Raw genomic sequence first — 112,739 nt, forward strand, 5'->3', positions numbered from 1 at the left:
CGCGTGCCCGGCGCGCTGGCCGCCGTCCGTGACGCGGCCGGTCGCACCCGTACCTACACCGCGGGGGCCGGGGACCGGGTCACCGGCGCGAAGGTACCCCGGGACGGCCAGGTGCGGATCGGCAGCGTCACCAAGACGTTCACCGCGGTGGTCGTGCTGCAACTGGTCGGCGAGGGCAGGATCGCCCTCGACAACCCGGTCGAGAACTACCTGCCGGCCTCGTCCGCGGGAAGGGCATCGACGGGAACGGGCGTCCACGGACGGGTGGCGAGCCATGCCGGACGAAACCGGTGCTCCGCTCCCGGGATTCCTGCCGGACCGGTTCCGGCAGGCCGCGATGCCGGATTGGGATGACGTCGAGTCGTCTTTCGGTGAGGCGGATCGGGGTCGCGCCCGGAAGGGTCACAGGGGTTCTTTGAGAAGGATCACCCATATCTTCGTCAACGTCCTCGAGTCCGGCCGTAGTCAAGTGGACACCGGAACATGATCACCAACTATCCTACTGCATAGGGCAGTTACCGCGCCCTTGAGCCTTCTCCGGACATAGCCGGAGCTCGTTCAACCAGGTGCTGGTGGGCCGCCGGGGGGCGGCGTACGGTCGGTCGTTATGAGCATCGATCAGGCGCACGTGAACCAGATCTTCTTCCCCGAGACGTATGCCGACGGTGTGCCGTACGACCTGTTCCGTGAGCTGCGGGCCGAGGCACCGGTCTGCTGGGTGGAGGAGCCGGCGGTGCGGGAGTGGCCGGCCGGGCCTGGGTACTGGGCGGTGCTGCGACACACCGACGTGAAGCACGTGCTGCGCAGCCCGGAGGACTTCTCCTCGAACCTCGGTGCGACCCAGATCCGCGACCCCGACTCGGCGGCTGACCTCGACTTCGCCCGCACCATGATGCTCAACCAGGACCCGCCGGACCACTCCCGGCTGCGCCGTGCCGTCGCCGCCGCCTTCACCCCGCGTGCGCTGCACGACCTGACCACCGACATCGAGCGTCGCGCAGCAGAACTCATCGCCGCGATCCACCCCTTGGGTGAGGTGGACTTCGTGCCCATCGTCGCCGATCTGCCCGTGTGGACGCTCGCACGCATCCTGGGCGTACCGGAGCAGGACCGGCAACTGCTGGTCGACTGGTCGAACCGCGTGATCGGCTACCAGGACCCCGATTACGCCCAGTCCAGTACCGCCGATCCGTCCCGGCTCACCGACGCGGGACGCGCCGCGCTCGCTCACCGCCCCGTCGTCGGCACCGCGCCGGACGGACGGCTGGTTAACCCGCGCTCGCGGGCGGCTCTCACCGACATGTTCGCGTATGCCCACGCGCTCGCCGAACAGCCGTCGCCGGGCACCATGGTCGCCCGCATGCGGGAGGCAGGACTGAGTGTTGCCGAGTTCGAGACAATGTTCTTTCTATTCGGAGTCGCTGGCAACGAGACGCTCCGCAACGGCCTGCCCGGCGGGCTGTACACGCTGCTCGGCCACCCCGACCAGTACCGCGAGCTGTGCCGGCGGCCCGAACTGACGGCTTCGGCCGTGGAGGAACTGCTGCGGTTCTGGCCGCCGGTCCTGGAGTTCCGGCGCACCGCCACCCGGGACGTGGTTTTGGCCGGGCAGGCGATCCGGCGCGGGGACAAGGTGGTGGTCTACCACGCCTCCGCCAACCGCGACGAGACCGTCTTCCCCGAACCGGACCGCTTCGACATCGCCCGCACCCCGAACGACCACGTGAGCTTCGGCTACGGCCCGCACTTCTGCGTCGGTGCCCAGCTCGCCCGGATCCAGCTGTCGGTGATGCTCCGCCGGATCACCGCCGAGCTGCCCGGCCTGGAGCTCGCCCCGGGCCCGCCGCCGAGGCGGCTGGTCTCCAACTTCCAGAACGGGTTGAAGGAGCTGCGGATCCGCTGGCGATAGCGCCGGGCCCTCGTCCTCGCGCGGCGGGGGCGTGGAGCGCCTCGATGAGCGCTTCGACACGGGCGTTGACGTGGGCGGTCGCGGGTGGATCGGCGGGTGGGGGAGAGCGTGGGGGCGGAATGGTCCAGGCCAAGCGTCGTTCATAGGATGGCAAGTCAGTAGTTATTTGTCGGAGTCACGATCTTCGGGGGCGCCACGGAGCCGGGCACGCCCGTGGAGCCGGGCGGTCCCCGGATCCGCTCCGGTCATCGGGCTCGATTCGAGGAGAACCATGCGTGACACCGTCCTCGCCGACCGCTACCGGTTGGTCGACTGGTTGGGCGGCGGCTCGATGGGCGACGTGTGGCTCGCCGAGGACGAGGTCCTGGGCCGCCGGGTGGCGGTCAAGCTGGTGAAGGCGGCCCTGCTGGAGGAGCCGGGCTTCGCCGAGCGCTTCCACGCCGAGGCCCGCGTCATGGCGCAGCTGCGGCACCCGGGCATCGTCGGGGTGTACGACTACGGGCACGACACCATCGACGGGCAGCGCTCGGTCGGGTACCTGGTCATGGAGCTGATCGACGGTGAGCCGCTGAGCGCCGTGCTGGAGCGCCGCGGTGCGCTGCCGGTCGCGGAGGCGCTCCAGCTGGCGCTCCAGGTGCTGGAGGCCCTGGAGGTCGCGCACGAGTCCGGGGTGGTCCACCGGGACATCAAGCCGGCCAACCTGATGGTCCGTGGCGACCGGACGGTGATCGCCGACTTCGGCATCGCCCGGCCGGGCTGCGACGCCCGGCTGACGGTCCCCGGGGTGGTGCTCGGCACCGCCGCGTACCAGGCGCCGGAGCAGGCGTCCACCGGGACGGTCACCGCCTCCGCCGACCTCTACGCGCTCGGCGTCGTCCTCCACGAGTGCCTGGCCGGGCAGCTTCCCTTCGACGGGGAGACCGCCCTGGAGGTGATCCTCAAGCACCTGACGGAGCCCGTGCCGCCGCTGCCCGAGGAGGTGCCCGCGCCGGTGCGGGCGCTGGTCGGGCGGGCGATGGCGAAGGAGTCCGGCGAACGCTGGTCCGACGCGGCGGCCATGGCCACGGCGGTGCGGGAGGCCCTCGCGGCGGTCGGGGAGGAGGTGCCGGCGGCCCCGGAGCGGCCCCGGTCGAGACCGGTCGCCGCCGCTCGTACGGCGCGGACCCGGCCCGGCCCGCGCGCGCTGGTCGGGGTGACGGCGCTGGTGCTGCTCTGCATGGGCGGGGCCGCCGGGGCGACGGTGATCCGGCCCGACCGGGAGGCCGCTCCGGCCGGAGCCTCGGCCGCCGGGGTCGCCGACCCGGGCGTGCCGGGCGTGCCGGGCATGCCGATCTCGGCGCTGACGGAGGAGCGTCCGCTCGCCGCGCCGCAGACCGGTGCCGCGACGGCTCCGGCGCCGTCCGACGGCCCGTCGGCGGGTGCCGGGAGCCCCGCTCCGGACGCCGGACCCGGGCCGGTCACCGGGCCGACCCCGGCCGTTCCCGGTCCGTCGCCAGCGGTGCCCGCCGCCGGCCCGAACCCCGCCCCGCCCGCGCCGGTCCCCACCGCCCCGGCCCCGCCCGCCGTCCGCGACCCGGCCACCCAGCCCCCGCCCGCCACCCGGGAACCCACCCCGCCCAACCCGCCCGCCACCTCCGAACCGGCCACACCCAGCACGACGCCGCAGCCCACCCAGTCGCCCCGGCCCACCCAGCCGCCGGCGCCGCAACTGCCCACCACGGCCACGCAGATCACCGCCAACGGCGCCGCGCTGGACAACTACCAGTCCAAGAACGAGGACGGCAACGGGATCAACACCTACTACGCCAACGGCACGCTGGCCCAGACCTGGCGGCTGGAGAAGATCGCCGGCGGGAAGTACTACCTGCGCAACGGCGCCAGCGGCTACACCAAGGTGCTGGACCTGGACAAGGGCACCCGGAAGGTGCAGATCTGGACGAATCCACCGGCCGCCGAGAACCAGATCTGGGACCTGGTGCCGGTCGAGGGCGGGTACCTGATCGTCAACGACTGGAGCAAGGAGTGCCTGACGTCCTACGGCGTCGGCTACTGGGCCGGGGTGTCGGCGTGCTCGAACGCCAAGGGCCAGGTGTGGGCGATCTCCTGAGCCGCCCCGGTGGCTGAGGCCACCTGGCGGCCGCGGTGGCCGGGGCTACCCGGCAGCCTCGGCCGGGGCTACCCCGGCAGCCAGGACGGCCACTGCCGCCGGGGCCGGTCGGCGGGGCGGCCGAGGCCGATCAGGGCGGACAGCCGGTCGGCCTCGGGGGAGGCGATGGCGGACAGGATGTCGTACGCCTCCGACCGGCACGCCCGGGCCGCGCCCTCGTCGTCGTCGGCGGCGCGGTCGGCGAGCGCGTCGCCGAGCGCCGCCAGGGCCAGGCCGCGGCCCCGGCGGTCGCCGTCGAGGGTCAGCACCTCGACCGCCCGGTCGGCGGTCTCCACCGCCTCGGCGCCGCGTCCGAGGGCGCGCAGCGACTCGGTGAGGCGCAGCAGGGTGCGGCCCGTCCGGCGCAGGTCGTCGGGTCGCAGCAGGTCGAGGGCGCCGCGGTGGTGGCGCAGGGCCTGCTCGAACTCGCCGCGGTCGTGGGCGATGGTGCCCAGCGATTCGAGGGCGAGCGACTGGAGCTCGCGGTCGGCGAGCTGGTGGCAGATCAGTAGGGACTGGTCGACCACCCGGACCGCCGCTTCGAACCGGCCGAGCTCGGTGAACGCGCCCGCCAGGTTGAGCAGTTCGCCCGCCACCGCTCGCCGGTCGCCGAGCCGCTCCCGGACCGAGATCGCCGCCGTGAAGCCGTCGACCGCGTCGGCCGGTCGGCCGACCTGGACGAACAGGGCGGCGAGGGAGGCGTGGGCCAGGGCGAGCAGTGGGCCCGGCAGGTCGTGGGCGGTGCACAGGTCGCGGGAGCGGAGCAGCTCGCCGAGGGCGGCGGGTTCGGAGCCGACCTCGGTCAGCAGGCGTCCCAGGACGAGCCGTGCGCTGACCTCGGCGCCCCGGTCGCCCTGCCGCAGGGCGGCCTGGAGCAGCACCTTGGCCGAGTGTCCGAGCGGCCGGGTGGCCTGCCCGGTGTCGCACAACAGACTGCAGTCGAGCAGGAGTTCGGCCGCCAGGTCGAGCCGGGCCGGGTCCGGGAGGCCCGCGTACTGGCCGACCAGGGCGCCGATGCCCTGGTACTCGCGGCGGGCGCGGACCACCGCGCGGGCGTCGGGGGCGGCCGGTGCACCGGCGCCGGGCAGGGCGGCGCGGGCGGCGGACGGGCCGAGGGCCGCGACGGTCTCGGCGTGGTGGTGGACCATCAGTCGGGTGAGGACGGCGGCGGGGTGGTCCGCCGCCGGGCTCGGGCCGGTGAGCCGCTGGGCGAAGGCGCGCAGCAGGTCGTGGTACCGGTAGCGGTCCGGCGGCGCGGTCTCCAACATCGAGCAGTCGACCAGCGACTCGGCCAGCTCCTCGGCCTCGTCCTCGGGCAGGCCGAGCACCGCCGCGACCGCGCCCGGCGACAGGTCGGGCACCTCCGGCACGGCCAACAGGCGGAAGGCGCGGGCCTGTTCGGGATCCAGCTGGTCGTACCCGAAGCGGAACGCCGACTCGACGGCGAGGTCCCCGGTGCGCAGCACGTCCAGCCGGCGGCGGTTCTCGGAGAGCTTGTCGAGCAGCCGCGCCATGGTCCAGCCCGGCCGGCAGGCGAGGCGGGCGGCGAGGATGCGCACGGCCAGCGGGAGGTGGCCGCAGAGCCGGACCAACTCCAGGGCGGTGTCGGCCTCGGCCCGCAGCCGTTGCTCGCCGATCACCCGGCCGAGCAGGTCGAGGGCCTCCTGCGGGTCGAAGGCCGGCAGCTCGACGACGTGCGCGTTGGGCAGCGCACCGAGCCTGACCCGGCCGGTGACGAGCACCGCGCAGCCGGGTCGGCCGGGCAGCAGCGGCCTGATCTGCTCGGCGTCCCGGGCGTTGTCGAGGACCACCAGCACGCGCCGGCCGGAGAGCAGTGAGCGGAACTGGGCGGAGCGTTCGGCGAGCCCGGTGGGCAGCGCGTCGGCGGGCATCCCGAGCGAGCGGAGGACGGCGCCGAGGGCCTCCTCGGCCGGGGTCGGGCGGCCGTCCGCGCCGTGCAGGTCGACGTAGAGCTGGCCGTCCGGGAAGTCGTCGGCCAGGCCGTGCGCGACGTGCACGGCCAGGGCCGTCTTGCCGACGCCGCCCAGGCCGGACACCGTCGCCACGGGCATGGCGTCCGGGGCGAGCAGGGCGGTCCGCAGCGCCGCCGTCTGCGCCTCGCGGCCGGTGAAGTCGGAGAGGTCGGCCGGCACCTGGGTGGGCCGTACCGGGGCCGGGTGCGACGGGCGGGCCGGGGCGGTGCCGGTCCGGGACGGCGCGGGCGTTATCAGGGCGGCGTCGGCCGCCAGGATCCGGCGCTGAACCTCGCGCAGGCCGGGCCCGGCGGCGACGCCGAGCTGCGCCCGCAGCCGCCGGTCGGTGGCGCGGTACACGCTCAGCGAATCGGCCTGCCGGCCGGTCCGGTAGAGGGCGAGCATCAGCAGCTCGGCGAAGCGCTCCCGGAGCGGGTGCTCGGCCACGGCGGCGGTGAGTTCGGCGACGGTCCGGCCCGACGGGCCGAGCTCGACCTCGGCCTCCAGACAGGACTCCAGGACGGCCACCCGGCGTTCGGCCCACTCGGCGCGCTGCCGCTCGACGTACGGCCCGGGGAGTCCGGACATCGGCTCGCCCCGCCACAGGTCCAGGGCGGAGCGGAGCGTGGTGGCGGCGACGGCGTGCTCCCCGGCGAGCCGCAGTTCCCTCGCCTCGCCGATCAGCTCCTCGCAGCGGTGGGTGTCCAGTCCGCCGGCGTCCAGGGTGAGCAGGTAGCCCCCGCCGAGCGAGGTCAGCGGGGCGGGCCCGAGGACGCGGCGCAGCCGGTGGACGTACGTCCGGATCACGGCCGAGGCCCTTGCGGGCGGCTCCTCGCCCCACAGGTCGTCGATCAGCTGGCCGACCGGTACGGGGTGGTTGGCCCGCAGTAGCAGCGACATCAGCAGGCTCCGCTGCTGCGGCGCCCCGAGCGTCAGCTCGCCGCCGTCGCGCCACCCGTGCACCGGCCCCAGCACCGCGAACCGCAAACCAGCCACCGGCCGTCTCCCCCCTCTGCCCGCCGCAATGAACCCCCGGCGCATCTTACCGACCGCATCGCCGCTGGTCAGAGCCTCCTTCGTCGGGAGCCGAGGGCGGAGTCACGGCCTGCCACGGCCTGCCACGGCCTGCCACGGCCTGGCGCGAACGCGCGAACGCGCGAACGCGCGAACGCGCGGGGGCACGGGCGCACGGGCCACGGGCAGTGGAGGGGAGCGGGCAGCGGCGGAGCGGGGGGCGCCGTCAGCCCGCGCAGGTGGGGCAGAGCCCCCGGTAGGTGATCTCGGCGCCGGAGACGGTGAAGCCGAAGCGCTGGTCGGTCGGGAGGTCGGCGAGCGGGCTGCCGACCGGGTGGACGTCGCGGATGGCACCGCAGCCGGTGCAGACCAGGTGCTGGTGGGGGTGGTGGGCGTTGGGGTCGTAGCGCTTGGCCCGCCCGTCGGTGGACACCTCGATGACCTCGCCGAGGGTGACCAGCTCACCGAGGGTGTTGTAGACCGTCGCGCGGGAGATCTCCGGGAGGCGTTCGGCGGCCCGGGCGTGCACCTCGTCGGCGGTCAGGTGCACGTGCTCGCCGTCCAGGACCTCGGCCACGACACGCCGCTGGGAGGTGAGTCGCCAGCCGCGCTCGCGCAGCCGCTCCAGCAGGTCACTCATAACGGTTCACCTATTCAGGTCACGGGGAAGACCGGAGTTTACCAACGCGGATCCCGGGGATTCCGGCTCCCGACCGGATATGGGTTTGGTGTCTTTCTTGACGTGGATCACGTCCATCGTAGGATCGGCTCCGGCGCTAGCCTGGGTATCGGCAGTATCCGGATAGCAGCACTAGGTGCCGTAGGTAGCAGATAGACACCGTGATCCGCCTTTCTAGGGAAGGATTCCCATGTCTGAGAACCACGATGCAACCGTTGTAGAGGCGGGCGCGGGCGTCTGCCCGGTCAACCACGGGCGCGCGCTCCACCCCACCCAGGGCGGCGGGAACCGCCAGTGGTGGCCGGAGCGGTTGAACCTCAAGATCCTCGCCAAGAACCCCGCCGTCGCCAACCCGCTCGGCGCGGACTTCGACTACGCCGCGGCGTTCGCCGCCCTCGACCTCCCGGCCGTCAAGCGGGACATCCAGGAGGTGCTCACCACCTCGCAGGACTGGTGGCCGGCCGACTTCGGCTACTACGGCCCCTTCATGATCCGGATGGCCTGGCACAGCGCCGGCACCTACCGGATCAGCGACGGCCGCGGCGGCGCCGGCGGCGGGCAGCAGCGCTTCGCCCCGCTGAACAGCTGGCCCGACAACGCCAGCCTGGACAAGGCCCGCCGCCTGCTCTGGCCGGTGAAGAAGAAGTACGGGCGCAGCCTGTCCTGGGCCGACCTGATCGTCCTGACCGGCAACGTCGCCCTGGAGGGCATGGGCTTCGAGACCTTCGGCTTCGGCGGTGGCCGGGTCGACGAGTGGGAGCCCGACGAGGACGTCTACTGGGGCCCGGAGACCACCTGGCTGGGCGACGAGCGCTACACCGGCGACCGCGAGCTGGAGAGCCCGCTGGCCGCCGTGCAGATGGGCCTGATCTACGTCAACCCCGAGGGCCCCAACGGCAATCCGGACCCGGTCGCCGCCGCCCGCGACATCCGCGAGACCTTCTACCGGATGGCGATGAACGACGAGGAGACCGTCGCGCTGATCGCCGGCGGCCACACCTTCGGCAAGACCCACGGCGCCGGCCCGGCGGACAACGTCGGTCCGGACCCGGAGGACGCGCCGATGGAGCAGCAGGGACTCGGCTGGAAGAGCCGCTACGGCACCGGCGTCGGCGGCGACGCCATCACCAGCGGCCTCGAGGGCATCTGGACGGCCACCCCGATCACCTGGGACAACAGCTTCTTCGAGACGCTGTTCGGCTACGAGTGGGAGCTCACCAAGAGCCCGGCCGGCGCCCACCAGTGGAAGCCCAAGGACGGCGCCGGCGAGGGCACCGTGCCGGACGCCCACGACCCGGCCAAGCGGCACGCCCCGATCATGCTCACCACCGACCTCTCGCTGCGCTTCGACCCGGTGTACGGGCCGATCTCCCGGCGCTTCCTGGAGAACCCGGCGGAGTTCGCCGACGCCTTCGCCCGCGCCTGGTACAAGCTCACCCACCGCGACATGGGCCCGGTGGTGCGCTACCTCGGTCCGGAGGTCCCGAGCGAGCAGCTGCTCTGGCAGGACCCGCTGCCGGCCGTCTCCTACCAGCAGGTCGGCGCCGCGGACGTGGCGGACCTCAAGCGGCGGATCGCGGCCACCGGGCTGTCGGTCTCCGAACTGGTCTCCACCGCCTGGGCGGCGGCCTCCTCCTTCCGCAACAGCGACAAGCGCGGCGGTGCCAACGGCGGCCGGATCCGGCTGCAGCCGCAGGCCGGCTGGGAGGTCAACGAGCCGGACCAGCTGGCCGCCGTGCTGCGGGCGCTGGAGGGCGTGCAGCGCGACTTCAACGCGCAGGCCGGCGACACGCAGGTCTCGATGGCCGACCTGGTGGTGCTGGCCGGCGGCGTCGGTGTCGAGCAGGCGGCCAAGGCGGCCGGGCTGGCCGTCGAGGTGCCGTTCGCGGCGGGCCGGGTGGACGCCCCGCAGGAGCTGACCGACACCGAGTCCTTCGCCGCGATGGAGCCCAAGGCGGACGGCTTCCGCAACTGGGTCGGCAAGGGCAACCGGCTGCCGGCCGAGTTCCTGCTGCTGGACAAGGCGAACCTGCTGGGCCTCAGCGCGCCCGAACTGACCGTTCTGGTCGGCGGGTTGCGCGTGCTGGGGGCCAACCACCAGCAGTCCGCGCACGGTGTGCTGACCGAGACCCCGGGCGTGCTGACGAACGACTTCTTCGTCAACCTGCTGGACCTGGGCATCAGTTGGTCGTCCACCTCGGAGGACTCCCACACCTTCGAGGCCCGGGACGCCTCCGGCGCGGTCAAGTGGACCGGCACCCGCGCAGACCTGGTCTTCGGCTCGAACTCCGAGCTGCGGGCCGTCGCGGAGGTGTACGCGAGCGACGACGCCAAGGAGAAGTTCGTGGAGGACTTCGTCGCGGCCTGGGTCAAGGTCATGAACGCGGACCGCTTCGACCTGGTGTGACACCGCTGAGGTAGTCGGGAGCCCCGGGGGTGCGAACCCCCGGGGCTCCCGTACGTCGTCACGGTGCCGCGCGCGTCGTCACGGTGCGCCGGCGCGTGTCGTCACGGTGCCCCGCGCGTGTCGTCACGGCGTTCCGGGCGTTCCCACGCTGACCAGCCCGGTCTCGTACGCCGCGACCACCACCTGAGCGCGGTCCCGCAGGCCCAACTTGCCCAGGATCCGGGCCACATGGGTCTTCACCGTCGCCTCGGAGAGCTGCAGCCGGGCGGCGAGTTCGGCGTTGCTGAGGCCGCGGGCGAGCAGCCCCATCACCTCCAACTCGCGCGGGGTGAGGGTGGCCAGTTCGCGGTGCGGGGCGGCCGCGTCCGGGGCGGCCGGGCGGGCGAAGCGCTCCACCAGGCGGCGGGTGATCGCGGGAGCGAGCAGCGCGTCGCCGGTGCGGACCAGCCGGACGGCGGCGGCCAGGTGTTCCGGGGTGACGTCCTTGAGCAGGAACCCGCTGGCCCCGGCGGCCATCGCGGCGTACACGTAGTGGTCCAGGTCGAAGGTGGTCAGCATGATGATCCGGGGCGCGTCGGCGCTGCGTTCGGCGAGGATCCGCCGGGTGGCCTCCAGGCCGTCCAGTCCGGGCATCCGGATGTCCATCAGCACCACGTCCGGTCTGCTCCGGCGGACGGCGGCGACGGCCTGCTCGCCGTCCTCGGCCTCGGCGACCACCTCGATCCCCTCGGACTCCAGGATCAGCCGGAAGCCGATCCGGACCAGCGCCTGGTCGTCGGCGACCACCACGCGCAGCGGCCGCTCCTTCTCTCCGGTGGCCATCAACTCTCCAGGGGTATCGAGGCCGTGACGCGGTAGCCACCGCGCGGCCGGGGGCCGGTGTGCAGGGTGCCGCCGTAGACGGCGAGGCGTTCGCGCAGTCCGAGCAGGCCGCGGCCGTTGCCGGTGGCGGCGGCGCCGGTGGGGCGGCCGCCGGTGTCGGTGACCTCCACCCGCAGGTGGTCGGCGGCGTAGTCGACGGTCACCGCGGCGTCGGCGCCGCCCGCGTGCTTGACGGTGTTGGTGAGCGCCTCCTGGACGACCCGGTAGGCGGCGAGTTCGACCCCGGGCGGGACGGTCCGCCGCTGCCCGGACACGGTCAACTCCACCGGCAGTCCGGCCCGGCGGACGCCCTCGACCAGGGCGTCCAGCCGGCCCAGGCCGGGCTGCGGGCTGAGGTCGGCATCGGCTGCCGGATCCTCCCCGGCGCCCGAGTCGATGGTCAACAGGCCCATCACGTGCCGCAGTTCGGTCATCGCCGCGCGCCCGCCGGACTCCACCGCGGCCATCGCCTCGCGGGCCTTGTCCGGGGCGGTGTCGAGGATCTTGCGGGCGGCCCCGGCCTGGATCGTCATCATGCTCACGTTGTGGGTCACCACGTCGTGCAGCTCCCGTGCGATGCGCGCCCGTTCGAGCTCCACCGCGCGGTCCAGCGCGGTCAGCTGCTCGCGCTCCAGGGCGGACAGCCGCTCCCGTCCCTGCTCCACCCGGCGGCGCCACATCCGCAGTTCGTAGGCGACCGCGAACACCGGTACCAGGACGAGCACGGCCACCACCGAGTTCGGGAAGTGCGGCAGCTTGGCGGAGTCGAACAGCACCACGAGCGCGGCCGTGGCGGCCGCCAGGCTCACCGGCAGTGCGGCGGTGCGGCGCCCGTACCCGGCCGCGCTGTAGGCGGCGACGATCACCGCCACGCCCGCCGAGTACGCGATGTCCTCGGACTGCCCCCGCACCAGCAGCGCGGCCGGCAGCACCGTCCACAGCACCGCCAGCGGGTGGCGCCGGCGCAGCACCAGCGGCAGCGGGAGGAGCGGCACCAGCAGTAACAGCCCGGTCCACGCGGGGTCGTTCGGGCCGCCGGCGATGGCGGCGTAGCGGCCGGAGGTGAACGAGAGGAACAGGGCCAGGGCCAGGTCGAAGGCCTGGCCGCGCCGGGTCGGCCGGGGTGGGGGAGGTGCGCCGCCCGCGCCGCCGCCCGGGCGGGCGCCGGCGAGCAGCCGTTGTACCGCGGGGTGGTTGATCACCGGGACATTGTGGCGGTCGGCCGTCGCCCGGGACAGCCCCGCGAGCGGCGGCGGCCGGTACACCGGTCGACTACCTCGCAAGGATGACGCCGGCGGCCGTACGCCCGACGCGGTACGGAACCTGCGGCCGGCGGCGGACGCGGTGCGGTGCCGTCCGTCCGTACCTTCGTCCTCGTCACCAGGCAGGACAGCACGAGGAGCGGGGACATGAACAACGATCCGGTGATCGAACTGAGCGGTGTGAGCCGCCGCTACGAGGGCGCGCGGGCGGCGCTCGACGGGGTGACGCTGAGCGTCCGGGCGGGGGAGTCGGTGGCGCTGCTCGGCCCGTCCGGCAGCGGGAAGTCCACCCTGCTGAACCTGGTCGCCGGGCTGGACCGGCCGAGCGCCGGGACGGTCACCGTGGCCGGGGTCCGGGTGGACCGGCTGAACGAGAAGGGCTCGGCCAAGTACCGGCGCGGCACGATCGGCATGGTGTTCCAGTTCTTCAACCTGCTGGACGACCTGACGGTGGCCGACAACGTGGTGCTGGCCGGCGAACTGGCCGGAGTCCCCCGGGCCGGGGCCCGGCGGCGGGCCGCCGAGTTGCTGGAGTCGCTCGGCATCGACCGGCACGCCCGCGCCCACCCCGGCCGGCTCTCCGGCGGCGAACGCCAACGGGTGGCGGTGGCAAGGGCGTTGATGAACAATCCGCCCCTGCTGCTGGCCGACGAGCCGACCGGCGCACTGGACTCGGCCTCCGGCGAGGACGTCAAGGAGCTGTTCCGGGAGCTGCACCAGGACGGCCAGACCATCCTGATCGTCACCCACGACCTGACCCTCGCCGAGGACTGCGCCACCCGGACCGTCCGGATGCGGGACGGCCGGGTTGAGTCGGACACCGCGGCGGTGGCGGCATGAGTGAGCGAAGCATGGGGGTCCCCCCGGCCGAAGGCTGGGGGAGAATCATCAAGGGGTGCGTGTTGCGCGAAGCGCCTGCCGAGCGTGGCGAGGTGGGCGCATGAGTGAGCGAAGCGAGCGAATCATCAAGGGGTGCGTGTTGCGCGAAGCGCCTGCCGAGCGTAGCGAGGTGGGCGCATGAGTGCGCTGAGCCGGGTCGTTCGCGCCGGAGTACGGCGCCGCCGGACCCAGTCGATCGCCATCGGGCTGTCCGCCCTGGTGGCCACCACCTGCTCCGTCCTCGGCGGCTCGCTGCTGGTCGCCTCCGAGGCCCCCTTCGACCAGGCCTTCGACGGCCAGCACGGCGCCCACCTCACCGCGCGCTTCGACGGCACCCGGGTGACCGCCGGCCAACTCGCCGCCACCGCGCACGCCGCCGGGGTGACGGAGACGGCCGGCCCCTTCCGGACCGTCACCGTCGACCCCGAGCCGGGCCCCGGCTCCAGCGTCCCGGTCGGGGCGACGATGGACCCGATGACCGTCGCTGGCCGCGCCCCGGCCGCCGAGGGCATCGACAAGGTCCAGCTGACGGAGGGGAGTTGGCCGACCAAGCCGGGCGAGGTGACGATCGGCGACTCGTACCTGAACCAGAACGTGCCGCTCGGCGGCACCCTGCGCCTGCCCGGCCTGCCGGGCGCCCCCACCCTGAAGGTGGTCGGCTTCGCCCGCTCGGTCAGCCGCACCGCCGACGCCTGGGTGACGCCCGAGGCGATCCCCGCCCTCACCGCCCCCGGCAGCACCCCCGGCTACGAACTGCTCTACCGCTTCGCCGACGCGGCCACCACCGGTGCGATGGACGCCGACCGGACCGCCGTCGCCGCCGCCGCACCTGCCGGGGCACTGACCGGTGCCCAGTCCTGGCTCGCCGCCAAGCAGGGATCGGACCGCAACACCGCGCTGGTCCTGCCGTTCATGGTCGCCTTCGGCCTGCTCGGCATGGCGATGTCGGTGCTGGTCGCGGGCAATGTGGTGGCCGGCGCCGTCGGCACCGCCACCCGGCGGATCGGCGTGCTCAAGGCGATCGGCTGCACCCCGGCCCAGGTGGTGCGCGCCTACGTCGCCCAGGCGCTGGTCCCGGCCACCGTCGGCGTCCTGCTCGGGGTGGTGGCGGGCAACCTGCTGGCCGTGCCGGTGCTCGCCACCGCCGGAAACCTCTACGGCACCAAGGCCTCCGGCATCGCCCCCTGGGTGGACGTCGCGGTGGCCGGCGGCACCCTCGCCGCCGTCGCCCTGGTCGCCTGGGCGGGCGCCGCCCGGGCCGGTCGGCTGCGCACCGTTGACGCGCTGGCCGTCGGCCGTACGGCGGGCGGTACCAGGCGGGACGCCCTGGCCCGGCGGGTCGCCGCGCTGGCCGCCCGGCTGCCGCTGCCCCGGCCGGTCAGCCTCGGCCTCGCCCAGCCCTTCGCCCGCCCGGCCAGGGCCGCCGGGATGCTCGCCGCCGTGCTGTTCGGGACGGCCTCGGCAACCTTCGCGGTCGGCATGGGCGGCACGATGAGCTGGGTGCAGGAGGCCAAGAACCACGCGAGCGCGGACGTCCTGGTGACGCCCGTCCGACCGGCCGTCCAACCCGGGGCCGCCCCGGTGAAGCCGGCCCCGGCCGATCCGGCCGCCGTCACCGCCGCGCTCACCGCCCAGCCGGGCACCGCCGCCTACTACGGCGTCGGCGTCGAGGACGTCACCGTCCCCGGTGTGGCCGGGAGCACCGCGCTGACCACCTTCCGGGGCGACTCCTCCTGGGCGGGGTACCGGATGGTCGCCGGCCGCTGGTACCAGGGGCCCGGCGAGGCCGTCGCCCCGAACACCTTCCTCGCCGCGGCCTCGATCGGGCTCGGCGACCGGGTGACCTTCACCGACCACGGCCGGCCGGTCACCGTCCGGATCGTCGGCGAGGTCTTCGACCCGCACGTGCAGACCAACGAGCTGTTCACCGACGCCGGAGGCCTCCCGAGCGGCACCGCGCCCGTCCCCGACCAGTGGTTCGTCAAGCTCCGCCCCGGCACCGACCGCACCGCCTACGCCACCGCCCTCGGCGGCGCGCTCGCCCCGCTCGGCCAGACCGCCGAGGACGGCGTCCCGCAGCACTCCGCCGACTCGATCCTCGCCCTCGACTCGCTCACCGCCACCCTGACCGTGCTGCTGGTCGTGGTCGCCGGGCTCGGCGTCCTCAACACCGTCGTACTGGAGATCCGCGAGCGCAGCCGCGACACCGGCGTCGCCAAGGCGCTCGGCATGACGCCGGCCCAGACCGTCGGCGTGGTGCTCGCCTCGGTGCTCCTGGTCGGGCTGGTCGGCGGCGCGATCGGCCTGCCGGTCGGCCTGCTGCTGCACGGCCTCACCGTGCCCGCCATGGGCCACAGCGCCGGACTGGACATCCCGGCGACGGCGCTGGACGTCTTCGGCACCCCGATCCTGGCCCTGCTCGGCCTCGGCGGTGTGCTGCTCGCCCTGCTCGGCGCCCTGCTCCCGGCCGTCCGGTCGGCCCGGGCCCGGACGGTGGACGCCCTGCGCGCGGAGTGACACGTGTGCCGGCCGCCTCGCGCAGGACCGGACGGACGGGCTCGATGCCGGTGCCGTACCGGATGGCCTGAGCGGCTCAGGACTCCCCGGCCTTCCGCTCCCCGGCCCTGGCCCGGCTGTCCCGCTGCTCCTCGTCCCGCTGCTCGTCGGCCTTCCGCTCCGCCTCGCGGACCTGCTCGGTGAAGGTGTGCTCGTCGATCCGCTCGACCGACGCCCCGTACTCGGCGGCCAGTTCGTCGGCCGGTCCGGGCGAGGACTCCCGCACCTCCAGGGCGACCATCGCCCCGCCGTCCGGCACTCGCGGCGACAGCACGATCAGCGCCGCGCCGGCCTCCGTCGCGATGTGCTCCTCCGCCGCGTTGCCCAGCGCCGCACCCGCCGCGAAGCCCAGCAGCACCCCGATCGGCCCGCCGAGCAGCCCCACCAGGCCGCCCACCACCCCCGAGCCGACGGTCGCCACCCCCGCGCCCCGGGTGAAGGTGTCCCGGATCTCCAGCACCCCGTCCGCACTCCGCTCCAGCGCCGCCGCCATCCGCAGCCCCGGCAGGTGCTGGGCACCGTCGAAGGCGAGCCGCCACGAGGTGGTGTCCGGAAAGGTCAGCAGAACCAGGTTGTGCTGCTCGCTCATCGCACTCCGATCGGGGTGGGGTCGCTCGGGTCTCCATCGTGGCCCTCGGCGCGGGGCGCTGCCACAGGAGCCGGGGGTTCAAACCAGGGCCCCGGTTCACCTGGGCGCAACCGGCCGTTTTTCGGCCACCTGCGGGGCCGTGGCGGGCCGCCCGGGGCCGTACCGGGCCGCCCGAACGACCGGACGGCGGAGCCGGGCCCGGCCCGGCCTGGTGGAACGGGGGCGCGGCGGCCGCCGGGGCGTTGGTTCGATCCTGACCGAAACACGTACCGCCGGGACGCGTGCCCCTGGTGTGACGGGTGGGGCGCTGTCAGGATCCCGGACCGGCACACCCGTGCCAGACCCGAACGCTTGCAGGAGGCATCATGCAGCCCACAGCTGAGCAGGTTCGCGCACTGAAGGACGAGGACTTCCGGCTCACCCTCGGTCAGGGCGGGTCGGTCCACCCGGCCGGCGAGCCGGCCGACGAGCTCTACGTGACCGCCGCGGTGCTGAACAGCACCTGCGACGGCTGGTCCAGCTGCGGGCGCGTCTGCAGCTTCTGAGACCGGGGTCCGGCGCCGACCCCGGCCACGGTCGTACGGCCGGCCGGGTCCGCGCCGGACCTGCCCCGGGCGTCAGTGCAGACGAGTACCAGAAGACGAGTGCCAGCAGACGAGTACCAGCGAACGAGTACCAGTAGAGAGGCAGCACCACCCCGTGGTCGACGCGTCCGAACTCCTGCGGGCGGCTGCCCGAGCCGTTCCGCTGAACGCCCGCGGCCGGGCGCCGGAAGGGTTCGACCCGTCGCAGGCCGGCGGCGCCGAGCAATCCGACCGTGCCGGGCAATCCGACCGTGCCGGGCATACCGAGCGCGCCGCCCGCGCCGCCCGGAAGCTGGAGCGCTGGCAGGCCCAGGCGCCGTTCGACCGGGCCGGCTGGTTCGCGCACCGCCTCGCCGCCGACGGCCTCGACCCCGAAGCCCTGCGTGCCCTGCTCGCCGAGCCCCCCGAGGCGCTCGCCGCCCGACTCGGGACGCCCCCGTGGGCCGAGCGGCTGGCCGCCGCCTTCGACCGGGCGGCCACCCTGGACGTCCCCGCGGAACACGAGTTCGCCGGGCTGGTCGCCCCGCTGCTCGCCGACGCCCGTGACCGCCTGTGCGCCGGCCTCGCCGCCCTGGACGCCCCCGCCCTCGGCACCCCCGAGGAACTGGCCGCGCTCGCCCTCCCCGCGCTCACCGCCACCGCCCACGGGATGGCGACCAGGACCGTCATCACCGAACTCCATGTCGCCCGCCTCACCGGCGAATCGTCCGGCGACACCCCCGAGCAGCGCTACCGGGACTTCCTCGGCCGGCTCACCCGGCCCGAGCGGGCGCTGCGACTCCTCGCCGAGTACCCGGTCCTGGCATTCCGCCTCGCCACCGCCGCCGAGCAGTGGACGGGCACCACCCTCACCCTGTTCCGCCGCCTCGCCGCCGACCTCCCCGCCCTCGCCCGCACCTTCGCGGACGGCCGCCCGCTCGGCCGGCTCACCGAACTCGCCACCGGCCTCGGCGACCCGCACCGCGGCGGCGCCACGGTCAGCTCCCTGCGCTTCGAGCAGGGCGTCCGGATCGTCTACAAGCCGCGGCCGCTGGGCGCCGAGACCCACTTCCAGCAGCTCCTCCACTGGCTCAACCCGCAACTGCGGCTGCCGCTGCGCGACCTGACCCACCTGGCCGCCGACGGCTACGGCTGGGTCGCCCACCTCACCGCCGAACCGGCCAGGGACGACGCCGAGTTGCGCGACTTCTACCACCGCGCCGGCGCCCTCGCCGCGCTGATGTACGTGCTCGACGCGGTCGACTGCCACGCCCAGAACCTGCTCGCCGTCCGGGACCAGCCGGTGCTCATCGACCTGGAGGCGATCCTCCACCCCGACCTGCGCGAGCCCGCCAAGGACCTCTCCGAGTCCGAGCGGCTCGCCCGCCACCAGGCCCGGCACTCGGTACTGCGCTCGGGCCTGCTCCCCGAGCGGATGTGGGACGAGGGCAACGGCGGTGCCGACATCTCCGCCCTCGGCTGGGACCCGGGCAGCCTCCCGCCCCGTCCGCTGCCCGTCCTGGTCGGCCAGGGCACGGACGAACTCCGGCTGGAGTACCGGCGGTTGCCCGTCGAAGCCCCCGGCAGCCGGCCCGTACCGGCCGACCAGCCGCTGCGACTTGCCGACCACCTGGCGGAGTTGACGGCCGGCTTCACCGAGGCCTACCGACTGCTCGCCGCCGACAAGCCGCAACTCCGTGCGCTGATCGGCGCGTTCGCGGCCGACGAGACCCGCCTGCTGCGCCGCGACACCTTCGAGTACCGAAGTCTGCTCAACACCGCCTGCCACCCCGACGCCCTGCGCGACGCCCTCGACCAGGACCGCCACCTCGACCGGCTCTGGGCACTCGTCGGCTGGGAGGAGCAGGCCCTCGACTTCGTCGAGCACGAGCGCGCCGACCTGTGGCGCGGCGACGTACCCGTCTTCACCATCCGCCCGGACGGCGTCGACGCCCGCTCGGCCACCGGCGCGCTCGTCCCCGGCGTCACCGAGCAGCCGGCCCTCGACCTGGCGCTCGCCAAGGCGGACGGCCTCGGTGAGGAGGACCTCGCCCGCCAACTCCAGTTGCTCAGGCTCTCGGTGACCACGGCCGACGGGGTGCGCGAGCCCGGCCGGGCCGTCGCCACCGCCCGACCCCAGGCGCCTGCCGTGCGGGCCGGGAGCCTGGCCGCCCGCGCTCTCGCCCAGGCCGTGGACGCCGGTGAACAACTGCTCCGCGAGGCCTACCGGGGCGCCGCCGACCTCGCCTGGGCCGGCCCCAACTGGGCCCCGCCCGGCCGCTGGGCCCCCGCCGAACTCGGCCCGGACCTGTACAGCGGCACCGCGGGCATCGTCCTCTTCCTCCATCAGCTCGCCCGGGTCACCGGCGACCGCTCGCACCAAGAGGCCGCCCGAGCCGCCGAATTGACGCTACGTCAGCAGATCCGCCGCCGGGCCGACCGGCTCGGCGGCGGCCTGGCCGGCGCCGGCGGGGTGCTGTACGCGCTCGCCCACCTCGCCGCCGACCATCCGGACCCGGAACTCGACGCGCTCGGCGGCCTGGTCCTCGACCGCATCGCCGCCACCGCCGCCGAGGACACCCAGTACGACGTCCTCGCCGGGAACGCCGGCACCATCGGCGGCCTGCTCGCCTGGGAGGCCGTCCGTCCGGGGCCCGCCGTCACCGACACGCTGGCGGTCTGCGTCGAACGCCTCGTCGGGGCCGCCGACCCGCACCCCGAGGGCGGCACCGGCTGGCTCCCCGCCGCCCTGGCGGAGACCGTCAGCCGCCCCCTCGCGGGCTTCGCCCACGGCGGCTCCGGCATCGCCTGGGCCCTGGCCCGCGCCGGGCACCGCCTGGGCGACCCGCGGCTGCCCCGTCTCGCCCTCGCCGCCGTGGAGTACGAGCGCACCCTGTTCGACCCCACCGCCGCCAACTGGCGTGACGTCCGCGAGGACGACGGCCCCGACGGCCCGAGCCACCCCGCCCTCTGGTGCCACGGCGCCGCGGGCATCGCCCTGGCCCGCACCGCGCTCGCCCCGCTGCTGCCCGAACGGCGCGACGCACTCCTGGCCGAACGCGACACCGCGCTCGACACCGTCCTCCGGGACGGCTTCGGCCACAACTCCTCGCTCTGCCACGGCGATCTCGGCAACCTGGAGGCCCTCCACCAGGCCGGCGACCGCTGGCGGGCGACCGCCGAGCGGCAGGCCCACGCCACCCTGGACGCCCTGGAGACCCAGGGCCGGCGCTGCGGACTGCCGAACGGGCTCCACAGCCCCTCCCTGATGGTCGGCCTCGCCGGCATCGGCCACGGCCTGCTCCGCCTCGCCGCCCCCGACACCACCCCCGCCGTCCTCACCCTCGAAGCCCCGACCACCTGACCCCGGCGCCCTCGGCCCTCCCTGCCCCTCCCTGCCCCTCCCTGCCCCGGCGGGCCCGGGCGGGCCCGTGCGGAACACCGCGTCCCTGGCCCCGGCGGTCCGCTCCTCCGATCGTCGGATCGCCTGCCGGGCAGCCGTCCGCAGGCCTGCCCGAATCGAACATCGCGGACCGATCCGGTGATCGACATCCACCAACTCGCCGTCGCCGACACAGAATCGCCCGGATCGGGTGAGACCGGCCGGGACACGCCGGGCGGCCCCGCCGACCGCTGCCAGGATCGGGGTCCGCACCGGCAGCCCGCCCCTCGCAGAGTGCCCACCGGCACCGCTGCCGACCCACCACGCCCACCCGGCGATGAGGGCTGCCCGCGTGCGGACCCACCCGTGGCCGCAGGCCGCCGTACCAGGGAGGAACCCGGTGTCGGAGCAGCTCGTGAAGTCCGAGAAACCCCAACCCGACCAGCCGCACGACCAGCCGCACGGCCAGCAACCCGAGGAGCACGACGAGGAACTGCGCCTGCGGTTCCCCGGCGACCGCCGCGCCGAGGCCGGCACCTCGATGGCGGCGGGCGCGATGCTGCGCCGCCTGCCGCACCTGGTGCGCCGGGCACTGGCGCTGGCCTGGGCGGCGGACCGCGCGTCGACCGTGCTGCTGCTGGTCTGCCAGGCGCTGGCCGGGGTGTTCGGCGCGCTGGCGCTGTACGCCACCACCGGCACCCTGGACGCCCTGCTGGTCGTCGGCCCGGTGAGCGAGCACCTGCGCACCGCCGCGCCGTCGCTGCTCCTGCTGACCGCCTCGGCCGGGCTGCGCGCCGTCCTGGGCATCGTGGTGGTGGCCCTGTCCGGCCGGGTGTCGCCGCGGATCACCAGGGAAGCGGAGCTGGCGCTGATCGCCGCCGGGTGCGCCGCCGAGCTGAAGGCGTACGACGAACCCGCGTACAACGAGCAGTGGGAGGCCGCCGACCGGGGCGCCTCGACCACGCCCGACCTGCTCTCCAACGCCCAGGACGTGATCGCCTCCACCGTCTCGCTGGCCGCCGCCGCGGGCGTGCTGGCGACGCTCCACCCCTGGCTGGTGCCGCTACTGCTGCTCGGCTCGGTGCCGACCGCCGTCGGCGCCGTCCGCACCGCCCGGATCCACTACCTGGCCGCGGTGAGCACCAACGAGGACCGCGGCGCACTGCGCGTCTACCGGTGGTTCCTGATCGACAAGACCCGTGCCGACCAGGTCCGTTCGGACCAGGTCACACCCTTCCTGATGGCCAAGTACCGCCGCGCCGAGGCCAAGATCGTCGCCGCCACCGACCGGGCCACCCGGGAGGCCGCCAAGGTGTCGCTGCTGGCCGCGTTCGGCACCGGCGCCGGCACCGCGCTGATCTGGGGCACCCTGCTGTTCCTGGTCGGCAGCGGCCGGATCGACCTCGCCGCCGCCGGCACCGCCACCTTCGCGCTGCGCACCGCCGCCTCCGGGCTGCACGGCCTGGTCGGCAACGGTGCCCGGCTGTACCGGATGGGCCTCTACCTGGACGACTACTTCACCTTCCTGGACGAGGCCGGCGGCCACCGCATCGCCCGCGGCCGGCTCGTCCCGGAGGCGCCGCGGTCGGTCGAGGTGACCGAGCTGAGCCACGCCTATCCGGGCGAGCAGCAGGAGCCCGCGCTGCGTGGCGTCAGCCTGACTCTGCGGGCGGGTGAGGTGGTGGCTGTGATCGGGCAGAACGGCAGCGGGAAGTCCACCCTGCTGAAGCTGCTGTCCGGCCTGTACCTGCCGCAGTCCGGCCGGATCACCTGGGACGGCGTGCCGGTCGAGGAACTGGACGCGGACGGCATGTGGGCCCGGGTCGCCCGGGTGCCGCAGGAGTTCGCCCGCTGGCCGCTCGGCGCCGCCGAGAACGTCCACCTGGGCCACCTCACCGACCGGCTGATGGCGGACGTGGAGCAGGCCGCGGCCCGGACCGGCTTCGACGAGACCGTGGCCCGGCTGCGCTCGGGCTGGCGCACCCTGCTCGCCCAGGGCTGGTGGGGCGGCGCCGAGCTGTCCGGCGGCGGCTGGCAGCGCGCGGCCGTCGCCCGGGCGCTCTACCGCACCGTGCGCAGCCCCGGGTTGCTGATCCTGGACGAGCCCACCTCGGACCTCGACCCGCGCGCCGAGCACCGCATCCTGCACGCCCTGCGCGGCCTCGCGCCGGGCCGGATCACCCTGCTGGTGACCCACAACATCGCCAACGCGGCGGTCGCGGACCGGGTGATCGTGATGGACCGGGGCAGCATCGTGCAGACCGGCACCTGGGCCGAACTCGCCGCCCGCCCCGACGGGTTGTTCCGCGAACTGCTCGACCTCCAGCGCGACCGCACCGTCCCGGCCCAGCGGCCGGCCGGGGACTGACCGGGTGATCCCGCCGGGCGGACGGCGGGCGCCGTCCGCCCGGCCGGGCTCAGGAAACCGGGTGAGACTCCGGCCCGGATGGACGACCATGGCCGGGTGGGTATCGACGGGGGGCCCGATGAGGGCGGGGACGCGGACGACCGGCTGCTGCGCGGCCTGGTCGGCGAGGTGTGGGTCGACGTCTACCGGTTCGGGGACACGGGGGTGGTCGACTTCGGCGGGACGGTCTCCTGGCCGCTGGGCGACTCCGGGGAGGTGTCGACGGGCAGCCGGTTCGCGGTGCACGCCCAGTGCCCGTTCCGGATCGTCCAGTGCGGGGAGGTCTACCTCGGCTCCGGGGACCTGGTGCCGGCCGGACAGGACCCGGTGCCGGCCGGGAGCGGCGACCGCCTCGCGTACGACATCGGCGCCGACGCACTGCGGGAGTTCCTGGCGCGGGAGTCGCCCCGGGTGCTGGCGGTCGAGCGGGCGCCGGAGGGCGACCTGCGGATCACCCTGGAGCACGAGCTGAGGATCGACGTGCTGCCGACGAGTTCGAAGGTCGAGGAGTCCTGGCGGTGCTTCGAACGGCTCGGCGAGCAGGTGGTCTTCCCGTCAGCCGACTGACCGGTTCCGGCCGACGGCCCGCAGCCGCCGCCAGGTGCGGCCGACGCTCCCCCGGGCGGGGGCGTCCGCCTCCCAGTTCCGGGCCGTCCCGGCGAAGGTCTCCGGGCGCGCCGCCACGGCGGGCTCCGCCTGGCCGGCCCGGGCGGCGCGCAGCAGGTCCGCGGGGGTGACGGCGGCGAGCCGGGCCCGGGCGTGGTCGAGCAGGGCGGCGCAGGCGTCGGCGATCGCATCCTCGCCGAGCGGGCGGGTCGGTGCTTCCAGCCCTTCGGCGAGCAGCCGCTCCAGGGCGGTGCGCAGCTCCGGCAGCGAGAGGTCGCGGACGGTCAGTGAGAGGTGGCCGGAGAGTCCGCCGGCGCCGACCGCGCGGTGGGCGAAGGCGCGGGGGACGTAGAGCACGTCGCCGGGTTCGAGGACGGTGTGCAGGCGCTGCGCCGAGTGTTCGTGGTCGGGGAGTTCGCCGAGCGACCACTCCGCCGCGGCGGGCGCGTCGTGGACGTACCAGGTCTTGCGCCCGGTGACCTGGAGGACGAACACGTCGGCGTCGTCGCGGTGCACGGCGAGGCCCTGGGCGCCGGCCGGGGTGAGGAAGAAGAAGGCCTCCACCCGGCGGTCGAGTTCCTCGGACAGCCGGGCCACCAGCTCGCCGGTGGGGCCGTGCCACTGGTCGACGCGGCGCAGCAGCAGGGTGGCGCCGGTGCGCAGCAGGGCGAGCACCTTGGCGCGGTCGGCGTAGCCGTGGTGGGTGGTGCCGTTGATCGTCCGGGGGGTGGTGAAGGCCTCGGGCGGGATGACCACCTTGTCGGAGCGCACCAGCTCCAGGTAGGGGGTGCGCAGCAGTCCGCCGTCGAAGGCGGCGTCCAGCGCGTCGAGGTCGAACGGCGAGACGGGCCGCCCCGGGGTGTAGACGGCGGGCTCGCGCTGCCACCGCCGGTCGGCGAAGCCGTCGAGGTCGCCGACCCAGCCGGCGAGGGTGGGGGATTCCATGGGGCGTCCAGGGATTGTCGGGAGGGCGGGGCCGGTCAGCGGCCGACGGTGGCCTCGAACCGCACCGAGAGCAGGGAGCGTAGCGGCACGGGCGCGTCCTGCCGGGGGGTGCGGATGGTGAGCCCGTGGTCGAGGGCGACGGTCAGCAGGCGTTCGGCCAGCGGCACGACCAGGTGTTTGGCCCAGCAGCGGGCACCGTCGAAGCCGAACGGCATGAACCCGGGGGTCTTCTCCGGGTCGGCGACCGACGTCCACCGCTGGGGCCGGAAGTCCAGTGGGTCCGTCCAGTAGTCCGGGTGGCGGTGCATCAGCAGCGGGAGCAGGGCGATGTTGTCCTCGGGCCGGATCTCCGGGTGCAGTCCGGTGTACGCCGGCCCGCCGTTGCGGTAGAGCATCCAGGCGGGCGGGAGCAGCCGGAGGGTCTCCCAGAGGGTGGCGGTGAGGTCGGTCCGGGGTGTGCCGGTCGCCCGCATGAGCCACAGGGCGTTGCCGGCCAGGGCGGCCACGCCGTCGCACAGGGTGGCGGAGGCCCGCCGGTACATGGCGACGGCCTGCTTGCGGTCCAGCGGGTCGGCGGCCCCGCGGATCAGCCCGGCCATCGCCGTGGTGGGCCGGCCGTCCGGGCTCCCGGTGCCCGGCCGGGCGGTGACGGCGTGGTCGACCAGGCGGGAGAGCGTGTCGGAGCGGGTGATGCCGCGCTTCGCCAGCAGGGAGATGGGCAGCGGGTCGGAGCCGAAGAGCCACCGGCGCAGGTACGAGGTGGGCGCGTAGGGCCAGGCGCCGGTGAGGGCGTGCGCCGGGGGCGGCGGTGTCCTGATGCCCGCCATGACGTCCTGGCCGAGTGCGCGGATGGTGCGGGTCGCGCTGTCGTGGGGGATGTCGGCGCCGGCGGCGGGCTTGTAGACCGAGCGCTCCGTCTGGAGCACCGGGCGGGCCGCGACGATTTCCGCCATCAGGGCGGCGTCCGAAACGCCGACCGTGGCGGCTTCGGCGCGGAACACCTTGGTGTCCCGGGCCAGCAGGTCCTGAATTCGCGGGGCGAAGACGACGGAATGTCCGCGGACGGTGTCCGGTGCCATTTCTTGCACGAGAATCACGTCTCCGTGGGAATAGCGATGAAATGCGGCGCCGGTGGGGCGGTGGCCAGGCCCCCGCCCCACCGGGCGTGGTGCGTCAGATGCGGTGCATCAGATGACGTGCAGGACCCACGCGTTGTTGGCGAGGTCCTCGTTGCGCTGGAACTTCTTCACGATCGCCTTGATCATCTTCATGGCTATCCCCTTTCCGGGATTCCAGGCGCGGCGAATGGGTGTCGGCCGCACCGTCGGTGGGGTCCGGCTTTCCGGTCTGGAGGGCCGAACGCTTCAACTGACTCAGGACCTTAACCGAAAGAAGGCGCTCCTGATACCCCTTCGATCACTGGAGTTCGATTTCCATGCCCGGTTGACCGCCAATTCGAATGGCGAATCGTTATAACCTTTTCCGGTGGGGGTATTTCCACCCCCCTTTACCAGCGCATTTTTCGAGGTCTTTACCGGAGCCCTCGGGGTGCCCGGCTGGGCGCCGGACCGGCCGACCGGTGGGGGACGATGGCGGGCATGGAGCTGAGGATCGAGGCCACCGCCCTGCCCGGCCGCGCGTGCGGGGTCGCGCCGGGCTTCCCGGGGTACCGGGACATCCACGTCGCCGTCCAGCGCCGGGGCCGCCCGGCCGAGCTGCTGGATCCGCAGCCCGGGGACGCGCCCCGGGCGCGGTGGTCGCTGGAGTGCGCGGCGAAGCCGCTGCCGGACGGCGGGGCGGACGTCACCGGGCGCTACGTCCAGGGCGGCCCGGGCGGGCGGTTCGTCTACCTGAACTGGGTGACGCCGGAAGGCGACGCCTGGTCGCTGTTCCGCCGGGCGAAGCTGCTGCTGGCCGCGGTGGACGACGAGGTCCTGGAGCGGGCGGTCGCCACCGGCCTGCTGGTCGCGCGCCTCGGCCTCACCGACGCCAAGGGCCACCCGCTGTGCGCCGCCGTCCGCCCGCCCCGGGTCACGTGGTCGGCGACGGCCTGACCCCACGGGGGTCCGACTCCACGGGGGCCTGAACGGACGGGGACGGCCGGAACGCACGGCGGAGGGCCGGAACGCACGGCGGAGGGCCCCGCGCGGACGCGGGACCCTCCGGTGGCTGCGGGAGCGGTCAGTTGTACGTGGTGGTGACGGTCACGCCGGCGAAGCCCTGCTGGGCGTGGAGGCTGAAGTAGACCCAGCCGGACGGCGGGTTGCCGATGGTCAGGGTCTCGCCGTTGCCGGGGTTGGCGGACTTCGCCTGGTAGGACGAAGTGGTGGCCCAGGACGGCCCGTTGAAGTAGAGGTCGGCGTTGCCGGTGCCGCCGCTGGTGGTGATGGTCAGCTGCTTCACCCCGGCCGGCAGGTAGAGGAAGCTGTAGCCGTAGTCGCCGGTGGTGGCGGCGACGCCGTCGCGGCGGCAGTCCTTGTCGTACTGCCGGGTGTCGGCGGCGGCGCACAGCGGGGCCTGGCCGGTGGGCAGGGTGCCGCAGGCGTCGGCGGCGCAGGCCTTGAGCCAGCCGGCGAAGTCGGCGTCGTAGCGGGTGCCGATGGTGGTCTTGAGCAGGGTGCGGGCGCCGTTCCAGTCGCCGGCGCGGTACTCGGCGAGCAGCGCGTCGACGTCCTGGGGGTGCGACTGGAGCATGTAACGCACCGCCAGGTAGCCCCAGTTGTAGACCCGGGTGGAGTCGGCGTTGTCGTAGGTGGAGTCGAACAGGGTGCTCAGCGGGTACGTGCCCTTGCCCGCCTGGGTGACGGCGTCGTCGTAGTGGACGCCCCGGTAGCCGTAGGAGACGTACTCGGCCAGGCCCTCGACCCACCAGACGGTCGGGGTGGTCATGCCGGCCTCGAAGTCGCCGTACATGTCGTAGCGGCCGTCGAGGTAGTGGGTGTACTCGTGGTTGAGGTTCCAGATCTGGAAGTCGGGGCGCAGCCAGTCGGCCTGGTGGGCGATGAAGCGGGCCTGGTTGCCGGGCGTGGCCGGGTTGCCCTCCTCGTACATGCCGCCGTTGTCGACGGCGATGCCGTACATCTCCCAGGCGTAGAGGCTGTAGTTGTAGTAGTCGTCGAAGACGACGACCTCCAGGCCGGTGTTGCGGTCGTCCGCGACCGGGCCGGTGTCCTTGACCACGCGGTGGAAGTACGCGTCCTGGTTGACCAGGCTGGTGCAGGTGTCGGCGTTCTGCTGGGCGGTCATGCTCTGCGAGCGGATGCGCAGGTTCGGGCTGCAGGTGTGGTCGCTCTTGAGCACCAGCGGGACGAGCTTGGCGGGTACGTCGCAGGTGCCGTAGTAGGAGCAGTTGCCGGCGTCCTTCTTCTCCGCGAACCAGAGCAGGTTCATGGTGAGCGGACCGGTGGTGCCGACCAGCGGGTAGCGGTTGACCAGGTCCTTGACGATCGGCCGGCCCTGCGCCCGGAGCCCGTCGGCGGTGAGCAGGTTGCCGATCTGGATGCCGATGGTGGTGACCGGGTCGGAGCCGGTGAGCTGGGCGCTGTTGCGGGTGACGAAGGAGGCCATGGTGGTGGCGAAGGACGGGTCGGCCTGGAGGGCCGCGGTGAACTCGGGGAGCTCGAAGCCGCGTTCGATGACGGTCGCGGTGTTGGCGACGGCGGCGGCCATCGATCCGGTCCACCCGCCGGTGTAGTCGTTCAGCAGGCGCTTGACCACGCCGGTGTAGCGGGCGTTCTCCCGGGCGCTGTCGATCAGCGTGACGGCCTCGGCCAGGGTGGCGCCGTTGGCCTCGGTGACGTCCTTGCTGTGCGGGGTGGCGAAGAAGGCGTCCAGCGCGCCGCGGATCGCGCTGCGCAGGTCGGCGCCGTACGGGCCGACGGCGTCGGGGTGGTACCACTGCACGTAGTAGCCGGCCCGCAGGAACAGCACCAACTGCCCGGCGGAGGTGGAGTCGTCGCCGGGATAGCCGGTGGCGGTGTCGCGCAGGGCGTTGGCGACGGTCACCATCTGGGCCTCGTTGAAGGCGCCCTTGGCGCTGTCGCCGGTGAGCGTGAAGAGCGTGTTGACGCAGTCCAGGCCGGCCGACTTGACCTGTTTGACCAGCGCCGCACCGGACGTGCTCGTGAACGCCGAGGCGTCGCAGGCGGACAGCTGCCGCGCGGTCCGGGCGGTGCCCGCGCTGCCGCCGGAGGTCGGGGCGGTGGGCTTGCCCTGGCTCTCGGAGGCGAGCGGGCGGGGGTCCTGCGGGGTGTCGGGTGACTTCGGCACCGGGATCGCGTGCGGGGCAACCGTCCTGTCCGGACGGGGAGTCGGCGTCGAAGGGCGGTCGGCCGCGTGCGCCTGCGGGGAGAACAGTCCGAGCGCGAGGAAGAAGGCGGCGCCGAGCGCGGGGAGTCTGCGCGCGGTCGCCTTCGCTATGCGGAAGGGACGCATGGGGTGGGGGCCTCCGGGACCGTGAGGGGGGCCGTGCGGTGGGGGCGCACGGACGGAACCTGATGTGTGACATGTAAAATGGCACACTCATTCAGGTAAAGGGAAGACCTCGGAACCGGACTTCCGGCCGACGAGACCGAACCGTGCCCCTCCCGCCGTCCGTGCCCCTCCCGCTGCCCGCGCGCTTTCGCCGTCCGCGCCCCTCCCGCCGTCCGTGGTGGTCCGTCAGGCTGCGGACCGCGCCCGGGGCGTGAGCGCCGCGAACTCCAGCGGCGCCGAAGGGTCCACCGAGACGTCAGTCGGAGCCGGTTCGGCCCCCGAGCGGAGCAGCAGGTCACCGATTGCCGCGACCATCGCGCCGTTGTCCGTGCACAGCCGCAGCGGCGGCACCCGCAGGGTGATGCCCGCCGCGGCGCAGCGCTGCTCGGCGAGCGCCCTGACCCGGGAGTTGGCGGCGACCCCGCCGACCACCACCAGGGTGTCGATGCCGTGGTCGCTGCAGGCCCGCACCGCTTTGCGGGTGAGCACGTCCGCGATCGCCTCCTGGAGTGCGGCGGCCGCGTCCGGGACGTTCGGCTCGGCGCCCGCCGCGCGCTGCGCCTCGACCCAGCGGGCGGCGGCGGTCTTGAGGCCGGAGAAGGAGAAGGCGTACGGGTCGTCCCGCGGCCCGGTCAGCGGGCGCGGCAGCCGGACGGCCGTCGGGTCGCCGTCGCGGGCCGCGCGGTCGACGGCCGGCCCGCCGGGGTAGGGCAGTCCGAGGATCCGGGCGGCCTTGTCGAAGCACTCGCCGGCCGCGTCGTCCAGGGTGTCGCCGAGGTGGGCGATCGGGTCCCGGGCGAGGTCGCGGACCAGCAGCAGCGAGGTGTGCCCGCCGGAGACGATCAGTACGACGCAGGGGTTCGGCAGCGGCCCGCCGTCGAGGGCCGCGGCGGCGACGTGCCCGGCCAGGTGGTGCACCCCGTACAGCGGGACGCCGAGCGAGAAGGAGTACGCCTTGGCGGCGGCCACCCCGACCTGGAGGGCGCCGGCCAGCCCGGGGCCGGTGGTGACGGCGACCGCGCCGATGTCGCCGAGGGTCAGTCCGGCCCGGTCCAGGGCCTCCCGTACCACCGGGGCCAGCGCGTGGACGTGCGCCCGGGCGGCGATCTCCGGCACCACTCCGCCGTAGCGGGCGTGCTCGTCCATCGAGGAGGCCACCGCCTGTCCGAGCAGCACGCCGTCCCGGACCAGGCCCGCGCCGGTCTCGTCGCAGGAGGACTCGATGCCCAGCACCACCCGAGGCGCCCATGTCATGGTCACTCACCCTCATCAGTCATTACATGTTCGGGTGCCCATTGTGCCCGACGAGATGTGAGGAATAAGCAGGAGCCCATGCTGTGCTCCTGCAAGTCATACGCAATAGTGTTGTCCCGGCACGATCGTCATCGCTCAACCCGCCGAAAGGGGCCGTGTCCTGATGGGCACCTACAACCTTCCCGACCTGCCGTACGACTACTCCGCGCTCGAGCGGGCCATGTCCGCCGAGATCCTGGAGCTGCACCACTCCAAGCACCACGCCGCGTACGTCAAGGGCGCGAACGACACCCTGGAGCAGCTCGCCGAGGCGCGCGACAAGGAGCAGTTCGGCGGCCTGGTCGGCCTGCAGAAGACCTTCGCCTTCCACCTCTCCGGCCACGTGCTGCACTCGCTCTTCTGGCAGAACCTCTCCCCGGAGGGCGGCGACCGCCCCGAGGGTGAGCTGGCCGACGCCATCACCGAGCACTTCGGCAGCTTCGAGGCCTTCAAGAAGCAGCTCACCAGCGCCACCACCGGCGTCCAGGGCTCCGGTTGGGGCATCCTCTCCTGGGAGCCGCTCGGGCAGCGCCTGATCGTCGAGCAGGTCTACGACCACCACGGCAACGTCGGCCAGAACACCACCCCGCTGCTGGCCTTCGACGCCTGGGAGCACGCGTACTACCTGCAGTACCGCAACGTCCGCCCGGACTACGTCACCCGTCTGTGGGATGTCGTCAACTGGCAGGACGTCTCCTCCCGCTTCGCCGCCGTCAAGGGCGTCTGAGCGCGGACCGAGCAGGAGGGCCCCGGGTCGGTCGGGCGGTCCGGGGCCCTCCCCGTTGTTCCGGTCCGGGGTGTCCGGGTTCCCGCCGCGCTTGCCCGTCACAGCCGTTGACACCGGTCACAGCTGCCACACCGAACCGAAGGCTCGACGCCACTCGTTGTTCGCCCGCGACGGGCGTTCGCTCGCTATGCTCGGTCGACCGCCGGCTCCCGGCGGCCGACCGGCCGACCGGCCCGTCCGCTTCTGAGCGAAAGGTCGTCCGATGGCTCCGCGCCTGTCCGTGGTGGTCCCGATCTACAACGTCGAGCGCTACCTCGGCGAGTGCCTGGACTCGATCGCGGCCCAGACCTTCGAGGACTTCGAGTGCGTCATGGTCGACGACGGCTCGACCGACGACGGTCCCGTCCTCGCCAAGGCGTACGCCGCGCGCGACCCGCGCTTCCGGCTGGTCCAGCAGGAGAACAAGGGCCTCGGCGCCGCCCGCAACACCGGCTGGCGCCACATCGCCCCCGGTACCGAGTACCTGACCTTCGTCGACAGCGACGACACCCTGCCACCGCACGCCTACCAGCTGATGATCAGCACGCTCGACCAGACCGGCTCCGACTTCGCCACCGGCAACGCGATGCGCCTGCGCACCACCGGCCTCACCCCCTCGCACGCCCACCGCCGCCCGTTCCGCGAGACCCGGCTGCGCACCCACGTCAGCGAACTGCCCGCCCTGGTCACCGACCGCACCGCCTGGAACAAGGTCTACCGGCGCTCCTTCTTCGACGACGCCGGCATCCGCTACCCCGAGGGCCTGCTCTACGAGGACGCTCCGGTCAGCGTCCCCCACCACTTCCTCGCCACCCGGGTCGACGTCCTCTCCGAGCCCATCTACCACTGGCGGGTCCGCGAGGACGGCAACCTGTCCATCACCCAGAAGAAGACCGACCCGCGCGGCCTGATCGACCGGGTCCGCTCGATGGAACTCGTCCGCGAGTGGCTGCTCGCCCGCCCCGAACCGCTCTTCACCGAGCAGTACCTGCGCGCCTACGACCGGAACTGCCTGACCGAAGAGATCCCGATGTTCTTCTGGTCCATCCCGGACGGCGACCGCAACTACTGGGAGGTCTACCAGCGGCACGTCAGCCGCCTCCTGCACGCCATCGGCCCCGAGCGGATCGCCGGCCTCAACGCCCAGCTCCGGCTCAAGTACCGGCTCACCCTGACCGACGCGATGAACCGCTTCATCGCCGTCCAGCGCCTCCACCGCGCCGTCCGCCGCACCCGCCAGGCCGCCCAGGCCGCGCGCCGCCGCTGACCTCGACGGGGTCGCTGTCGGCCCCGGCGGATCCGATGGCCTCGACGGAGCCGCCGCTCAGCCGCCTGCGGACGAGGTGAGCCGGCGGACCAGGGTGACCACGGCCGCCCGGTCCGTCGCGGCGTCCGCCGTACCGGCGAGCAGCAGCCGGACCATCTGCGGCAGCGTGAACCACGCGTTCACCAGCCCGATCACCGCGAACATCAGCCGCCCCGGATCCACGCCCCCGGCCACCCCGCCGGTGCGCTGCGCGGCCGCGACGGCCGCGACCTTCTCGCCGTAGTGCGCGGTGCGTTCCGGCTCGGCGGCCAACTCCTCGGCCTCCGTGCCGCGTTGCAGACCCTCCCAGGCCAGCAGGCGGGAGAGGTGCGGGTTGGCCGAGTGGTAGTCGAAGACTCGTCCGGCGTAGTCGCCGAGGTCCAGTACCGCCCCCGGTGCGAGCGGCACCGCCTCCGCCAGCTTGCCCAGTTCGGACGTCAGCACGGCGGCGAAGAGCTGCTCCTTGTTGCCGAAGTACTGGTAGATCCGCTCCTTGTTCACCCCCGCCCGGGTCGCCACCCGGGCGATCCGGGCGCCGTCCGGCCCGAACTCGGCGAACTCCTCGACCGCGGCGTCGAGGAGGAGCTGCTGCGTGCGTGCGGTGTCCCAGGCCATGGCCCAAGGGTATCCCAAATCTCCAACCCTTTGGTTGGACATCTGCGCCCGCGCGTGCCAAACTCCAACCGAAGGGTTGGAGATTAGGGCTCCAGCCACTCACCACAGGGGAGGACCCGAGCCATGACCACCGACACCATCACCCCGGCCGCACCCGCCAGCAACGCCCCGACTGCCCCGCGTGTCCCGTCGGTCCACCGCCGCGCACTGCTCACCTGGCTCGCCGTCTACCCGACCATCACCACCGCCTTCGTCCTCCTCGGCCCCCACCTCGGGAACCTGCCGGTGGCGCTGCGCACCCTGGTCATGACCGCCCTGGTCGTCCCCGTCGTCGTCTACGCGGTGATGCCCCTGCTCCTCAAGGCGGAGACCAAGCTCGCCCGCCGGAACTAGCGGGCACCGCGGGCCGTCCGCACGTGCCGCGGTGAGCGGCCGGTCGAGATGCCGGCGCGGCGCGAACTCACCGCCGCCGGCGCATCGGGGTGAAGCGGACGGGGGTGCCGGGGGCGGCCTGGGCGGCGGCGGGGAGGGCGGCGGCGGGAATGACGCCGATGACGGGGTAGCCGCCGGTGGTGGGGTGGTCGGCGAGGAAGACCACCGGGCGGCCGTCGGGCGGCACCTGGACCGCGCCCAGTACCATGCCCTCGCTGGGGAGTTCGCCTTCGCGGGCGCGCTCCAGGGGAGGGCCGTCCAGGCGCAGGCCGATCCGGTTGCTGGTGGGGGAGACGCGGTAGCCGGAGCCGGTCAGGACGGCGAGGGAGCGCGCGGTGAACCAGTCGTCGCGCGGGCCGAGCAGCACCGGCAGGAGCAGCGGGTCCGGCGGTGCGGGCGTCGGCAGCACGTCCGCTCCGACGGGCGGGCCGGCCGGCTCGCCGAGCGGCAGCGCGTCCCCGGGCACCACCGGTGCGGGGCCCAGCCCCGAGAGCAGATCGGCCGAGCGGCTGCCGAGGACCGGCGTGGCGGCGATCCCACCCGCGAAGGCGACGTAACTGCGCACACCCCGCGTCGCGGGGCCCACCTCCAGCAGCGCCCCGGCGGGCAGCCGCACCGGGGCGCCCCAGGCGGCGGGCCGCCCGTCGACCCGCACGGCGCACGGCGCGCCGACCACGGCCACCGTCACCGCGCGGTCCACCCGCACCGCGCAGCCGAGCACGGTGGTCTCCAGGGTGGCCGCCGTCGCGGGATTGCCGACCAGGCGGTTGGCGAGCCGGTGGGCGGGCTGGTCGAGCGCGCCGGAGCGCGGCACGCCCAGGTGCGCGTGCCCGGGCCGACCGAGGTCCTGGACGGTCGTCAGCAGGCCGGCACTGGTGATGGTGACGGTCATGTCTCCTCGATCACGCTTCCTGGGTCGGGCTCCTGCGGTCATGCTCCCGCAGTCAGGCTTCCTCGATCACGAACCGGACCCGCGTCCCCGGGCCGAACAGGGCCGCGGGTTCCCGGGACGGGTCCCACAGCACGGCGTCGGTGCGCCCGATCAGCTGCCACCCGCCCGGCGACGAGCGGGGGTAGGCGCCGGTGTACGGGCCGGCGAGGGCGATCGACCCGGCCGGAACGGCGGGGCGGGGGACGGCCCGCCGGGGCACCCGGTAGCGCTCGGGCAGGCCGGTCAGGTAGCCGAAGCCGGGGGCGAAGCCACTGAACGCGACGCGGAACTCGGTCGCGGAGTGGATCCGCGCGACCTCCTCCTCGGCGACACCCCACAGCGCGGCGACCTCCGCGACGTCGGCGCCGTCGTAGCGCACCGGGACGGTCACGGTCTCTGCGGCGCCCGCCACCAGCGGCGGCACGCACCAGCCGGCCAGCTCGGCGGCCAGGGCGGCGGGATCGGCCACGCCGTCGAGCAGCACGGTCCGCTCGGCGGGCACGACCTCGGTGACGGGCGCGAGTTCCGACGCCGCGCGGCGGCGCTGGAGTTCGGCGTGGAAGGCGGTCGCCTCCTCGGCGTCGGCCAGCTCGACCAGGAGCGCGTCGAGGCCGACCCGCAGGACCCGCATCCTCGTCCCGTTCAGCCGGTTCATTTCGTCGGCCCGGTCCGTCCCGGCCCGCTCCGCCCGCTTCGTCGGCTCGGCCCGCTCGGCCCGCTTCGTCGGCTCGGCCCGCTCGGTCGGCTCCGCTCGCGCCGTCGGTTCGGTGCTCACGCGAATGCCTCCACACGGACTCCGGCCGTCCACAAGGCCGTTCGCACCCGACGGGCGAGGTCCGCGGCCCCCGGGGTGTCGCCGTGCACGCACAGCGAGCGGGCCCGCAGCCGGATCCGGTCGCCCGTGCGGGCGGTGACCTCGCCGTCCCGGGCGATGGAGACCGAGCGGTGGACGACGGCGTCCGGGTCGTGGACGACGGCGTCGGGCTCGCGGCGCGGGACGAGCGTGCCGTGCGGGGTGTACGCGCGGTCGGCGAACACCTCGGCGACCACCGGCAGCCCGGCCCGCCCGGCCGCCGCGTGCAGCTGTGAACCGGGCAGCCCGAGTACGGACAGGGCGCGTTCCCGCGCCCCCGCGGCCAGGCGGACACCGCGGACCACCGCCTCCGCCTGCTCCTCGTCGTGCACCGCCCGGTTGTACAGCGCGCCGTGTGGTTTGACGTACGCCACGTGTGCTCCGGCTGCCCGCGCGAACACCTCCAACGCCCCGATCTGGTAGGCGACTTCGTCCGCCAGCTCGTCGGGCGGGACGTCCATCGCCCGCCGCCCGAACCCGGCGAGGTCCCGGTAGGAGACGTGCGCGCCGATCCGCACGCCGCGTTCCGCGGCCAGCTCGCACACCCGTCGCATGGTGGTCGGGTCCCCGGCGTGGAAGCCGCAGGCGACGTTGGCGCTGGTGACCACCGACAGCAGGGCATCGTCGTCGGTGAGCGACCAGCGGCCGAAGCCCTCGCCGAGGTCGGCGTTGAGGTCGACGACCGGTACGGGAGCGCCCTCGGGCGGGGTCATCTCGCCCCGTCCGCCATCGGGCCGTCCACCGCGAAGCCGTCCGTCACGGTGCCGTACGTCATCGGGCGGTCCGCCGCGAAGCCGTCCGTCACGGTGCCGTCCGCCATCGGACGGCCCGTCACGGTGCCGCGTGCCATCGCGCCGTCCGCGATCCGGCCGTCCGCGATCCGGCCGTCCGTCATCGCACGGACGATCACCGCGCGCGCGTCGTCCAGGTACCTGGTCAGCTCCACCACGGCGTCGTCGATCTCGCCCGTCTCCAGCAGCCCGGTGAGCGTCTGGTTGCGGCGCAGGAACGGTGCGTGGAGCCCGCGCGCCGACGGGACGGCGGCGAAGGCCAGGCGCAGTTCGGCCATCAGGCGGGCCATGCACTCGTCGATCCGCCGGCTGCCGGCGATCCCCGCGACGGCCTGGTGGAAGTGCAGGTCGGCGGTGCCGACGGTGACCCAGTCGCCGACCGCCTCGGCGGCCTCCGCGTGGTCCAGGGCGGTCCGTACGGCGGCCAGCCGCTCGGGTGCGGCGCCGTGCAGGGCGCGCACGCCGGCGGTCTCCAGGGCGAGGCGCAGCGTGTAGATGTCGGCGACGTCCGCCGGTTCGAGGATCCGGACGAACACGCCCCGGTTCAGCTCGTGGACGACCAGCCGTTGGTCGGCGAGCAGCCGGAACGCCTCGCGGAGCGTGTTGCGCGAGACGGCGAGTGCTTCTCCGAGCGCCTCCTCCGACAGCCGGGTGCCGGGGGCGAGCAGGCCCTCGGTGATGTGGTCGCGCAGCACCTCGGCCACGCGTTGGGCGGCGCTGGCGCGGTCGAGTCGGCCCCGGTCGGCCGCGAGCGCGTCGAAAACTCCAGTCACGTTCCACCTCCTGAACTCTTGTCGGATTGTTCCACAATCCCCTAGCCTCTCGGCAACCCCCGAACGGTCGCGGTCCACCCAACCGCGACCGCCTCCGCCCCGAGGTGCCCAGGCGGCCACCCGTAGGGCGGAGGTCCTCTGAAAGGCGGCCAGGAACATGATCGTTCTTGTCGGCATCCTCGTCGTGGTGGCCGGGTTCGCCACCCGGCGGAATCCGCTCCTCGTCGTCGGCGCCGCCGGCGTCCTCACCGGACTGCTGGGCGGGATGAGCCCGTTGAAGGTCCTGGAGGCCTTCGGCACCGGCTTCGCCTCCAGCCGCTCGGTGACCCTCTTCGCGATCACCCTGCCGGTGATCGGCCTGCTGGAGCGCCACGGCCTCCAGGAGCAGGCCCGCACCCTGATGAACAGGCTCGCCAAGGCCAGCGCCGGCCGCGTCCTCGCGGTCTACCTGGTGGTCCGCCAGCTCACCGCCGCCTTCGGTCTCCCCGGCCTCGGCGGACCGGCCCAGGCGGTCCGCCCGATGGTCGCGCCGATGGCCGAGGCCGCCGCCGAGCGCCGCCACGGCACCCTCACCGAGCGGGCCCGTGAACGGGTGCGTTCCTTCGCCGCCAGCGCCGACAACGTGGGGCTGTTCTTCGGCGAGGACTGCTTCCTCGCCGTCGGCTCGATCCTGCTGATCACCGGTTTCGTCGACGCGACCTACCACACCGACCTGGAGCCGGTGCAGCTCGCGCTGTGGGCCATCCCCACCGCGGTCTGCGCCACCCTCATCCACGGCGCACGCCTGCTGCGCCTGGACCACGTCCTCGCCCGGGACCTGACCACCGCGGCCCCCACCTCGGCGACCGCCGCCGACCGCACTGAGGAGACGGCCAAGTGATCAAGGTCGAGTGGCTGTACTGGCTGGTCGGAGCCGTCTTCCTCGCCATGGCGGCGCAGATGGCCGCGGACCGCGGCAACCCCAAGCGCTACGGCAGCGGCGCCTTCTGGGGCCTGCTCGGCGCGAGCTTCGTCTACGGCTCCTGGGTCGCCGACAAGAGCGCGCCCGCCGCGCCGCTGGGCGCCGCCGTCCTGGCGATGATCTGCCTGGCAGGCTTCGGCTTCACCGGTCGCGGCACCCCGACGGCCGCCGCCCCCGAGCGGCGGGCCGCCTCCGCCGCCCGCCTCGGCAGCCGGCTGTTCATCCCGGCGCTGGCGCTCCCGCTGGTCGCGCTCGCGTGCGGAACGCTCCTCAAGGGCGTGCACCTGGGCGGCGGCGTGCTGCTCCAGACCGGCAGCGAGACGCTCCTCGGGCTCGGCATCGGCTCGCTCGTAGCCCTGGGGCTCGCCCTGCTGCTCACCCGCGAGCGCAACCCCGTCGTCGCGCTCCACTCCGGCCGCGGACTGCTGGAGGCCATGGGCTGGGCCCTGCTGCTGCCCCAACTCCTGGCCGTCCTGGGCTCGATCTTCCAGAGCGCGGGCGTCGGCACCCAAGTCGGCAGGATCACCACCCACTTCCTGCCCGACGGCAGCAAGTACGCGGCAGTGGCGCTCTACTGCGTCGGCATGGCCCTGTTCACCATCATCATGGGCAACGCCTTCGCCGCCTTCCCGGTGATGACCGCCGCGATCGGCTGGCCGGTCCTGATCACCCAACTGCACGGCAGCCCGGGCGTGGTCCTGGCCGTGGGCATGCTGGCCGGCTTCTGCGGCACGCTGGTCACGCCGATGGCGGCCAACTTCAACCTCGTCCCGGCGGCGCTGCTCGAACTCAAGGACCAGTACGGGCCGATCAAGGCCCAAATCCCCACCGCCGGCGCCCTGCTGGTCTGCAACATCGCCATCATGTCGCTCTTCGCGTTCTGACGGCTCCCTCTTCCGGCTTCCAGAAAGGCCGCCCCATGACCAGGGTCCTGCTCACCGGCTTCGAACCGTTCGACGGCGCCGACGTCAACCCGTCCTGGGAGGTCGCCCGCCTGGTCGCCGACAGCCCGCCCGAGGGGCTCCTGGTCACCGCCACCCGGCTGAGCTGCGTCTTCGGGCAGGCGGCCGACGAACTGCGCACGGCGATCGCGGACTGCGCCCCCGACCTGGTGGTCTGCCTCGGCCAGGCGGCCGGCCGGCCGGACGTCACCGTCGAGCGCGTCGCCGTCAACGTCGACGACGCCCGCATCCCCGACAACGCGGGCCGGCGACCGGTCGACCGGCCCGTCGTCCCCGGCGGTCCCGCGGCGTACTTCGCCACCCTGCCCGTCAAGGCGTGCGTGGCCGCCGCCCGGGAGGCGGGCGTGCCCGCCTCCCTCTCCCACACCGCCGGGACCTTCGTCTGCAACCACGTCTTCTACACCCTGATGCACCTGCTCGCCACCGAACACCCCACCGCCCGCGGCGGGTTCGTCCACATCCCGGCGCTGCCCGAACAGGTCCTCGACGGCTCCGCCCCGTCCCTGCCGGCCGACCTCGTCGCCCACGCCCTGCGCGCCCTGCTCACGGCGGCCGCGACCCGTACGGTGGACCTCCGCGTCCCGGAGGGGGTGACCCACTGAGGGCTACCCCCTCCGCCGGACCGGCGGCTCAGGCGTCGAGCACCTGGCCGGGGCGCTTGACCACCGGGTCCTGCGCCGACCACGGGAACTCGATCCAGTCGTCGGTCCGCTTCCACACGTACTCGCACTTCACCAGGGAGTGCGACTTCTCGTAGATCACGGCGGACCGGACCTCGGCGACGTGGTCGAGGCAGAAGTCGTGCACCAGCTTCAACGTCTTGCCCGTGTCGGCCACGTCGTCGGCGATCAGCACCTTCTTGTCGGTGAAGTCGATCGCCGCCGGGACGGGCGCCAGCATCACGGGCATCTCCAAGGTGGTGCCCACCCCGGTGTAGAACTCGACGTTCACCAGGTGGATGTTCTTGCAGTCCAGCGCATACGCCAGTCCACCCGCCACGAACACGCCACCCCGGGCGATGCTCAGGACGAGATCGGGCTCGAACCCGTCGTCGGCGATCGTCTGCGCCAGCTCGCGCACCGCCCGGCCGAAGGTCTGGTAGTCCAGGATCTCTCGCACATCAGTCACGGTGTTCAGTCTCCTCGCCGCCCGGCCGAGCGGCGAATCCGGCCCCCTGGGTAGCCCACCCCGCGCCTACCCCAGGGGCGAGGCATCCGCCGGGTGGTCGAGCCACGCCCACTGGCCCTCGGGCGCGACGGTGAGCCCGAGGCGGTCGGGCCCGGGGAGACCGTTGTCGAGCCACCAGCGGTGCGCGGCCTCGACCTCGTCCCGGAGCCGACGCGGTCCGTGCTGCCAAACGGTGTACTGCTCGGTGCGGTCGCCGCCGTCCCCGTCGACGGCGGCCCAGGAGCCGCCGTCCGCCGTGGCGACCCAGAGGCGGGTGTGCTCACCGTCGACGCCGGGGTCGTGATCCCAGGCGTACCGGAAGTCACCGAGGCGGTGGCCCTGGGCGAACTGGGTCTCGATCGGGGAGTCGCGACGGTCCACGGGTCGAGGGCGGTGGTGGATTCGGCGGGGACGTGGTCGTCCGTGACCACGTCCCGGAAGAGCCGGAGATCGAGGCGCTGGGTCCGAATGAGCATGAACGCGCCGTCTGCGGTGAATCGACCGGTGGCCGTTCCGTCGTCACCGACGGTCATGCGCGGCAGCCCGCAGTGGCTCCCGTCGTCGCACCAGGGAGTGAGGATCACGCCGCCCGGCGGGGCCTGCTCGACCCAGGCGTAGGGCACCCGCGTCACTGAGCAGGTGGCAATCACCCGGTCGTACGGGTGCGCATCATCGGTGTGCGCCTTCCGGCCACAACACTTCGACCGGCACGCCCCGGCGTTGCGCGTACGCGACGACGTCGGCCGTCCCGCCGTAGCCTCGGGCGGGCAGGCCGTCCCAGACGGCGAGGAGTTTGTCGACCGGCTGGACCAGTATCTCGCTTCCCGCCATGTGGGCGGCTTCGTCGGACTCCACGAGGCCGGTGCGGTGAACGGCGCTCACGCTGCCCAACAGCCGTCCGTAGAGCGGCTGGTGCCAATCCGGTAGCCCTTCCCGGTACTGGTCCGCAGGAATGACGGCCTCCAGGCGTGCCCCCCGGTTCAGGAGGTGGCGTAGTGGCGACCGTCGCCCGACTCGTGTGGTGGGTGCTGTTCTCTGCCGCCGTGGTGGCGGGGGTTCGCGTCGGGTTGTGACGGCTGACTGCGTTCCAGGGTTTCCTTCATGACCTGGGCGCCCCGGCTGACCCGCAGGCGGACCTGCTCGGCCATCTCGTGCGGCAGCACGTCGGTGGTCCATACCAGGCGGCAGCGGTCCGGCCCCTCGGGGAGGACCTGGAACGAGGCGTGGTGGTGCGTCAGGGGAATCTTGAAGCCCTCGACCGCCGAGTACGCCAGCCGCCGCAGCTCGTCGTCCACGCTGACGATCAGCTCCCGGATGACCGTGCCGCCCGGCATGGTCAGGTACCGGACGTCGCCGTCAACACGGGTGTCGAGGACGTAGCCGGGGATGAGGCGCTGGTGTACGGCGCCCACATCCCTTACGGCGTCCCAGACTCCAGCTGCGCCGGCCTCGATGACGACGTCCTCGACGATGGTGGCGATGGTCCCCTGCCCTCTCAGGTCGTACCGAAGAAGCTGTCCAGGATCCGTTGCGCGGCCAGCCCCGCCGGCAGCGTACCGGCCCGCACCTGGGCCTCCAGTTCCGGGGTGAGCCGCCGCACCTCCGGGTGTTCGTGCAGGCGCGCGTACAGCTGATCGTGGACCATCGCCCACGTCCACTCGACCTGCTGCTCGCGCCGCTTGGCCGCGAGTGCGCCCGTCGCGTCGAGCACCTTGCGGTGCTGCTGCAGCCGCTCCCACAGCACGTCCAGCCCGGCCCCGTCGAGTCCGCTGCAGGTGAGCACCGGCGGCGTCCATGCCGCGTCCGGCGGCTGCAACAGCCGCAGCGCGCCCGCGAGTTCACGCGCCGCAGCCTTCGCGTCCCGCTCGTGCGGCCCGTCCGCCTTGTTGACGGCGATGACGTCCGCGAGCTCCAGCACGCCCTTCTTGATGCCCTGGAGCTGGTCGCCGGTGCGGGCCAGTGACAGCAGCAGGAAGGTGTCGACCATCCCGGCCACCGCCGTCTCGGACTGCCCGACTCCCACCGTCTCGATCAGGACGACGTCGTACCCCGCCGCCTCCATGACCACCATCGACTCCCGGGTGGCCTTGGCGACGCCTCCCAGCGTCCCCGAGGTGGGCGACGGCCGGACGAAGGCGGCCGGATCGACCGCGAGCCGCTCCATCCGGGTCTTGTCGCCCAGGATGGAGCCGCCGGTCCGGCTGGAGGTGGGGTCGACGGCGAGCACCGCGACCCGGTGGCCCGCCGCCGTCAGCATCGTCCCGAAGGAGTCGATGAAAGTCGACTTGCCGACACCGGGCACGCCGGTGATGCCCACCCGCACCGCCCCGCCCGCGTGCGGCAGCAGCCGCTGGAGCAACTGCTGCGCGAGCGCGCGGTGGTCGGGCCGGGTGGACTCGACGAGGGTGACGGCGCGCGCGATCCAGGCGCGCGAGCCGTCCAGGACACCCGTCACATATGCATCGAGGTCGATGGTCCGAGGAGGCATGACGATCAGGCGATCACAGCTCGTGGCCGAGATCGGCCGCCAGCGACTTCAGCAGGTCGTAGGCCGCGTCCGGGATGACCGTCCCGGGCGGGAAGACCGCCGCCGCGCCGGCCTCGTACAGCGCCTCGAAGTCCTGCGGCGGGATGACGCCGCCGACCACGATGGTGATGTCCTCCCGCCCCGCAGCGGCCAGTTCGGCGCGCAGCGCGGGCACCAGCGTGAGGTGCCCGGCGGCCAGCGACGACACGCCCACGATGTGCACGTCCGCCTCGACGGCCTGGCGGGCGACCTCGGCCGGGGTCTGGAACAGCGGGCCGACGTCGACCGTGAAGCCGAGGTCGGCGAAGGCGGTGGCGATCACCTTCTGGCCGCGGTCGTGGCCGTCCTGGCCCATCTTGGCGACCAGGATGCGCGGGCGGCGGCCCTCGGCCTGCTCGAACCGCTCGACCAGGTCGCGGGTGCGCTGGAGGGGCGCCGACGGGCCCGCTTCGTCTCGGTACACACCGGAGATGGTACGGATCTGGCCGGAGTGGCGGCCGTACACCTTCTCCAGGGCGTCCGAGATCTCGCCCACCGTCGCCTTCGCCCGGGCCGCGTTGACGGCCAGGTGCAGCAGGTTGCCGTCCAGCGAGCCGCCGCGCTGCGGGCCGGCCTCGGCGGCCGCCGTCAGCGCGCGCAGCGCGGACTGGGTCAGCGCCTCGTCGCGCTCCTCCCGCAGCCGCCGCAGCTTCTCGATCTGCCGGGCCCGGACCGCCGAGTTGTCGACCTTGAGCACGTCGATCTGCTCGTCGTTCTCCACCCGGTACTTGTTGACGCCGATCACCGGCTGGCGGCCGGAGTCGATCCGGGCCTGGGTGCGGGCGGCGGCCTCCTCGACGCGCATCTTGGGGATGCCCGCGTCGATGGCCTTGGCCATGCCGCCGGCCGCCTCGACCTCCTGGATGTGCTGCCAGGCCCGGGCGGCGAGGTCCTGGGTCAGCTTCTCGACGTACGCCGAGCCGCCCCACGGGTCGATCACCCGGCAGGTGCCCGACTCCTGCTGCAGCAGCAGCTGGGTGTTGCGGGCGATGCGGGCGGAGAAGTCGGTGGGCAGCGCCAGCGCCTCGTCGAGGGCGTTGGTGTGCAGCGACTGGGTGTGGCCCTGGGTGGCGGCCATCGCCTCCACGCACGTACGCGTCACGTTGTTGAACACGTCCTGGGCGGTGAGCGACCAGCCCGAGGTCTGCGAATGGGTGCGCAGGGAGAGCGACTTGGCGTTCTTCGGGTCGAACTGCTTGACCAGCTTGGCCCACAGCAGCCGGGCCGCGCGCAGCTTGGCGACCTCCATGAAGAAGTTCATGCCGATCGCCCAGAAGAACGACAGCCGCGGCGCGAAGGCGTCCACGTCCAGGCCCACGTCCAGGCCCGCGCGCAGGTACTCGACCCCGTCGGCCAGGGTGTAGGCGAGTTCCAGGTCGGCCGTGGCTCCGGCCTCCTGGATGTGGTAGCCGGAGATGGAGATCGAGTTGTACCGGGGCATCTTCTGCGAGGTGTACGCGAAGATGTCCGAGATGATCCGCATCGACGGCTGCGGCGGGTAGATGTAGGTGTTGCGGACCATGAACTCCTTGAGGATGTCGTTCTGGATGGTCCCCGCGAGCTTCTCCGGGGGCACCCCCTGCTCCTCGGCGGCCACGATGTACAGCGCGAGCACGGGCAGCACGGCGCCGTTCATGGTCATCGACACCGACATCTTGTCCAGCGGGATGCCGTCGAAGAGCTGGCGCATGTCGTAGATGGAGTCGATGGCGACGCCCGCCATGCCGACGTCGCCGGTGACCCGCGGGTGGTCGCTGTCGTAGCCGCGGTGGGTCGGCAGGTCGAAGGCGACCGAGAGGCCCTTCTGGCCGGCGGCCAGGTTGCGGCGGTAGAAGGCGTTGGACTCCTCGGCGGTGGAGAAGCCCGCGTACTGGCGGACGGTCCACGGCTGGTTGACGTACATGGTCGGGTACGGCCCGCGCAGGTACGGGGCGATGCCGGGGTACGTCTCCAGGAAGTCCACGCCGGCCAGGTCGGCCGCGGTGTACAGCGGCTTGACGCCGATGCCCTCGGGGGTGTCCCAGACCAGTTCGTCGGCGTCCTTGCCGGTGGTCCGGCGCCAGGCGGCCTGCCACTGCTCGTCGGTGACGTCCGGGCGGGCGCTGTCGTCGTTCAGCCCGATGCCGGTGAAGTCGGGGATCATCGCGCCACTCCAATGAGGTCCAGCAGGGAGGTGAGGACGGCGATCGCGTCACCGCCCGCGTAGATGAACTCGTCCACTCCGGCGGGCACTTCGGCCGGGCGACCGGCCAGCAGCACCCGCTGGGCGCCGGCCGCCTTCAGGGCCTCGGCGACGGACGCGGCGTGCTCGCCGTACAGGGCGTCGCTGGAGCACAGGCAGGCGACGGTCGCGCCGGATTCCCGGAACGCCGAGGCGAACGCGGCCGGGTCGACGCCCTCGGCGGAGGTGGTCGCGATGCCGCCGGCCTGGAACAGGTTGGCCGCGAAGGTGGTGCGCCCGGTGTGCGCGGAGGCGCTGCCGATGGAGGCCAGGAACAGCGTCGGACGGGCGCCGGTCGCGGCGACGAAAGCGTCCGAGCGGTCCCGCAGCGCCTCGTACGCCTCGGCCCGGCGCACCTGCGGCAGCCCGCCCGCGTACCGCGCCGGGGCCGGCTCGCGGACCAGCGGCTGCTCGTCCAGGAGCGGGAACTCGCTGACGCCGGTGACCGGTTCGCGCCGCTTGGCGAGCTTCACCGACCGCTCGGCCCAGGTCGCCGCGATCCGCTCGCCGACCAGGCCGGAGGTCAGGGCGGCGAACTGGCCGCCGGCCCGCTCGATCTCCTGGAACCAGGCCCAGGCGGCCTGGGCCAGCTCCTCGCCCAGTTGCTCGACGTACCAGGAGCCGCCGGCCGGGTCGATCACCCGGGCCAGGTGGGACTCCTCCAGCAGGATCGACTGGGTGTTCCGGGCGATCCGGCGGGCGAAGGCGTCGGGCCGGCCGAGTGCGCTGTCGAAGGGCAGCACGGTGACGGCGTCGGCGCCGCCGACCCCGGCGGCCAGACAGGCGACGGTGGTGCGCAGCATGTTCACCCACGGGTCGCGGGCGGTCATCATCACCCGGGAGGTGACGGCGTGCTGGCGCTGCGCCGAGGCCTCGGCGGAGGCGCCGGACACCTCGGCGACGCGGGCCCAGAGGCGGCGCGCGGCACGGAACTTGGCGATGGTGAGGAACTGGTCGGCGTCCGCGGCGTAGCGGAACTCCAGCTGGCCGAGCGCGGTGTCGACGGGCAGTCCGGCGGCGGTCAGCGCGCGCAGGTAGGCGACGCCGGTGGCCAGCGCGCAGCCCAGTTCCTGGGCGGGGGAGGCGCCTGCCTCGTGGTACGGCAGGGCGTCCACGGTGAGCGCCCGGACGTTCGGGTACTCGGCGGCGCAGCGGGCGGCCAGGCCGGCGGCCTCGGTGAGCAGGACGTCGGTCTCGGCGGCGGAGCCGGTGCGGGCCTGGAGGCCGAGCGGGTCGGCGCCGAGGTTGCCGGCGGCGGCGTCGGGGGAGACCGCTCGTTCCTGGTACAGCGTGAACAACTGCTCGGCGGCGGCGGTGAATTCGGGTCCGGCGTCGAGGGCCACGGCGGCGAGGTCCAGGTACACCCCGGCGAGCGCCTCGGGCAGGGCGGTGACCGGCAGGCCCTCGCCGCCCAGCTCCAGCCAGAGCGAGGTCACGCCGTGCTCCAGGTCGGCCAGTACGGCCTCGTTGGCGCGCCGCCGGTCCGGGTCGGCGTGCCGCTGGCGTACGTCCCAGCCGGCGACGGCGGAGCCCTGCGGTCGGCCGCCGCGGACGAACGGCGGGAAGCCGGGGTAGCCGGGCTCGGCGGTGGTGTTCTCGGCGGTGTACAGCGGACGGGCGCGCAGCCCGTCCGGGAGCGCGGTGGTGAGCGCCTGCTCGGCGGCGGCGGCGTCCTCGGGCTGGGCGCCGGACTTGCGCAGCACACCCTCGACGAGCTGCTGCCACTGCTCACGGTGCGCGGCCGGGAACTCGGCGGCGAGGGGGAGCCTTTCGGGCGGGACCTTCATGTGCGCAGGTTAGCGCCCGTTAGCGGACCGGAAGGAGGGGCGTCACGTGTGACCTTGTTCTCGATTTGGCGTGCTTCCGGCACGGTGTTCGCACTCCGCGCGGAGGGGAGTGCCACGAGGCGGTTCGTGGGGTGCGTCGCGGGGCGGTTCGTGGGGTGGGTCGCGGGGGTCGGATCGGTCCGGGAAAGTGCCTGGGACCAGGGGGATTGCGGAACCCCGCCCCTCATCTATTAAGTTACTTCGAAGAAGGCGGGCGGGGACGGCATCCCCCGTACGGCTCCGCCCGTCCTTCGCCGTCTTTTCACGCTCCCGAGCGCCCCCGGACGCCCCCGACCGCTCCCGAGCGTCCCCCCGACTGCCCCGGATGAACGTGCGAACGCCTCCCCTACGTTCCTACGAGTGTCCACGCGTCACCGAACCTCCCCACCCGTCCCCCGAAGGAGAGCCCCCCGCGATGGGAAAGCGCCGCAAGCCCAGCCCCCCGAGCCGGGCCCGCATGGCGGTCCTCACGACGGCGATGGCCGGCGGAGCGGTGCTCGCCGCCGGCACCGCCCACGCCGAGCCGGCCCCCGGCCTCGCCTCGGTCAAGGAGCAGGTGGACAAGCTCAACGAGGAGGCCGAGCAGTCCGTCGAGCAGTACAACGGCTTCCAGGACAAGCAGCAGAAGCTCCAGGGCGACGCCAACCGGATCCAGGAGAAGGTCGCCCGCGGCCAGGAAGCGATGAACGAGCTGCGCACCCGGCTCGGCGCGGTCGCCGCCGACCAGTACCGCAACGGCGGCATCGACCCGTCCGTCCGGCTGATGCTCGACTCCGACCCGGCCGGCTACCTGGAGCGCGCCTCGGCGCAGAACCAGGTCGCCGGCAGCCAGGCGGCCCTGCTCAAGCAGGCCCAGGAGGAGCAGCGCAAGCTCGACCAGGACCGCGCCGAGGCGACCGCCACGCTCGCCCAGCTCGACTCGGTCGGCACCGAGCTGACGGCCAAGAAGCAGCAGATCCAGACCAAGCTCGCCCAGGCCCAGGCCACGCTCAACAGGCTGAGCGCCGAGGACCGTGCCAAGGTCAACGCCCAGCAGGCCGCCGACAAGGCCAAGACCGAGGCCCGGCAGGCGGCCGAGGCCGACCGCGCCTCCCGTTCGTCCGCGCGCCCGGACATGAGCACCCCGGCCCCGCCGGCCAGCGGGCGGGCCGCGGCCATCATCGCCTTCGCCCAGGCGCAGCTCGGCAAGCCGTACGGCTGGAGCAGGAGCGGCCCGGACAGCTTCGACTGCTCCGGCCTCACCAGCCAGGCCTACAAGGCGGCCGGCGTCACGATCCCCCGGATCTCCCAGGACCAGTGGAACGCCGGCGCGCGCATCTCGCGGGACGCCCTCCAGCCCGGCGACCTGGTCTTCTTCTACGACGACATCCACCACGTCGGCATCTACATCGGCGACGGCAAGATGATCCACGCCCCTCGCACCGGCAAGAACGTCGAGGTCCTGCCGATCTCCGCGATGCCCTACAAGGGCGCCGTCCGCCCGTAACGCCGCCACGCCTCGCGCCGCCGGGCCCGGGTCCCGTATCGCCGGGCCCGGGCCCGGATCACGGATGTGGCGCGCAGGCCAGCAGGTACGGCAGGAGCGGCAGCGCCGACAGGGTCAACACCCCGAGCCGCCCGGCCGGTCGGCTCCGCCGGCCGCCGCCCGGCCGGGCCAGTCGGTGGACCCTGGCCAGCACCCCGGTGGAGGCGACTCCGAGCGTTGCGCCCGGAGTCGCCCCGGAGGTGGCCAACGCGCAGAGCGCCGAGGCGAGTTCAGTCCGGGACACCTGTGTGAGCGCCGCGTCGTCCGCCGCCATCTCCAGCAGCAGCGCCACCTCCGAGCGCCCCAGCCGGGCCAGCGGCAGCGGCCCCAGCAGCAGCGCGAAGGTGTCGGCGGGCAGCCGGAAGAGGTGGTGGCGGCCGCGGATGTGCCCGTGCTCGTGGGCGACGGCCGCGGCCAGCTGCCGTTCGTCCAGCAGCCGCAGCGCCCCGCGCGACAGCACGACCCGGGAGCGCCGCCCGGGCAGGCAGTAGACCGTCGGGTGGGCGTGCTCCAGCACCAGCGCGCCCCAGCGCCGCTCCCGTACGGCGACCACGTCCAGCATCGCCCGGTGGCGCCGCCGGGCCCGCCCGGCCCGGATGCCGACGGCGGTCAGTACGGCGAGCAGCGCCCCGGCGGCGACCGGCAGCCACCGGCCGTGGGTGTGCGGCAGCACCGGCCCGGTCGGTTCGAGGTGGGGGAGCAGGCCGATCAGCCCGGCCGGCTCGTGCGCGGCGGGCTCTACGGCGTGGTGCGCGGCGAGCACTAGGGCGACGGTGAAGGAGACCATCAGCGCCAGCCACAGCGCCGCACCGAGGGCCGGCCGGGTCTGGAGCCGGGCCTGCAGCCGGGGCGAGCCGGCCAGTCGGCGGGGCAGCAGCACGCCGGTCACGGCCAGGTAGAGGCCGAGCAGGGCGAGCGTCACTCGGTGTCCCGGGTCTTCACCTGTTCGAGGGCGGCGAGCAACGCGGACGCCTCGTCCCCGCTGATCCGGTCGACGAAGTGCAGCAGCGCGCCGGCCCGGTCGGTGCTGGTGTCCAGCGCCTGGTGCATCAGCTGGGCGGTGTACGCCTCGCGGGTGCAGGTGGGCTCGTACACCCAGGCGCGGCCGACCTTGTCGCGGCGCAGCCAGCCCTTGGTGTGCAGGATGTCGGCGACGGTGGTCACGGTGGTGTAGGCGACGGCCCGCTGCCGCTGGAGGTCGTCGACGACCTCGCGCACCGTGGCCGGCCGGCCCCAGGACCACAGCCGGTCCATGATCTCGGCCTCGAGATCGCCGAAACCCCGTAGCACCGCCCTCGTCTCCCTCGCCGCACCGACTGCCGGCGCCCTTCGCCCGCTGGAACGCGGCCCATCGTACGGCGAGCGCCGGGCGCCCGCCCCCTGGTGGAAGGGACGGGCGCCCACGGAGTCCGGGCGGTGCCCGGGTGGTGTTCGGATGGTGTTCGGGTGGTGCTCAGTCGGGGCTCAAGGCGCGCCCGACGTGCTCGAACGGGGGGAACCGGGTGGGGAACGACGTGGGGAGGCGGCCGGCGAGGGGTCAGGAGAGCCGTCGCGCCAGCGGCACCTTGGAGCGGGTGAGCAGCGCCGCGAGCAGCCCCGCCACCACCGGCAGCACCAGCACCACCAGCAGCAGCTCGCCCCACGGTGCGGCCAGCAGCATCGGCTTCGAACCGAACCCGCTGGCCCGGGACTTCAGCAGCCCCACGGCCGGGATGAAGCCGTTGGCCGCCCCGAGCACCGCCCCGAGCAGGGCGATCAGCGCGCACTGGAGGCCCGCCATGGTCCGGCGGATCCGCGGCGGGGCGCCGACGGCGGCCAGGGTGGACTGGTCCTGCCGGGAGTCGGCGGCGGCGAGTCCGGTGGCGATCCCGGCGGCGCCGAGCACCACCAGTCCGGCGAAGCCGGTGAGCGCCAGGGTGAGGGCGTCGCCCTTCGACTGGTAGCCGCGTTCGACGTCCAGCTCCGAGTAGTGGTCCAGCTGGGCGGCGGCGGCCGCGGCCCGCTGCTGGGCCTTGCGGTCGGGCGGGGTGGCCGGACGCCACACCGAACCCTGGGGGGCCGAGGAGAGGCCGAGCTTGGCCAGCGCGGTGGTCGGCACCAGGCCCTGGGCGAAGCGGGCGGCGTCCGGGTTGTCGACCAGCACCGCGTCCACCGGGATCTCCTGGAGGTCGGGCTTGGGGATCTGCCCGGGCTGCAGCGGTCCGCCGCCGCCCCCGCGCAGCTCCATCACGACCTTGCCGTCGGCGCCGACCAGAGACCGGTCGAAGACCAGCATCTTCCCTGCGGCCAGGGCCTGTTCGGCAGCCTGGTCCCGTATGTCGAAGAGGTTGTGCAGCAGGGTGGCGTCGCCGGTGGCCAGGTGCGGGACGGCGGTGAGCGTGCGCCAGTTCGGGGTGCCCTTGAGCTGGACGGCGCTGGAGCAGTTGTCGCAGAAGCGGTAGACCGCCTGCCCGACGTCGGCGCGCGGCCCGAGCCCGGTGAGCTGCTTCTCCACCTCGATCGGCAGCTGTGCGGCCTGCGGCCCCTCGCTGTGGGCGATCAGCTGGACGGCGCCGTACGGGGCCTCCGGCCGGTAGTCGCGCCGGTTCTCGGCGTCGGTGCTGGTGCTGTACACCCCGATGGCGACGGCCCCGGCGACGGCGGCCATCACCGCGGCCACGGCCGGTGCGGTGCGGGAGCGGTTGCGGGCGGAGTCGCGCAGTGCCAGCCGGGGGCCGAGCGGCAGTCGTCCGGCGAGCCGGCCGAACAGGGCGACCAGCACCGGGGTGCAGGCGAGCAGGCCGAGTTCGGCGGTGACCGAGCCGCCCAGCACGGTGAGGGTGCGGGTGTCGTAGGTGCTCACCACGGGCAGGCCGCGCTGCACCGCGCCGGCGCCGTACATCGCGATCGCGCCGCCGCCGAGGATCAGCACCACGCCGACCACGGTGACCAGGCGGTTGGGTGCCTGGACGGTGTCCCGCCCGGTGAGTCCGGCGGTGACGCTGCGCCGGGCGGCCTGCCAGGCCGGCAGCGCGGCCGCGAGCAGCGCGGTGAGCAGGCCGATCCCGGCGATCGCCAGCAGGTCCAGCGGGGGCAGGGCGAAGTGTCCGAAGCGCGCTCCGCCGACCTCCTCGATCACCGGCCGCAGCCAGGCGACCAGGCCGGTGCCGACCGTCACGCCGAGCGCCGCGCCGGCCAGGCCGAGCACGAGGCCGCCGCCGAGCACCACCGCGCCGATGTGGGTTCGCCGGCCGCCGGCGGCGCCGAGCAGCGCGAGCTGGCGGCGGGAGCGGCGGGCGCCGACCGCGAAGGCGGGCCCGGCGAGCAGGGCGACCTCCAGCAGCGCCATCCCGGTCACGGTCGCGACCACGACCTTGGTGCTGTTGCCGCTGGCCGGGTCGTGGTAGGTCGTGGAGTCCCGGAAGTAGGGGACGGCCCGGTACGGCGGCGGGTCGAGCGCGACCGAGCGCGCGGTCAGGGTGTAGCCGTGGGCGTTGAACTGCTGGACCTTGGCCCAGTCGAGGGCGGCCCCGCCCGGCAGGTGCACCAGCCAGGCGGCGTGCCCGCTCCCGGGCCGGTCGGCGGAGGCCTGCCCGGGCTTGGTCGCGGCGGCCAGCGGGTCGAGCAACTCGCCCGGCCTGGCGACGAGTTCGACCCGGCCGAGGTCGCCCGGGTGCTCCACCACACCGGTGATGGTGAAGGTGGTCCCGTCCAGCCCCTGGACGGTGGTGGTGCCGCCGAGCGGGAGCCCGGAGTTGTCCAGGAAGGCCTGGGTGACGGCCACTTCGTGCGGGGCGCCGGGGGCGCGGCCCTTGACCAGGTCGAGCCGGCCGTGCCAGACCGGGTCGCCGAGGTCGGCCTCGGTGGTGAGGGTGCGGACCAGCCCCTCGGGGGAGGTCGCGCCGGTCTCCGGGCCGGGCCGGGCCGGGGTGAGTGCGCTGCCGGGCGGCAGCAGCGAGCCGACCAGGGTGGCCGGATCGGTGCCGGCGGCCTTCAGCTGCTCGGGCGTGGGCTGCTGCCCCGGGCGGGGCTGGACGGCGAAGGCGCCCTCCTCGGCGATCGGGGCCTGTTCGACCGTCTGGCCCGGGTTGAGCGCGGTGACCAGCGCGTCCGCGCCGCCCACCACCCGCTCGACCCGTTCGGCCGGGGAGAGCTGTCCGCTGCGGTGGACCACGTCGGCGCCGGTGACGCCGAGCACGGGCAGCGCGATCATCGCCAGGATCAGGGCGCTGCGGCCCTTGGCGCGCAGGGCGTCGCGCCGGGCGATCCGCAGGGCGATCTTCCATGCTCCGAGCCTCATCGCGTCACCTCGCCCAGTGCGTGGGGCCGGTGGACGGCCGCCTGGCAGCCGCCGGAGCGGCGCCCGGTGCTCTCCGAGGCGACCGCGCCGTCCCGCAGGTGGACCACCCGGTCCGCCCAACTGGCGTGGGAGGCCTCGTGGGTGACCATCATGGCGGCGGCGCCGGCGTCGCAGCGGGCGCGCAGCACGGCGAGCACGGCGTCACCGGTGGCGGAGTCCAGTGCCCCGGTGGGTTCGTCGGCGAGGACGAGTCGGCGCTCGCCGATCAGGGCGCGGGCGATGGCGACGCGCTGCTGCTGGCCGCCGGACATGTCGTCGGGGAAGCGGTCGGCGAGTTCGCCGATGCCGAGTTCCTCCAGGGCTGCCAGGGCCTCGCGGCGGGCGGTGCGGCCGGAGACGCCGTCGAGTTCGCGCGGCAGGGCGATGTTCTCGGCGGCGGTGAGCGCCGGGATCAGGTTGTAGTCCTGGAAGACGTACCCGACGGAGCGCCGCCGCAGATCGGCGAGCTTGCCCTTGCTCAGGCCGCCGAGGGTCACGCCCTCGACCAGTACCTGGCCCTCGCTGGGCAGGTCCAGCCCGCCGGCCAGGGTGAGCAGGGTGGACTTGCCGGAGCCGGAGGGCCCCATCACGGCGACGAACTCGCCGGCGTGGACGGTCAGGTCGACCGCGCGCAGGGCGTGGACCTCGGCGGCGCCGCGCCCGTGCACCCGGGAGACCCCGGCCAGCTGCAGGACGGGTGCGGGCCGGCTCGGATCGATGTGGGACACAGTTCCCCCTCGTGAGCTGTTCAGCTGCATATGTCGGTGAACTATATATGCCGGTCGAGGATGCGCAAGCCCCCGCGGGTTTGGTCAAGGTTCTACAAAGCTGTCGAAGGTCAGCCGAAAAGGTGACTCCGGGCGGCCGGGCCGGTCTATGCTTTGGGAGGTTTGAAAAGGCACCTCGTTCGGTGAGGCGTCTTCACGGACACAGGCCACTGACCCGACGACGTCGAGAGACGCCCAGGTTCAGGACAGGTCTTCCCGAGTTAAGGGTTGACCCCAAGTGGCTTCCGGCCGATCCGGCTGGACACGCCGTGGAGTGCCAAAGCTCTGACGAGTTGGGGTGTACCGGTCCTCGAAGGCCGGTGTGCTCCTTGCCGTGTCGCGATGCGGCGCACAGACGGTGCGCCCCCGACCGGGAGGAGGCGAGAGACATGGACTGCGATAGTCCGGGCCACAGTAGCCCCTACCCCCGCATGCTCTCGAACACCTCCGGCACGCGGTAACCAACTTTCCCTGCGCGTTCACCCGGCGCTTCGTCGTGCGCTCAAGCACGCCTCGACGCAAGCCGCCTGACGCCTCGTCATGCCCGCACGGCCGCCGCCGCTCAGCGTCGCCGTACGGAGTCGATGCCGTGCGCCCGCAGGGAGGTTCGCTGCTGCGTGCCCCCTGACACCCCCTCAAGGAAGGGGGAGGGAGGCCCCGCCATGACCAACGTGATGCTGGACCCGAACGTCTCCACGGTCCCCACCGGCCCCACTGCCGCCGCCGCTCCGGACGCCGCCCGGTCCGCCGTCCTGGACGACGCCCACCTCGGCGACATCAAGGGTGCGCTCGGCACCATCCGACTCGACGACACCACCCCCCGCCACGGCCTCTCCGCCCGGCTCAAGACCCTGCTGGCGATCGTCGGCCCCGGCCTGATCGTGATGGTCGGCGACAACGACGCCGGCGCCTTCTCGACGTACGGCCAGGCCGGGCAGAACTACGGCACCCAGCTGCTCTGGACGCTGCTGCTGCTCGTCCCGGTGCTGTACGTCAACCAGGAGATGGTGCTGCGGCTGGGCGCCGTCACCGGCGTCGGGCACGCCCGGCTGATCCTGGAGCGGTTCGGCAAGTTCTGGGGCGCCTTCAGCGTCATCGACCTCTTCCTGCTCAACGCGCTGACCCTGGTCACCGAGTTCATCGGCGTCACGATGGCCGCCGGGTACCTGGGCCTGCCCAAGGTCGCCTCGGTGGTGCTGGCGGCGGCGATCATCATCGCCTCGGCCTTCACCGGCTCCTTCCAGCGCTTCGAGCGGGTCGCCATCACGCTGTGCGTCGGCTCGCTGCTGCTGGTCCCGATCTACTTCCTGGTCCACCCCAAGACCTCGCAGATGGCCCACGACTTCGTGACCCCGAGCATGCCCGGCGGCGCCGGCCAGCTCGCGGCCGTCATGATGGTGATCATCTCGATCGTCGGCACCACCGTCGCCCCCTGGCAGCTGTTCTTCCAGCAGTCGTACGTCATCGACAAGCGGATCACCCCGCGTTTCATGAAGTACGAGAAGGTCGACCTGTGGATCGGCATCGCGATCGTGATCATCGGCGCGGCCGCGCTGATCGGCCTCACGGCGGCGGCCTTCGCGGGCACCGACGGCTTCGGCCAGTTCTCCGACACGGCCGCCGTCGCCAAGGGCATCGAGGCCAAGGCCGGCCACCTGGCGGGCGTCCTGTTCGCCATCGCCCTGCTGGACGCCTCGATCATCGGCGCCTTCGCCGTCTCGCTCTCCACGGCCTACGCGATCGGCGACGTCTTCGGCATCAAGCACTCGCTGCACCGGGGCGTCAAGGGCGCCAAGGGCTTCTACGCGGTCTACGCCGGCCTGGTGGCCGTCGCCGCGGCCATCACCCTGCTCTCCAACGGCTACACCCAGGGCCTGATCACCCAGTTCGTCCAGGTGCTCGCCGGGGTGCTGCTGCCCTCCGCCACCGTCTTCCTGCTGCTCCTCTGCAACGACAAGGCGGTCCTCGGCCCCTGGGCCAACGGGCCGAGGACCAACGCCTTCACCTCGACGGTGGTCGGCGTGCTGGTGATGCTCTCGCTGATCCTGACCGCCTCGGTGGTCTGGCCGGGCATCAGCTCCGACGCGATCCTGTGGATCATGGGCGGCTGCGGCGTGGTGGGGGTGCTGGTCGCCGGATACTTCTTCACCGCCGGCCGCACCGGCACCAAGGAGGACCCGATCGACCGCACCGGCCGGGCGAACTGGCGGATGCCCCCGCTGGAGACCCTGGGGAAGCCGGTGATGTCCACCGCCCGCAAGGTCGGCATGGGCGCCCTGCGCGCCTACCTGCTGATCGCGATGGTCATGGTCATCATCAAGGTCGTCCAGACCGCGCTCAACCACTGAGCCGCCGAGCGGAAGCCCGTACGGACGGGTGGCGGGCAACGGCTCGCCACCCGTCCGTTCCCTTTCCCGCGGTCTCCCTGAACGGCTGAAACCGCTGAGCAGCTGAGCCGCTGAGCCGCTGAGCCGCTGAGCCGCTGGGCCGCGGAACAGCCGAACAGCGGCACCCGTGAACCCCTGAACCGTGAACCCCTGGAGGAGGTGCCGCCGTGCACACCCTGACCACCGTCGAGTTCCTGGTCCGGATCGCCACCGGCGTCGCCTGCGGCGCGCTGATCGGCGTCGAGCGCCAGTGGCGGGCCCGGATGGCCGGCCTGCGCACCAACGCGCTGGTCGCCGCCGGCGCCACCCTGTTCGTCCTGTACAGCGAGGCGGTCGGTGACACCGGAAGCCCCACCCGGGTCGCCTCCTACGTCGTCTCCGGCATCGGCTTCCTCGGCGGTGGCGTGATCCTGCGCGACGGCGCCGGCGTACGTGGCCTCAACACCGCGGCGACGCTGTGGTGTTCGGCCGCCGTCGGGGTGCTGGCCGCCTCCGGCAAGCTGGAACTGGCCGCCCTCGGCACCCTCGCCGTGCTCGCCGTCCACCTGGTGCTGCGCCCGGCCGGCCGGCTGCTCGACCGCTCCCCGCAGTCCGGCAGCGACCCGGACTCCACCTCCCGGGCCACCGTCCACCTGGAGTGCGAGCGCAAGGCCGAGACCCACATCCGGGCCCTGTTGCTCCAGGCCCTGGCCGCCTCCGGCCTCGCCCCCACCGGCTTGCGGGTCCGCCGCACCGAGCAGGGCGACGCCACCAGCCTGCGGGCCACCGTGGCGATCACCGGCCAGGTCGCCCCCGCGTTGGAGCAGGTCGTCAGCCGACTCTCGCTGGAGCCGGGCGTACGGGACCTGCACTGGCACCTGGACGACGACTCGGACGACCCGAGCGGCCCGGCACTCGCCTGAGCACGCCGAGGGGGTAGAACGGAAGGTCCGTCAGCCGAACCTTCCGGGAGGCCGCCCGATGCTGAAAGCCGACCCCGAGCACGGCCCGCTGGTGCCGATGCTGCTGGTGCTGACCCTGGTCACCGGGGTGGTGGACGCGGTCAGCTACCTCGAACTCGGGCACGTCTTCGTCGCCAACATGACCGGCAACGTGGTCTTCCTCGGCTTCGCCCTGGCCGGCGCCCCCGGACTGTCCGCCACCGCCTCACTGGCCGCCCTCGCCGCCTTCCTGCTCGGCGCCCTGGTCGGCGGCCACCTCGCCCGGCACCTGCCCGGCCACCGGGGCCGACTGCTGACCGTCGCCGTCGCCGCCCAGGCGGTGCTCCTCGCGGGGAGCACCGTCCTGGCGGCGGCGGCCGGCCACGGATCCGAACCCGCCCGCTACACCCTGATCGGCCTGCTCGCCCTCGCCATGGGCGGCCAGAACGCGGTGGTCCGCTCGCTGAAGGTCCCGGACCTCACCACCACCGTGCTCACCATGACCATCACCGCCCTCGCCGCCGACCGCACCGGCCCCCGCCGGGTCGCCTCGGCCGGCTGGATGTTCGCCGGAGCGCTCCTCGGCGCCGCCCTGGTCCTCCACGCCACGGTCACCGTCGCCCTGGCCCTGGCGCTCGTCCTCCTGATCGCCGTCGCCATCCTGACCCACCACGCCGCCAGTCCCACCCCGGCCCCGGGCTGGACGGAACGCCGCTGAGGCCTGTTCCGAAGGCTCTGGGTCGGGGGCGTCCGCCGTTCCGCTCCGCCCGCGCCGGTCACTCCGCTTCGCGCCCGCGGGTCACTCCGCTCCGCCCGCGCCGGTCACTCCTCCCGGCGGTGCCCCGCGCGGCCGCTCCAGAGCGGTTCGAGGCGGGCCCAGCCGGCGGTCCAGTCCTCCTCGGCCCGGCGGTCGAGGGCCTGGAGGCGCAGCCGCAGGGCGAGGGTGAGCAGGGCGGCGAGGGTGAGCAGGGCGCCGGCGCCGGTGCAGGCGGCGGAGACGGCGAGGGCAGCGCGGTTGACCGGGGGAGCGGTGGCGTTGCCGGCCGGGTCGACCCAGACCGGGACGACGCTGCCGGCGACGGCCGAGGTCGGGGCCTCGACGGTGCCGGTGTGCGGGGTGGCGCCGGGGTAGCTCCAAGTGGCCCGGACGTCGGCCCGGTTGCCGTAGCCGCCGGAGAACCGGCTGCCGGAGTGGCTGGCGTGGTCGGCGGTGGCGGTCACCACGGCGTCGATCCGGTGCAGCCGCGCGTTGTCGGCGGCGGCCTGCGGTGCGGTGGCGCGGTAGAGCAGCAGCGCGCCACCGGCGGAGAGGGCGGCGGCCAGCAGTCCGCCGAGGAGGGTGAGCAGCCAGGCGCGGGCGCGGGAGCGGTCGAGGGAGCGGGCCAACGGTTCGTGCCGGGCACCGAAGGCCCGCCGCAGCTGACGGCCGGTTCGCCGCGGGAGCGACGCGGGCCGGGCCGGGCGGGGTGCGCTGGACACGCTGGGGCCTCCTCAGGGACGCGGGCGCGTACGGGGTTTCGTCACCCAATCTCCACCCGACCGCCCTCCTCGCACAAGAGTGGGTCACGCTTCCGGTGCCGTGGGCCCCCGTCGGCCGGGACGTTCGGCCCTCGGCGGCGGCGCTCCGGCGGGGCAGGCTGGAGTCCGGCCGCGCCCTCCGTGCCTGGGTGCGGCTCCGGGCCGGTGACCGTGGGGGTGCCGGGCCGTGGTGCGGAGCGGGAGGCGGTCGTACGGCCGTCTCCCGCCCGCCCCTGTGCACGAGTTGACGTCTCACCAGGTCAGCGGCGTATTCTCGCCAGCTATACACTCGGTGTATATCCCTGGTGTATGGTCCTCCTCATGAGTGTTCCTTTGACCCTCCTTGGACTGCTGGAGCGGGAGCCGAGCCACGGCTACGACCTCAAGCGTGACTACGACTCCTTCTTCGGCCGGGGAAAGCCCCTGCCGTACGGCCAGGTCTACGCGACCCTCGGCCGACTGGCCCGCGACGGCAAGGTGATGGCCGGTGAGGCCGAGCCCGGTGACGGGCCCGAGCGCAAGCGTTACGTCATCACCGAGACCGGGGCGACCGAGTTCGAGACCTGGCTCCAGGAGCCGGTCGCGCCCGAACCCACCCTGCAGTCCGTGCTGTTCACCAAGGTGGTGCTGGCCCTGCTGCTGGGCCGCGACGCCGAGCTGTACCTGGACACCCAGCGGGCCGCCCACCTGCGCCGGATGCGCGAACTCACCGAACTGCGCCGCTCCGGCCCGCTGGTGGACGCCCTGCTCGCCGACCACGGACTGTTCCACCTGGAGGCCGACCTGCGCTGGATCGACCTGACCGTCGCCCGGCTCGACGCCCTGGCCGCGGAGGTGCGCGCATGACCACCGTCATCGAGGCCCGCGACATCGCCCTCGCCTTCGGCGAGACGCCCGCGCTGCGCGGAGCGAGCCTGTCCGTCGAGGCCGGCGAGGTGCTCGCCATCATGGGCCCCAGCGGCTCGGGCAAGTCGACGTTACTGCACTGCCTGGCCGGCATCCTGGTGCCCGACGCGGGCGAGGTGCTGTTCAACGGGCAGCGCCTGGACACCATGGCCGAGTCCCGGCGCAGTGCCCTGCGCCGGGACAAGTTCGGCTTCGTCTTCCAGTTCGGCCAGCTGGTACCGGAGTTGACGGCCGAGGAGAACGTGGCCCTGCCGCTGCTGCTGAACGGTGTCCGCCGGGGCGCCGCCCTGGCCCAGGCCCGGCCCTGGTTCGCCCGGCTCGGCCTGGACGGCCTGGAGCGGCGCCGTTCCGGCGAGTTGTCCGGCGGACAGGCCCAACGAGTGGCGCTGGCCCGGGGGTTGGTGGCCCGCCCGGAGGTGCTGTTCGCCGACGAGCCGACCGGCGCGCTGGACTCGCTGACCGGCGAGCAGGTGATGGAACTGATGGTCTCCTCGGCCCGGGAACAGGGCACCACCGTCATCCTGGTCACCCACGAACCGCGGGTCGCCGCCTGCGCCGACCGCGAGGCGATCGTCCGCGACGGCCAGGCCCGTACCCTCTCCACCGGATCGGTGGCCCCGTGATCGTCTTCTCGCTCCGACTGGCCGTCAGCGGCGGCCGGGAGGCGGTGGCCCGGCTGCTGATGATCGCGGCGGCGGTCGCGATCGGGGTCGGGCTGCTGCTGTCCACGTTCGCCGGCATGAACGCGATCGACCGCGCCAACGCGCGGCAGCTCTGGATGAACACCGGCGTCAAGGGCGCCACGGCCGCCGCCCCGGCCGACCCGCTCTGGTGGGGCGCCCGGATGGACTACTACCGGGGCAAGACCGTCTTCCGGGCCGAGCTCGCCCCGACCGGTCCCACCTCGCCCGTGGTGCCGGGGCTGAGCAAGCTGCCGGCCCCGGGCGAGTACTACGCCTCGCCCGCGCTGGAGAAGCTGCTGAGCGACACCCCGGCCGTGGAACTCGGCGACCGCTTCCCCGGCCGGCTCGTCGGCACCCTCGGCGACGACGCGCTGCCCTCCCCGGACACCCTCGCGGTGGTGATCGGCCGCGCCGCCGACGAGGTCAAGGTGCTGCCGAGGGCCCACACCGTCACCAGCATCGCCACCGTGCTGCCCACCGACTGCGCGTACGACTGCTACGGCGGGGGCGTGCACGGCGACCGGATGGTCCTGCTGCTCACCGTGGTGGCCGCCGCGATGATCTTCCCGGTGCTGATCTTCATCGGCACCGCGACCCGGCTGTCCGCCGCCACCCGGGAGCAGCGCTACGCCGCGATGCGCCTGGTGGGCGCGACGCCCGGCCAGGTGTCGGTGATCTCGGCGGTGGAGTCCACGGTGGCCGCGCTGATCGGCACGGCCGTCGGCTTCGGCCTGTACTCCGCGCTGAAGCCGGTGGTGGCCGACGTGCCGTTCACCGGCGACCGCTTCTTCGCCGCCGACCTCGGCCTGACCCTGCCGCAGGTGGCCGGGGTGGTGCTGGGCGTGCCGCTGGCGGCCGCGCTCGCCGCCCGGTTCGCGCTGCGCCGGGTCACCATCTCGCCGCTCGGGGTCTCCCGCCGGGTCACCCCGAAGCCGCCGAGCCCCTGGCGGCTTGGCCCCCTGGTGGCCGGCCTGGCCGAGCTCGGCTACGTCGTCGGCAACCACCCGAAGACCACCGACGGGCAGTCGCTGGCCTACCTGAGCGGCTTCGTGCTGGTGATGCTCGGCCTGGTGATCGCCGGCCCCTGGCTCACCCTGACGACCGCCCGGGCGGTGGCCCGGCGGACCAGCCGGCCGGCCTCGCTGATCGCGATGCGCCGCCTCTCGGACGACCCCCGGGCGGGCTTCCGCTCGGTCGCCGGACTGGTGCTGGCGCTGTTCGTGACCACCGGCACCCTGGGCATCATGGGCACCATCAACGCCAACCAGAGCACGCTGAACGGCGCCCCCTCGGTGCGCAAGGCGATCGTGGCCACCCCGTTCGGCAACCGCGAGGACGCGTCGGTCCTGCCAGCGGTGCCCGACGGCGTGCTGGCGCGGGCCCGGGCCGTCCCCGGGTTCCGCGGGATCGCCCTGGTGCACGACAACCCGGCCGGGGCCGGCGCGTACCAGCGGGGCGAGCGCCGGTTCGTGCCCAGCCTGGTGAGCTGCGCGGACCTCGCCCAGACCCCCGTGGTCGGCCACTGCGCCCCCGGCGCCGCCGTCGCGGCGGTCGACCCGTACCAGTTCGTCGACCTGCTGGACGCCTCCCAGCACGAGTGGCCGGCCGCAGCGGTCTCCGCGCAGGAGGTGGCCGGGCTCCCGGTGCGGATGCTCTACGCGACCACCGACGGCTCCGAGTCGGCCAAGGAACAGCTGCGGACCCTGTTCATGAAGGAGTTCCCGACCTACGAGCCGCGGTTGGCCGAGGACTGGTCCTCCGAGGGGCAGAAGAAGCTCCAGAGCTGGCGGCAGCTGGCGAACGTGGTGCTGCTGACCACCCTGCCGATCGCCGGATGCAGTCTCGCGGTCAGCGTGGTGGCCGGACTCTCCGACCGCCGACGGCCGTTCGCGATGCTGCGGCTGACCGGCGCGCCGCTGCGGCTGCTGCGCCGGGTGGTGGGGCTGGAGAGCGCGCTGCCGCTGCTGGTGGTCTCGGCGCTCGCGATCGGGACGGGCTTCGCCGCGGCGGCGATGTTCCTCAGGTCGCAGATGGGCTACGGCCTGGTCCCGCCGGACCTCAGCTACTACGGGCTGACCGGCTTCGGACTGGCCGCCTCACTGGGCATCATCGCCTCCACCCTGCCGCTGCTGCGGCGGATCACCGGGCCGGAGGCGGCCCGCACCGGCTGAGTCCCGCACCGGCTCAGTCCCGCACCGGCTCAGTCCTGCACCGGCTCAGTCCTGTAGCGGAGTCGACCACCCCGTCGCCCGTGGATCCGTCGCGCGGATCAGCGGGCGACGGGGTAGCTGTCCGTCCCGTCCCGCCGTACGTCGTCCAGCCCGGACAGCCAGCTGCCGAGCACCAGCGCGGACGGGTAGAACATCGGCTCGGGCAGCGCGTCCACCGGGAAGCGCTCCCAGCCGGCGCAGGCGTGCGGCTCGGTGACCAGCGCTTCGGCCAGGCTCGGCGGCGCCAGCACGGCGGCGGTCAGCCGGGGCCGGCCGAGCTCGTGGTCCAGGTGCACGGCGAGCACCCGCATCCCGGCCTCGGGCAGCACGATCCCGGTCTCCTCGGCGAGTTCGCGGGCCGCCGTCCGCTCGAAGGACTCGCCCGGGTCGACCTTTCCGCCGGGCAGGCTCCAGGTCGGCGGCTCACCGGCCGTGATGCGGCGGCCGAGCAGCACCCGGCCGTCCCCGGTGGGCACGACGATCCCGGCGCCGAGCAGCGGTGCGGTGGTCAACTCGGGTTCTCCTTGGGGCTGGTGGTGCCGGGACGGTTACCAGTTGGCGCGCTCGTAGTCCTTGAGGAAGCAGCCGTAGAGGTCCTCGCCCGCCTCACCGCGGACGATCGGGTCGTACACCCGGGCCGCGCCGTCGACCAGGTCGAGCGGGGCGTGGAAGCCCTCGTCGGCGAGGCGCATCTTGTCCGGGTGCGGCCGCTCGTCGGTGATCCAGCCGGTGTCGACGGCGGTCATCAGGATGCCGTCGGACTCGAACATCTCCTGCGCGCTGGTGCGGGTGAGCATGTTCAGCGCGGCCTTGGCCATGTTGGTGTGCGGGTGGCCGGCGCCCTTGTAGCCGCGGTGGAACACGCCCTCCATCGCGGAGACGTTGACCACGTACTTGCGGCGGGACGCGGACGCGGCCATCGCCGGGCGCAGCCGGCTGATCAGGATGAACGGCGCGGTGGAGTTGCAGAGCTGGACCTCCAGCAGTTCCACCGGGCCGACCTCGCTGACGGTCTGCACCCAGCTGTTGGTGGGCGCGAGGTCGGGCACCAGGCCGCCGGCGTCGATCGCGGTGCCGGCCTCGATCCGGGCCGGGGTGGCGGAGCCGGTGACCAGGGCGAGCGAGGTGACGTCCTCGGCGGCCAGCCGCTGCCCGCCGTCGCTCGCCTGGTGGGGGAGGGCGGGCAGGTCGACGCTGCCGCTGTTGAACCGGCCGATGGTGGTGGACTGGGGCAGCTCGCCGGCGGGCAGCGGGGCGCCCTCGGCGTTGACCAGCTCGCGGTAGGACTCCGCCGGGCGGCGGACGGTCTGCGCGGCGTTGTTGATCAGGATGTCCAGCGGGCCGTCGGCGGCGACCTCGTCCGCGAGGGCCATCACCTGGGCCGGGTCGCGCAGGTCGATGCCGATGATCTTGAGGCGGTGGATCCACTCGGCGCTGTCCGGCATCGCCGTGAAGCGGCGGATCGCGTCGTTGGGGAAGCGGGTGGTGATGGTGGTGTGGGCGCCGTCGCGCAGCAGCATCAGCGCGATGTACATCCCGATCTTGGCCCGGCCGCCGGTCAGCAGCGCGCGCTTGCCGGTGAGGTCGGCCCGGGCGTCCCGGCGGGAGCGGTTCAGGACGGCGCACTTCTGGCACAGGTTGTGGTAGAAGGCGTCGACCTCGACGTAGCGGGTCTTGCAGGTGTAGCAGGAGCGCGGCCGCTCCAGGATGCCGGCGATCTCGGTGGTGGTGACGGTGGTCAGGCCGAAGGCGCCGGCCGTCTCGTCGTCGATCCGGGACGGCGCGCCGGTGGCCGTTCGGGCGGTGACCTCGCGGTCGTTGGCCGTCTTGCGGGCCCGGGTCTCCTGGCGGCGGCGCTGCTTGAGGGTCCGGAATATGCCGCCGACGGCCTGGCGGACGGTGATCGCGTCCGGGTGGTCGACGTGCAGCTCGTCGAGTTCGGCGAGCACCTCCAGGCAGAGCTTCAGCCGCTCGGGGTCGAGACCAGGACCGTAGTCGATCTCCTCCTCGCCTAGACCCTGCTCGATGTCCGTCTGCTCGATGCTCACGCCTGGTGCCGCTTTCCCACTCGCCTCGCCGTTACCGCCTGAATGCTACGGGAGCGGCCCCGGCCGGGGCGAAAGCCGGAGCCGGGGCCGGGGCCTTGGAGGATCACACATGTCTACGCGCGGAGCATTGATCATGGCTTGTGCACACCCCCAGCAATGCTCCTCGAACTGGCATTTGCCCCCGCCCTCACGGAGAATCGAATGCTGGGTGCCGGGCGCCCGAGTGCGCCCCGGCGGCATCGCCGCAACCGCACCCGAGGTGTACCTTCCCCCAGCCGGAGAGCCCCCCTTCATGCGCTTCCTGAACGACCTCAAGCCCTCGTACGACCTGACGTACGACGACGTCTTCATGGTCCCCAGCCGTTCCTCCGTGGGCTCCCGGCAGGCCGTCGACCTCTCCTCGAACGACGGCACCGGCACCACCATCCCGCTGGTGGTCGCCAACATGACCGCCATCGCCGGCCGCCGGATGGCCGAGACCGTCGCCCGCCGCGGCGGCCTGGTCGCCATCCCCCAGGACATCCCCACCGAGGTCATCGCCGACGTCATCTCCTGGGTCAAGCAGCGCCACCTGGTGGTCGACACCGCGATCACCCTGGCCCCCGGCGCCACCGTCGCCGAGGCCCTCTCGCTGCTGCCCAAGCGCGCCCACGGCGCCCTCGTGGTGGTCGAGGACGGCAAGCCCGTCGGCGTCGTCACCGAGTCCGACTGCCAGGGCGTCGACCGCTTCACCGGCCTCGCCGACATCATGTCCCGCGACCTGCTGCTGCTGGACGAGGGCACCGACCCGCGCACCGCCTTCGACAAGCTCACCGAGGCCCACCGCAAGCTCGCCCCGGTCGTCGACGGCGAGGGCAAGCTGGTCGGCCTGCTCACCCGCAGGAACGCGCTGCGCGCCACCCTGTACACCCCGGCCGTGGACGCGAACGGCAAGCTGCGGATCGCCGCCACCGTCGGCATCAACGGCGACGTCGCGGGCAAGGCCAAGGCGTTGATCGACGCCGGCGCCGACGTGCTCGTCGTCGACACCGCGCACGGCCACCAGGAGAGCATGATCAGCGCCCTGCGCGCGGTGCGCGGCCTGGACCCGCGGATCCCGATCGTGGCCGGCAACGTGGTCTCCGCCGCCGGCGTGCGCGACCTGGTCGAGGCGGGCGCGGACATCCTCAAGGTCGGTGTCGGCCCCGGCGCCATGTGCACCACCCGGATGATGACCGGCGTCGGCCGCCCGCAGTTCTCCGCCGTCCTGGAATGCGCCGCCGAGGCCCGTCGGCTCGGCAAGCACGTCTGGGCCGACGGCGGTGTGCGCCACCCGCGCGACGTCGCCATGGCGCTGGCCGCCGGCGCCTCCAACGTGATGATCGGCTCCTGGTTCGCGGGCACCTACGAGTCCCCGGGCGACCTCCAGACCGCCGCCGACGGTCGCCAGTACAAGGAGAGCTTCGGCATGGCCTCGGCCCGCGCCGTCAGCAACCGCACCGCCCAGGACTCCTCCTACGACCGGGCCCGCAAGGCGCTGTTCGAGGAGGGCATCTCGCACTCCCGGATGTTCCTCGACCCGGCCCGCCCGGGCGTGGAGGACCTGATCGACTCGATCGTGGCCGGTGTGCGCAGCTCCTGCACCTACGCGGGCGCCAACACCCTGGAGGAGTTCCACGAGAAGGCGATCGTGGGCATCCAGAGCGCGGCCGGCTACGCCGAGGGCAAGCCGCTGCACTCCAGCTGGGCCTGATCAGGCACAGCAGGCGTCCGTACCGTCGGCCGTCCGGGCCCCCGTCGCGGGGGGCCGGACGGCCGCGGCCGTCTCCGGGGTGCCGGTCCGGGGGTGCCCGGGCTGGCTCTGGGAGCTGTCGTGACTCTGGTGACCTTGGTGGCCTTGGTGGCCACCGTGGCTGTGGTGGGCGCCGTGGTCGCAATGGACGCGGTGATCGCTGCGGCTCTCGTAGGGCACCAGCGGGAGCAGCAGGGCGTGGCCGAGCAGCCCGACGGACCCGTCCAGTGCCGCGTCGAAGGCCCGGGTGGCGGACGGGAGCGCGCGCAGCTCCCAGAGCGCCTGGACGGCGGACCAGGCCCCCTCCCTGGCGGCCTCGACCGACCAGGTGCCGAGCAGGTGGGCGAGCGGACCGGTGTGGTCGAGGTGACCGGCGGGGGTGGGCGGGCCGGTGGGGGTGGGCGGCCCGGCGTGGGTGAACAGGCCGGCGCACTCCGGCAGCTCGGGCCCGGGCAGCAGCTGCTCCCGGGCGACCGCCTCGACCTCGGCCAGCACCCCGTTGATCCGGTGGTAGTCCCGCTCGACCTCGGCGGGCGCGCAACCCCGGCGGCGGCAGAGGTCCACCACCGCCAGCGGCAGGTCGTGCTGGATGTGGGCGTTCATCCCGGCCAGCGCGAACTGCAACGGGTGCACGCCCGGGTGGGCGCGCAGCGCGAACAGCGGCCGCCAGCAGGCGGGCGGCTCCTGCCCCGCCGCGTCGCTGTCCACGGCCAGCAGGTACCGCCCGGCGAACACCGTGTCCAGCTCGGCCATCGCCGGTGGATCGGCGAAGTACCCGTCCGCCAGCCGGTCGCGGACCGCCTCGGTGACGGTGAGGTAGAGCCGGTTGAAGACCGCCACTCCGTCGGAGAGCGGCAGGGCCGCCGCGATCTCCCGCAGCCGGCCGACCACCTCCTCGACCGTCGCCGGCGTACGGGCCGTAACCGTAGGGGCAGTTGCTGTTCCGGGCATGTGCCACCCTCCGATGCCGATCGTGCACTGATCGCATCATCGTGGCAGTGTGGAGTGGCGCCCGGCGCTCGCGGCACGCGCCCGTCGGGCCGGTGTCACACGATCAGGCCGACCGCGCCGCGCCGGATGCGGCCCCGGCCGCGACTTTGCTCCGACTTTACCTATCTCCCACCTCCTGCCATGATCCCGATCGTGATCAACCGTCGTACCCTGATCGCCGCGTTCGCCGCGGCCCCGGCCCTCAGCGCCCTCGGGGCTGCCGTGGGCGGCAGCCCCGCGAGCGCCGCAGACAGCTATCCCTCCAACACGGCGCTCTACGCCGACCCGACTCTGACCGAGGGCGTGGACTACGGCCGCCGCTACCGCCGGCACCTGATCGACGACCAGAGCCCGCAGGACCGCGCGGCCCCCGTCCGGACCACCGTCATCGCGCCGCACGGCGGCGGCATCGAGGGCGGCACCTCCGAACTGTGCCTGGCCGTGGCCGGTTACCACCCCGTCGGCCTTGCCCCGACCCCGCCCGGCGGGCCGGTGCACGACTTCTGGATGTTCGAGGGCCTGCGAGCCACCGACAACGGCGCGCTGCACGTCACCTCGACCCACTGCGACGACACCGTGGCGCGGGCGATGTGCTCCGGCAGCCTCAATGTGCTGTCGCTGCACGGCTGCACCGCCACCAGGGCCGGCCTGGAGGCGGGCGCCCGGGCCGTACTGGTCGGCGGCCTGAACTCCGCCTTCCGTCAGTACCTGATGGAGGAGTTCGCCACGGCGGGCATCCGTGCCGTGACCGCCTCCGGGGAGGAGGAGATCGCCGGCATCGCCCCGGAGAACATCTGCAACCGCAGCATGCTCGGCATGGGCGCCCAGCTGGAGCTGACCACCGAACTGCGGGCCGCGATGTTCGCCCCGGGCAAGAACGACCGGTTCGACCGCGCGGCCAATACGCTGCCGCTGTTCTGGAGCTTCACGGCGGCCGTCCGGGCCGCGATCCAGCGGCTGGAGGCGACCCAGCCCGTGCTGTGACACTCGGCTCACCCGCCGTGCCGTGCCCGCCGGGCGAACTGGGCAGGGGTCAGCCCAGCTCGTACGCCAGCACGTAGGTGTGGGTGCCGGACTCGTCGACGGTCAGCCGGAACTCGCCGGTGATCCCGGCCAGTTCGCCCGACCCCGTGCCCGGCACCACGCGTATCGTCACCCCGGTGGTGTCCCAGGCGGCATGTTGGAGTACGAACGAGCCGGCGCGCCCGTCCAGTTCGCCCGTCACGTGCTCCACCGCGACGTAGGAGGCCGGCCCGCCCGACACGTCGCCGACGGACAGCATCCTCACCTCGCCGTGCCCGCTCAACCCGCCGGTGAAGGTCTTGGCGATCCTGACCCGGCCGAAGGCGGAGCCCGCCTCGTGCTGCTCCGTCTCCTCCGGCTCGAACGCCGTCACCGTGAACGACCCGCTCGCCTTCGCCATGGCACGCTCCCCTCGTCGGTTCCCACCAGCGGCCGGGCCGAATGCCCGTCCACGCGTCCACGCGTCCACCCGTTCACCGGTGCACCCGCGCACGCGGCCGACCCGCACGATCGATGCCTGGTCGACTGTGGGTGAAGCCTCGCACGCGCCACTGACAATCGAGCCCGCACTCCCGCCCCGGCCGCCTCAGTGGTCCCAGCGCAGCGCCAGCAGCGCCGCGTCGTCGGCCAGCCCCGGGTCGCCGACCCAGCCCCGGACGTCCGCCAGCACGGCGTCCAGCAGGTCCGCCGGGCTGCTGCCGTGCAGTCCGGGAAGCCGCTCCGCCAGCGGGTAGAACCGGCCGTCGGCGTCCCGGGCCTCGGACACCCCGTCGGTGTGGAGCAGCAGCAGGTCGCCCGGGCTCGGATCGAAGCGGCTCGCCGAGTAGTCCTGCCCGGTCAGCTCGCGCAGGCCCAGCGGCGGCGCCGGCACGGCCGGCGCCAGCTCGTCCACCCTGCCCGCGCGGCGCAGCAGCGGGGGCGGATGCCCGCAGTTCACCACCCGTACCGGCTCCCGGCCGGCCGGGACGTCCAGCAGCAGCGCGGTGGCGAACCGCCCGTCGCCCGGCCGGGCGGTGAGCGCCGCGTCGAGCCGCTCCGCCAGCCGCCCCGGGTCGGGCTCGGTGCGCGCCGCCTCCCGGAACACCCCCAGGACGTCCGCCGCCGTCTCCACGGCCGGGAGCCCGTGCCCCTGTACGTCCCCCAGCAGGATCCGCACCCCGAAGCGGGTCTCCACCACGGCGTAAAGGTCCCCGCCGATCCGCGCCTCGGCGGTCGCCGCGACGTACCGCACGGCCAGCCGCAGCGGCCCGATCCGCTCGGCAGGCGGTCGCAGCAGGGCCCGCTGGGCCGCCTCGGCCACCGTCCGCACCTGGTACAGCTCCCGCTCCCGGGCCGCCACCAGCAGCACGCTGGCCGCGCTGGCCAGGGTCGCGGCCAGCACGGTGACCGGCACGCTGATCCGCACCGAGAGCGGCAGTACGGTGTTGGTCGACTCCAGTACGCCGACCGCCAGCAGTGCCGCCGCACCGACCAGCAGCGGTACCCGGGCCTTGCGGGTGGTGGCACCGATGAGCACCGGAGCCACGGCGAGCAGCGGCGACAGGGTCGCGCCCGGGCCGAGCGCCAGGGCCGCCACCACGGCGGCGACCAGCAGCACGAGGGCGCCGTACAGCAGCAGCCGGGTCCGCCGTGGCAGGTGCAGCGGCGGAAGCCCGTCCGGGCCGTCGGCGCTCACGCGAATTCCTCCAGGAATCGAAGATGCTTCGGGCCCCGAGGGCCTTCGAACCACTTTCCCCGCCCGGCCCCGGGTCAGCACCTCGGCGCGGGCCCGACGGGGCCGCGCACTACCCTTGGCCGGGAGATGAGACGCAAGAGCCACCGCCCGACCTCACCCCTCCCGCAGCGCCGCGGCGTGGACCCGGTGCACCTGCGGCTGCCGCCGGAGGGTGACTGGCCGACGGTCCGGGACCACCTGGTCGAGCGGTTGCCCGCGGTGGCCGCGGCGCGGATCGAGACGGCACTGCGCGACGGCGAGATCGTCGGCGAGCAGGGCCCGATCGCCTACGACGAACCGTTTCGCCCCGGTGCGCACCTGTGGTTCCACCGGGACCACCCGGAGGAGGTGCCGGTCCCCTTCGAGCTGGTGGTGCTGCACCGCGACGAGCACCTGGTGGTCGTCGACAAGCCACACTTCCTGGCCACCACCCCGCGCGGCCGGCACGTGGTGGAGACGGCGCTGTCCCGGCTGCGGCACGACCTCGACCTGCCCGTGCTCAGCCCCGCGCACCGGCTCGACCGGCTCACCGCGGGCCTGGCCATGTTCGTGGTCCGGGCCGAGGAGCGCGGCGCCTACCAGACGCTGTTCCGGGACCGCCAGGTGCGCAAGGAGTACCGGGCGGTCGCCCGGTACGACCCGGAGCTGAGCCTGCCGCGCACGGTGCGCAGCCACATCGTCAAGGAGCGCGGGGTGATCGCCGCCCGGGAGCTGGACGCGCCGCCGAACAGCGAGAGCCGGATCGACCTGCTGGAGCACCGCGACGGCCTCGCCCGCTACCGGCTGCGGCCGCTCAGCGGGCGCACCCACCAGCTGCGGCTGCACATGAGCGGGCTGGGACTCCCGATCCTCGGCGATCCGGTGTACCCGGTGGTGCTGCCCGAACCGGCCCCGGACGACTTCCGCCGGCCGCTGCAACTGCTCGCCTCGGCCATCGAGTTCACCGACCCGCTGACCGGGCGGGAGCGCCGCTTCGAAAGCCGCCGCACGCTCGCCGCCTGGACCGACCCGTCCGGCTGGCGGGCCGGAGGCTGACCGTGGCCTGACCGGGCTCCCGTCCTGACTCCCGGCCCGGCCAGGCTCCCCTCCCCACCAGGCCGGGCTCCCGGCCAGGCCAGGCCTGGCCCGGTCCTAGGCCCAGGCCAGGCCCGGTCCTAGGTCCGGCCGACGATCTAGGGCGAACGGAGGATCCGGTCCCGGTACCGGTGGCCGATCCGCCGACGGCGCCGCGGCGCGATCGTTGGGCCATGAACGCAGCAGCGCACACCGCACCCGCCCCCGTCGCCCTGGTCACCGGCGCCTCCCGCGGCCTAGGGCTGGCCCTCGCCCACGCCCTCGCCGCCGAGGGCTGGCGCCTGGTGATCACCGCCCGCGGCGCGGCCGAACTCGCCGACGCCGCGGCCGGCCTGGCCGCCGTCACCGAGGTCGTCGCCCTGCCGGGCTCCATCGTCGACGACGACCACCGGGCCCACCTGGCCGAGGCCGCCGAGCGCCTCGGCGGCGCGAGCCTCCTGGTCAACAACGCCGGTACGCTCAACGGCGCCGCCGCCCCGGGCAGCGAGCCGCTGCCCCGGCTGGCCGACTTCCCGCTGCCGGACCTGCTGGAGGTCTTCGAGGTCAACGCGCTCGCCCCGATCGCGCTGACCCAGCTCGTCCTGCCCCAACTGCGCGCCCACTCCGGCGCGGTGCTCAACATCAGCTCGGACGCCGCCGTGGTGCCCTACCTCGGCTGGGGCGGCTACGGCGCCAGCAAGGCCGCGCTCGACCTGGCCACCGCCGTACTCGCCCGGGAGGAGCTGGAGTTGCGCGTCTGGGCGGTCGACCCGGGCAGCATGAACACCCGGATGCTGCTGGAGGCCAGCCCCGGCGAGGACATCTCCGGCGAGCCGCTGCCGGAACAGATCGCGCCCGTCCTGCTCGGCCTGCTGCGCGACCGAACCCCCTCCGGCCGCTACCGCGCCGAGGACCTGGCCGCGGTGCCGGCGGCCGACCGGGGTGGGCGATGACGACCCTGGCCGAGTTGGGTCTCGACGTGACCGTCCCGCCCGAACTCTCCGCCCGCGCACCGGCGGAGGCGCGCGGCGGATCCCGGGACGGCGTGCGGATGCTGGTCGGCCGGCGGGCCACCGGCGCGGTGGAGCACCGCCGGTTCGCCGACCTGCCCGAGGTGCTGCGCCCGGGTGACCTCCTGGTGGTCAACAACTCGGCCACCCTCCCGGCCGCGCTGCCCGGACGGCTGCCGGACGGCACCTCGGTCGCGCTGCACCTGTCCTCCGCCCAGCCGGACCAACAGGGCGCCCACCTGGTCGAGTTGCGCCGGGTGGAGCCGGGCCGGGCGGCGTCCTACTACCCACCGGGGGTGTCACCGGCCCGCCCGGGCCTGCGTGTCGCGCTGCCGGCGGGCGGCGTGGCCGAGCTGGTGCAGTCCTTCACCGGCCGCCTCTGGTACGCCGAACTGGACCTGCCCGCACCCCTGTTGCGTTACCTGGAGCTGCACGGTCGGGCGATCCGGTACGGCTACGTGGACCGCGACTGGCCGATCGAGGCCTACCAGACGGTCTTCGCGACCGTCCCCGGCAGCAGCGAAATGCCCAGCGCCGCCCGTCCGTTCACGCCCGGTACGGTGACGCGGCTGGCCGGTCGGGGGGTGCTGGTCTCGCCGATCACCCTGCACGCCGGGGTGGCCTCGCCGGAGGCCCACGAGGCCCCGTACGCCGAGCGTTTCCACGTCCCGGCGGCCACCGCCCGGCTGGTCGGCCACGTCCGCGCCGGGGGCGGGCGGGTGATCGCCGTCGGTACCACCGTCGTCCGCGCCCTGGAGTCGGCGGTCGCACCGGACGGCACCCTCCAGGAGGCGGACGGCTGGACGGAGTTGGTCATCACCCCGGAGCGCGGGGTCCGCGCGGTGGACGGCCTGCTCACCGGCTGGCACGAGCCGCGCGCCTCCCACCTGCTGATGCTCGCCGCCGTCGCGGGCCGCCCGCTGCTGGCGTCCTGCTATCGCGAGGCGGTTCAACGGCGTTACCTGTGGCACGAGTTCGGCGACGTCAATCTGCTGCTGCCGGACTGAGTCGCGGCTGGGCTCCGCAGCGCGCGCCGTTCAGGCCAGCAGGGTGCGCGCCACGAGCTCGGTGTCCAGGTACTCGCGGACGGCGGTGATCAGGCCGTTCTCCACGGTGAACACGCCCAGGCAGTGGTTCTCGTACGCGGCGCCGTCGGCGGCCGTCCCGACGGCCGTCCACTCGGCCACCGCCCGCGGGCCGTCGGCGAGGACGCCGGTCAGGGTGAGGACGGGCAGGCCGTCGGGGGCGAACAGGGTGCCGACCCGTCCGAGGAAGTCGCCGAAGATCTCCTGCTTGCCGCGCCAGGTGCGGGAGAGCTCCAGGCTGCCCGGGTAGCTCCAGGTGGCGTCCTCGGCGAACAGGGCGATGGCGGCGTCGAGTTCACCGGCGGCGAGCCGGGTGACGTACTCGGTGACGACAGTGCGGGCGTCGGTCTGCTGCATGGTGGGCTCCTGTGGTCCGTCCGGCCGGGGCTGTCCCGCCGTGGCACCAGCAAAGCCCGGGGGCCGTACGGGCGGCCAACAACCCCGGGTGCCGGCCGACAGCCGTCAGTTGTTCACGCAGGTGGGAAGTCCGGCGGCAGCTCCAGTTCGAACCAGACCACCTTGCCGTCCCCGGTCCGGCGGCTGCCCCAGCGGTGCGCCAGCTCGTTGACCAGGTGGATGCCGCGCCCGCCCTCGTCCTCGGTGCGGGCCTGGCGCATCCGGGGCGTCCCGCTCTCCCGGTCGGCCACCTCCACGGTGAGCACCCGGTCGCAGAACAGCCGCAGCTGGGTGGGCGATCCGGCGTGCACCAGGGCGTTGGTGATCAACTCGCTGGTCAACAGTTCGGCCCAGTCGGTGAGTTCGGCCAGTCCCCAGGTGGTGAGCGTCTCGCGGGTGAAGCGGCGCGAGTGGGCGACCATCGCGTGGTCGCCGGTGAGCGGCAGGGCGGCGATCCGGTCGGCGCCCGCCGGGCGGACCTGCGCCATGATGACGGCGATGTCGTCCTCGGAGGTGGGCCCGGTGAGCCGGGTCAGGACGGCGTCGCAGGTCTGCTCCAGCGAGCGGCGACGGTCGGCGACGGTACGGCGGAGCAGGTCCAGGCCCTCGTCCAGGTCGTGGCCGCGGCGCTCGACCAGCCCGTCGGTGTAGAGGGTCAGGATGGCCTGCTCGGGGAGGGTGAACTCGACGCTCTCGAACGGGACTCCGCCCACGCCGAGCGGCGCGCCGGCCGGCAGTTCGACCAGGCGGGCGTTGCCCTCGGCGTCGGCGACCACGGGTGGCAGGTGGCCGGCGCCGGCGGCGGTGCAGCTGCGGTCCGCCGGGTCGTAGACCACGCAGACGCAGGTGGCGAACTGGTCCTCGCCGAGGGCTGCGGTGGCCTCGTCCAGCCGGTGCAGGACCCGGGTCGGGCTCAGCTCCAGGGTGATCAACGTTCGTGCCACCGTACGCAGTTGGCCCATGGTGGCGGCGGCCCGGATGCCGTGGCCCATCACGTCGCCGACGATCAGCGCGACGCGCCCGGAGGACAGCGGTACCACGTCGAACCAGTCGCCGCCGACCTCGCTGACCACGCTGCTGGGCAGGTAGCGGTAGGCGAGTTCCAGGCCGAGGGTGCGGTGGATCTCCTGGGGTAGCAGGCTGCGTTGGAGGGTCAGCGCGGTGTCCCGCTCCCGCCGGTAGAGCCGGCCGTTGTCGATCGCCAGCGCGGTGCGCGCGGCCAGTTCCTCGGCCAGTGAACGGTCCGCCGGGCCGAACGGCACCGGATTGTGGGTGCGGATGAACTCCGCGCCGCCGAGTACGAGTCCGCGCGCCACCAGCGGCACCATCAGGTACGAGTGGATCCCGGCGGCCAGCCCCGGCTCCACCCGGTCCGGGGCCGCGACGATCCGCCGCAACTCCCGCTCGGTCACCTCGGAGACCAGGATCGAACGCCGGGTGCGCAGGCTCTGGGCGTACACCTCGGCCGACTGCGAGGTCTCGCCGACCTGGTCCGCGGCCGCCGTCATGCTGCCGTCGGGCGCCGTCTCCCCGACCGCCACCGCCCGCATCAGCACCGGTCCGACCTTCGGCACCGGCTCCGGCTCCTCACCGCCGAGCACCGCGTCCCGCAGGTCCACGGTGACGAAGTCGGCGAAGCGCGGCAGCACCACGTCCACCAACTCCCGTGCGGTGCGGTGCAGATCGAGCGTGGTGCCGATCCGGTTGCTGGCCTCGTTCAGCAGACCCAGCCGCTGCTGGGCGGCCCAGGCCTCGTCCAGCGCCCGCTGCCGGGCGGCGGCCGCGTCGCGCTCCCGGGTGAACAGCAGGGCGTTGTCGATCGATACCGCCGCCCGGACCGCCAACTCCCCGGCCAGCGTGAGGTCGTCGTCCTCGTACGGGCGCTCGACCAGGGTCCGGTAGAAGCCCGCGACACCGACCGGATTGCCGCGCGCGATCAGCGGCACGACCATGAACGAGCGCACGTTCTGCTCCCGTACCGCGGCGATGCGCACTGGATCGTCGGCGAACCAGGCCATCCCCTCCTCGTCCATCCGCGGCACCAGCACCGGCCGCCGGTGCGCCAGGCTCCACGCGTACGGCGAACCGGGCAGGAAGCGGTGTACCCCGCCCAGCCGGGCGATCGGCGTCAGCGTCGAGCCGCGCACCGAGTGGAACGCCATCCGCCGCAGCAGCGCCGAGCCGTCCTTCGGCGCGCGGACCTCCCGCTCGCCGCGCACCAGCTCCTCCAGCACCTCCACCACCACCGTGTCGGCCAGCCGGGGCGTCGCCACCTCGGCCAACTCATGGGCGGTGCGGTCGAGATCGAGCGTGGTGCCGATCCGCGCCGACGCCGCGTTGACCAGCGCCAGCCGCTCCTGCGCGGCCTTCGCCTCGAGCAGTGCCTGCTGCCGGGCCAGCACGGTCTGGTGCTGGCGCAGGTACAGCCGGGCGTTGTCGATCGCGACGGCCGCCCGGGAGGCCAGCTCGTCACCCAGGGTGATGTCGGCCTCCGCGAAGGACTCGCGCTCGCCGCGCCGCGAGTACACCACCATGCCGAGGGTGGTGCCGCGCGCCACCAGCGGGGTGATCCGCACCGAGCGCGACCGGTCGCCCAGGAACGCCCGGCGGCGGCTCTCGCTCAGGCCGTCGGCCAGCGGCGCCAGCTCCCAGGACGGCACCACCACCGTCCGCCCGGTGATCAGCGCCCGGGCGTAGGGGGAGTCCGGCGGCAGCTCGTACACCGCATCCACCGGCAGCGCTTCGGCCGGGTAGAGCGGATCGGCGGAGGTCAGCGCCAGCCGGCGGACCGACTGCGGGGCGTCCGGGACGGGCGGCTCGACATTGCGCCCGGCGATCAGCGCCTCCAGCGCGAACACCCCGCTCAGGTCCGCGACCCGGGGCACCATCGCATCGGCCAGCTCCCGGGCGGTCTGCCGGAGGTCCAGCGTGGTGCCGATCGAGGCGGTCGCGTCGACCAGCAGCGACAGCCGCTCCTGCGCCCGGGCCGCCCGCGCATCCGCGCGGTAGCGCCCTGTGATGTCGATGACGGTGGCGCTCACCCCGAGCACCCGCCCGCCCCGGTCCGCCAGCCGGAAGTACGAGGCCGACCAGGCGTGGTCCCGCTGCGGATTCCCCGGCGTGCGGCCGTGCGAACGGAAGTCCACCACCGGCCGGCCGCTCGTCAGCACCTGCCGCATCACCGCCTCGGCCTCGGCGCCGTTGATCCCCGGCAGCACCTCGGTGAGCCGGCGGCCCAGGTGCTCCCCGACCGTCAGCCCGTTGGCCCGGGCCAGCGCCTCGTTCAGCCGGACGTACCGCAACTCCGTGTCGAACACGGCCATGCCGACCGGGGACTGGGTGAAGAAACCGTCCAGCACGGCCAGGTCCGACTGGATCCGGCGCAAGGTCGTCACCTCGGACGCCACCGCCAGCACCAGCGGCACCCCGCCGGGCCCGCGGACCGGATGGGTGCGGAACTCCAGGTTCACCAGATGCCCGTCCCGGTGCCGCACCGGGAACACCCCGGACCACTCCCGGCCCGCCAGGATCTCCCGGAACAGCTCCAGCACCTCGGGCCGCTGCTCGTCGGAGGTCAGCAGCCGGGCCGCCTTCGCCCCCACCGCCTCGTCCGCCGGGTAGCCGAGCAGTGCCTCCGCGTCGCCGCTCCAGTGCAGGATCCGCCCGTCGGCCTCGATCAGCGCCGTGGCGATCGGAACCAGCAGCAGGGCGTCCTGCTGAGGCTCCCCCCGGCGCTGCGCGTCGTCGTCCACCATGGCCAGAGAACCGCCCGGAGCTCGTTCCCACCAGCCCTGCCATCCTCGCACGCAGCCCCCGCGCCCCGCCCCTCGTGCCCCCCGCGCCCCGCGTCCCTCACACCCCGCCCGGCCCCACGCCTCCCGAGCAGCCCCCGCCCGCCACTCCGGCGGCCCATCCACCGCCCCGCCCCCGCACGGAAAGCCGGCGGGTCCGGCCTCCCGCGTCCGTCCGCGCAGCGCGTGGCGCTTGCCCCCGGCGGGGAGCCGACTGCTGCGCGCGCGAGTCGGCGGCTCCGACTTCCTGTGTTCGGCGGGGCGAGGTGCGAGCGGATGCCGCCGGGGCCGGGTGGGTTCTGGAGGAGCTGTGGGGTGCATCGGAAGTCGGCCGGTTCGACTTCCCGTGTTCAGCCTTGCTGGCTTTTCGTGCCCTGCGCGCTTGGGAGCTTCGCTGCACACGGGGAAGTCGGCGGGGCCGGTGCGGGTCAGCGGGCGGCGGTGGCGGGTATCCGGGTGGGGGGTGCGGGCTGTGGGGGCGGGGTGGCGCGACGGGCGGCGAGGGCCAGGGCGGCGCCGATGAGGCAGAGGGCGGCGGCGACCAGGACAGCGCGGTCGGTGCCGGTGGCCAGGGCGTCGGCCGCGGCCCCGGGGCCGGAGGTGGTGGGGTGGGCGGAGCCGGCGACGGCGACCGTCACGGCCACGCCGAGGGCCGAGCCGATGTAGCGGGAGGTGTTGTTGGCGCCCGAGCCCATGGCGGCGCGGTGGGCGGGGACGCTGCTGACCGCGAGCCGGGCGAGGGCCGCGTTGAGGACGCCGCTGCCGAGGCCGGCCACCGCCAGGCCGGGCGCCAGCCGGAGCCAGGAGGAGCCGGGCGTGAGCCCGTACAGTCCGGCCTCGCCGAGGCCGCAGATCAGCAGGCCGAGGGCGACCTGAGTGGTGGCCGACAGGTGGGCGGCGAGTCGTCGGGCCTGGAGTGCGGCGACCACGGACAGGCCGGACCACAGGGCGAGCACACCGCCCGCCGCCAGGCCGGAGAGGCCGAGCACGCCCTGGAGCAGGGTGGGCAGGTAACTCATGAACCCGACCAGCGAGAGCCCGGTGAACAGGGCGCCGCCCGTGGCGGCGATGAAGCCGGGGCTGCGGAAGAGCGCCAGGTCGAGCATCGGCTCGCGGACCGTGGCCTCGACCACCACGAAGGCGACGAGCAGCCCCACGCCACCCGCGAGCAGCGTCACCACCGTGGGCCGCCCCCAGCCGCTGCGGCCCTCGGCGAGTCCGGCGATGAGCAGAGTGGTTCCGGCGGCGAGGGTGAGCACGCCGTACGGGTCGAGCGGGCGGGGCCGCGCGGCCCAGGATTCGGTGAGGCAGGCGGCGGCGCCGGCGGCCACGGCGGCCGAGACCACGGCGAGTCCGCCGCCGACTGCGCGCCAGCCGGCCCACTGCTGGACGAGCGCGCCGTAGACCGGCCCGACCGCGATGCCGAGGCCGACGGCCGCGCCCCAGATCCCGAGCGCCCGGATCCGGCCGGGCCCGGCTGGATGGGCGTGGCTGATCAGGCCGAGCGCGGGCGCCAGGATCGCGGCGGAGGCGATGCCGAGCAGGACCCGGGCGGTCAGGTAGACGGCGCCGCCGGGGGCGAGGGCGGCCAGGGCCTCGGCGGCGGCGAACAGCAGCACGCCGATGGTGAAGACCCGCTTGCGGCCGTGGTCGTCGGCGGCGCTGCCGGCGGTGAGCAGCAGGGCCGAGATGCCGACCAGGGTGCCCGTGAGGATCCAGGTGCGGCCCGAGGCGCCGAGGTGGGCGGCCTGGGCGGTGGCGGCGAGCGAGGCGGTGGGGGCGGTGTAGGCGACGGTGACCAGGGCGGTCGCGGCCGCGGTGACGGCCAGCGTGGCGCCGGGCCGTACGGCTGTGGCGGAGCCGGGTGGTGCGGGGGACATGGGTGTTCCCTCCGGAGGGCGGACCATTGAGTCTGGTGAATGAACCTTCGCGGGCAAGACGCTACCACCTCAAGTCTGTTCATTGAACCCGCCTCGACAGTGGACTACGCTGGCCCGCATGGCGCTGGGAACCGACTACGAACTGCAGGACTGCGCACTGGCCCGCGCCCTGGAGGTGATCGGCGAGCGCTGGAGCCTGCTGATCCTCCGCGACGCGTTCTACGGCGTGCAGCGCTTCAACGACTTCCTCGCCCACCTCGGCATCCCGCGCGCCGTCCTCACCGCGCGTCTCAACGCCCTGGTCGCTGCCGGGGTGCTGCGCAAGGAGCCGTACCAGCAGGCGCCGCTGCGCCACGGCTACCTGCTCACCGATGTCGGCCTCGAACTCTGGGGACCGCTCTACCAGTTGAGCCGCTGGGGCGGCCGGCACGCCACCCCGGGCGGCCCGCACCACCTGTTCGCGCACGTCGTCTGCGGCACTGATCTGGACCTCATCGGCGCCTGCCCGACCTGCGGCGGCGGACCCGTCCCACCGACCGAGGTCGCCATGCGCCCCAACCCGGCCCGCACCGGCGGTCACCGCGAGGACCCGGTCTCCCGCGCCCTGGTTCGCCCGCACCTGCTGCTCGAACCGATCGCCTCGGCCGCAGCGGCCTGACGGGGTGCCGACGAGGCCGCCGGCAGCTTGCCAGCGGCCTCGGGGGGCTCCGGGGGAGCCGGGTGCCGGTCAGGAGTGGAACCGGACCTCCGGGTTGGCGGCGGTCGGGCCGTCCAGCAGCGGCTGGTCGAGGCCCTTCAACTGGAGGTCGAAGAACGCCGCGACGTACTGGCGGGTGAGGTCGACCGCGCGCTTGCCCGTCATGGTGGTGTCCGGGCCCTGGGGGAGGCCGAGCCCCTCGAAGAAGAGCGGGAAGTCGGTGAAGCTGCCGTGGTCGGTGCCGTCGAAGGTCAGCCATCGCTTCCAGCCGTCGAGCCGCTGCCAGCTGTCGGTCCAGCTGCCGTCCTCGGCGCCGTCGGGCAGCGGGTGGCCGATCATCAGGTACGGCTTGCCGCCGATGCCGGACTCGGGCACCTCGTAGTCCATGGTGCCGTCCAGGTCGGCCCCCGCCCGGATCCGGTCGTCGGTCAGCAGCGCCGGGACGCTGGCCGCGCCGCCGGCGGAGTGCCCGGCCATGCCGATCCGGTCGCGATCGATCATGCGGGCGTGGCGCCAGGCCGGGTGGGGCCGGTCGGTCAACTGGTCGATGACGAAGGAGACGTCCTTCGCCCGGCTCTCGTCCAGGCCCTTCCAGGCCTCGGGGGTGGTGAGCTTGCCGCACTCCACGCAGGGGAGCGTCTGCCCGTCCGGGAAGGTGGTGCCGGTGTTCTCGTAGGTGTGGTCGACCAACGCGACCACGTACCCGCGGCTGCCCAGGTCCTCGGCGAGGCTGGTGAGGGAGGTGCGCGGCATGGTGAAGCCGGGGGAGAGGACCACCAGCGGGAAGTGGCCGCCCTGGGGGCGGGCGTCGGTCCTGGACCACGTCCGGGTGTTGGTCACCGACTCGGTCGGGATGGTGTTGCCCGGGAGCTTGCTGTCCAGCAGCATCCGGGCGGCCGCGGCCGTCATGTACGGGGCCGGGGTGCCGGTGCCGGCGTGCGCGGGGTAGTACATCGTGACCATCAGCTGGCGCGGCCCGGCGGAGGGGACCCACGGGTCCGGCCGGTGCTGGTCGACCAGGTGCAGCACCTCCTGCCCGACGGCGTACGGCCCGGTCGGGCGCGGGAGTTCGAGGTGGAGGGCGCTCGGCGCGGTGCCGCTGGCCGGGCCGCCAACGGCCGCCGTGACGGAGGCCGGAGCGGAGGCCGGGGTGGCGGGCGCGGCCAGGGCCGGTGCGGCGGCGGCGACGGACAGGGGCAGGGCGAGCAGCAGCGCCGCCGCGGCGGCGGTGCTGGTGCGAAGTCGGTTCGATTGTCGGCTCATGTGAGTGACGGTAGGCCGCGGACAAGGGAGTTGACGTCGGCTCGGCGGTGTACTGATCCCTTCCGGGAGGGACCGGCTTCGCCCCCTAGGGGGTCGGTCCGGGCAGGCGGATTCGGTCGATCGCCTGCGGCCAGGCCAGGCCAGGCCAGGCCAAGACGACGCTCGCGAAGGCCTCGTTCACCAGGGCCGGGTCGACGCCGCTGCGCCCCATCAGGGCCCGGAGGGCCCGGAGGCCCGCGCCGAGGGCACCTCCGCCCACGGGCGGGCCTCCGCCGGGCCCAGCGGACGCGGGGGCCGGTGCACCAGTCCGCCGACCGTCACCGTCAGCCGCCCCCGGGCGAACCGGACGCTCCCCCCGGTGCGCAGCGACTCGTGCAGCGCGGCCCGGAAACCGGGGGAGAAGGGCTCGTCCACCTCCAGGACAAGCTCCGCCATCCCGTGCAACTGGGCCAGCAGCACCGGCTCGTCCGCGCCGGCGGCCCATGTTCGGCCCCGCCCGGGCTCCCCGCGCCGCCCGCCGGGGGAGTACTCGGCGGCCTCGATCCGCCCCCACGGCAGCAGCCGCTCGTCGCCGTCGGCCCCGACCAGTGCCAGCCCGCCCTCATGCCAGGGGGCGGCAGGAGCGCCAGGAGGTCGGGACGTCAGGGCGCCGGGACGTCAGGGCGTCAGCGACAGGCAGCAGCCCGCGAAGTCGTCACACGGACAGGAAGGAGGCCCAACGCACCCGCCCGAACGCGCCCCGCCCCGTCAGCGCCCCGCCGCGCCGAACCCGACCTGCAGCCGCCGCAGCAGCGCCGTGCCCGCAGGGTCCACCGACCGCCGGGTGTTGGCCAGCACCACCACCCCCACCTGCTGCTCCGGGTCGAAGGCGACGAAGGAACTGAACCCGCCCGTCCCCCCGTTGTGCCACAGCTGCAGGTGCCTGCCCTGCTGGGCGTGCAGCCGGTGGCCGAGCCAGCCGAGGTGCGTCCAGGCGAACGGGTTGACCCGGTGCCGGGTCTCCCGGGTGAGCAGGATCGCGGGCGTCAGCGGCGCGTCCGGCTCGCGGTCGGCGGCCAACTGCGCCCGCAGGAGGGTCGCGAGGTCGGCGGCCGTGGAGCGTAGCCCGCCCATGCCCGGCAGCGCCGCGAAGTCCCAGGACGGCACCGGACCCCCGCCCGCGGCGTGGCCGCGCGCCAGCCGCCCGGACTGCTCGGCGTCCGGCTGCAGGCAGGTGTCCGCCAGCCCCAGCGGGGTGCACACCTCGCGCGCCACCAGCTCCCCGTACCCGGTGTCGGCCCGGTGGGCGAGGGCCAGCCCGAGCAGCCCGGCGCCGAGGTTGGAGTAGCGGAAGGTGCGCCCGGGGACGGAGCGCAGCCGCGTCCGGGCGAGCCCGGAGAGTATGCGCCCGGCGGTGCAGTGGGCGTACGGGTCGGGCCTGTCGGGTCGGAGCAGGGCCCGCAGCATCATGCCCCGGGGGAGCCGGGGGAGACCCGAGGTGTGGGTGGCGAGGTGTCGCAGCGTGATCGCCTCCCCGCCCCGGGTGGGGGCGGTCGCCGGCCCGGGGAGCACCTCCGCGAGCGGCTCGTCGAGGCGTACCGTCTCGTCGAGCGCCAGCCGCGCGAGCACCAGCGAGGTGAACACCTTGCTGACGGACCCGATGTCGAACAGCGTGTGCGCCCCGGGCACCCCGCCGCCCGGGCTCGTCCGCCCGACGCCGTGGATCTCCACGGCGCCGCCGGCCAGCCCGGCGACCACCGCGCCGACGTGCCGGTCCGAGAGCCGGTCGGCGGTCTGTTCCACGAGGCGGGCGAGTTCGTTCATGGGCGTGAGCCTAGGCGCCCGCGACCTGCGAAGTCGTCCGCCCGGAAGATGAGTTCGACCGCCCTGGACGCTCCCCGGGGTGCACGCCCCGATCCGCCCGGCCGCGCCCCGCGTTGTACGGCTGTCGGGCCCCGAGAGCGATGCCCCCTCGTCCTCCCCGCCCTCCTACCCCTCGCCCTCCCCGAGCGCCTCCCGCAGTCTCGCCGCGACCTCCGCCGCCCCCGCCTCGTCCGGGTACTTCCCCCGCGGCCAGAAGAACCCGCGCAGCCCGTCCTTCGGATTGCGCGGCACCACGTGGACGTGCAGGTGCGGCACCGACTGGCTGATCCGGTTGTTCGCCGCCACGAAGCTGCCCGCCGCGCCCATCCCCCGCTCGACCGCCGCCGCCACCCGCTGCACCCGCAGGAAGAACGGCCCGACCTCCCCGGCCGGCAGGTCCGCCAGAGTCCGGTGGTGGGCGCGCGGCACGACCAGCACGTGGCCGGGGAACAGCGGCCGGCGGTCCAGGAAGGCCACGGCCGTCCCGTCGTCGAGCACCCGGTGCGCGGGCTCCTCGCCGGACACCACCGCACAGAACACGCAGTCCATCCGTCCATTCAAACCACCGGGGGCGCCCCCGGCACCCCCGCAAACCCGGCTCGGCCCGGCGTCACCCGTCCGGCGGCCGACCGGGTGCGCCCGCCCCGCACCGGGCGCACGGTGCAGCGAGGGGGCAGGGGGACGGATCGACGCGGCGCACCCGCGCCGCACGAGGAGGTGGCCCGGATGTCGGGCAAGTTCGAGGTCTACCAGGACGCCGGCGGCAAGTACCGGTTCCGGCTCAAGGCGGGCAACGGCGAGATCGTCGCCACCGGCCAGGGCTACGTCAGCAAGGACGCCGCCCACAAGGGCGTGGAGGCCGTCCAGCGGGCGGCCGACGGCGCCCCGGTGGTCGACGTCCCGAAGGCCGCCTGACCCGGGCCGGGACGCGCCGACGCCCCGCCCCCGGGCCCGCCAGGGCCCGTCGGCGGGGCGCACCGGTCGCCGCGGCACCCGCCCGGCCGGGCCGCGCGCCCACGCGCAGCCGGGCCGCATGCCCATACGCGGCCGGGCCGTACGCCCACGTGGGGCTCGCAGCTGTCCGCAGCCGCCCGCCCGCCTACTCGTACCGGTACAGCAGCGCCTCCCGCTCCGTCTGCTCGATCATCTCGACGGTCAGCGAGTCGTCCCGCAGGTGCGACAGCGTGACCTCCGCCGAGGTCGGCTGGGCGTCCTTGGCCAGCCAGTTCTCCGGCTTCCAGGCCGATCCGCGCAGGAGCGACTTCGGGCAGTGCGCGTACACCTCCTCCACGGCGACCACGATCGCGCTGCGCGGCGGCTTGCCGACGGCGGTCAGCTGCCGCAGCAGCTCCGGGTCGGTGGAGACGCAGGCCCGCCCGTTGACGCGCAGCGTGGTGTCTCGACCGGGGACGACGAACAGCAGCCCGACCCGTCCGTTCTCCAGGATGTTGTGCAGGGTGTCCAGTCGCTTGTTGCCGGTGGCGTCCGGAATGGCCAGGGTGTACTCGTCCAGCACCGAGACCAGCCCGGCCGGCCCGCCGCGCGGGGAGACGTCGCAGCGGCCGGCGGCGTCGGAGCTGGCGACGAACACCAGCGAGGCGCAGGCGATCAGCCGCTGGGCGACCTCGTGCAGCCGGTCGACCTGCTTGCGGCGCGCGTGGTCGCCGGGCTGCTCGTAGACCTCGCGCAGCTGGGCCGCGTCGGTGAGGGCCGTCGCGGCGAGGGCGGTGAACAAGCTGTTCGGGGCGTCCGGCGCGGGGGTTGACGGTGCGGTGGCTTCCGGTATGAGGGTCATGCCGGGAATCTAGCGGAGGCCTCGCTCCGCACCACCGGTCCCGGCTGCCCCAACTCTCCGTGAAAGAGTCGCCATACCCGTCGCCACCAGCGGTTTTCCGCTCATAATGGGGCCAAGGGCTCCAGCCAGCCGGAGGTGGTGGTGGCCGTGATCGTCAGAATCTGGGCCGGGCAGGTCACGGCCGATCGCATCGAGGAGTTCTGCGCGCACCTGCTCAGCCAGGTGTTGCCGCAGTTGGGGCGGACGGACGGCTGCCTCGGTGGTGAGCTGCTGCGCTCGGTGACCGAGGGCGGGCACCGGGTGCTCGTGGTGAGTCGCTGGCGCGACGAGGAGGCCCTGCGCGGGTACGCCGGGCCGATGTGGCGGATCCGGCCGGTCTGGTCGGAGGGCGAGTTGCACTACCTCGTGCACCCCCCGGAGGTCACCCACTTCACGTCGATCTCCGCACCCGCCACGGTCTGAGCGCGGCCGAGAGCCCTTGGGCCCTCGGGTCGGCCGTCAAATCGGGTCGGCGGCCGTCAGATCGCCAACGGCACCGAGTGGATCTCGTCCGCCGGGTGCCCGGTCCGGTCGTGGACCCGCTGCACCGCTTCCCTGGACGGCGCTTCGGACAGGCAGTACACCGTGCCCGAATCCGGGTCCGCCCAGGCCTGCTCGAAGTGCACGCCCTCCTCGCCCTCGACCGCCAAGTCGGCCGCGTGGGCTGCCTTGAGCTGCTCCGCCGTGATCCCGACCATCCCGTGATGGACGTCCATGAACTTCATCGTCGTCGCCTCCGAGCCGTACGAATCAGAACCGTTCGGATCCGCTCGGAACCGTTCGGATCAGCGCCGTACGGATCCGAACCGTACGGGCTCCCGGTCCCGCGGACCTTTCGGTCCTACCACCAGCCTCACCCTCCGCGTACGGCGGCGCCACTGCCACCACCACCGTCGCCGCTGCGACCGCCGCCACCACCCCGCCGCGCATTCCCCGCAAGGCCGTGAAACAGGCCACACCGGAACACTCTCCCTGGGCTCGCGTCCCGCGTGGCACAATGACGTCAACAGCAGTGACGTTCAGCGCACTCCGGGGTCGGTGAAAATCCGAACCGGCGGTTACAGTCCGCGACCCGTCCGCAGCCAGCGGCCGGTTGACCAGGTGAAATTCCTGGACCGACGGTTAAAGTCCGGATGGGAGGCGTGCGCGGGCGGACGAAGAGCAGTGCCCGTGGTCCATCACGTACCGGACCGGACCACGGTCAGGTGAGCGGCGGGAGAGGTGTCTCCCGGGTCGGGTGAGCGATCTCCCGGCGGCTTCGGCACCCCGGCGACGGGGCGTGTCGGCAGCACTGCGAACCGTTGCCCGTCCGTGTCATCTCCCCATGCCGCCCCGGAGTCCGCGCCCCAAGCGCGAGGAGACCCGGGTGTTCACCGGCATCATCGAAGAGCTCGGCGAGGTCGTGTCGATCGAGGAGATCGGCGACTCCTCGCGAATCCGCCTGCGTGGCCCGGTGGTTCGGGACGGCGCGCGCCACGGGGACTCCATCGCGGTCAACGGCGTCTGTCTGACGGTCGTCGACAGTGCTGAGCAACTGGCCGACCAGCCGGGCGAGTTCAGTGCCGACGTGATGGCGGAGACGCTGCACCGGTCCAGCCTGGGCGAGTTGGAGCCCGGCTCCCCGGTCAACCTGGAGCGCGCGATGGCGCTCGGTGCTCGGCTCGGCGGCCACCTGGTCCAGGGCCATGTCGACGCCACCGGACGACTGTTGAGCCGCGAGCCCGGCGAGCGCGACGCGGACGGCAACCTGCGCTGGGAGGTGCTGCGCTTCTCGCTGCCCGAGTCCATCTCCCGCTACCTGGTGGAGAAGGGCTCGATCACGGTCGACGGCGTCAGCCTCACCGTGGTGGAGGCTGCCCGCGACAGCTTCACCGTCAGCCTCATCCCGGCCACCCTCGCACTGACCACGCTCGGCTCGAAGGCCATCGGCGGCAGCGTCAACCTGGAGGTGGACGTCCTCGCCAAGTACGTGGAGCGGCTGCTCGAATCGCGCACTCTGCCCAACCTGCCCAACCCGCCGATCGACCTGCTCGACGCGACAACCAAGCTGCCGGACCGCGCGGCCGGGCCGTCCGCCCCGGCCGCCGACCACACCACGGGGGAGAACAAGTGAGCTGGCTCAGTGGAGAGGCGTTCAGCGTCCTCGGTGAACACGTGAAATGGGCCGACATGATCGGCAACCTGCTCGGCTTCGGCGGTCTGGCGCTCGGCTGGCGCCGCTCGGTGTGGAGCTGGCCGGTCCAACTCCTGTCCGGTGCCGTGCTGATCGCCGCCTACCTCGGGGGCCACGTCCCCGGCCTGATCGGCAAGCAGCTGATCGTCATCGTCACCGCTGCCTGGGGCTGGGCGCAGTGGCGGCGCGGCCGCCGTGACACCGGCACGATCTCGGTGCGGTTCGCGAGCTGGCCCGAGCGGGCCGCCCTGGTGGCCGGCACGGCCGTCGGCACCGTGGCCCTGGCGCTGCTGTTCACCGCCTACCCCAGCCTGTCCTGGAGCCCGTGGTCGGACGCCTACATCTTCGTCGGCACGCTCGCCGCGATGGTCGCCCAGGCACGCGGCTGGCTGGAGTTCTGGTTCGCCTGGATCGCGGTCGACGTGGTCGGCGTCCCGCTCGCCTTCAACAGCGGCTACACCTTCTCCGGCCTCACCTACTCCGTCTACTTCGTCCTGGTGCTGCTCGGCCTGCGTTCCTGGTGGCTGAGCACCCGTGAGCCGCGAGTCACGTCCTCCAACGTCCCGCAGGGAGCCACGGCATGACCGAGAACCAGAACCCCGGCAGCGGCAGCGCCCACGGCACCGCCCGCGGCGCCGACGACGAGTTCGTGCTCGACCCCGTCGAGCGGGCGATCGCCGACATCGCGGTCGGCCGCGCGGTGATCGTGGTCGACGACGAGGACCGCGAGAACGAGGGCGACCTCGTCTTCGCCGCCTCCGCCGCGACGCCCGAGCTGATGGCCTTCACCATCCGCTACAGCTCCGGCGTGATCTGCGTCCCGATGACCGGCGAAGAGCTGGACCGCCTCAAGCTCCCGCCGATGACCCAGGTCAACGAGGACCGCAAGGGCACCGCGTACACCGTCTCGGTGGACGCCCGCGAGGGCGTGGACACCGGCATCTCCGCCGCCGACCGCGCCCGGACGGTACGGCTGCTCTCCTCCCCCGGTACCGAGCCGGGTGACCTGACCCGCCCCGGGCACGTCTTCCCGCTGCGCGCCGTCGAGGGCGGGGTGCTGGTCCGCCCCGGGCACACCGAGGCCGCCGTCGACCTGGCCCGGCTCGCCGGGCTGGCGCCGGCCGGCGCGATCGCCGAGGTGGTCAACGACGACGGGACGATGGCCCGGCTGCCCGAGCTGATGGCCTTCGCCCGCGAGCACGGCCTGGCGATCATCTCCATCGAGGACCTCATCGCCTACCGCCGCCGCACCGAGCTGCACGTGGACCGGGCCGCCGTCACCGCCCTGCCCACCGTGCACGGCGAGTTCACCGCGGTCGGCTACCAGGGCATGATCGACGGCGTCGAGCACATCGCGCTGGTGGCCGGCGGCCTCGGCGCGGACGGACGGCTGCCGGACGGCGAGGACGTGCTGGTGCGGGTCCACTCCGAGTGCCTGACCGGCGACGTCCTCGGTTCGCTGCGCTGCGACTGCGGCCCGCAGTTGGAGGCCTCGCTGCAGCGGGTCGCCGAGTCCGGCCGCGGCGTGGTGCTCTACCTGCGCGGCCACGAGGGCCGGGGGATCGGCCTGGCCCACAAGCTGCGCGCGTACGAGCTGCAGGAGCAGGGCCGGGACACCGTCGACGCCAACCTGGACCTCGGCCTGCCCGCCGACGCCCGCGACTACAGCATCGCGGCGCAGATGCTGGTGGACCTCGGCGTCCGCTCGCTCACCCTGCTGACCAACAACCCGCAGAAGCTGAACGCGCTCACCGAGCACGGGCTCAAGGTCAAGGGGCGCGAGGCGGTCGAGATCGCGCCCGGCGAGCACAACCTGCGCTACCTGCGCACCAAGCGCGACCGGATGGGCCACGACCTGCCCGGCCTCGGCTCCTGACACGACGCAAGCACCCGAACCCGTAGCGAGTGCGACGCAGGCACCCGAACCCCCGTACCGAGCAAGGACAGGAAGTAGAGACATGAGCGGCCACGGAGCCCCCGAGCTGACCATCGACGGCGCCGCCGACCTCAAGGTCGCGGTGATCGCCGCCCAGTGGCACGACCAGGTCATGAACGGCCTGCTGGACGGCGCCCACCGCGCGCTCAAGGAGCTGGGCGTGTCCGAGCCGACCGTCCTGCGCGTCCCGGGCACCTTCGAGCTGCCGGTCGCCGCCAAGCGCCTCGCCGAGCGCGGCTACGACGCCGTCGTCGCCCTCGGTGTGGTGATCCGCGGCGGCACCCCGCACTTCGACTACGTCTGCCAGGCGGCCACCGCGGGCCTCACCCAGGTCAGCGTGGACACCGGTGTCCCGGTCGGCTTCGGCGTGCTGACCTGCGACAACGAGCAGCAGGCACTCGACCGGGCCGGCCTGCCGGGCTCCGCCGAGGACAAGGGCCACGAGGCCGTCACCGCCGCCGTCGCCACCGCGGTGACGCTGCGTTCCGTGCTCTGACGCGAACTCCTGTGGTCCCGGACCGTGGACGTCCAGCCGACCGTCCACGGTCCGGGACCGTTTACCGTCCGTCTGCCCGCACGCCGTATGGTGAGTCCCATCATGGCTTCGAAGACATTCGAGGAGCTCTTCGCTGAGCTCCAGCAGAAGGCCGCCACCGGCGACCCCTCGTCCTCCCGTACCGCGCAGCTCGTCCAGCAGGGCGTCCATGCGATCGGCAAGAAGGTCGTCGAGGAGGCCGCCGAGGTCTGGATGGCCGCCGAGTTCCAGTCGGACGAGCAGACCGCGGAGGAGATCTCGCAGCTCCTCTACCACGTTCAGGTGATGATGATCGCCCGTGGGCTGACGCTCGACGACGTCTACAAGTACCTCTAGAACGCCCGTGCCCGTACTGGCACGCCCCCCGCTCCCGCAGGTCCGACAGGTAAGGAAGCAACCTCCCATGCTGCGCATCGCCGTCCCCAACAAGGGTTCGCTCTCGGGTCCCGCGGCGGAGATGCTCCATGAGGCCGGCTACCGCCAGCGCAAGGACCCCAAGGAGCTCGTGCTCGTCGACCCCAACAACGACGTCGAGTTCTTCTTCCTCCGCCCGCGCGACATCGCCGTCTACGTCGGCTCCGGCCGCCTCGACGTCGGCATCACCGGTCGCGACCTGCTGCTGGACTCGCACTCCAACGCGGAGGAGGTGCTCGCCCTCGGCTTCGCCGGGTCGACCTTCCGCTTCGCCCGCCCCGAGGGACTGGACGTCAAGGACGTCCAGGGCCTGGAGGGCCTGCGGATCGCGACCTCCTACACGGGCCTGGTCGAGCAGCACCTGGCCGACCACGGCGTGACGGCGACGGTCACCAAGCTGGACGGCGCGGTCGAGACCGCGGTGCAGCTGGGCGTCGCCGACGTGATCGCCGACGTGGTGGAGACCGGCACCAGCCTGCGCAACGCCGGCCTGGAGGTCTTCGGCGAGCCGATCCTGATCTCGGACTCCGTGGTGATCCGGCCCAAGGGCGCCGGCGAGGACGCGCGGGTCGAGCAGTTCCTGCGCCGGCTGCAGGGCGTGCTGGTGGCCCGCCGCTACGTGTTGATGGACTACGACATCCGCGCCGAGAAGGTCGGGGCCGCCGTCGCGCTCACCCCCGGTCTGGAGTCGCCGACCGTCTCCCCGCTGCACACCGAGGGCTGGGTGGCCGTCCGGTCGATGGTGCTCCGCAAGGAGGCCCAGCAGATCATGGACGACCTGTGGGGCATCGGCGCCCGGGCGATCCTGGTCACCAACATCCACGCCTGCCGCCTCTGACCTGCCCGCACGTCCGAGAGTAAAGAACGGTTCAATAGGGCGGGGATGCCGGTCGGCGTCCCCGCCCTACTGCTGTCGCATCCAGAACCACCGGAGACCCCACGTGACCACGCCGCCCGTCGAGTTCCCCGTCACCTGGGCACCCCGCCGCACCCGCGCGGTGCTGCTGCCGGTCTGCGCCGTGCTCGTCGTCTTGTTCGTGGTGCTGGCCCTGCTGCTCCCGGCGAACTGGCAGCTCAACGACCGGATCATGATGATCGCCAGCGGTGTGCTGTTCGCCGGCGCGGGCCTGATGCTGGCCCGTCCGCGGGTGACCGCCGACGCGGAGGGCGTGACGGTGGTCAACTTCGTCCGTCGGCGCCGGCTGTCCTGGGCCGAGATCGTCCGGGTCAACTTCCGCCAGGGCGACCCGTGGGCCACCCTCGACCTGGCCGACGGCACCTCGCTCGCCGCGGTCGGCATCCAGTCCGGGGTCGGCAAGGCCCGGGCGATCGCGGACGCCCGGGCGCTGCGCGACCTGGTCGAGCACCACGCCCAGCTCTGACCGGAGGCTGCGAACACGCTTCCTACCGGCGCGCCGGTATGGTCTACGCTGGTAAAAGCGGGGCAAAACTTCGGCACCGCCCAGAACGACCAGTACCGTACCGACCTGAGGAGTGACACTCCCCCTCGATGGACGATCCGTCCGGTAGTACCTGCGCCGCCTCGCTTCCGCTCCCCGGAAGGCAGGCGGCACTGTGATCACCGCCTGGCTGCTGTTGCTCGCCGCCCTGCTCCTGATCCTCGCCAACGGTCTCTTCGTGGCCGCCGAGTTCGCCTTCGTGACCGCCGACCGCGGCGAGGTGGAACGTTCCGCCGGGATCGGCGATGTCAAGTCCCGCCGGGTTTCCCGGGCCCTGCGGCACCTCTCCTTCGAGCTCTCCGGCGCCCAGCTGGGCATCACCGTCACCTCGCTGGTGGTCGGCATGCTCGCCGAGCCGGCCCTGTCCACCCTGCTCCAGCCCGTGATGTCGGGCATCGGGGTGCCCGACTCGGCCGCCCGAGGCGTCGCCGTGGTGGTCGGCATGGTGCTGGCCACCGTCGTGCAGATGGTGATCGGCGAGCTGGTCCCGAAGAACTGGGCGATCTCCCGCCCGCTCCAGGTGGCCCGCGCGGTCGCCGCCCCGCACATGGCCTTCTCCTTCGTCTGCCGCCCGCTGATCAGCTTCCTGAACGGCACCGCCGACCGTACGGTCCGGGCCTTCGGCATCGAGCCGCAGGAGGAGCTTGAGCACGCCCGCACCCCGGCCGAGCTGGTCTCGCTGGCCCGGCACTCGGCCAAGGCCGGCGCGATAGACGAGGAGTCGGCGACCCTGTTCGTCCGCACCCTCGGCCTGGGCGACCTCACCGCCGAGTCGGTGATGACCCCGCGGATCGACGTCGCCGCCCTCCAGCGCGACGCCACCGCCTCGGACGTCATCAACCTGACCCGGGCCACCGGCCTGTCCCGCTTCCCGGTCTACGCCGACACCGTGGACGAGGTCACCGGCATCGTGACGCTCAAGGACGCCCTCGCCGTCCCGGCCGCCCGCCGCGGCCTGGTCCGGGTCGCCGAGCTGGCCTCGCCGCCGCTGCTGGTGCCCGAGACGCTGCCCGCCGAGCGGCTGCTCGACCGGCTGCGCCGCCTCCAGCCGATGGCCATCGTGGTCGACGAGTACGGCGGCACCGCCGGCGTCGTCACCGTCGAGGACATCGTCGAGGAGATCGTCGGCGAGGTGCAGGACGAGCACGACCCGGCCGACCACCCGGACCTGCTCCCGCTGCCGGCCGTCGACGGCCTGCCCGCGTGGGAGGCCGACGGCCGAGCCCGGCTCGACCAGCTGGAGGCGATCGGCCTGTACGCGCCGGACGGCCCGTACGAGACCCTGGCCGGACTGGTCTCCGATCTGCTCGGCAAGCTGCCCGCGGTGGGCGAGCGGGCCGAACTGCCCGGCTGGCGGCTCACCGTGACCGGCGTCGACCGGCACCGCACCAGCCAGGTCCGGGTGGAGCGCACCAGCGCGCCCGGCCGGTTCGGCGAGGGCGGGGAGGACGTTCGATGACGGTGCTCCAGCTCGCCGTCGCCGTGCTGCTGCTGCTCGGCAACGCCTTCTTCGTCGGAGCCGAGTTCGCCGTCGTCTCGGTGCGCCGCAGCCAGATCGAGCCGCTCGCCGAGGCCGGGCACAAGCGCGCCCGGACGGTGCTGCACGCGCTGTCCAACGTCTCCGCGATGCTGGCCGCCGCCCAACTCGGCATCACGGTCTGCTCGCTGGGCCTCGGTGCGCTCGCCGAGCCGACCATCGCCGCCCTCCTGGAGGGCCCGTTCCACGCGATCGGCGTCCCGTCCGGCCTGATGCACCCGCTCTCGTACGGGATCTCGCTCGCCCTGGTGGTCTTCCTCCACATGGTCTTCGGCGAGATGGTGCCGAAGAACATGGCGATGGCCGGCCCGGAGCGCGCCGCGCTCCTGCTCGGCCCGCCGCTGGACCGGCTGGCCCGCTGGCTCGCCCCGGTGATCCGGGTGCTCAACGCGCTCGCCAACGGCGTGCTGCGGCTGTTCCGGGTGGAGGCCAAGGACGAGGTCGAGTCGGTCTTCACCACCGAGCAGCTGATGTACCTGCTGGTCGACTCCCGGGACGCCGGCCTGCTCGACGAGGACCGCCAGGAACGCCTGGAGGACGCCCTGGAGCTGGGCCGCCGCCCGGTCACCGACGTGCTGCTCCGCCCCGAGCAGCTGGTCACCGTGGACCCGAAGGCGACCGCCGCCGAGGTCGAGGAACTCGCCCTGCGCACCGGCTTCTCGCGCTTCCCGGTCTCCGACGGCGACCCGGCCGGACACGGCTACCTGGGTTATCTCCACCTCAAGGACATCCTCGACGTGGACGACCCGTCGGCGCCCGTCCCGGCCCGGCTGTGGCGGCCGATCACGGTGCTGCGCGGCAGCCTCCCGCTGGACGATGCCCTCGGCGCGATGCGCCGGGCCACCTGCCACCTGGCCGCCGTGCTGGACCAGGACGGCCGGACGGTCGGCGTGGTCATGCTGGAGGACGTGCTGGAGGAACTGGTCGGCGAGATGCACGACCCGGACCACCGCACCACGGCCTGACCGGCCCCGTTCGCCGACGGCGATTCTGCCCACAGCAGCCAACGGTTCCCATGCCGGCCACCCGCACTGCAGGGTGGTCGGCATGAGACTGCTGCTGCTGGGCGGAACGAAGTTCGTCGGACGGGCCGTCGCCGAGGAGGCGCTGGCCAGGGGCTGGGAGGTGACGGCCCTCAACCGCGGTACACAGCCCGCGCCCGAGGGTGTCCGGGTGCTGCACGGGGACCGCACCGCCGAGGACGGCCTCGCGGCGCTCGGTACGGGGGAGTGGGACGCGGTGGTGGACACCTGGTCCTGGGCCCCGGCCGCGGTGCGCGACAGCGCCCGACGGCTGAACGGCCGGGTCGGCCACTACGCGTACGTCTCCAGCCGCTCGGTGTACGACCACCCACTGCGCGCCGGGGCGGACGAGACGGCGCCGGTGGTGCCCGCCTCGCCCGACGCCACCGGCGAGGTCGGTTACGCCGAGGCCAAGCGCGGCGCCGAGCTGGCCCTGGAGCAGGAGTACGGCGGGCGCGCCCTGCTGATCCGCGCCGGGCTGATCCTCGGCCCGTACGAGGACATCGGCCGACTGCCCTGGTGGCTGAACCGGATCGCCCGCGGCGGCCCGGTGCTCGCCCCTGGCCCGCGCGACCTGCCGCTGCAGTACATCGACGGCCGCGACCTCGCCGGCTGGACCCTGGACGCGGTGGCGGCTCGGCTGAGCGGCCCGTACAACGTGGTCAGCCCGGCCGGCCACACCACCATGGGCGGCCTGCTGGAGGCCTGCGTGCGGACCACCGGCTCGGACGCCGAACTGCGCTGGACCGACCCGGAGCGGATCGTGGCGGCCGGCGTGCAGCCGTGGACGGAGCTGCCGATCTGGCTGGCGCCCGGCGAGCTCTACGACTTCCTGCACGGCGCCTCGGTGGCCCGCGCGGTCGACGCCGGGCTGCGCTGCCGCCCGGTCGCCGAGACGGTCGAGTCCACCTGGGTCTGGCTGCGGTCGATCGGTGGCGAGGCCCCGCAGCGCGCGGACCGGCCGAATGTCGGGCTCGACCCCGAGCGGGAGGCGCGGCTGCTCGACGGGTGAGCCCCGGCGGGGAGCCGGTCGTCAGCCCCGGCCGTCCATCAGCCCGGGCGGTGGACCAGTCCGGGCGGTGGATCGGCTCCGGCCGTCGATCAGCCCCGGTGGTGGATCAGCCCCGGCCGTCGATCAGCTCCCCGTACGCCTGCACCAGGTCCGGCAGCCGCAGCGTCGCCAGGTCCTCCCGGCCAGGCGGTTCGCGTAGCAGGGAGAGTCTCAAGTCCCGGTAGGCGCAGGACTTCTCGTACAGGGTGCGGATGAACCGCCCGTTGCCCAGCTCGTCGATCCAGCCCTCGCGCACCACGTGGGTGCAGATGCTGGCCAGCTCCTCGGCGGCGTCCTCGTCCCAGCCGTCGCCGTCCCGGCCGGCCAGCGCCGCGCCGATCGCGGTCAGCTCGTTCGGCCGGTAGCTGGGGAAGTCGACCCGGGTGGTGAAGCGGGAGTTGAGACCGGGGTTGGTGGCGAGCAGCCGGTTCATCCCCTCGGGGTAGCCGGCCAGGATCACCACCAGCCGGTCCCGGTTGTCCTCGGCCCGCTTGAGCAGCACCTGGAGCGCCTCGTCGCCGTACGCGTCGCCCTTGGTGTAGCCGGAGTTGGAGAGGCTGTACGCCTCGTCGATGAACAGCACGCCGTCCAGCGCGGAGTCGATCAGGTCGTTCGCCTTGACCGCGGTCTGGCCGAGGAACTCACCTACCAGGTCGGCACGTTGGGCCTCCACCAGGTGGTCGCCGGAGAGCAGGCCGAGGGCGTGGAAGACCCGGCCGAGGATCCGCGCCACGGTGGTCTTGCCGGTGCCGGAGGGGCCGGAGAAGACGAAGTGCCGCTTCGGCGGCTGGACCGGCAGGCCCTGTTCGGCCCGCAGTCGGGACATGCTCAACTGGGCGGAGAGCGCCCGTACTTGGCGCTTGACCGGCTCCAGGCCGACCATCAGTGAGAGTTCGGCCAGGGCCGCGTCCAACTCCCGTTCGTTGCCCGCGATCCGGGGCGCCGGAGGGGGAGCGGACCGGGGCTGCGCCTCACCGCGCGCCGGCAGCGGTGAGGGCGCGGCGGGACCGGCCGGGGCGCTCGCCCCGCCGGTCCGCTCGCCGGCCGCCTGCGGGGCGTTGCCCGCAAGGGCGGTGTCCGGTTCGGGCGCGGCGAGCGGGCCGTCCACCAGCGTGGCGTCCACCGAGGGCCCGCCGCCGGCCGGGGTACCGCCGATGCCGAACTCGGCCTCGTAGAGCGGGCTTTCGGTATACCCGGGGTCGTCCTGGAAGGCCGGCTCGTCGCCCGGTCCACCGCCGTCCGGTCCCGCGCCGTCGAGTCCCGTGCCGTCGAGCCCGCCGCCGTCGAGTCCCGTGCCGTCGAGCCCGCCGCCGTCCAGTCCCGTGCCGTCGAGCCCGCCGCCGTCCAGTCCCGTGCCGTCGATGCCGCCGTTGTCGAACCCGCCGCCGTCCAGCCCGCCCGAGCGCTCGTCGGCGAGCAGCCCGTCCGCGAGCGAGTCCTCCGCCGAGATCGCCGCCAGCCGGGCCGAGGTGTCCATGAACGCCGGATCCGCCCGGTGCACCGCCCGGTACAGCGGCAGCGCCGCCGCGCTGCGCCCCGCGCCCTCGTACGCCCGGGCCAGCCAGTAGCGCAGCTCCTTGCGCTGCGGCTGCTCGGAGCGGCAGCGGGCCAGCGAGGCCGCCAGCGGGGCCTGGGCCTGGGCGCACATGTCCAGCCGCACCCGGGCCATGCCCGCGAAGAGCCCGGCCTCGATGCCGAGCAGGGGGTCGTCCAGCAGTCGGTCGGTGTCCCGGATCAGCTGCTCCCAGTCCTTGAGCAGGTAGGACCGGCAGGCGTACAGGAACTGCGCGGACGGGTCCTCGCTGGGCGCCGGGCACTGCTCCAAAGCCCGGTCCAGCTCGGCCAGGTGGCGGCCGTCCAGCCAGTGCGAGGCGTGCGCCAGCGCGAGGTCGCGGGTGTCCTCCAGCACCGGCTGCACCCACCAGCCCAGCCAGTACCAGGAACTGAGCGGGCGCCGGTGCAGCCGCCGTTGCTCGCCGAAGCGGTTCTGGTTGCGGTACATGGCCAGCAGTGCCGCCGAGGTGTCGCTGCGCAGTGCGTGCAGGCCGAGCCAGGCGTCGGCCATGCCCGGGTCGAGCCGGACGGCCGCCCGGAACTCCTCCTCGGCCCGGGCGTAGGCGCCCGCCGTGTAGGCGTCCATGGCACGCTGCCAGGCCCGGTCGGCGAGTCGGTCCGGACCGCCGGCCGTGCTGTCGGAACTGTCCACCGTCGTCACTCACGCCCCCCGCGGTGTGGCCCGGGGCTCGGTCGGCGGATCGTCTGTGCGCAGCCGGGCCGGTGGTCGTCGAGCCCCCGGGGCGCATATGCGCCTACCGGGAATCGTACCGGCGCGGGGCTGATCCGGAAGGGTGCCGTGCAGGGTCAAATGCGATCGTGCACACGGTGGTTGAGCGGTCGGATGGCCGAAAAACCGCTGGCCCGGCAGGCCGGGGGAGGGGACCGGACGGCGCCCCCGGCTCACGGGGGAACAAGCCGGGGACGCCGGGTCCGAGGCGGCCGGAGCGGTGGGTTCCGGCAGCTGAGGAGAACCTAGATCCTGGTGATGTCGCAGGTCAAGGGCCTAGTTGAAGTTTCACCGACGGTGCTCGGCGCGATCCGTCCGGTCACCCCGTCGACCCTCGTCGCGGCGTGCGGACGGCTCGGGTCGGCGGCGAAGTGCGCCGCCTCCGCGCGGGCCCAACCCGCCCAGAACCCGGCGAGTTCCGGCCCGTCCCGCTCCTCGCCCCGCCGTCGGGCCGCGGCCGCGTCCAACTCCATCCAGATCACCCGGGCCAGCCACGGCCGGACCTCCCGGCGTCCCGCGCCGACCCCCTCCAGCAGCACCACCGGCGCGGCCGGCACCCGGGCGGTGCCCGCGAAGCGGCGCAGCGTCCAGTCGTACACCCGGTGCTCGGCGTCCCGGCCGGCCGCCAGCGGCTCCAGCACCTGCTCGCGCAGCCGCCCGGTCCAGCCGAAGAGCTCGGCGTGGGTGGCCAGGTCGTCGAGGTGGATCACCGGCGCCCCGCCGAGCGCCGCCGCCAGCCGCCCGGTGAAGGTCGTCTTGCCGGAGCCGGCGTGCCCGTCCACCGCGACCAGCCGCACCGGCCCGCAGGAGGGCGGCAGCGCGCGCAGCTCCGCGGCCAGCCGGGCGAGCGCCCCGGCGGTGTCGGCCGCACCGATGGCCGCCGCCGCGCCGTCGCCGGTCGCGCCGAGGTCCGCCGAGCCGTCGCCGGTCGCGCCGAGGTCGGTCGGCGGATCGGCGGGAACGGGCGGACAGAGGGAGTGAGCGGTTCCGGATGCAGCCACATCGTCAACCCTACGGTGCCGTAGCCCACCACTGCGGACAGTTGATCTGTGCAGGTCGTGACGGCAGCGCGGGTTTGGGGCATACTCGCCTTCGCCACGCCTGTGAACGGCCGTTCACCGCAACCCGGTGCCGGTCGGGCCGACCTGCCACACCGCGCCGGACCACCCGCCACCCCGGGCCGGCGCCCGATCGAGGAGGCGACCCTCGCCATGACCCCGTCCCCCGTGAAAGCCGTGGACCGCCAGCTGCCCAGCGAGGAGGCCCGCGAGCTGCTGAGCCTCACCCGGGACCTGGTCCAGCGCGAGATGCAGCCGCGCGCGGCGGAGGACGAGGCGGCCGGCCGCTTCCCCCGGGAGGTCTTCCGGACCCTCGGCGAGGCCGGCCTGCTGTCCCTGCCGTACGGCGAGGAGTACGGCGGCGGCGAGCAGCCCTACGAGGTGTACCTCCAGGTGCTGGAGGAGTTGGCGGCCGGCTGGCTGGCCGTCGGCCTCGGCGTGAGCGTGCACACCCTGTCCTGCCACGCGCTGGCCACCTTCGGCAGCGAGGAGCAGCGCCGCACGTGGCTGCCCGGCATGCTCTCCGGGGAGCAGCTCGGCGCCTACTGCCTCTCCGAGCCGCAGTCCGGCTCCGACGCGGCGGCCCTGCGCACCCGTGCCGACCTCGACGGCGACGAGTACGTCGTGAACGGCACCAAGGCGTGGATCACCCACGGCGGGCAGGCCGACTTCTACAGCGCGCTGGTGCGCACCGGCGCCGACGGCCCGAAGGGCATCAGCTGCCTGCTGGTCCCCGGCACCCAGCAGGGCCTGTCGGCCGCGCCGCCGGAGCACAAGATGGGCATGCGCTCCTCCCCGACCGCCCAGCTGCACTTCGACGGCGCCCGGGTGGCCCGCGAGCGGCTGGTCGGCGAGGAGGGCCAGGGCTTCCAGATCGCGCTCGCCGCACTGGACTCCGGCCGCCTCGGCATCGCCGCCTGCGCGATCGGGGTCGCCCAGGCCGCGCTCGACCTCGCGGTTGACTACGCGCGCACCCGGCGCCAGTTCGGCCGCCCGATCGCCGACTTCCAGGGCCTGTCCTTCATGCTCGCCGACATGGCCACCCAGATCGAGGCCGGCCGGGCGCTGTACCTCGCCGCCGCGCGGCTGAAGGACGCGGGCCGCCCGTTCTCCAAGGAGGCGGCGATGGCCAAGCTGTTCTGCACCGACGCGGCGATGCGGGTGACCACCGACGCCGTCCAGGTGCTCGGCGGCTACGGCTACACCCAGGACTTCCCGGCCGAGCGCTACATGCGCGAGGCGAAGGTGCTGCAGATCGTCGAGGGCACCAACCAGATCCAGCGCCTGGTGATCGGCCGCCACCTCACCAAGGGCTGAGCCGGGGCCGGACGGAGGACCGCGGCCCTCCCCGATACGGCCTCCGGCCGTCGCTCCAGGGTGCGGAGCGGCGGTCGGGGGCGACTTCCTGACGGAACGTCAATTCACTGGCGGGCCAGGGGAGTCAGCGACGCGCGAGCCGCCGACGCTGCTCCGGGATGGTGGCCAGCGGCACGGTCGCGACGATCGGCCGCACGGTCTTCACCGGGGCGGCCACGCCGACCGCCGCGCCGCGCACCGGGCGGTGCACCAGCGCGTGCGAGAACGGCTGGGTGCGCCAGTCGAGTTCGCTCGGGAGCTTGAACAGCGCGCCGAACCCGGTCGGTTCGTCGTCCTCCGGGCTCTCCACCTCGGCCAGGTCGTCGGTGAGGGTGCCCGAGCCGGGGCAGATCGCGGGGGAGAAGGGGTTCCAGGCGGTGGGCAGCAGCGCGTGCTGCGGCAGCCGCTCCTCGTCCGCCACCAGGGCGATCGGGCGACGGCACTCGGGGCAGTGGACCCGGAAGATGTCCCAGCCCTCGGTCTCGCCCGGGTCGCCGCCCGGCACGTGGTCCACCGCGAGGTCCTCGCGGCCGGTCGGATCGTCGGTCTCGTCGGCGGCCAGCACGCGCTGGTCAGTAGCAGGCATGAGGATCCCCCTAGGATCGGGCCCGGCGTGGTCGCTCAGGGCCACAACCAGCACTTCCCTGCCATCCGGGCTCATAATCCTGCGGAGTTGTGCACCGTGATGCACCGGGTGTGTCCTTGGCCACACCGGCTGCCACATTCACCCGGCACATGCCCGCCTGACACCTGCCGTCCCACTGTGATCCGCCCGCTCGCCTCCGTGCGCTCTTGACCCGGCGCCGACGGTCGCCCTCCTCGCCCGCCCTCGGGCCGGAGGGGCTCACCCTCCGGCGTTCGTCCCTCGCTTGTCGCTTGTCGCTTGTCGCTCGTCGCTTGCCGCTTGCCGCTTGCCGCTTGCCGCTTGCCGCTCGTCGCCTTCGACGCCGGCACACCCTTCGGCTCGGGGCGGGTGCGCAACCGCCGTGCGCCCCGGTGTCCCCGACCCGGTAGGTTTGCGCACTGTGGAGGATCTCGACCAACGCATCGTCCAGCTGCTCCTAGAGGACGGCCGGATGAGCTACACGGACCTGGGCAAGGCCACCGGCCTGTCCACCTCGGCGGTGCACCAGCGGGTGCGCCGCCTCGAGCAGCGCGGGGTGATCCGCGGCTACACCGCGATCATCGACCCCGACGCCGTCGACCTGGCGCTGACCGCGTTCATCTCGGTCAAGCCCTTCGACCCCAGCGCCCCCGACGACACCCCGGACCGCCTGGCCGGCCTGCCCGAGATCGAGGCCTGTCACAGCGTCGCCGGCGACGAGAACTACATCCTCAAGGTGCGGGTCGGCGCCCCCGGCGACCTGGAGGACCTACTGGCCCGCATCCGCAGCGCCGCCGGAGTCTCCACCCGCACCACCGTCGTGCTCTCCACCCCGTACGAGGCCCGGCCGCCGAAGCTCTGAAGGTCGAGCCGGACTCCGCGGAGTGAAAAGCAAGGTGCAGACTTAGCCGCATGACCGAACGCACCTCCCGGACCGTCCTGCTGCGCGGCGGCGCCGTCTACAGCCCCGCCGATCCCTTCGCCACCGCGATGCTCGTGGAGGGCGGGCACATCGCCTGGGTCGGCAGTGACGGCGCCGCCGAGGCGTACGCCGCGACGGCGGACGAGATCGTCGAGCTGGACGGCGCCCTGGTCACCCCCGCCTTCGTGGACGCCCATGTGCACGCCACCGCCGCCGGGCTGGCGCTCACCGGCCTCGACCTCACCGGCAGCCCCTCGCTGGCCGCCGCCCTGGCCGCGGTCACCGCCTTCGTCGAGGCCCGGCCCGAGGACGGCGGGGTGCTGATCGGCCACGGCTGGGACGAGACCGGCTGGCCCGAGGGCCGTCCGCCCACGCTCGCCGAACTCGACGAGGCCGCCCGCGGCGCCGCGCTCTACCTCTCCCGCACCGACGTCCACTCCGCGCTCGCCACCACCGCGCTGCGCACCCTCACCGAGGGCCTCGGCGACCGGCCCGGCCACGACGCCGAGGGCCCGCTCACCAAGGACGCCCACCACGCCGTCCGGCAGACCGCCCTCGCCCGGCTGACCCCCGAGCAGCGCCGCCGGGCCCAGCGCGCCACCCTGGCCCGCGCGGCCGAACTGGGCATCGGCGCCCTGCACGAGTGCGCCGGTCCGGAGATCTCCTCGGCGGCCGACCTGACCGCCCTGCTGGCCCTGGCCGCCGACGGCGATGGCCCCGAAGTGTACGGCTACTGGGGCGAGTTGGGCGGCGTCGAGACCGCCCGCCGGCTCGGCGCGGTGGGCGCCGGCGGCGACCTCTTCGTGGACGGCGCGCTCGGCTCGCACACCGCCTGCCTGCACGCCCCCTACACCGACGCCGAACACACCGGCACCGCCTACCTGACGGCCGAGCAGGTCGCCGACCACGTCGCCGCCTGCACCGAGGCCGGGCTGCAGGCCGGCTTCCACGCCATCGGCGACGCCGCCCTCGCGGCCGTGATCGAGGGCGTGCGCACGGCCGGCGAGCGGGTCGGCGCCGACCGGGTCAAGGCACTGCGCCACCGCGTCGAGCACGCCGAGGCCCTGGACGACAAGGCCATCGCCGCCTTCGCCGAGCTCGGCCTGACCGCCTCCGTCCAGCCCGCCTTCGACGCCGCCTGGGGCGGCCCGGACGGCATGTACGTGCAGCGCCTGGGCGCCGAGCGGGCCGCCGTCCTCAACCCGTACGCCGCGCTGCTGCGGGCCGGTGTCCCGCTGGCCTTCGGCTCGGACGCCCCGGTCACCCCGCTCGACCCCTGGGGCACCGTCCGCGCCGCGGCCTTCCACCAGACGCTCGAACACCGGATCTCGGTCCGCGCCGCGTTCACCGCCCACACCCGCGGCGGCTGGCGCGCGATCGGCCGCGACCACGACGGCGTGCTGGTGCCCGGCGCGATCGCCAACTACGCGGTCTGGGCCGCCGACGAGCTGGTCGTCCAGGCCCCCGACTCCCGGGTGGCCGGCTGGTCCACCGACCCGCGCTCCGGCACCCCCGGCCTGCCCGACCTCACTCCCGGCCACGAGTTGCCGGTCTGCCTGCGCACCGTGGTCCGCGGTCGCACGGTGTACGAGCGGTAAACCGGATGAGCGGCGGGCGGCCGCCTCGTAGGGTGCCGACCATGACCGGACTGGTACCCGCCGACTTCACCGTCCCGCGCGAGCTGCTCGCCCCGGAGTTCCGCCTGGAGCCCCTGGGCGAGCAGCACAACGCCTCCGACCACGCCGCCTGGACGGGCAGCATCGAGCACATCCGCGCCACCCCCGGCTGGGCCGGCCGCGGCTGGCCGCCCGTCGACGGCATGCCGCTCGAGGACAACCTCGCCGACCTGCGCCGCCACGCCGCCGACTTCGAGGCCCGTCGCGGCTTCACCTACACCGTCCTGGAGCCGGACCGGGACGAGGTGATCGGCTGCGTCTACATCCACCCGGACCGCGAGGACCCGTCGGCGGTCTCGGTCAGCTCCTGGGTCCGCGCCGACCGCGCCGAACTGGACGCCCCGCTCCACCGCGCGGTCTCCGCCTGGCTCACCGACCACTGGCCGCTGGGGCGCCTCCACTACGCCGAGCGCTGAGCCGGAGCCGGAGCCGGAACCGGACGGAGAGGGGGAGGGGGAGGGGCCGGAGAGGCGGGTGCGGAGGGCCCTACCACCCTGACCTCACGCGACCCCGACCTTCCGGGGTACCTTCTTCGCACAGCGTCCGAACAGCAAGCCCCAGGAAGATGGTGCGCCGGTGGCCATTCCCGTCACCCAGGAGCGGTCCGGGACCGCTCCCGAGCCACAGGACCCGGCCTCCGCCCCCGGCCGCGGCGCCCGCGCGCTCGCCAAGGTCCGGGCCGGGTTGCCGCGCACCGGTCTGGCCGCGCTGGCCGGCCTGCTGCTGGCCCTCGCCTTCCCCCCGTACGACCTGTGGCCGCTGTCCCTGCTCGGCGTCGCCGCGCTCTCGCTGCTCACCCGCGGCCGCACCTTCCGTCAGGGCGCCTGGACGGGCTTCGCCTTCGGCTTCCCGTTCTTCCTGATGCTGCTCAGCTGGCTGCGGGTGGTCGGCTGGGACGCGACCGTCGGCCTGTCGGTGATCGAGGCGCTGTTCCTGGCCCTGCTCGGCGGAGCGCTGGCGCTCACCTCCCGGCTGCCGGGGTGGCCGCTCTGGGCGGCCAGCCTGTGGGTCACCCAGGAGTGGGCGCGCGACCGGCTGCCGCTCGGCGGCTTCCCCTGGGGCCGGCTGGCCTTCGCCAACACCGCCACCCCGTACACCCCGCTGGCCGCGCTCGGCGGCGCCCCGCTGGTGACCTTCGCGGTCGCGCTCTCCGGCACGCTGCTGGCCTGGGCCGCGCTGCGCGTGCGCGGTCCCGGCCGGGCCCCGAGGGCGGCCGCGCTGGCGGCGCTGGGCGCGGTGGCCGCGCTGCTGGCCGGCTACCTCGTGCCGGTCCCCACGGCCGCGGCCGACACCGTGAAGGTCGCCATCGTCCAGGGCAACGTGCCCAACCCGGGGATGGACTTCCTCGGCCGCCCGATGATGGTGCTCAACAACCACGCCTCGGCCACCGAGCGGCTCGCCGCCGACGTCCAGGCCGGCAAGGTGCCCAGGCCCGACGTGGTGATCTGGCCGGAGAACTCCTCCGACCTCGACCCGTTCAGTGACCCGCTGGCCCGCCAGCGCATCGACGAGGCGGTCAAGGCCGTCGGGGTGCCCACCCTGGTCGGCACCCTGGTGGACGGCCCGGACGCCCAGCACGTCCAGAACGAGGGCATCGTCTGGGACCCGGTCACCGGCCCCGGCTCCTCCTACACCAAGCAGCACCCCGTCCCGTTCGGCGAGTACGTGCCGTTCCGCGCCCAGCTGATGAAGGTGATCACCCGCCTCCAGCGGGTCGCCCGCGACTTCTACCCCGGCGACCACAACGGCGTGATGCAGCTCGGCCCGGCGCGGATCGGTGACGTCATCTGCTTCGAGGTGGCCTACGACGAGATCGTCCGGGACACCGTGGACAGCGGCGCCCGCGTCCTGGTGGTCCAGACCAACAACGCGACCTACGCCAAGACCGGCCAGCCCGAGCAGCAGCTCGCGATGAGCCGGCTGCGCGCCGTCGAGCACGGCCGGGCCGTCCTGATCGCCGCCACCAGCGGCATCAGCGCGGTGATCGCCCCGGACGGCACCGTGGAGCAGCGCACCGCGGAGCTGACCCCGGCCGAGCTGTCCGCCACCGTCCCGCTGCGCGACGGCACCACGGTCGCCGACCGGGTCGGCGCCGCCCCGGAGTGGACGCTGGCCGTCGGAGGCCTGCTGGCCTGCGCCGCCGCCGTGCTGCTCGGCCGTCGCCGGAAGACCGCGGACGGAACACCGGCCGCCGGGGAATCGTTGGACCAGGTGGTGCCGTAGCCGGCCCGGACCTCCCGTGCGGCGCGCAGAGCACCGCTTGGAGTGGATTCGTACCGTGACCCAGCAAGCTACCCCGACCCGTCCGGTCCCGCGCAGCAGGATCCGCCGGGTGCTGCCGCTGCTGATCACCGCCTGGCTGGTGCTGGAGATCTGGCTGCTGGTCCTGGTGGGCTCCTGGCTGGGCGGGCTCGCCGTCCTGCTGCTGCTCATCGCCGGCGGGTTGATCGGCGGTTCGCTGATCAAGCGGGCCGGGCTGAGGGCGCTGTCGGCGGCGATCGAGCAGAGCAAGAACCCGCAGTCCCAGCAGCCGCAGACCGGCACCAGCCTGACCGTGCTGGCCGGACTGTTGCTGATCATCCCCGGTTTCCTGTCCGACCTGGTCGCCCTGACCCTGCTGTTCCCGCCCACCAGGGCGCTGTGGCGGGCGGGCGGCCGCCGGGTCGCGGACAAGGCGATGCGCAGCACCACCACGATCGGCACCGACCCGTTCGCTGACGCGATGCGGCTGCAGGAGCAGCTGCGCATCCACCGCCCGGACGGCAAGGTCATCCAGGGCCAGGTGGTGGACCCGGAGAGCGGCCCGCAGGGGCCGGACACCGGCTACCGCCCGCCGATCGACGGCTGACCGCGCAAGGCCCTGTCCGGGACCTGGAGGCCGCGGGCACACCTGCTGGAGACCGCGGACACACCTGTGGGCCGCCCGGAGAACCGGGCGGCCCACAGTCGTACCGCGCCCCGCCCGGCCGGGGCCGGGCGGACAACGCGAAAGGGACCCTGGTGACCAGGGCCCCTTTTCGCGTCCTCCCGCTCGCGGCGGGAGCGAAGTGGGTCAGGCGCTCTTACGGGTGTCCCGCGGGTGCACCGCGAGATTCATCCCGCCGGAGCGGAGCACGGCCAGCCGTTCGGCCAGCACCTCCTCCAGCTCCTCGCGCGTCCGGCGCTCCATCAGCATGTCCCAATGGGTGCGCGTGGGCTTGGCCTTCTTCTCCTCCGGCTCGTCACCGTCGAGAAGAGCCGCTTCCTGGCCGCAGAAGCGGCATTCCCAGGTCGCGGGGATCTCCGCCTCGACCGAGAAAGGAACCTCGAATCGGTGTCCGTTCTGACATGCGTACTCGACGGTCTGGCGGGGAGCCAGATCGATACCACGGTCGGTCTCGTAGCTAGTGGCCCCGAGTCGCGTGCCGCGGAGAGCTCGCTCGCTCATGAATCGTGCCTCCCGGGCTTATGGCCCACAGGACTAGTGGTCGCTGTTCTTCGTCGTTCGGTCAACGCTCGGCTTCCGACGAAGATTCCCGTCCCGGGACATGCGTCGTCTGTCGTGCCGCCCCTGTTTGTACCCACCGTCGCCCGATTTGTCACATCTGGCCGGTGATATCACCCCAGGTGTCACCTGTTTCACAGCTGGTGATCGTGCGGACTTTCTGTGACGAGCGTACCCGGAGGGGATTCCGGGGCGGTCGCCGCCCCCGCTTCCCGGGCGGTCAGGAGATCGGTCGGGAACGGATCATCGGCTCGCCCTTGCCGAGGTCGACCGGGTGGGCGGGCGGGGCGTCCGCCGGGACGACCGGCGGACGGTCCGGGCGGGGAGGGGCCGCGGAGGCCGGCTCGGTCCGACTGTCCCGGTGCGGCAGCAGGGCGATCACCGCGTCCCGCAGCTGGGCCGGGGCGTCCTCGTCCAGCGGGTCGACGGTGGCGGGCACCTGGAGCCGGACCGGGGTGCCGTTGCCGATCCGGGCGTAGCCGCGGCCGACCGGGGCGTGCGCGGCGGGCACGATGTCCAGCGGCGCGCCGAGCGCGGCGCGGCCCTCCTCGGGCCCGGCGGGGCCGAGCAGCACCCGGGCCCGGGTGGTGGACCGGACGGTCGGGGTGATCCGGTCCCGGGCCTCGACGTCGTCGGCGATCACCACGGTGACCCGGGCGGCCCGGCCGTGCCGCAGCGGCAGCTCCAGCAGTTCCTGGGGGTCGGGGCGGCCCTCGGCGTGGGCGAGCTCGCCCAGCTCGGTGGGGTGGTCCAGCAGCAGCCACAGCGGCCGGGTGAGGTCCTCGGGCAGCGCGGTGCCGGTGTGCCGGGCGGCGTTCAGCGCGGCGAGCCGGCGCTCCGTCTCCTGGGCGGCCCACTCCAGCGCCGCCAGCGCGCCGTGCAGGCTGGTCTCCACGGTGTGCACGCCGGGCCGGTTGACCAGGCAGGCGTGCTCGCCCGTCCCGGCGCCGTCGATCACCACTAGGTCGCCGTACGGGAGGGCCTGGAGCGCGATCGAGCGGATCAGGCTGGAGGTGCCGTAGCCGGCGACGCCGAGCGCCAGCAGGTGGGGCTCGGAGGAGCGCGGTCCGGTGCGCCAGATCACCGGGGGCTGCTGGGCGGTGGTGCCGCCCTGGTGGACCGGGATGGTGCGGGCGGTGCCGTCCTCGTCGGTGAAGCCGAGCACGATCTCGCCCGGGGCGGCGACGAAGCGCTGGGCGGCGATGTCGGTGGCCAGCGGGGCCAGCGCGGTGATCCGCAGCCGGTTGGACTCCTCGTCCCAGTCGAAGCGGTACTCCCGGGCACGTCCGGCCTTGCCCTGGACGACCTGCTCGATCCGGGCCCGGGCGGTGGGCTCGGTGTCGGTGAAGTACGCCGGGTAGCTCAGCTCCAGCCGGGACAGCCGGCCCTCGCCGTCGAACTCCCAGGAGCCGAAGGCGCTCTTGTAGCTGCCGTCGAAGTGGTACAGCGGGTTGGCGTCCTCGGGCCCGCACAGGTACGGCGTCAGCGCCGAGTAGAGGGCGCCGAGCTTGACGTCGGCGACGTCGGGCGCGGGCGGGGCGGGCGCCGCCTTGGGGGCCCGGCCGGCCCAGGCGGCGCTGGCCATCAGGCCGACCAGGGCGAACAGCAGGCCGTGCGGCAGCAGGTAGATGCCGACCAGCACGGCGGCGGACAGGAACAGCGTCGGGCCGCGGCGCTCCTTCGGGGTGGCCTGCCAGCGGTCCTTGGCCCAGCCGGCGTGGTGGCGCAGCCCGCGGCCGATCACGCTGAGCGGGGCGAACATGTCGGTGGCGTGGTCCCCGGCGGTTCGGGCGATCTCGCGGCCCTTGCTGAGATGGCGGTGGAGCGGCATTCCGTGACTCCCCGGAACGAGTGGGACGGGTGGGGTGAGGGGGGGACTGCTCGTGGTACGACGGGGCCCGGGGCGGTGGGATCCGCGCCCGGGCCGGTGGGGGAGTGGCGCCGCCTAGAAGCGGATGCCGCCGAGCAGGCTCGCCAGGCTGGCGCCGCCCGCGGTGATGCTCGGGGCGATCGAGGAACCGGCGACGTAGAAGCCGAACAGGGCGCAGACGATGGCGTGCGAGACCTTCAGTCCGTCCCTGCGGAAGAACAGAAAGGCGATGGTGCCGAACAGGACGATGCCGGAAATCGAGAGGATCACTTCTGCTCCTCGGGGAGGGGGACGGGGGACAGTGTTACTTAAAGTGTCATAATCGTGACAAAAAGTAATAGATGACGGAACGGCGCAAACGGGTGGTTCTATCGCCCGATGCCGCTCCCGAAGCCGGACGGCGGTATGCGAACCGGCCGGTGGTGGGGGCTTCGGGCCGCATGGCTGCCGCGTGGAAGCCGCGTGGAATCGGTGCCGCGAGGCATTCCCGGGGGGTGGGTGGGAAGTTTCCGGGGGGTCCGGGAAGTTCGCCCGGATGGCGGCGCACCCGTGTGGCCGTACGCCGTACCGCACCCGCACCGGCGCGGCCGCCGTCCGGAATCCGGACGCCTGCTGGCCCCTGGCCGGCGCCGGCCGCTACGGTGCGGTACGCACCGGCCCCCGCCGTCCCGCCGGAACGGCCCACAGGAAAGGCAGCCCGACATGACCGATGCCCCCGACGCCGAGGTGATCGCGCTCGCCGGGAAGCTCTTCGACGCCGCCCGCGCCGGCGAGACCGCCACCCTGGTCACCGCCCTGGACGCGGGCGTCTCGGCGGACCTCACCAACGGCAGCGGCGACACCCTGGTGATGCTGGCCGCCTACCACGGCCACGCCGCCACCGTCGAAGCCCTGCTCCAGCGCGGCGCCGACCCGAACCGCGCCAACGACAAGGGCCAGACCCCGCTGGCCGGCGCCGTCTTCAAGGGCGGCACGGACGTCGTCGAGGCTCTGCTGGCCGGCGGCGCCGACCCGAAGGCCGGGGTGCCGTCCGCCGTCGACGCCGCGGCGATGTTCGGCAAGACCGAGCTGCTCGCCCGGTTCGAGGGTCGCTGAACCGGCGCCGTAGGCTCTTCCGTCATGGAGAGCACCACCACCCGGGCCACCGGCACCGTCGAGTTCCGCACCACCGGGTACGCCCACCCCGACGCGCAGGCCCTGTCGGCGGAGGTGCAGCAGGAGTACGTCCGGCGCTACGGCGACCCGGACGAGACCGTGCTGCACCCCGAGGACTTCGAGGCGCCGGCCGGCCTGTTCCTGATCGCCTACCTGGACGGCCGCCCGGTCGCCTGCGGCGGCTGGCGGGCCAAGCAGGCCGGCCCGGACGGCCTGCGCGACGGCGACGCCGAGCTGAAGCGGATGTTCGTCATCCCCGACGCCCGCGGCCGGGGCCTGGCCCGGGCGGTGCTGCACCGGCTGGAGCAGGCCGCCGTCGAGGCCGGCCGCACCCGCCTCATCCTGGAGACCGGCACCGAGCAGCCCGAGGCCGTCGCGCTGTACGGCTCCGAGGGCTACGCCGCGATCCGCAAGTTCGGCATCTACAAGGACCACCCGCAGAGCATCTGCCTCGGCAAGGAACTCCCGGCGGCGGTCTGAGCGCTCGGCGCCCCGGGTAGACACCCGGGGTGAATCACCGAGCACCCGAGGCGGAGCGCCTCCCCGCCCTGGCCGCGCCCGGCGGGGAACTGGACCGGCTGGTCCGGGACGGCGCCCACGCCGTCGGCCTGGGCGCCGTCTGGGCCGTCGGCGACGCCGGCGGCACGCTCGGCGGCGGCAGTCACGGCACCCTCGGGCAGGGCCCGTACGCGCGGCTGCGGCCGGGGCCGGACACCCTGTACGACCTCGCCAGCCTCACCAAGGTCGTGGCGCTCTGGCCCTGTGCCGGGGTGCTGTGGCAGTCCGGCCGGCTGCCGCTGGACGAACCGCTCGGCCGCTGCTGGCCGCCCGCCGCCGGGCACCCGGTCAGCGTGGTGACGGTTCGTCAACTCCTCGCCCACACCGCCGGGATGCTGCCGTACACCCGTTTCGAGCAGCTCTACGGGCGGGAGCCGGCCGCGATCCGGGCCGGGGTGGTCGCCGCCCCGCTGCACCGGGCGCCGGGGGCCGCCGTCGAGTACACCGACCGTGCCGCCGTGCTGCTCACCTACCTGGTCGAGGACCTCGGCGGTGCGCCGCTGGACGGACTCGCCGCCCGCTGGGTCTGGCGGCCGCTCGGGATGACCGACACCCGCTACGGGCCGCTCGGCGGCGCGGACCTGGCCCGGACGGCCCCCACCGAGTACCACGAGCCGACCGGCGCCCACCTGCGCGGCGTCGTGCACGACCCGTCCGCCCGGCTGCTCGGCGGCGTCTCCGGCAACGCCGGCGCCTTCTCCACCGCCCGCGACCTCGCCCGTTTCCTCACCGCCCTGCTGGCCCCGCCGCCCCGACTCCCCTGGGGCGAACCGTGGATCACCGAATCGCTGCGCGAGCAGACCGGCGGCCTGGCCCCCGCGCGCGGCCTGTCCTGGCTGTACGCCGTCGGCACCGAGCCGGCCGAGGGCACCTTCGTCCACTACGGCTTCACCGGCACCGGCATCTGGGTCTCCCGCCGGCTCGGCCGCTGGGCCCTGCTGCTCACCAACCAGGTGCACCACAGCAGGGTCACCCAGGGGCTCACCGATCTGCGCAACGCCCTCCGGCGAGCGGTCTTCGGCTGACGGGGACCGGCACCCGATCGGGTGGATTAGGTACGAACCACCTTTCGCGCGGCGGTGATTGCGGCAGAGTGGCCGCGACGGGGAACAGCCGGCGAAGGAGGCGCGATGACGGAGACCTGGGCACTCTCGGAGGAGGAGTGGCTCTCCGGGATAGTGCGCGCCTACGTCGGGTGCAGCGTGCTGCTCACCGGCGAGGAGGGCAAGGTCCTGCTGCTGAAGGCGACTTACCGCGACCAGTGGCAGTTCCCCGGCGGCGGGATGGACCCGGGGGAGGGGCCCGCCGAGTGCGCGGCCCGCGAACTGCGCGAGGAGACCGGGTTGTTGGCGGGCGAGCTGCGGCTGCTGGTGGTGGAGTGGCGGGAGGCGATCCCGGACCAGGGCCGACATGCCCACCCCGCCGTGCACTTCATGTTCGACGGTGGCGAGCTCGAACCGGGCACGGCGGTCCGGCTGCAGGCCGAGGAGATCGCCGGCCACGGCTACTTCACCCCCGCCCGGGCGGCCGCCCTGCTGCACCCCTGCGCGGCACGCCGGCTCACCGGGGCCCTGGAGGCCCGGCGGACCGGCGCCGTCACCCTGCTGCACTCGGCGGGGTACGTGGGGTGAGCCCGCTCCGGCCGGTCAGAGCAGGGTGCTCCAGTAGTACCAGAACCGGTTGAGCACCAGCAGCGCGATCACCGCGGCCCACAGCACCGGCAGCGCCCAGTGGTAGCGCGCCGCCTCCCGGACGACCGCCCGCATCCTGGGCCCGACCGGGATCACGCCCGTGCGCAGGTTGTGCAGCGTGGTGTACCAGAACAGCACCACCACCGTCGCCCACACCACCATGCAGTACGGGCACAGCGCGCCGATCTCGTACAGCGCCTGGTCGACCAGCCAGTGCACGAACACCACGCCCAGGGCCGTCCCGGCGTGCAGGCCCAGCCAGAACCAGCGCCGGTAGGCGGCCCCGGCCAGCAGCCCCGCCCCGATCGCCGTCAGCGCGCCGAAGGCGGCCAGCCCGAGCAGCGGGTTGGGGAAGCCGAAGACCGACGCCTGCTCGGTGCGCATCACCGAGCCGCAGCTGATGATCGGATTGATGTTGCAACTGGGGACGTACGACGGGTTCTCCAGGATGCGGAGCTTGTCGAAGGTCAGGACGGCCGAGGCGGCCAGCCCGACCAGTCCGCCGAGGAACAGCAGCAGGGCGAGGGCCCGGCCCGCGCCGATAGGGGCCCGGCCGGCGGCGTCGGGGGCGGGCGGGGAGGAGGGGTGCACGGTGGTCGCGGCGGTCATGGCAACACTCCGGTGGCTGGCTGGGAGGGGCCGGCCCGGCCGGGAGTTCGGCCGGGCCGGTGGTGCCGTGCGGTGCGGTGGGGCGCGGTGGGGTGGGCCTACTGCAGGCCGGCGGCCTGCTTGACCTGGGCGGTGAACTGCTCGGGCGTCGCGGTGGTGTTGCCCGCGAACAGGTTGATCGCCTTGCCGTCCACCTTGACCGTCGGGGTGCCGGTCACCCCGCTGTCGTTGAACGCGTCGGCCACCTTCGCCGCCCACGGCGCGTAGGTCCGGTCGGTGACCGCCTTCACGAAGGCGTCCGTCTTCAACCCGGGGACCTGGCCGGCCAGGTCCAGGAGGTGGTTGACGTCGCCGAAGTCGTCGCTGCGCTCATCGGGCTGGTTGGCGTACAGCACGTCGTGGAAGGCCTTGAACTTGTCCACGCCCTCGTTCAGCGCGGCCCCGGCCGCGGCCAGCGCGGTGCGCGAGCCCTTGCCACCGAGGTTCTTGTCCAGGAAGGCGGCCAGGTGGAACTCCACCTTGATCCGGCCATCCTCGGTGAGCTGCTTGACGGTCTGGCCGTTCGCAGCCTCGAAGTGCTTGCAGACCGGGCAGCGGAAGTCCTCGTACACCTCCATGGTGTGCGGGGCGTCGGCCTTGCCCAGGGTGATCACCGTGCCGTTCGGGCCGGTGGCGTTGGCCGGGACGACCAGCGGGGCGGCGGACGCGGCCGCGGCAGCCTTGTCGTCGTTCTTCTTGCCGCCGTTGATGGCGAGCGCCGCACCGCCCGCCAGGGCCAGCACGACGACGGCGGAGACCGAGACGACGATCAGCTGACGGCGCTTGGCGGCCTGCTGCTCGCGGCGCTGTGCCTCCTGGATGCGCTCACGGGCGCTGATGCGCTTGGCCTCGCGCTTGGTGGGCTGGTTCTGAGCCATGGGGAAGTCAACTCCTGTACGCGGCGCGCGGGTGCGCGCGGGTGGCCGCACACGGGTGCGGCGGGGCAAGTGACGCGGGAGTCGTGCGCACTGCCTGGGGGCGTACGGAACCGTGCTTACGGAAGGGGGTACGCGCTCAGCAGGCAGGCGCGAAGACCGGCGGACCACGCCGGGGAGCCGGGCTCAGCACCACGTCCTCGCGGCGCGGCCGCTCGTGGTCCGACACCGGCAGTGGCACCCGCAGCACCGGGCGCACCGGGGCGGGGACCAGCAGCAGGAGCAGCGCCCGCAGCGGGCGGGCCAGTGACTGGTGCAGCGCGCGCAGCGCCCGGGCGAGGCCGGACAGCGCCGCGTCGCCCAGCCGCAGCCAGGCCGAGGCGGCCAGCGCGATCGCCAGGTGCACCACCAGGAGCAGCAGTTGGGTCGCCACCGGCGCCAACTCGCCGGCGTGGCCCAGCGGACCGCCCAGCAGCGAGCCGTCCACCGAGCCGCCGCCGCAGACCAGCAGGTTCACCCCGCGCGCGGACACGTGCTCGGACAGCACCGGCCCACAGCCGGTCTGGCCCAGGTTGAAGGTCGTGTTCAGCAGCAGCTCGACCGGCACCATCACGGCGGAGATGTGCAGCAGCCGCCGCTCCCCGCCGGCCAGCACGGCCGAGACCAGGAACACGACGGCGCTCGC

At 73.9% G+C, this 112,739-nt stretch carries 100 protein-coding genes, 2 pseudogenes and 2 riboswitches (1 of these 104 running past the window's edge); of the genes and pseudogenes, 52 read left to right on the forward strand and 50 right to left on the reverse strand.

Annotated features, from left to right (window positions below):
* From ACFWIS_RS10370 to ACFWIS_RS10380, 3 genes and pseudogenes are all read left to right on the forward strand, one after another.
* A pseudogene (locus ACFWIS_RS10370) lies at positions 1-245 on the forward strand (serine hydrolase); the annotation flags it as partial.
* 362 nt (positions 246-607) lie between these two features.
* Positions 608-1,909 carry a cytochrome P450 gene (locus ACFWIS_RS10375; protein ID WP_380459682.1) on the forward strand — a complete coding sequence of 434 codons (1,302 nt, stop codon included), beginning with the start codon at positions 608-610 and terminating at the stop codon, positions 1,907-1,909.
* Between the two features lie 271 nt (positions 1,910-2,180).
* Positions 2,181-4,016, forward strand: coding sequence for a protein kinase (locus ACFWIS_RS10380; protein ID WP_380459680.1), 1,836 nt, complete (start codon positions 2,181-2,183; stop codon positions 4,014-4,016).
* A 68-nt stretch (positions 4,017-4,084) separates the two neighbouring features.
* Here ACFWIS_RS10380 and ACFWIS_RS10385 read toward each other — a convergent pair whose 3' ends face one another.
* Both ACFWIS_RS10385 and ACFWIS_RS10390 read right to left on the reverse strand, forming a co-directional pair.
* Positions 4,085-7,024: a BTAD domain-containing putative transcriptional regulator gene (locus ACFWIS_RS10385; protein WP_380459678.1), complete on the reverse strand. Its 2,940-nt coding sequence runs from the start codon at positions 7,022-7,024 to the stop codon at positions 4,085-4,087.
* Between the two features lie 244 nt (positions 7,025-7,268).
* Positions 7,269-7,682 (reverse strand): Fur family transcriptional regulator, encoded by a 414-nt coding sequence (locus tag ACFWIS_RS10390; protein ID WP_380459676.1) that lies wholly within the window; start codon positions 7,680-7,682, stop codon positions 7,269-7,271.
* Between the two features lie 229 nt (positions 7,683-7,911).
* Between ACFWIS_RS10390 and katG the strand changes: the two genes are divergently transcribed.
* Complete coding sequence (gene katG, locus ACFWIS_RS10395; RefSeq protein WP_380459674.1) at positions 7,912-10,128, forward strand: catalase/peroxidase HPI; 2,217 nt, start codon at positions 7,912-7,914, stop codon at positions 10,126-10,128.
* 123 nt (positions 10,129-10,251) lie between these two features.
* On the opposite strand, the gene ACFWIS_RS10400 is transcribed toward katG, so the two are convergent.
* On the reverse strand, positions 10,252-10,950 hold the full coding sequence (locus ACFWIS_RS10400; RefSeq protein WP_380459672.1) for a response regulator: 699 nt from the start codon (positions 10,948-10,950) through the stop codon (positions 10,252-10,254).
* The gene (locus ACFWIS_RS10405; RefSeq protein ID WP_380459670.1) at positions 10,950-12,191 is read right to left on the reverse strand and encodes a sensor histidine kinase; all 1,242 of its coding nucleotides are present in this window, start codon (positions 12,189-12,191) and stop codon (positions 10,950-10,952) included. Before ACFWIS_RS10405 ends, ACFWIS_RS10400 begins: the two co-directional genes overlap by 1 nt.
* Before the next feature lie 207 nt (positions 12,192-12,398).
* On the opposite strand from ACFWIS_RS10405, the gene ACFWIS_RS10410 reads away from it, so the two are divergent.
* Together ACFWIS_RS10410 and ACFWIS_RS10415 are read left to right on the forward strand one after the other, a co-directional pair.
* Complete coding sequence (locus tag ACFWIS_RS10410; protein WP_380459668.1) at positions 12,399-13,091, forward strand: ABC transporter ATP-binding protein; 693 nt, start codon at positions 12,399-12,401, stop codon at positions 13,089-13,091.
* 177 nt (positions 13,092-13,268) lie between these two features.
* Entirely contained in the window at positions 13,269-15,647 is a 2,379-nt protein-coding gene (locus ACFWIS_RS10415; protein ID WP_380459666.1) for an FtsX-like permease family protein, read from the forward strand.
* 76 nt (positions 15,648-15,723) lie between these two features.
* Here ACFWIS_RS10415 and ACFWIS_RS10420 read toward each other — a convergent pair whose 3' ends face one another.
* Positions 15,724-16,275, reverse strand: coding sequence for a hypothetical protein (locus ACFWIS_RS10420; protein ID WP_380459664.1), 552 nt, complete (start codon positions 16,273-16,275; stop codon positions 15,724-15,726).
* Positions 16,276-16,640: 365 nt separating this feature from the next.
* Between ACFWIS_RS10420 and ACFWIS_RS10425 the strand changes: the two genes are divergently transcribed.
* The 4 genes from ACFWIS_RS10425 to ACFWIS_RS10440 all read left to right on the forward strand — a co-directional run bounded on the left by ACFWIS_RS10425 (position 16,641) and on the right by ACFWIS_RS10440 (position 23,194).
* A complete protein-coding gene (locus tag ACFWIS_RS10425) occupies positions 16,641-16,820 on the forward strand; it encodes a hypothetical protein (protein ID WP_380459662.1) in 180 nt (59 codons plus the stop codon).
* A 154-nt stretch (positions 16,821-16,974) separates the two neighbouring features.
* Positions 16,975-20,202, forward strand: a complete 3,228-nt coding sequence (locus ACFWIS_RS10430; protein ID WP_380459660.1) for a type 2 lanthipeptide synthetase LanM family protein — start codon at positions 16,975-16,977, stop codon at positions 20,200-20,202.
* 418 nt (positions 20,203-20,620) lie between these two features.
* Positions 20,621-22,588 carry an ATP-binding cassette domain-containing protein gene (locus tag ACFWIS_RS10435; RefSeq protein ID WP_380459658.1) on the forward strand — a complete coding sequence of 656 codons (1,968 nt, stop codon included), beginning with the start codon at positions 20,621-20,623 and terminating at the stop codon, positions 22,586-22,588.
* A 96-nt stretch (positions 22,589-22,684) separates the two neighbouring features.
* Positions 22,685-23,194 (forward strand): hypothetical protein, encoded by a 510-nt coding sequence (locus ACFWIS_RS10440; RefSeq protein ID WP_380459657.1) that lies wholly within the window; start codon positions 22,685-22,687, stop codon positions 23,192-23,194.
* On the opposite strand, the gene ACFWIS_RS10445 is transcribed toward ACFWIS_RS10440, so the two are convergent.
* From ACFWIS_RS10445 to ACFWIS_RS10455, 3 genes are all read right to left on the reverse strand, one after another.
* Positions 23,183-24,178: a JmjC domain-containing protein gene (locus ACFWIS_RS10445; protein WP_380459655.1), complete on the reverse strand. Its 996-nt coding sequence runs from the start codon at positions 24,176-24,178 to the stop codon at positions 23,183-23,185. The genes ACFWIS_RS10440 and ACFWIS_RS10445 overlap by 12 nt on opposite strands.
* Positions 24,179-24,213: 35 nt before the next feature.
* Complete coding sequence (locus tag ACFWIS_RS10450) at positions 24,214-25,257, reverse strand: cytochrome P450 (protein WP_380459653.1); 1,044 nt, start codon at positions 25,255-25,257, stop codon at positions 24,214-24,216.
* Between the two features lie 108 nt (positions 25,258-25,365).
* The gene (locus ACFWIS_RS10455; protein WP_380459651.1) at positions 25,366-25,500 is read right to left on the reverse strand and encodes a hypothetical protein; all 135 of its coding nucleotides are present in this window, start codon (positions 25,498-25,500) and stop codon (positions 25,366-25,368) included.
* A 276-nt stretch (positions 25,501-25,776) separates the two neighbouring features.
* On the opposite strand from ACFWIS_RS10455, the gene ACFWIS_RS10460 reads away from it, so the two are divergent.
* A complete protein-coding gene (locus tag ACFWIS_RS10460) occupies positions 25,777-26,232 on the forward strand; it encodes a DUF5990 family protein (protein ID WP_380459649.1) in 456 nt (151 codons plus the stop codon).
* A gap of 127 nt (positions 26,233-26,359) precedes the next feature.
* Here the strand turns inward: ACFWIS_RS10460 and ACFWIS_RS10465 are convergent, their stop codons facing one another.
* Both ACFWIS_RS10465 and tsaD read right to left on the reverse strand, forming a co-directional pair.
* Entirely contained in the window at positions 26,360-28,612 is a 2,253-nt protein-coding gene (locus tag ACFWIS_RS10465; RefSeq protein WP_380459647.1) for a collagenase, read from the reverse strand.
* Positions 28,613-28,837: 225 nt separating this feature from the next.
* Positions 28,838-29,905, reverse strand: coding sequence for a tRNA (adenosine(37)-N6)-threonylcarbamoyltransferase complex transferase subunit TsaD (gene tsaD / locus ACFWIS_RS10470; RefSeq protein WP_380459645.1), 1,068 nt, complete (start codon positions 29,903-29,905; stop codon positions 28,838-28,840).
* A gap of 163 nt (positions 29,906-30,068) precedes the next feature.
* Here tsaD and ACFWIS_RS10475 point away from each other — a divergent pair, with 163 nt between their 5' ends.
* Together ACFWIS_RS10475 and ACFWIS_RS10480 are read left to right on the forward strand one after the other, a co-directional pair.
* Entirely contained in the window at positions 30,069-30,671 is a 603-nt protein-coding gene (locus ACFWIS_RS10475) for a superoxide dismutase (protein WP_380459643.1), read from the forward strand.
* A 262-nt stretch (positions 30,672-30,933) separates the two neighbouring features.
* A complete protein-coding gene (locus ACFWIS_RS10480) occupies positions 30,934-31,977 on the forward strand; it encodes a glycosyltransferase family 2 protein (RefSeq protein WP_380459641.1) in 1,044 nt (347 codons plus the stop codon).
* Positions 31,978-32,034: 57 nt separating this feature from the next.
* Here ACFWIS_RS10480 and ACFWIS_RS10485 read toward each other — a convergent pair whose 3' ends face one another.
* Entirely contained in the window at positions 32,035-32,631 is a 597-nt protein-coding gene (locus ACFWIS_RS10485; protein ID WP_380459639.1) for a TetR family transcriptional regulator, read from the reverse strand.
* Positions 32,632-32,754: 123 nt separating this feature from the next.
* Between ACFWIS_RS10485 and ACFWIS_RS10490 the strand changes: the two genes are divergently transcribed.
* Positions 32,755-33,024 (forward strand): hypothetical protein, encoded by a 270-nt coding sequence (locus tag ACFWIS_RS10490; protein ID WP_380459637.1) that lies wholly within the window; start codon positions 32,755-32,757, stop codon positions 33,022-33,024.
* Between the two features lie 67 nt (positions 33,025-33,091).
* Here ACFWIS_RS10490 and ACFWIS_RS10495 read toward each other — a convergent pair whose 3' ends face one another.
* The 4 genes from ACFWIS_RS10495 to ACFWIS_RS10510 all read right to left on the reverse strand — a co-directional run bounded on the left by ACFWIS_RS10495 (position 33,092) and on the right by ACFWIS_RS10510 (position 36,411).
* Positions 33,092-33,955 carry a biotin-dependent carboxyltransferase family protein gene (locus tag ACFWIS_RS10495; RefSeq protein ID WP_380459635.1) on the reverse strand — a complete coding sequence of 288 codons (864 nt, stop codon included), beginning with the start codon at positions 33,953-33,955 and terminating at the stop codon, positions 33,092-33,094.
* A gap of 52 nt (positions 33,956-34,007) precedes the next feature.
* The gene (locus tag ACFWIS_RS10500; RefSeq protein WP_380459686.1) at positions 34,008-34,625 is read right to left on the reverse strand and encodes an allophanate hydrolase subunit 1; all 618 of its coding nucleotides are present in this window, start codon (positions 34,623-34,625) and stop codon (positions 34,008-34,010) included.
* 140 nt (positions 34,626-34,765) lie between these two features.
* Positions 34,766-35,560 (reverse strand): LamB/YcsF family protein, encoded by a 795-nt coding sequence (locus tag ACFWIS_RS10505; RefSeq protein WP_380459633.1) that lies wholly within the window; start codon positions 35,558-35,560, stop codon positions 34,766-34,768.
* Complete coding sequence (locus tag ACFWIS_RS10510; protein ID WP_380459631.1) at positions 35,557-36,411, reverse strand: GntR family transcriptional regulator; 855 nt, start codon at positions 36,409-36,411, stop codon at positions 35,557-35,559. The genes ACFWIS_RS10505 and ACFWIS_RS10510 overlap by 4 nt, the downstream gene beginning before the upstream one ends.
* A 157-nt stretch (positions 36,412-36,568) precedes the next feature.
* Between ACFWIS_RS10510 and ACFWIS_RS10515 the strand changes: the two genes are divergently transcribed.
* The 3 genes from ACFWIS_RS10515 to pcp are packed head-to-tail and all read left to right on the forward strand — an operon-like array spanning position 36,569 to position 38,936.
* On the forward strand, positions 36,569-37,291 hold the full coding sequence (locus ACFWIS_RS10515) for a DUF969 domain-containing protein (protein WP_380459629.1): 723 nt from the start codon (positions 36,569-36,571) through the stop codon (positions 37,289-37,291).
* Complete coding sequence (locus ACFWIS_RS10520) at positions 37,288-38,256, forward strand: DUF979 domain-containing protein (RefSeq protein ID WP_380459627.1); 969 nt, start codon at positions 37,288-37,290, stop codon at positions 38,254-38,256. Before ACFWIS_RS10515 ends, ACFWIS_RS10520 begins: the two co-directional genes overlap by 4 nt.
* Positions 38,257-38,291: 35 nt before the next feature.
* The gene (gene pcp, locus ACFWIS_RS10525; protein WP_380459625.1) at positions 38,292-38,936 is read left to right on the forward strand and encodes a pyroglutamyl-peptidase I; all 645 of its coding nucleotides are present in this window, start codon (positions 38,292-38,294) and stop codon (positions 38,934-38,936) included.
* Positions 38,937-38,964: 28 nt separating this feature from the next.
* Here pcp and ACFWIS_RS10530 read toward each other — a convergent pair whose 3' ends face one another.
* The 7 genes and pseudogenes from ACFWIS_RS10530 to ACFWIS_RS10560 all read right to left on the reverse strand — a co-directional run bounded on the left by ACFWIS_RS10530 (position 38,965) and on the right by ACFWIS_RS10560 (position 46,075).
* A complete protein-coding gene (locus ACFWIS_RS10530) occupies positions 38,965-39,462 on the reverse strand; it encodes a phosphoribosyltransferase (RefSeq protein WP_380459623.1) in 498 nt (165 codons plus the stop codon).
* A gap of 66 nt (positions 39,463-39,528) precedes the next feature.
* Entirely contained in the window at positions 39,529-39,882 is a 354-nt protein-coding gene (locus ACFWIS_RS10535) for a hypothetical protein (protein WP_380459621.1), read from the reverse strand.
* A 288-nt stretch (positions 39,883-40,170) separates the two neighbouring features.
* Positions 40,171-40,488: pseudogene (locus ACFWIS_RS10540) on the reverse strand (hypothetical protein); the annotation flags it as partial.
* Positions 40,482-41,000 carry an SRPBCC family protein gene (locus tag ACFWIS_RS10545; protein WP_380523818.1) on the reverse strand — a complete coding sequence of 173 codons (519 nt, stop codon included), beginning with the start codon at positions 40,998-41,000 and terminating at the stop codon, positions 40,482-40,484. The pseudogene ACFWIS_RS10540 and the gene ACFWIS_RS10545, both read right to left, overlap by 7 nt.
* Positions 40,997-41,989: a methylmalonyl Co-A mutase-associated GTPase MeaB gene (gene meaB, locus ACFWIS_RS10550; protein WP_380459619.1), complete on the reverse strand. Its 993-nt coding sequence runs from the start codon at positions 41,987-41,989 to the stop codon at positions 40,997-40,999. The genes ACFWIS_RS10545 and meaB overlap by 4 nt, the downstream gene beginning before the upstream one ends.
* Positions 41,990-42,002: 13 nt before the next feature.
* Positions 42,003-44,210, reverse strand: a complete 2,208-nt coding sequence (gene scpA / locus ACFWIS_RS10555; RefSeq protein ID WP_380459617.1) for a methylmalonyl-CoA mutase — start codon at positions 44,208-44,210, stop codon at positions 42,003-42,005.
* Positions 44,207-46,075, reverse strand: coding sequence for a methylmalonyl-CoA mutase family protein (locus ACFWIS_RS10560; RefSeq protein ID WP_380459615.1), 1,869 nt, complete (start codon positions 46,073-46,075; stop codon positions 44,207-44,209). Before ACFWIS_RS10560 ends, scpA begins: the two co-directional genes overlap by 4 nt.
* A gap of 496 nt (positions 46,076-46,571) precedes the next feature.
* Here ACFWIS_RS10560 and ACFWIS_RS10565 point away from each other — a divergent pair, with 496 nt between their 5' ends.
* On the forward strand, positions 46,572-47,600 hold the full coding sequence (locus ACFWIS_RS10565; protein ID WP_380523807.1) for an NlpC/P60 family protein: 1,029 nt from the start codon (positions 46,572-46,574) through the stop codon (positions 47,598-47,600).
* A gap of 58 nt (positions 47,601-47,658) precedes the next feature.
* Here the strand turns inward: ACFWIS_RS10565 and ACFWIS_RS10570 are convergent, their stop codons facing one another.
* The 4 genes from ACFWIS_RS10570 to ACFWIS_RS10585 form a co-directional block, all read right to left on the reverse strand.
* Positions 47,659-48,561, reverse strand: a complete 903-nt coding sequence (locus ACFWIS_RS10570; protein ID WP_380523809.1) for a M56 family metallopeptidase — start codon at positions 48,559-48,561, stop codon at positions 47,659-47,661.
* Positions 48,558-48,929 carry a BlaI/MecI/CopY family transcriptional regulator gene (locus ACFWIS_RS10575; protein WP_380457480.1) on the reverse strand — a complete coding sequence of 124 codons (372 nt, stop codon included), beginning with the start codon at positions 48,927-48,929 and terminating at the stop codon, positions 48,558-48,560. The genes ACFWIS_RS10570 and ACFWIS_RS10575 overlap by 4 nt, the downstream gene beginning before the upstream one ends.
* Before the next feature lie 247 nt (positions 48,930-49,176).
* Positions 49,177-51,918, reverse strand: a complete 2,742-nt coding sequence (locus ACFWIS_RS10580) for an FtsX-like permease family protein (RefSeq protein ID WP_380457482.1) — start codon at positions 51,916-51,918, stop codon at positions 49,177-49,179.
* Positions 51,915-52,676 carry an ABC transporter ATP-binding protein gene (locus ACFWIS_RS10585; protein ID WP_380457606.1) on the reverse strand — a complete coding sequence of 254 codons (762 nt, stop codon included), beginning with the start codon at positions 52,674-52,676 and terminating at the stop codon, positions 51,915-51,917. The genes ACFWIS_RS10580 and ACFWIS_RS10585 overlap by 4 nt, the downstream gene beginning before the upstream one ends.
* A 176-nt stretch (positions 52,677-52,852) precedes the next feature.
* A riboswitch (M-box (ykoK) riboswitch) is annotated at positions 52,853-53,029 on the forward strand.
* Between the two features lie 357 nt (positions 53,030-53,386).
* Here ACFWIS_RS10585 and ACFWIS_RS10590 point away from each other — a divergent pair.
* The 3 genes from ACFWIS_RS10590 to ACFWIS_RS10600 all read left to right on the forward strand — a co-directional run bounded on the left by ACFWIS_RS10590 (position 53,387) and on the right by ACFWIS_RS10600 (position 56,749).
* Positions 53,387-55,072, forward strand: coding sequence for an NRAMP family divalent metal transporter (locus ACFWIS_RS10590; RefSeq protein ID WP_380457484.1), 1,686 nt, complete (start codon positions 53,387-53,389; stop codon positions 55,070-55,072).
* Between the two features lie 206 nt (positions 55,073-55,278).
* Positions 55,279-56,013, forward strand: a complete 735-nt coding sequence (locus tag ACFWIS_RS10595; RefSeq protein ID WP_380457486.1) for an MgtC/SapB family protein — start codon at positions 55,279-55,281, stop codon at positions 56,011-56,013.
* A gap of 58 nt (positions 56,014-56,071) precedes the next feature.
* A complete protein-coding gene (locus tag ACFWIS_RS10600; protein ID WP_380457489.1) occupies positions 56,072-56,749 on the forward strand; it encodes a YoaK family protein in 678 nt (225 codons plus the stop codon).
* A 104-nt stretch (positions 56,750-56,853) separates the two neighbouring features.
* Here the strand turns inward: ACFWIS_RS10600 and ACFWIS_RS10605 are convergent, their stop codons facing one another.
* Complete coding sequence (locus ACFWIS_RS10605; protein WP_380457492.1) at positions 56,854-57,510, reverse strand: DUF3592 domain-containing protein; 657 nt, start codon at positions 57,508-57,510, stop codon at positions 56,854-56,856.
* 360 nt (positions 57,511-57,870) lie between these two features.
* Here ACFWIS_RS10605 and ACFWIS_RS10610 point away from each other — a divergent pair, with 360 nt between their 5' ends.
* Genes ACFWIS_RS10610 through ACFWIS_RS10620 form a run of 3 tightly spaced genes read left to right on the forward strand, consistent with a single transcriptional unit; the run spans position 57,871 to position 61,309 of the window.
* Positions 57,871-58,395: a PadR family transcriptional regulator gene (locus tag ACFWIS_RS10610; protein WP_380457495.1), complete on the forward strand. Its 525-nt coding sequence runs from the start codon at positions 57,871-57,873 to the stop codon at positions 58,393-58,395.
* On the forward strand, positions 58,392-59,078 hold the full coding sequence (locus ACFWIS_RS10615) for an ABC transporter ATP-binding protein (RefSeq protein ID WP_380457498.1): 687 nt from the start codon (positions 58,392-58,394) through the stop codon (positions 59,076-59,078). The genes ACFWIS_RS10610 and ACFWIS_RS10615 overlap by 4 nt, the downstream gene beginning before the upstream one ends.
* Positions 59,075-61,309, forward strand: a complete 2,235-nt coding sequence (locus tag ACFWIS_RS10620) for an FtsX-like permease family protein (RefSeq protein ID WP_380457501.1) — start codon at positions 59,075-59,077, stop codon at positions 61,307-61,309. Before ACFWIS_RS10615 ends, ACFWIS_RS10620 begins: the two co-directional genes overlap by 4 nt.
* A gap of 98 nt (positions 61,310-61,407) precedes the next feature.
* Here the strand turns inward: ACFWIS_RS10620 and ACFWIS_RS10625 are convergent, their stop codons facing one another.
* Both ACFWIS_RS10625 and ACFWIS_RS10630 read right to left on the reverse strand, forming a co-directional pair.
* Positions 61,408-61,860, reverse strand: coding sequence for an NUDIX hydrolase (locus ACFWIS_RS10625; RefSeq protein ID WP_380457504.1), 453 nt, complete (start codon positions 61,858-61,860; stop codon positions 61,408-61,410).
* A gap of 36 nt (positions 61,861-61,896) precedes the next feature.
* Complete coding sequence (locus tag ACFWIS_RS10630) at positions 61,897-63,396, reverse strand: SDR family NAD(P)-dependent oxidoreductase (RefSeq protein WP_380457507.1); 1,500 nt, start codon at positions 63,394-63,396, stop codon at positions 61,897-61,899.
* Between the two features lie 292 nt (positions 63,397-63,688).
* On the opposite strand from ACFWIS_RS10630, the gene ACFWIS_RS10635 reads away from it, so the two are divergent.
* Positions 63,689-65,128, forward strand: a complete 1,440-nt coding sequence (locus tag ACFWIS_RS10635) for a GuaB1 family IMP dehydrogenase-related protein (protein ID WP_380457510.1) — start codon at positions 63,689-63,691, stop codon at positions 65,126-65,128.
* On the opposite strand, the gene ACFWIS_RS10640 is transcribed toward ACFWIS_RS10635, so the two are convergent.
* Positions 65,129-66,118: a DUF5995 family protein gene (locus ACFWIS_RS10640; RefSeq protein ID WP_380457513.1), complete on the reverse strand. Its 990-nt coding sequence runs from the start codon at positions 66,116-66,118 to the stop codon at positions 65,129-65,131.
* 180 nt (positions 66,119-66,298) lie between these two features.
* On the opposite strand from ACFWIS_RS10640, the gene ACFWIS_RS10645 reads away from it, so the two are divergent.
* On the forward strand, positions 66,299-67,141 hold the full coding sequence (locus tag ACFWIS_RS10645) for a poly-gamma-glutamate hydrolase family protein (RefSeq protein ID WP_380457516.1): 843 nt from the start codon (positions 66,299-66,301) through the stop codon (positions 67,139-67,141).
* A gap of 49 nt (positions 67,142-67,190) precedes the next feature.
* Here the strand turns inward: ACFWIS_RS10645 and ACFWIS_RS10650 are convergent, their stop codons facing one another.
* Both ACFWIS_RS10650 and ACFWIS_RS10655 read right to left on the reverse strand, forming a co-directional pair.
* The gene (locus ACFWIS_RS10650) at positions 67,191-67,580 is read right to left on the reverse strand and encodes a DUF3224 domain-containing protein (RefSeq protein ID WP_380457518.1); all 390 of its coding nucleotides are present in this window, start codon (positions 67,578-67,580) and stop codon (positions 67,191-67,193) included.
* Between the two features lie 186 nt (positions 67,581-67,766).
* The gene (locus tag ACFWIS_RS10655; protein ID WP_380457521.1) at positions 67,767-68,855 is read right to left on the reverse strand and encodes a PP2C family protein-serine/threonine phosphatase; all 1,089 of its coding nucleotides are present in this window, start codon (positions 68,853-68,855) and stop codon (positions 67,767-67,769) included.
* A gap of 126 nt (positions 68,856-68,981) precedes the next feature.
* Here ACFWIS_RS10655 and ACFWIS_RS10660 point away from each other — a divergent pair, with 126 nt between their 5' ends.
* The 3 genes from ACFWIS_RS10660 (at position 68,982) to ACFWIS_RS10670 (ending at position 71,964) form a co-directional block, all read left to right on the forward strand.
* Positions 68,982-69,929: a pseudouridine synthase gene (locus ACFWIS_RS10660; protein ID WP_380457523.1), complete on the forward strand. Its 948-nt coding sequence runs from the start codon at positions 68,982-68,984 to the stop codon at positions 69,927-69,929.
* A 212-nt stretch (positions 69,930-70,141) separates the two neighbouring features.
* Entirely contained in the window at positions 70,142-70,900 is a 759-nt protein-coding gene (locus tag ACFWIS_RS10665) for an SDR family oxidoreductase (protein WP_380457526.1), read from the forward strand.
* The gene (locus ACFWIS_RS10670) at positions 70,897-71,964 is read left to right on the forward strand and encodes an S-adenosylmethionine:tRNA ribosyltransferase-isomerase (protein ID WP_380457529.1); all 1,068 of its coding nucleotides are present in this window, start codon (positions 70,897-70,899) and stop codon (positions 71,962-71,964) included. Before ACFWIS_RS10665 ends, ACFWIS_RS10670 begins: the two co-directional genes overlap by 4 nt.
* 30 nt (positions 71,965-71,994) lie before the next feature.
* Here the strand turns inward: ACFWIS_RS10670 and ACFWIS_RS10675 are convergent, their stop codons facing one another.
* The 3 genes from ACFWIS_RS10675 to ACFWIS_RS10685 form a co-directional block, all read right to left on the reverse strand.
* Positions 71,995-72,399 carry a nuclear transport factor 2 family protein gene (locus ACFWIS_RS10675; RefSeq protein ID WP_380457532.1) on the reverse strand — a complete coding sequence of 135 codons (405 nt, stop codon included), beginning with the start codon at positions 72,397-72,399 and terminating at the stop codon, positions 71,995-71,997.
* A gap of 113 nt (positions 72,400-72,512) precedes the next feature.
* Entirely contained in the window at positions 72,513-76,193 is a 3,681-nt protein-coding gene (locus ACFWIS_RS10680) for a SpoIIE family protein phosphatase (protein WP_380457534.1), read from the reverse strand.
* A 464-nt stretch (positions 76,194-76,657) separates the two neighbouring features.
* Positions 76,658-78,109 (reverse strand): MFS transporter, encoded by a 1,452-nt coding sequence (locus ACFWIS_RS10685; RefSeq protein ID WP_380457537.1) that lies wholly within the window; start codon positions 78,107-78,109, stop codon positions 76,658-76,660.
* A gap of 118 nt (positions 78,110-78,227) precedes the next feature.
* Between ACFWIS_RS10685 and ACFWIS_RS10690 the strand changes: the two genes are divergently transcribed.
* Entirely contained in the window at positions 78,228-78,767 is a 540-nt protein-coding gene (locus ACFWIS_RS10690; protein WP_380457539.1) for a winged helix-turn-helix transcriptional regulator, read from the forward strand.
* A 69-nt stretch (positions 78,768-78,836) separates the two neighbouring features.
* On the opposite strand, the gene ACFWIS_RS10695 is transcribed toward ACFWIS_RS10690, so the two are convergent.
* From ACFWIS_RS10695 to ACFWIS_RS10710, 4 genes are all read right to left on the reverse strand, one after another.
* Positions 78,837-80,069, reverse strand: coding sequence for an alpha/beta hydrolase family protein (locus ACFWIS_RS10695; protein WP_380457541.1), 1,233 nt, complete (start codon positions 80,067-80,069; stop codon positions 78,837-78,839).
* A 210-nt stretch (positions 80,070-80,279) separates the two neighbouring features.
* Positions 80,280-80,504 carry a hypothetical protein gene (locus tag ACFWIS_RS10700; RefSeq protein WP_380457543.1) on the reverse strand — a complete coding sequence of 75 codons (225 nt, stop codon included), beginning with the start codon at positions 80,502-80,504 and terminating at the stop codon, positions 80,280-80,282.
* 312 nt (positions 80,505-80,816) lie between these two features.
* The gene (locus ACFWIS_RS10705) at positions 80,817-81,872 is read right to left on the reverse strand and encodes a serine hydrolase domain-containing protein (protein ID WP_380457545.1); all 1,056 of its coding nucleotides are present in this window, start codon (positions 81,870-81,872) and stop codon (positions 80,817-80,819) included.
* 165 nt (positions 81,873-82,037) lie between these two features.
* Positions 82,038-82,460: an HIT family protein gene (locus tag ACFWIS_RS10710; protein WP_380457547.1), complete on the reverse strand. Its 423-nt coding sequence runs from the start codon at positions 82,458-82,460 to the stop codon at positions 82,038-82,040.
* A gap of 177 nt (positions 82,461-82,637) precedes the next feature.
* On the opposite strand from ACFWIS_RS10710, the gene ACFWIS_RS10715 reads away from it, so the two are divergent.
* Positions 82,638-82,826, forward strand: coding sequence for a DUF1508 domain-containing protein (locus tag ACFWIS_RS10715; RefSeq protein ID WP_188299765.1), 189 nt, complete (start codon positions 82,638-82,640; stop codon positions 82,824-82,826).
* 184 nt (positions 82,827-83,010) lie between these two features.
* Here the strand turns inward: ACFWIS_RS10715 and ACFWIS_RS10720 are convergent, their stop codons facing one another.
* Positions 83,011-83,706 (reverse strand): MSMEG_1061 family FMN-dependent PPOX-type flavoprotein, encoded by a 696-nt coding sequence (locus tag ACFWIS_RS10720; protein ID WP_380457550.1) that lies wholly within the window; start codon positions 83,704-83,706, stop codon positions 83,011-83,013.
* Positions 83,707-83,853: 147 nt separating this feature from the next.
* On the opposite strand from ACFWIS_RS10720, the gene ACFWIS_RS10725 reads away from it, so the two are divergent.
* The gene (locus tag ACFWIS_RS10725; RefSeq protein WP_380457553.1) at positions 83,854-84,168 is read left to right on the forward strand and encodes an antibiotic biosynthesis monooxygenase family protein; all 315 of its coding nucleotides are present in this window, start codon (positions 83,854-83,856) and stop codon (positions 84,166-84,168) included.
* Positions 84,169-84,224: 56 nt separating this feature from the next.
* Here ACFWIS_RS10725 and ACFWIS_RS10730 read toward each other — a convergent pair whose 3' ends face one another.
* Positions 84,225-84,470 (reverse strand): SCO4226 family nickel-binding protein, encoded by a 246-nt coding sequence (locus tag ACFWIS_RS10730; protein ID WP_380457556.1) that lies wholly within the window; start codon positions 84,468-84,470, stop codon positions 84,225-84,227.
* A 296-nt stretch (positions 84,471-84,766) separates the two neighbouring features.
* A riboswitch (FMN riboswitch) is annotated at positions 84,767-84,894 on the forward strand.
* 217 nt (positions 84,895-85,111) lie between these two features.
* Here ACFWIS_RS10730 and ACFWIS_RS10735 point away from each other — a divergent pair.
* The 10 genes from ACFWIS_RS10735 (at position 85,112) to ACFWIS_RS10780 (ending at position 93,834) form a co-directional block, all read left to right on the forward strand.
* Positions 85,112-85,858, forward strand: a complete 747-nt coding sequence (locus tag ACFWIS_RS10735; RefSeq protein ID WP_380457608.1) for a riboflavin synthase — start codon at positions 85,112-85,114, stop codon at positions 85,856-85,858.
* On the forward strand, positions 85,855-86,502 hold the full coding sequence (locus tag ACFWIS_RS10740) for a nicotinamide riboside transporter PnuC (RefSeq protein ID WP_380457558.1): 648 nt from the start codon (positions 85,855-85,857) through the stop codon (positions 86,500-86,502). Before ACFWIS_RS10735 ends, ACFWIS_RS10740 begins: the two co-directional genes overlap by 4 nt.
* The gene (locus ACFWIS_RS10745; RefSeq protein ID WP_380457560.1) at positions 86,499-87,794 is read left to right on the forward strand and encodes a bifunctional 3,4-dihydroxy-2-butanone-4-phosphate synthase/GTP cyclohydrolase II; all 1,296 of its coding nucleotides are present in this window, start codon (positions 86,499-86,501) and stop codon (positions 87,792-87,794) included. Before ACFWIS_RS10740 ends, ACFWIS_RS10745 begins: the two co-directional genes overlap by 4 nt.
* A gap of 82 nt (positions 87,795-87,876) precedes the next feature.
* Complete coding sequence (ribH, locus tag ACFWIS_RS10750) at positions 87,877-88,350, forward strand: 6,7-dimethyl-8-ribityllumazine synthase (RefSeq protein ID WP_380457562.1); 474 nt, start codon at positions 87,877-87,879, stop codon at positions 88,348-88,350.
* Between the two features lie 102 nt (positions 88,351-88,452).
* Positions 88,453-88,725, forward strand: coding sequence for a phosphoribosyl-ATP diphosphatase (locus tag ACFWIS_RS10755; protein WP_360239859.1), 273 nt, complete (start codon positions 88,453-88,455; stop codon positions 88,723-88,725).
* Between the two features lie 67 nt (positions 88,726-88,792).
* The gene (gene hisG, locus ACFWIS_RS10760; protein ID WP_380457565.1) at positions 88,793-89,641 is read left to right on the forward strand and encodes an ATP phosphoribosyltransferase; all 849 of its coding nucleotides are present in this window, start codon (positions 88,793-88,795) and stop codon (positions 89,639-89,641) included.
* Positions 89,642-89,744: 103 nt separating this feature from the next.
* Positions 89,745-90,185, forward strand: a complete 441-nt coding sequence (locus ACFWIS_RS10765; protein ID WP_380523811.1) for a PH domain-containing protein — start codon at positions 89,745-89,747, stop codon at positions 90,183-90,185.
* 193 nt (positions 90,186-90,378) lie between these two features.
* Entirely contained in the window at positions 90,379-91,722 is a 1,344-nt protein-coding gene (locus ACFWIS_RS10770; RefSeq protein ID WP_380457569.1) for a hemolysin family protein, read from the forward strand.
* Entirely contained in the window at positions 91,719-92,765 is a 1,047-nt protein-coding gene (locus ACFWIS_RS10775; RefSeq protein ID WP_380457571.1) for a hemolysin family protein, read from the forward strand. Before ACFWIS_RS10770 ends, ACFWIS_RS10775 begins: the two co-directional genes overlap by 4 nt.
* Positions 92,766-92,847: 82 nt before the next feature.
* Positions 92,848-93,834 carry an NAD-dependent epimerase/dehydratase family protein gene (locus tag ACFWIS_RS10780; RefSeq protein WP_380457573.1) on the forward strand — a complete coding sequence of 329 codons (987 nt, stop codon included), beginning with the start codon at positions 92,848-92,850 and terminating at the stop codon, positions 93,832-93,834.
* A gap of 106 nt (positions 93,835-93,940) precedes the next feature.
* Here the strand turns inward: ACFWIS_RS10780 and ACFWIS_RS10785 are convergent, their stop codons facing one another.
* Together ACFWIS_RS10785 and ACFWIS_RS10790 are read right to left on the reverse strand one after the other, a co-directional pair.
* Positions 93,941-96,013 (reverse strand): AAA family ATPase, encoded by a 2,073-nt coding sequence (locus ACFWIS_RS10785; RefSeq protein ID WP_380457610.1) that lies wholly within the window; start codon positions 96,011-96,013, stop codon positions 93,941-93,943.
* Positions 96,014-96,402: 389 nt separating this feature from the next.
* Complete coding sequence (locus ACFWIS_RS10790) at positions 96,403-97,032, reverse strand: uridine kinase (RefSeq protein WP_380457612.1); 630 nt, start codon at positions 97,030-97,032, stop codon at positions 96,403-96,405.
* Between the two features lie 336 nt (positions 97,033-97,368).
* Between ACFWIS_RS10790 and ACFWIS_RS10795 the strand changes: the two genes are divergently transcribed.
* Positions 97,369-98,532 (forward strand): acyl-CoA dehydrogenase family protein, encoded by a 1,164-nt coding sequence (locus tag ACFWIS_RS10795; RefSeq protein WP_380457576.1) that lies wholly within the window; start codon positions 97,369-97,371, stop codon positions 98,530-98,532.
* 124 nt (positions 98,533-98,656) lie between these two features.
* Here ACFWIS_RS10795 and ACFWIS_RS10800 read toward each other — a convergent pair whose 3' ends face one another.
* Entirely contained in the window at positions 98,657-99,157 is a 501-nt protein-coding gene (locus ACFWIS_RS10800; RefSeq protein ID WP_380457579.1) for a hypothetical protein, read from the reverse strand.
* A 439-nt stretch (positions 99,158-99,596) separates the two neighbouring features.
* Here ACFWIS_RS10800 and ACFWIS_RS10805 point away from each other — a divergent pair, with 439 nt between their 5' ends.
* From ACFWIS_RS10805 to fxsA, 5 genes are all read left to right on the forward strand, one after another.
* Complete coding sequence (locus ACFWIS_RS10805) at positions 99,597-100,037, forward strand: Lrp/AsnC family transcriptional regulator (RefSeq protein ID WP_030058365.1); 441 nt, start codon at positions 99,597-99,599, stop codon at positions 100,035-100,037.
* Positions 100,038-100,087: 50 nt separating this feature from the next.
* Positions 100,088-101,695, forward strand: coding sequence for an amidohydrolase (locus ACFWIS_RS10810; protein WP_380457582.1), 1,608 nt, complete (start codon positions 100,088-100,090; stop codon positions 101,693-101,695).
* Positions 101,696-101,736: 41 nt separating this feature from the next.
* Entirely contained in the window at positions 101,737-102,189 is a 453-nt protein-coding gene (locus ACFWIS_RS10815) for an N-acetyltransferase (RefSeq protein WP_380457584.1), read from the forward strand.
* Positions 102,190-102,355: 166 nt separating this feature from the next.
* The gene (lnt, locus tag ACFWIS_RS10820) at positions 102,356-103,996 is read left to right on the forward strand and encodes an apolipoprotein N-acyltransferase (RefSeq protein ID WP_380457614.1); all 1,641 of its coding nucleotides are present in this window, start codon (positions 102,356-102,358) and stop codon (positions 103,994-103,996) included.
* Between the two features lie 55 nt (positions 103,997-104,051).
* A complete protein-coding gene (gene fxsA, locus ACFWIS_RS10825) occupies positions 104,052-104,621 on the forward strand; it encodes an FxsA family membrane protein (protein WP_380457587.1) in 570 nt (189 codons plus the stop codon).
* A gap of 204 nt (positions 104,622-104,825) precedes the next feature.
* Here the strand turns inward: fxsA and ACFWIS_RS10830 are convergent, their stop codons facing one another.
* The 3 genes from ACFWIS_RS10830 to ACFWIS_RS10840 all read right to left on the reverse strand — a co-directional run bounded on the left by ACFWIS_RS10830 (position 104,826) and on the right by ACFWIS_RS10840 (position 107,397).
* Positions 104,826-105,200 carry an RNA polymerase-binding protein RbpA gene (locus tag ACFWIS_RS10830; protein ID WP_380457589.1) on the reverse strand — a complete coding sequence of 125 codons (375 nt, stop codon included), beginning with the start codon at positions 105,198-105,200 and terminating at the stop codon, positions 104,826-104,828.
* A gap of 277 nt (positions 105,201-105,477) precedes the next feature.
* Complete coding sequence (locus ACFWIS_RS10835) at positions 105,478-107,088, reverse strand: hypothetical protein (protein WP_380523814.1); 1,611 nt, start codon at positions 107,086-107,088, stop codon at positions 105,478-105,480.
* 114 nt (positions 107,089-107,202) lie between these two features.
* A complete protein-coding gene (locus ACFWIS_RS10840; protein ID WP_097238968.1) occupies positions 107,203-107,397 on the reverse strand; it encodes a hypothetical protein in 195 nt (64 codons plus the stop codon).
* Positions 107,398-107,829: 432 nt separating this feature from the next.
* On the opposite strand from ACFWIS_RS10840, the gene ACFWIS_RS10845 reads away from it, so the two are divergent.
* The 4 genes from ACFWIS_RS10845 to ACFWIS_RS10860 all read left to right on the forward strand — a co-directional run bounded on the left by ACFWIS_RS10845 (position 107,830) and on the right by ACFWIS_RS10860 (position 110,471).
* Positions 107,830-108,222 (forward strand): ankyrin repeat domain-containing protein, encoded by a 393-nt coding sequence (locus ACFWIS_RS10845; RefSeq protein WP_380457594.1) that lies wholly within the window; start codon positions 107,830-107,832, stop codon positions 108,220-108,222.
* 24 nt (positions 108,223-108,246) lie between these two features.
* Entirely contained in the window at positions 108,247-108,762 is a 516-nt protein-coding gene (locus ACFWIS_RS10850; RefSeq protein ID WP_380457596.1) for a GNAT family N-acetyltransferase, read from the forward strand.
* Positions 108,763-108,791: 29 nt separating this feature from the next.
* Positions 108,792-109,865 carry a serine hydrolase domain-containing protein gene (locus tag ACFWIS_RS10855; protein WP_380457598.1) on the forward strand — a complete coding sequence of 358 codons (1,074 nt, stop codon included), beginning with the start codon at positions 108,792-108,794 and terminating at the stop codon, positions 109,863-109,865.
* 105 nt (positions 109,866-109,970) lie between these two features.
* On the forward strand, positions 109,971-110,471 hold the full coding sequence (locus ACFWIS_RS10860) for an NUDIX domain-containing protein (RefSeq protein WP_380457600.1): 501 nt from the start codon (positions 109,971-109,973) through the stop codon (positions 110,469-110,471).
* A 15-nt stretch (positions 110,472-110,486) separates the two neighbouring features.
* On the opposite strand, the gene ACFWIS_RS10865 is transcribed toward ACFWIS_RS10860, so the two are convergent.
* From ACFWIS_RS10865 to ACFWIS_RS10875, 3 genes are all read right to left on the reverse strand, one after another.
* Complete coding sequence (locus ACFWIS_RS10865; protein ID WP_380457601.1) at positions 110,487-111,140, reverse strand: vitamin K epoxide reductase family protein; 654 nt, start codon at positions 111,138-111,140, stop codon at positions 110,487-110,489.
* 98 nt (positions 111,141-111,238) lie between these two features.
* The gene (locus ACFWIS_RS10870; RefSeq protein ID WP_380523816.1) at positions 111,239-112,057 is read right to left on the reverse strand and encodes a DsbA family protein; all 819 of its coding nucleotides are present in this window, start codon (positions 112,055-112,057) and stop codon (positions 111,239-111,241) included.
* 136 nt (positions 112,058-112,193) lie between these two features.
* Positions 112,194-112,739, reverse strand: partial view of a hypothetical protein gene (locus ACFWIS_RS10875; protein WP_380463671.1) — the 3' portion only. Its footprint extends 126 nt past the window's final position; the window shows 546 of its 672 coding nt (coding positions 127-672); its start codon lies off the right edge, out of view; it ends in the stop codon at positions 112,194-112,196.

Source organism: Kitasatospora sp. NPDC127060 (assembly GCF_042724935.1).
Classification (GTDB): Bacteria; Actinomycetota; Actinomycetes; order Streptomycetales; family Streptomycetaceae; genus Kitasatospora.

Coding starts and splice junctions, on each gene's coding strand:
- ACFWIS_RS10745 (WP_380457560.1), top strand. CDS start 86,499: ATGACCGAGAACCAGAACCCCGGCAGCGGCAGCGCCCACGGCACCGCC.
- scpA (WP_380459617.1), bottom strand. CDS start 44,210: ATGATCCCCGACTTCACCGGCATCGGGCTGAACGACGACAGCGCCCGC.
- ACFWIS_RS10795 (WP_380457576.1), top strand. CDS start 97,369: ATGACCCCGTCCCCCGTGAAAGCCGTGGACCGCCAGCTGCCCAGCGAG.
- ACFWIS_RS10450 (WP_380459653.1), bottom strand. CDS start 25,257: ATGGCACCGGACACCGTCCGCGGACATTCCGTCGTCTTCGCCCCGCGA.
- ACFWIS_RS10730 (WP_380457556.1), bottom strand. CDS start 84,470: ATGAAGTTCATGGACGTCCATCACGGGATGGTCGGGATCACGGCGGAG.
- ACFWIS_RS10480 (WP_380459641.1), top strand. CDS start 30,934: ATGGCTCCGCGCCTGTCCGTGGTGGTCCCGATCTACAACGTCGAGCGC.
- ACFWIS_RS10800 (WP_380457579.1), bottom strand. CDS start 99,157: ATGCCTGCTACTGACCAGCGCGTGCTGGCCGCCGACGAGACCGACGAT.
- ACFWIS_RS10505 (WP_380459633.1), bottom strand. CDS start 35,560: ATGACCCCGCCCGAGGGCGCTCCCGTACCGGTCGTCGACCTCAACGCC.
- ACFWIS_RS10615 (WP_380457498.1), top strand. CDS start 58,392: ATGACCACCGTCATCGAGGCCCGCGACATCGCCCTCGCCTTCGGCGAG.
- ACFWIS_RS10670 (WP_380457529.1), top strand. CDS start 70,897: ATGACGACCCTGGCCGAGTTGGGTCTCGACGTGACCGTCCCGCCCGAA.
- ACFWIS_RS10590 (WP_380457484.1), top strand. CDS start 53,387: ATGACCAACGTGATGCTGGACCCGAACGTCTCCACGGTCCCCACCGGC.
- ACFWIS_RS10635 (WP_380457510.1), top strand. CDS start 63,689: ATGCGCTTCCTGAACGACCTCAAGCCCTCGTACGACCTGACGTACGAC.
- ACFWIS_RS10380 (WP_380459680.1), top strand. CDS start 2,181: ATGCGTGACACCGTCCTCGCCGACCGCTACCGGTTGGTCGACTGGTTG.
- ACFWIS_RS10500 (WP_380459686.1), bottom strand. CDS start 34,625: ATGCGGGTCCTGCGGGTCGGCCTCGACGCGCTCCTGGTCGAGCTGGCC.
- ACFWIS_RS10780 (WP_380457573.1), top strand. CDS start 92,848: ATGAGACTGCTGCTGCTGGGCGGAACGAAGTTCGTCGGACGGGCCGTC.
- ACFWIS_RS10695 (WP_380457541.1), bottom strand. CDS start 80,069: ATGAGCCGACAATCGAACCGACTTCGCACCAGCACCGCCGCCGCGGCG.
- ACFWIS_RS10775 (WP_380457571.1), top strand. CDS start 91,719: ATGACGGTGCTCCAGCTCGCCGTCGCCGTGCTGCTGCTGCTCGGCAAC.
- ACFWIS_RS10485 (WP_380459639.1), bottom strand. CDS start 32,631: ATGGCCTGGGACACCGCACGCACGCAGCAGCTCCTCCTCGACGCCGCG.
- ACFWIS_RS10675 (WP_380457532.1), bottom strand. CDS start 72,399: ATGCAGCAGACCGACGCCCGCACTGTCGTCACCGAGTACGTCACCCGG.
- ACFWIS_RS10680 (WP_380457534.1), bottom strand. CDS start 76,193: ATGGTGGACGACGACGCGCAGCGCCGGGGGGAGCCTCAGCAGGACGCC.
- ACFWIS_RS10710 (WP_380457547.1), bottom strand. CDS start 82,460: ATGGACTGCGTGTTCTGTGCGGTGGTGTCCGGCGAGGAGCCCGCGCAC.
- pcp (WP_380459625.1), top strand. CDS start 38,292: ATGACCAGGGTCCTGCTCACCGGCTTCGAACCGTTCGACGGCGCCGAC.
- ACFWIS_RS10475 (WP_380459643.1), top strand. CDS start 30,069: ATGGGCACCTACAACCTTCCCGACCTGCCGTACGACTACTCCGCGCTC.
- ACFWIS_RS10375 (WP_380459682.1), top strand. CDS start 608: ATGAGCATCGATCAGGCGCACGTGAACCAGATCTTCTTCCCCGAGACG.
- ACFWIS_RS10420 (WP_380459664.1), bottom strand. CDS start 16,275: ATGAGCGAGCAGCACAACCTGGTTCTGCTGACCTTTCCGGACACCACC.
- ACFWIS_RS10650 (WP_380457518.1), bottom strand. CDS start 67,580: ATGGCGAAGGCGAGCGGGTCGTTCACGGTGACGGCGTTCGAGCCGGAG.
- ACFWIS_RS10690 (WP_380457539.1), top strand. CDS start 78,228: ATGGCGCTGGGAACCGACTACGAACTGCAGGACTGCGCACTGGCCCGC.
- ACFWIS_RS10400 (WP_380459672.1), bottom strand. CDS start 10,950: ATGGCCACCGGAGAGAAGGAGCGGCCGCTGCGCGTGGTGGTCGCCGAC.
- ACFWIS_RS10415 (WP_380459666.1), top strand. CDS start 13,269: ATGAGTGCGCTGAGCCGGGTCGTTCGCGCCGGAGTACGGCGCCGCCGG.
- ACFWIS_RS10705 (WP_380457545.1), bottom strand. CDS start 81,872: ATGAACGAACTCGCCCGCCTCGTGGAACAGACCGCCGACCGGCTCTCG.
- ACFWIS_RS10465 (WP_380459647.1), bottom strand. CDS start 28,612: ATGCGTCCCTTCCGCATAGCGAAGGCGACCGCGCGCAGACTCCCCGCG.
- ACFWIS_RS10490 (WP_380459637.1), top strand. CDS start 32,755: ATGACCACCGACACCATCACCCCGGCCGCACCCGCCAGCAACGCCCCG.
- tsaD (WP_380459645.1), bottom strand. CDS start 29,905: ATGACATGGGCGCCTCGGGTGGTGCTGGGCATCGAGTCCTCCTGCGAC.
- ACFWIS_RS10515 (WP_380459629.1), top strand. CDS start 36,569: ATGATCGTTCTTGTCGGCATCCTCGTCGTGGTGGCCGGGTTCGCCACC.
- hisG (WP_380457565.1), top strand. CDS start 88,793: ATGCTGCGCATCGCCGTCCCCAACAAGGGTTCGCTCTCGGGTCCCGCG.
- ACFWIS_RS10810 (WP_380457582.1), top strand. CDS start 100,088: ATGACCGAACGCACCTCCCGGACCGTCCTGCTGCGCGGCGGCGCCGTC.
- ACFWIS_RS10860 (WP_380457600.1), top strand. CDS start 109,971: ATGACGGAGACCTGGGCACTCTCGGAGGAGGAGTGGCTCTCCGGGATA.
- ACFWIS_RS10460 (WP_380459649.1), top strand. CDS start 25,777: ATGGAGCTGAGGATCGAGGCCACCGCCCTGCCCGGCCGCGCGTGCGGG.
- ACFWIS_RS10495 (WP_380459635.1), bottom strand. CDS start 33,955: ATGACCGTCACCATCACCAGTGCCGGCCTGCTGACGACCGTCCAGGAC.
- ribH (WP_380457562.1), top strand. CDS start 87,877: ATGAGCGGCCACGGAGCCCCCGAGCTGACCATCGACGGCGCCGCCGAC.
- ACFWIS_RS10865 (WP_380457601.1), bottom strand. CDS start 111,140: ATGACCGCCGCGACCACCGTGCACCCCTCCTCCCCGCCCGCCCCCGAC.
- ACFWIS_RS10715 (WP_188299765.1), top strand. CDS start 82,638: ATGTCGGGCAAGTTCGAGGTCTACCAGGACGCCGGCGGCAAGTACCGG.
- ACFWIS_RS10560 (WP_380459615.1), bottom strand. CDS start 46,075: ATGAAGGTCCCGCCCGAAAGGCTCCCCCTCGCCGCCGAGTTCCCGGCC.
- ACFWIS_RS10755 (WP_360239859.1), top strand. CDS start 88,453: ATGGCTTCGAAGACATTCGAGGAGCTCTTCGCTGAGCTCCAGCAGAAG.
- ACFWIS_RS10565 (WP_380523807.1), top strand. CDS start 46,572: ATGGCGGTCCTCACGACGGCGATGGCCGGCGGAGCGGTGCTCGCCGCC.
- ACFWIS_RS10580 (WP_380457482.1), bottom strand. CDS start 51,918: ATGAGGCTCGGAGCATGGAAGATCGCCCTGCGGATCGCCCGGCGCGAC.
- ACFWIS_RS10610 (WP_380457495.1), top strand. CDS start 57,871: ATGAGTGTTCCTTTGACCCTCCTTGGACTGCTGGAGCGGGAGCCGAGC.
- ACFWIS_RS10815 (WP_380457584.1), top strand. CDS start 101,737: ATGACCGGACTGGTACCCGCCGACTTCACCGTCCCGCGCGAGCTGCTC.
- ACFWIS_RS10845 (WP_380457594.1), top strand. CDS start 107,830: ATGACCGATGCCCCCGACGCCGAGGTGATCGCGCTCGCCGGGAAGCTC.
- ACFWIS_RS10425 (WP_380459662.1), top strand. CDS start 16,641: ATGCAGCCCACAGCTGAGCAGGTTCGCGCACTGAAGGACGAGGACTTC.
- meaB (WP_380459619.1), bottom strand. CDS start 41,989: ATGCCTCCTCGGACCATCGACCTCGATGCATATGTGACGGGTGTCCTG.
- ACFWIS_RS10870 (WP_380523816.1), bottom strand. CDS start 112,057: ATGGCTCAGAACCAGCCCACCAAGCGCGAGGCCAAGCGCATCAGCGCC.
- ACFWIS_RS10660 (WP_380457523.1), top strand. CDS start 68,982: ATGAGACGCAAGAGCCACCGCCCGACCTCACCCCTCCCGCAGCGCCGC.
- ACFWIS_RS10720 (WP_380457550.1), bottom strand. CDS start 83,706: ATGACCCTCATACCGGAAGCCACCGCACCGTCAACCCCCGCGCCGGAC.
- ACFWIS_RS10830 (WP_380457589.1), bottom strand. CDS start 105,200: ATGAGCGAGCGAGCTCTCCGCGGCACGCGACTCGGGGCCACTAGCTAC.
- ACFWIS_RS10665 (WP_380457526.1), top strand. CDS start 70,142: ATGAACGCAGCAGCGCACACCGCACCCGCCCCCGTCGCCCTGGTCACC.
- katG (WP_380459674.1), top strand. CDS start 7,912: ATGTCTGAGAACCACGATGCAACCGTTGTAGAGGCGGGCGCGGGCGTC.
- ACFWIS_RS10640 (WP_380457513.1), bottom strand. CDS start 66,118: ATGCCCGGAACAGCAACTGCCCCTACGGTTACGGCCCGTACGCCGGCG.
- ACFWIS_RS10410 (WP_380459668.1), top strand. CDS start 12,399: ATGAACAACGATCCGGTGATCGAACTGAGCGGTGTGAGCCGCCGCTAC.
- ACFWIS_RS10600 (WP_380457489.1), top strand. CDS start 56,072: ATGCTGAAAGCCGACCCCGAGCACGGCCCGCTGGTGCCGATGCTGCTG.
- ACFWIS_RS10850 (WP_380457596.1), top strand. CDS start 108,247: ATGGAGAGCACCACCACCCGGGCCACCGGCACCGTCGAGTTCCGCACC.
- ACFWIS_RS10445 (WP_380459655.1), bottom strand. CDS start 24,178: ATGGAATCCCCCACCCTCGCCGGCTGGGTCGGCGACCTCGACGGCTTC.
- ACFWIS_RS10700 (WP_380457543.1), bottom strand. CDS start 80,504: ATGGCGGAGCTTGTCCTGGAGGTGGACGAGCCCTTCTCCCCCGGTTTC.
- ACFWIS_RS10390 (WP_380459676.1), bottom strand. CDS start 7,682: ATGAGTGACCTGCTGGAGCGGCTGCGCGAGCGCGGCTGGCGACTCACC.
- ACFWIS_RS10785 (WP_380457610.1), bottom strand. CDS start 96,013: ATGGACGCCTACACGGCGGGCGCCTACGCCCGGGCCGAGGAGGAGTTC.
- ACFWIS_RS10835 (WP_380523814.1), bottom strand. CDS start 107,088: ATGCCGCTCCACCGCCATCTCAGCAAGGGCCGCGAGATCGCCCGAACC.
- ACFWIS_RS10645 (WP_380457516.1), top strand. CDS start 66,299: ATGATCCCGATCGTGATCAACCGTCGTACCCTGATCGCCGCGTTCGCC.
- ACFWIS_RS10685 (WP_380457537.1), bottom strand. CDS start 78,109: ATGTCCCCCGCACCACCCGGCTCCGCCACAGCCGTACGGCCCGGCGCC.